The sequence below is a fragment of the Pseudomonas cichorii genome, assembly GCF_015471405.1.
GTDB classification, from domain to species: Bacteria; Pseudomonadota; Gammaproteobacteria; order Pseudomonadales; family Pseudomonadaceae; genus Aquipseudomonas; species Aquipseudomonas serbiensis.
Map to the genome: position 1 here is coordinate 1 of NZ_BLVZ01000001.1, position 115,343 is coordinate 115,343.

The following is a 115,343-nucleotide window of genomic DNA, read 5'->3' on the forward strand; positions in this document are numbered from 1 at the left end:
GGTCGCCTGACGGTCAACGTCGGCACCTTCAACCAGACCGCCAGCGGGCAACTGCTGGCCTCGAGCGCGTTTGTGGGCACGGGTGGAAGCTGGACGAATGAGGGGGTGATTGCCAGTGACGGGACGCTTAGTCTGAACCTGAGCGGGGGGTATGCGGGAGGTGGGCGTACGAGCAGCCTGGGCTCCTTGGGCCTCACCGCCAGCCAGTTGGCACTGACCAGTACGGCGAGCCTTATGGGCGGCGCACGGACCGAACTCAATATCAGCGGTTTGGCCAGCAACTATGGGCGACTGACGTCGGCGGCTGATTTGATCATCAATGCCGGGAGTGTGACCAACTACGGCACCTTGGGCACGACGCAAAACCTCACCTTCAATACTGCAAGCCTGCTTAACAGCCAGGGTCTGATCTTCAGCGGCGGGGATATGCAGGCCAATGTGGGGAGTTTGACCAACCTGAAGGGCGACTTTTATGCGCTGAATAACTTGACCATTAAAGGGTATGGCGTTGAGCGGGCCAATCAGGTCTCGAATATATCGGGCTCGATGGAGAGTGGCGGTAACTTTGCGATCAGCGCTACGGCTTTTGAAAACCGCACTGAAGGTTCGGATAGCACGCAGGTTTCTACTGCGGGTCGGACTTTGGTGAAGGGGATTATTGCGATCAGGTGTTACGATTGCGATAGGCGTTTTTTGGCGGATTACGCTGTAAGAGAGTATTTTGAAGGTGGGCAAGATACTGATGTCACGGCTTCTGCGATATTGGCGTCGGGGCGGAACTTTACTTTTGCTGGAGGAGATTTTTTAAACAGTAAAAGTACTATCAGTGCTGTCGGGAATATAAGTGTCAATGCTGATAATGTAAGGAATATTGGGGCTGTTGGCGGAGCGGTAGAGCGTACTCGTATATATACTTCAACTAGCTGGGAGAGTTACGATGCTTTTAGAAGTTATAATCAGCGTAATAATCCGGACTTTCCTAATATCTATTACATAGATGATGCTGGTGAGATTCGGCTGGGGGAGATTGTTGGTGAGGCATATAGTGCGAATGATGAGGGTGGGTGGACGTTTTATAATTATCTTATAAAAAATCCGATAAATTCTACATATGCGAACAATGTATACTATGGTTATTATAGTGAGGGTGCATACAATAGACCTTTGCCTGTATCGTTGTATGATCGAAATAATCTTGTTGAAGTGCCTGAATTAATCACGCGCTCTGGGCTTGTAAGTGATGTTGAAAAGGTTGTAGATGGCGGAAGTTCTGGCCGAAGCGCCGTCATTCAATCTGGTGGTAATGTATCTATTACAGCCACCCAGAATTTGCAGAATAGTGTCATTCGCCAGGATTATGTAGCCGCTGGCGGCACCAGCAAAGTACAGGGCATCAGCCCCTCTGGTACTGGCACGGCGATCATCCGGGTCAACGCCCAACTGCCCCCCGATCTGTCCCAACAACAAGTTAACCCACTCACTCTGCCAGGCTTCAGCCTGCCTACCGGCCAGAACGGCCTGTTCCGCCTGAGTGCCCAGACCGGCAGTAACGTCGCCGCCACTCAAACCAGCACTGCGCCCCAAAACTGGACGCTTGGGAGTGCCAACGTGTCTGTCGCTCAACGCGAGCAGACCGTTTCCGATACCCAGAGAACCCTTCAGTTCGGGACAGCCGGGCAGGTTTCGACCGCCACTCGCCAACTGGCTGATGTGGTCCGCCAGAACTCGGGCTTGAGCGCCAACGCTTCCGCCTTTGACTCCAGTGCTCCAGTCGATTCAGCGACCCGTCTGCAACTCACCGGCCATAGCGCCGGGTCCACGGGGCTGACACAGGTTGCCGACGTGACCCAGGTTCAGGGCCAGAACGGCACCGCTCCCTTGCCCGGTCAAGGGGCGACAACCGTTCCCGTCATTACCCCTGTGGCTTCCAGCAACACCACGGCCCAGAACGGCCCAACCACGCCGACGGCTGTGCCGAACAACCAGGTCGCGCGTGTCCAGGCCTTGCCCGGCACCGCCGCGCCGTCCAACCCGCATAAATACCTGATCGAAACCAACCCGGTCCTGACCGAGTTGCGCCAGTTCATGAGTTCGGACTACCTGCTGGCCAATCTGGGTTACGACCCGGAAGCCAGTGCGAGACGTCTCGGTGATGGCCTGTACGAACAGCGTCTCGTCCAGCAAGCCGTCGTGGCCCGTACCGGTCAGGCATTCCTGGCCGGGCAGACCTCCAACGAGGCCCAACTCAAGTACCTGATGGATAACGCCATCGCCAGCAAGGAGCAACTGAACCTGGCGGTGGGCGTGTCATTGAGCTCACCCCAAGTGGCCGCCCTGACCCATGACATTGTCTGGCTCGAAGAACATGAGGTGAATGGCGAAAAAGTCCTCGTGCCCGTGCTTTACCTGGCCCAGGCCAACAATCGCCTGGGCCCGACCGGTGCGCTGATTGCAGGCAACGATGTCACGCTGACGGCAGGCCAAGAACTCGATAACGTCGGTACATTGCGTGCGACCAATAACCTGTCTGCAACGGCAGGTAACAATCTGGTTAACGTTGGTCTGATCGAGGCGGGTAATCGCCTTGACCTGCTGGCAGGCAACGACCTGATCAACAAGGCCGGCGGCATCCTGTATGGCCGCGATGTGACACTGACTGCTACCCGTGGCGATGTCATCAACGAGCGTACCGTCATTCGCGATCAGCAAAGTGCTGGGGTGCTTCAGGACTTCGTTGAGAATGCCGCCCGTATCGAGTCTGCAAACGATCTTGTTATGAAGGCTGGCCGCGATGTGATGAATATCGGTGGCACCCTGCAGGCCGGTCGCGACCTCAGTTTGATTGCCGGTCGTGACGTGAGTATCGACGCGGTACAAAAGGAAAAGGTAAACAACCTCAGCGTGAACAACACCCAGTCCAGCATCACGCAACTGGGCTCCAGCGTTAGTGTAGGCCGTGACCTGATAGCCCAGTCAGGCCGTGACATCAGCATTATCGCCAGCAATATTGACGCCAAGCGTGACATCGCCATGGCCGCGACAGAAAACCTGACCCTGTCGTCTGCTGCGGATGAACAACATTCGTCCAGCAAGGCCAAAAAGTCCACCTCTCAGCAGGATCGTATCGATCAGGTTTCTGCCTCAATGAATGCGGGTGGCAACGTTGACTTGGGCGCTGGAAACAGCATGGCAATAATTGCCAGCCATATTCGAGGGGGCGGGAATCTTGATATCGATGCTGCTCAAAACCTCACTATAACTTCTGCGGCAGACGAGCAGCATTCTTACAGTAAGACTAAAAAAGTTACCTCCCAGCAGGACCGTGTCACTCAGGTTTCCAGCACCTTGAGTGCCGGGGGGAATGTTGCTTTGGGCTCCGGGAAAGATATGGAAATAATTGCCAGTCATATCCGTGGAGAAGGGGATGTCGATATCGATGCTGCCCAAGATCTTACTATTACTTCAGCCATGGATGAGAGTGCCTCGTTCTATTCTAAAAAGAGTAAAGGCTCTTTTGGGCGAGGTAGTAGCAAGCAGCAAGAGAGTTATGACAGTACAAACGTAGCCTCGATAATCGAGGCGGGTGGCGACTTGACTGTCAATACCAGTAAGTCTGTTGATGATGGAATTGTTCTGGATGGTGGCCATAACGTAACGGTCATTGGCAGCCAGTTGAGAGCGGGTGACGATTTGCTGGTAGGCGCTACGAACGATGTAGCAGTGCTATCGGGAGTTGAAGAGCATGGCTCCTATAGCAAGAAAACCAAGTCCGGTTTCCTGGGTTTGTCAAAAAGTGGCAAGAGTCAATTAACGACTACTGCCTCTCAGGTCGCCAGTGAGCTTGAGGCTGATAACGATGTAGTGATTGCGGCAGGGAATGATGTTCGTTTGCGCGCCAGTGAAACCTCGGCTGGCAACGATGTCGAGTTGCGAGCAGGGTTGGTCAACGATAGTGGCGACATCAATCTGGTTTCAGCCAATGACACCGCTTACAGCCGCAGTGAAGAGTATAAAAAGAAAACCGGACTTTCTGCCTCGGGTGGTTTCATTTCCATCAGTTCAGCCAAAGAGGCAGGTCGGGAAGCGCAAAGCAGCACCAGTGTAGGTAGCAATGTATTGGCCGACCGTGATGCAACGTTGCAAGCCACGCGAGATGTCAATGTACTGGGCAGCGGTATTAGCGCTGGGCGTAACGTCAGTCTGAATGCTGGGCGTGACGTAAACATTGCAGCGGCGCAAAACGAAAGTGCTGAGCAGGAGTGGTCCAAGAACAAGCAGGTGGGTATTGGTGTTTCCGGTAATGACAATGGTGTGAGCCTTTTCATTGGCGCCGATAGCCTTCAGGAAAAGGCCCGACTTGAACAACAGACCGCAGCAGCCAGCCAGGTCAGTGCGGGTCAGGATCTGGTCATCAATGCCAAGCGAGATATCAATCAGATCGGTTCTGATCTGAATGCCTCCAATGACATTGATCTGACCGCCGGGCGCAATATCAATATTGATGCAGCCCGCGAGACTCAACTGGTCGAGCAGCAGCGTGAAACCGAACGGAGTGGTCTTGGTGTAAGCATCAACCACAATTATGGGAAGACTAAAGATGCTGTTAGCGGCGCGGGCCAAGGCGATGATGCCGTCAGTCAAGGGTCAAGTACGCTAAAAGGCATTGATGCTATCGGGCAGTTTCTCGCAGGTCCGACAGCGGACGTCAAACTCGGAAACAGCAAGCAGAGCACCAGCCAAGAGATCATTGAGCAGACCAGCAGATCTTCAACCCTCAATGCTGGCAACGATGTAAACATGACCGCCGGTAACGATGTCACGGTCAAGGGTGGTCAGTTGCAGGCTGGACGCGACATTAATATCAAAGGCCGTGATATCACCCTTGATGTAGCGAAAGACAGCATCAGTCAGGAGAGCAGCCAAAGTGAAAGTTGGGGCGGTATCCATGGAGGCACCAGTGGTGGTTTCAAATTGGGTATTGGTGGCAGTTACGGTGTTGCCAGCGAAGATGGGACTTATGGTTCGTCAACCGCGACCCAGGCTGCAGCAGGTCGGGATATCAATCTGGATGCCAGCAACGACATAAACCTTGTTGGTACTCAGGTTATGGCGGGTAGAGACATAGACCTCAATGCCGGCAACGACTTGAATATCCGTTCGGCACAGAATGAGAGCAACAGTGAAAGTGACCGTCATAGCGGTGGCGGTGAGGTTGGCCTGACTTTCGGCTCTCAAGGTGTTGGTGTGTATGCCAGTGTCAGTATGGGCAAGGGGAATCTGGATCGTGACAGCGCTCGCCAGCAGAATGCTTCCCTCAATGCAGGTAACCAACTTGGCTTTAGCAGTGGAAACGATACCAATGTGGCGGGTGCCACATTGCGTGGCGATGAGGTAGTTGGGCGTGTAGGTGGTGATCTCAATGTCTCTTCAGTGACTGACACCGGTAAGGTTGAAGGCAAGGAGTTCGACATTAATGCCACCGTGACTATCGGTCCGGGTGCGGGTATCAGTGGCTCTGTGGGATATGGCGCGACCAATGGTTCAACCAATTGGGTTGGGCAGCAGACGAGTATCACTGCCAAAGACAAGGTCGATATACGAACTGAAAATCATACTCAGCTTGATGGTGCTCTGATTGCGTCCGACAGCGGAAATCTCAAGCTGGATACTGGAACGCTGGGCTTCAGCGATATTGCGGGGAAAGACAAGGAGCATGGTTATTACCTGAATGTCGGGGGGACCTATAACCCGAGTGGTTCCACAGCTCAGGACCCTAGCCAGGAAGGTAAAGGTGAAAAGTCCAAGAATGGCTGGAGTGTCGAGGGCTGGAACTATGAGAAGGACCGCGAGCAGATCGTACGAGCGACTGTCGGCGCTGGTGAAGTTGTCGTACGCAATGATGCAGAAACGGGAGGTGACTCTACTGCAGGGTTGAACCGTGATGTAAGCAAAGCGTACGAAATTACCAAGGATGAGGAGTCGCGTACTGATCTCTACGTTTCTAAATCTTCTCTTGAGGCGGTATCAAACCCCAAAGCAACACTTCAGCAGTGGCAAAAAAACATTTCTCTTTATGGAGAAAATAGTAAAGAGGCTGTAGGAAAGCTGATTGATTTGCTTGTTTTGATGGCCTTATTGCCTCGGGAGGCAGTATCAGGCAGGGGAGTGGAAACAGCAGAAATCTTTGTTTTTGCAAGAGAAAATGAGCGTCAACTTTCTAGCCAGGACGCAGGAAAGAGAGCTGATAGGGTTCGATTGCTGTTAAATGCTGTAGCGCAAGGAGAACTTGGTCCGGACAGCGAAGCTGTTGTGTCGCGTCTTTCGGCCCTCGCAGCGGAAGATCCTACTAAAGCAATGCGGGCAATTGGTTTATTGGCCTCTTTGAGTGAGCGAAGCAGCGGTGTATCTCATTTTGTCCCGATAGCTGCTTTGGGGGCGGGAGCGATTGCCGCTCTTGGCGGGGCTCTGGTGGTAACGGCGAGCACGCCAGAAAACCAAGAGCGAATGAAAGAAGCTGCTAACGCAGTTGTAAATGCTGTCGCCCAATCAGGTCAAACGGCACAAATACAAACCAGTATATCCATAGAAATATGGAAGATTTTTTTCAATACGACCTTTCCGGTGCATCTGCTGGATGCTGAAAATAGTAGATTGGTAAACCCAATCGTCGAGGCTCAATCTCCTAATCCTGCCAGTGGCGGGTACGCTGCAGGTTCTCCAGTAACCACTCCGATTTCTACAGGAGGTAGTCAGGTCGTAGATCAGGCGGCGAATGACTATTCCAATCCCATCGCAGAGCTTCCGGCTCCTGGGGTTATGAACCAAGATAATGGTGATAAAAGCGTACCGAATCTTACTGAAAGGGGGACGTTGGTCAATCTCCGTCCTGGTGATGTTGCTATTGCGCAGCGACCAGTGAGAGCACTTGTGCAAGATGATACAGGCCGTTACTGGTTGCAAACCTCTACAGGACAGAGGCTAACGCCTTCGGGGTCATATGACTTTGTAACGATGCCGGATGGTACTATTCGTGTCGCTAGACCTAACGTGAATGAAGACTTTTCAACCCATCTTGGATTGAGCGGTGGGGGTGAGGTAAAGTATGCAGGATCTATACGGTTCGGAAATAATGAAGGACCAAATAGAGGGGTAATAACTCAGTGGACTAACAATTCGGGGCACTACCAACCTCCCGCAACTTTAAAAGGTAGTGCTGGGTTGCCGCAGGATTTATTTAAAATAAGGTAGCGCAATCAATGGACGAAAAGCAAAAAAAACTACGTGCGCAGCTTGCCAGGTTAAGTTCTGCGCAAGCTGCTGAGCAGTTGATAAATATGTATCCGCTAGAGTCGATGGATTTTGGTGAGGCCCTGTTGTTAATTCCTCACCTCTCTTGGAAACAATCTGATCAAAAGAAATTGGCTCGACATTTTTTTAAGAAATTACCTTTTGCCAGTGCTCGAGGGTATGAAGCTTTTTCATCAATCATGTCTGTAAAAAACATGCTGGAGTGTGTTCGTGAACGTTTTCCGATGAGTCCTTCTGATATGAATTTATTGTTTTATCATTTGATTCCCGTTCTTAGTCTGGCAGCGAAGAATGATCGAGATCATCAATTGATTTTAGCGTTCCTGAAGGATTTTGATTTGGGTACGTAATAGGTGAGTGGAATGAAAGATTTGAATGATGTAAGAGAGCTTATGGTTTCGATTTTTAGATATAAGGAGGTGGATTTCTTTGATGGGGAGTGGAGTTCTAACTATAAGCTCAACTGGGGGGAAGAGCTTGAAGCTCTTGTGAGGGATGCCTTGGGTGATGTGGGTAAGTTAAGTTCAGCCTTGAATTCTGGCGATGATGTTATGGCTGTTGCAGCTGTAGCAATGGCCAGAGTTAGGTTTTTGAAGCTTTCCGATTTTTTCTTTGCAATTCATGAGGATTTTGAAAAGCTATTACATTTGAAGGAGGTTGAGTGGCCGGATATACCAGATGATTATGTGTATTGATGGTTTGTAGATGTGTCTAGGGGGAAGGTGGTTTTATGTTTGGTCGGCCTCCTTGGGCGTAGGTTCTCTCGCTAAAAGTATTTGTCCATAGTCTGAGTGTGAATAGTTTAAATTTCGTATGAGGAGCGAGTACAGATTTTACAAGTGCTGTATCGGCGGATATCACTAAAGCATGCGGCATGAAAATAATCCCTACAGCTCTATCTTATAAACAACCTGCCCCCGCTCCAGCGGATCCGGATGACACTCAAACCCCAACGCCCGCGCCAGCCCAAACATCCTTGAATTCCTAACCGAATCTATCGAAAACATCCGGTAAAACCCGTTCAGCCGCGCAGCATTCATAAGGTGCTGCATCAGCAATTTGCCCAGCCCAACGCCTTGCCATTTCTCCGCAACCACCACTGCACATTCGCAGCAGTAATCGCCTTCTGTTGCAGCGTAGCGGCTGAGGCCTATTTCGGTCAGTTGGTGGTTGTCCTCCATGATCAGGGCGACATAGGTCATGCGTTGTTGGTAGTCGATGTCCATGATCTGGTCGAGAGCCAGCGGGGCTGGTTCGTTGTTGGGGGAGAGGAAGCGGAAGTGGTGGGTCTGTGGCGACAGGCTGGTAATGAATCCGAACTCCCGTTGCCGGTCGTCTTCCTGGATCGGTCTGATCAGCAGGTGGGTGCCGTCGTTCAGTTCTTCGATCCAGTGAATGAAGCGCAGGTCAGGGGTGTAGAGGTCGTCGCTGATCTGGTCGCTGGTGACAGTGTTCATGTCCATCCCCTGAAACGCCGTACATTGATTGAGCAGGCTGTTTTTTACCTTTTACGCTGCGGCAACCTTCATGCCGTGATCCAGATCAATGTTCCCCAAGGAAGCCATGATCCGGCGTATCAGGATGTGGTGTCGCCCTGCAGGTTTCCGGATCGAAACCCGGCTACCGCAAGATGAGTCATTGGTTTACCGTTAGCGCTTTGGCGAACAGTTCCACGGCAGCAGATGGTGTAACTGACAAGCCTGGGGTGTATGCCCTGATACTCATTAGGAACGGATTGATGGACTTGAAACAACTTGAGGCGTTCGCAGCGGTGATGTCCGCTGGGAGCGTGACCGGAGCCGGGCAAATGCTGGGTCGGTCGCAGCCAGCGGTCAGTCGCTCGATCCAGGAGCTGGAGCAGGTGTTGGGCTTCCCGCTCTTTGAGCGTAGTGGCCCGAAGGTGACTCCCACACGCCGGGCTTTCAGCATGTATGCCGAGGTGGAGAGTGCGTTGAGTGGGGTGCGCAATATCAAGCAGCGCGCGCAGGCGATCAGTGAAGAAGACAACCACCTTTTGCGTGTCGTCGCCACCTCTGCCTTGGCGACGGGGCTGTTACCGGCTGCGCTGGCACGCTTACCCACTGAGCTACGTCCTCGGCAGTTGCAATTGCAGAGTCTTACACCCGAAAAAGCGATTGAGGCGGTATTGGCCAACACAGTGGATCTGGGCCTGGTCAGTCTGCCGCTGGAACACCGAGGTCTGAAGGTTCACTGGATCGGTGAGGCTCCCTGTGTCGCGGTATTGGCGAGCGATTCTCCTCTGGCCAGCGAAAGCAGCCTGAGCCTTGCGCAACTGGCCGAGCAGGTGCTGATCAGCATCGCCAACCCTTATCGTTTTCGCAGACGTATCAACCATGCTTTCGCCGAGCATAAGCTTGAACCACGGCAAATCCTCGAAACCAATACTTCTCTGAATGCGATGCAGATGGCTCGTGTCGGGCTTGGCGTGGCATTGGCCGATCCGGTGACCGCCTATGGTGTGCCGCTGCAGGGCGTAGCCGTGCGTCCTATTGCCTTGGACATCCCGTTTTTCTTCGGGCTGATCTCGCCTTACGCCAGTGTGCTTTCGGAGTTGGCACAGACGTTGGTGACGAGTCTGGCCGACGAGTCCAGGCACCTGCTGCCAGGCATGCGGATGCATTCACCTGCCGAGCACGATGCTCTGCTACAGCGTGTCTATGCGGTGTAAGTAATCCCTTAAGCCGTCGAGTTCTTCGGCGGCCTTGAACGTTCTCCCCTGAGTCGCCAGCCCTTGAAAGCCTCCATCACGCTCTGAATTTTCAGGTCGGGCAGATGGCATGGCCATTTATTCCTTTTTGTAATATCCATAGCTGAACTACTTATTTTCAGGAATAAATTTTCTTCTCTATCATCCGTTTTATGAATGCATGTGCGCTTTGAATTAATAAATCGCATCAATGGATCATGAAGGTCAGCTCTTGGCCATTCTTTAAAGCGGAAATTCAGCCGACCTCGGCACATCGCCGCAACAAAGCTATTACCCATGGCGATTCACCGAGGAGTATTGCAATGCAAGCGGAACAATCTTCAACAAACACTCGTTTCCCGAACCTTGTCCGTAATCAATTGAGCCTGGCGATGGGGCTGTGCATGGCGCCGCTGGTAGGTCAGGCTGAGGTGGAGGAGCGACAGCAGAAGGCCGTAGAACCAGTGCTGCAAACCATCATCTCGGTTGGCAATCGTGGGACGGAGCGTACGGTAGCCGACAGCCCGGTGCCGGTAGATGTGCTCGACGCCGAGGCCTTGCAAAAGCAAGGTGCCACGGCCTTGCGCGATGTACTTGCCAACCTGCTGCCATCGTTCCAGGTGTCCAAGGTCACGGGCGGCGCCTACAGCAACGTCGCCCGCTCTGCCGGTCTGCGCGGGCTGGGTGGTGGTTATGTGCTGGTGCTGGTCAATGGCAAGCGTCGCCATGCCAATGCGGTTTCTTCGGAGGGCACTGGTCTGCAGGAAGGCTGGAATGCGGCCGATCTGGATTCCATTCCCATGGCGGCGATTGCTCGTGTCGAGGTGCTGCGTGATGGCGCAGCCGCGCAATATGGCTCCGATGCTATTGCGGGTGTGATCAATATCATTCTCAAGTCCGACAGCAGCGGGGGCAATGCAACGACGTCTGCCGGTCGACGTTCGCACTACGCCAGTGGCGTGGGTTCCAACGGTGAAACTTATCAGCAGAGCCTCAATTATGGTCTGGGGCTGCCCAATGAAGGTTTTCTCAATCTGACGCTGGACTGGAAAAACCAGGACAGTACCAAGCGCTCGGCACCGGCGACAGGTAGCTTCTACTATCCGGTCAACGGGCAGCCAGACCCTCGGGAAAACACTGTTGAACGACGTTCCTATGGTGGCGGGTTGCCGGAGATCGAGCAGATCAACGCTTCGTATAACGCTGAGTTGCCATTGCGTGATGACCTGCGCCTGTATTCCTTCAGCACCTACACCCGGCAGGATGCATTGGTGTCCATCGGTTTTCGCCGGCCCAATTCCAATACGGTAATTACAGAGCTTTATCCCGACGGCATTGCACCTGACTTCAATTTCGATACCCGTGATTTCCACACTACATGGGGTATCAAGGGTGAAGAGCTGGCAGGCTGGAACTGGGATCTAAGCAGTACCTATGGCGAAAATACCCAGAGAATGGAGAGCAGCAATAACCTCAATCCATCCCTTGGGCCTGCCAGCCCGACCGACTTCTTTCTGCAGAACAACGAGCTGAGTCAATGGGTCACCAACCTGGATCTGAACCGGCCTATCGACATCGGTCTGAGCAATCCGCTGAACTTCGCTACAGGTCTTGAGTACCGGGAAGATCATTACACCACCGGTGCCGGTGATGAGGCGTCCTACATCAATGGCCGTTATGTCTTCCCGGCCGGACACCCGCGTGCTGGCCAGGAGGCGGCTATCGGTGCGCTGGGGAACTATCTGTTGCTGCCCGAAGATGAAGTCGACTTGCGCCGCAGTACTTCTGCCGCCTATGTGGATCTTGGGCTGAACATCACGGATAAATGGTACGTCGGCGCCGCTGGCCGCTACGAGCGATACACAGACAGCGCCGGCAGCACCTGGAACGGCAAACTGTCGACCCGATATGCCTTCACGCCGGAGCTTGCCGCACGGGGCTCGGTCAGCACGGGGTTTGTCGCGCCGTCCCTGACTCAGCAGGGGTATTCCAAAACCGGTCTCGGGCGTCGCACCGTCAACAACGAGACGGTGGACATCATGATCAAGCGCGTTCAGCCCGATTCGGCCATCGGCAAGGCTTTGGGCTCCGAAGAACTGGACCCGGTAAAGTCCACCAGCTATTCGCTGGGCTTGACCTGGACGCCGATAACCAACCTCAACGTGGCACTGGATGCTTACCTGATCGATCTGGAGGACCGCATTGCCTTGATCAGCCCGCTGTCTGGCTCGGCGGTTGATGCGATTCTTGCTGCCAATGGTTTCGGGCATGTGCAGCAAGTGCAGTACTACGCCAATGCGTTCGATACGCGGACCAAGGGTGTCGATCTGGTCGCCGATTACACCCATCGAATTGGCGCCTTCGGTCGTCTGCGCTGGACGGTTGCAGGCAACTGGAATGACACGACCATCACTGACATGGCGCCTAATCCGGCACAGTTGCAGAGTCTCGGTCTGTCTCGTTTCGAGGATACCGAAATAGGCAGTGTGACCGACTCCAAGCCTCGTACCAAATACATCCTGGGTGTGAACTGGCAGGTTGAGGATTTCGATATCGGCCTGCGCAATACCCGCTATGGCAAGGTCAAGCTGCTTGGCAGCGGCACGACAGTGGATCAAGAGTTCAGCGCCAAATGGATCACCGATCTGGATGTGACCTATGGTCTGACCGACAACGTTCGGGTGACGCTCGGCGCTGAAAACCTGTTTAACGTTTACCCGGACAAACACACCGTCAATGACGTGTCGGGTGGCTCTTACTATTCAACCATCTCGCCGTTCGGCTCTTACGGCGCTTACTACTACACCCGCTTGAGTATCGATTTCTGATCGTGGACGCACGGGTTGCCTGTGGCCGTCGGTAATCGTCGACGGCCGCAGCTTACTTCAATCGTGAGGATGTGAATGACCAGTACCACCAATGCCCCCATCGGTTTGGCCGCCCTTGAGGCGCGTCTTCGTCAAGACCTGCAATGGCTTGATCTGCCTGCCAAACCCTGGGTCAAGCCGCGTTATCAGGAGGGCAAGGCTCTTCTTGATGTTGCGATCGTCGGCGGTGGTATGGCGGGCCTGGCGCTTGCGACCGAATTGCTGCACATGGGCGTGACGGTGGTGCTGTTCGATAAAGCAGAAGAGGGGCTGGAGGGCCCATGGTCGACAACGGCGCGGATGGAAACATTGCGCTCGCCCAAGCAACTCACTGGTCCGGCTCTCGGGCTGCCCGCTCTGACGTTTCGCGCCTGGTACGAAGCGCAGTTCGGTACGTCCGCCTGGGAGGCTCTGGACAAGATTCCACGCCTGCAATGGGCTCAATACCTGCGCTGGTATCGCCGCGTCATCGATCTTGACGTGCGCAACCGGCAACGGGTGCTGGCCGTGCAGCCTCAGGCGGATGGCTGGGTACGTCTGCGCGTAGAAGGGCCGCAAGGTGAGCACGAAGTCTCGGCGCGGCATGTGGTGCTGGCGACCGGTCGTGACGGTCTGGGTGGTCCATGGGTTCCGCCACTGGCCGATCAGTTGCCGCGTGAACAGTGGGCGCATTCTGCCGATGGGCTTCAGGACGCATGGTTCGTCGGCAAGCGCGTAGCGGTCATCGGTGGCGGCGCTTCGGCGATGGATGCAGCAGCGACGGCACTGGAGGCCGGCGCCGAGCGGGTCGATCTGCTGATTCGCCGAGAACAGTTGCCCCGCATCAATAAAGGCAAGGGCGCGGGCAGTCCGGGCATGACCCATGGCTACTGGCGTTTGAGCGATCAGTGGAAGTGGCGTATTCGTCACTATCTGAACGCCCAGCAAGTCCCTCCACCCAAAGGCAGCACCCTGCGCGTGGCACAACATGCCAACGCACGTTTTCTGCTGGGACGCAGCATCGAGGCGGTTTCCAGAAATCAGGATGGCAGCGTGCGCGTGAGCTTGATCGACGGGAAAGTGGATTACGACTTCCTGGTATTCGCAACCGGTTTCAGCAACGACATGACACGTCGGCCTGAGTTTGCCAGCCTCGCGCCGCACGTGCGCAGTTGGGCGCAACGGCTTGCCGGGCAGCAACTGCCCATCGATCCGGGAGCGCAGGCTGAGCTGGGTGAATTACCCGACCTGGGGCTGGCTTTTGAGTTTCAGCAGGCTCAGCCAAATGGCTGTCCCGGACTGGAACAGGTGCATTGCTTCTGTTACCCGGCCGCGCTCAGCTATGGCGGTGTCTCCGGAGACATTCCGGCGATCAGCGACGGTGCAAAACGTCTGGCCCAGGCCCTGGCGGGCGCATTGTTCGTCGAAGACATCGACCAGCACTTCAGTGCCATGCAGGACTATGCCGAGCCGGAGCTGCAAGGTGATGAATGGCAGCCGGGTGAATTGACTGCCGAGGAGCGTGAGCGATGATCGGCTGGCTTGTTCGACGGCTGCTGCAGTCGTTATTGGTATTGCTGCTGATGAGCCTGCTGGTGTTCATCGGGCTGCATGCCATCGGAAACCCCGTGGACATCCTGGTCAGTGAAGATCTCAACCAGCAGGAGCGGATGGAAGCGATCTCGCGCCTGGGGCTGGATCAATCCCTGCCCGTGCAATATATGGGGTTCCTGCGTGGTGCGCTGGATGGGTCGCTGGGTGTGAGTTATGTCTATCACCAGGACGCCCTGCAATTGATTTTCCAGCGTCTGCCAGCAACGCTTGAACTGGCTGTAGTAGCGCTGGCGATGGCCGTGCTGATCGGCGTGCCCCTTGGCCTGTTTGCCGGCCTGCATCCTGACAATCCTTTGGCACGCCTGATCATGGCCGGAAGCATCATCGGCTTTTCCCTGCCATCGTTCTGGGTGGCATTGTTGCTGATCATGTTGTTTGCCGTGCACCTGGGTTGGTTGCCAGCCAGCGGTCGCGGGGAAACTGCCGAGTGGCTTGGCGTGCACTGGTCGTGGTTGACCCTTGACGGCTGGCGCCACCTGTTACTGCCGGCTTGCAACCTGGCGCTGTTCAAGGTCGCACTGGTCTTGCGCCTGACCCGTGCAGGCGTGCGCGAAGTGGTACAGCAGGACTTCGTGAAATTCGCCAGGGCCAAAGGTCTGGCTCCGCATCGGGTGATTCGCATGCACGTGCTGCGCAACACCCTGATTCCTCTGGTCACCGTCCTTGGGCTGGAACTCGGTTCAACCATTGCCTACGCAGTCGTCACCGAAAGCATCTTTGCCTGGCCTGGTGCCGGAAAGCTGATCCTGGACAGCATCAACGCGCTGGATCGCCCGGTCGTGCTGGCTTATCTGATGGTCGTGGTGGTGATCTTCGTCAGCCTCAATCTGCTGGTCGATGTGCTCTATCGCCTGCTTGATCCTCGAGTGCGTCTTGCAGGAGGTGAACAATGAGTACGGCCCATTCGCCGTGGCGTGATGTTCTGGTCGATTTCTTCAGGTCACCCCTGGCGGTGATGGGAGTGCTCGGTCTGATAGTGGTCGGGCTCAGTGCAGTTCTGGCTCCATGGATAACGCCGCAGAACCCTTATGACTTGATGCAACTGGATGTGCTCGACGCACGTCTGCCGCCTGGCAGTGAAAGCATGGCGAACGGGTACAGCTACTGGCTGGGCACCGATGGACAGGGCCGCGACCTTTACTCGGCAATTGTCTATGGGCTGCGCATCAGCCTGGTGGTGGGGATCGGTTCGGCGCTTATCGCTGCCTTCGTCGGTACTCTGGTCGGACTGCTGGCCGCATATCGCGGCGGCTGGGTGGACGCCACGCTGATGCGGCTGGTCGATTTGCTGTTGTCGTTTCCTGGAATCCTCATGGCGTTGATGATTCTCGCCTGGCTGGGCAAGGGCGTAGGGAACGTGGTGCTGACTCTGGTGCTGCTGGAGTGGGCGTATTACGCCCGGGCAGCACGGGGCCAGGCACTGGTGGAGCGACGTCGCGAGTACGTCGAGTCGGCGCGGGGGCAGGGGCTTGGATCGCTGCGCATCATGCTCGGGCATATTTTGCCCAACTGCCTGCCGCCGCTGATTGTGATCGCCACATTGCAGATTGCCCGTGCCATTACGCTTGAGGCGACGCTGTCGTTCCTGGGGCTCGGTGTGCCGGTGACCGAGCCGTCACTGGGTCTGCTGATCGCCAACGGTTTCCAGTACATGCTTGGCGAAGAGTATTGGATCAGCCTGTTTCCCGGTCTGGCGCTGTTGATCACTATCGTTTCGATCAATCTGGTCGGTGACCAGTTGCGCGACCAACTCAATCCGAGGTTGCAACGATGACGCCGACCCTTGAAATCAGGCAACTGACCACGGTCTTCGATAGCCGCAATGGTGCGTTGCCCGCTGTGCGCGAGCTGTCGTTATCGCTGGCACCCGGACGCATTCTGGGGCTGGTGGGGGAGTCCGGTTCAGGCAAATCGGTGACCGGCTTTTCCGTCCTGGGCCTGGTGGATGCACCGGGTCGTATCACCAGCGGTGAAATCCTCTTTCAGGGGCAGGATTTGCGTCGCCTCAAGCCCTCGCAGTTGCGAGCGCTGCAAGGCAACCGGCTGGCGATGATCTTTCAAGATCCCATGATGACGTTGAATCCGGTGCTGCGTATCGATACGCAGATGATCGAGGCCGTGCAGGCACACCGCTCGGTCAGTCGCAAGGAGGCGCGGCGTCACTGCGCCGACACCCTGGCGCTGATGGGGATTGCCAGCCCGGACGAGCGCCTGCGCGTCTATCCGCATCAGTTGTCGGGCGGCATGCGTCAGCGTATAGCCATCGCTATTGCGCTGCTGCATCGCCCGGATCTGTTGATCGCGGATGAGCCGACCACGGCTCTGGACGTAACCATTCAGGCGCAGATTCTTTCCCAGGTGCAGAAACTGGTACGCCAGCAGGGCAGTTCGCTGATCTGGATAACCCATGACCTGTCTGTGGTCGCCGGTCTGGCTGACGATGTGGCGGTGATGTACGCCGGGCGCATCGTCGAGCAAGGCCCGGTTGATACCGTGCTGGATAACCCGCGGCACCCTTACACCCAAGGGCTTATTTCCAGCCTGCCAAGCCGTAACCGGCGTGGTGAGCGGCTTCGGCAGATTCCCGGCATGGCGCCGAGCCTGGCTACGCTGCCGCAGGGCTGTGCTTTTGCCGCACGCTGCCCCCGTGCCAACAGTCAGTGCGAGAGCGAACCTGCTGCGCAACTGATAGCCGATTCACATTGGGTGCGCTGTTTCCAGCCTGGAGGTGATCATGAATGAAGCCCTTATTCAGTTGACCCAGGTCAGCAAGACATTTGGTCCCGCACCCGCAGGTGCCTTGCGGCGCTTGAGCGAGCGCGCTGGCTTGAGCAAGCCTGCACAGCGCACCCAGGCGGTAAACGGTGTTGACCTGCGTATCGAGCGGGGCGAGGTGGTCGGTCTGGTCGGTGAGTCCGGCTGTGGCAAGTCGACACTTGGCCGTCTGGTCGCGGGGCTGCTGGAGCCTACCAGTGGGCAAGTCGAAGTGGCGGGTCAACAGCTGCATCTTCTGGATAATCAGGCGCGGCGTGCGGCGCGGCTGCGTATCCAGATGATTTTTCAGGACCCATATTCCAGCCTCAATCCACGCTTGCGGGTGGATCGCATCGTGGGCGAGGGCGCCCGTCTGCATGGCCTGACCGATGCGGCGGGTTTCGATGACTATGTCAGTGCCCAGCTGCAACGGGCCGGTCTCGATCCAATGATGCGTCGTCGTTATCCCCATCAGTTCAGCGGCGGTCAACGCCAGCGGATCGGCATCGCTCGTGCGTTGGCCGTTCAGCCTGAACTGCTGGTATGCGACGAGTCGGTGGCGGCGCTGGATGTATCGATCCAGGCGCAGATCCTCAATCTGTTCATGGACCTGCGCGAGCAACTGGGCCTGACGTATCTGTTCATCAGCCACGATCTGGGCGTCGTAGAACACCTGTGTGATCGCGTACTGGTGATGTACCTGGGGCGTGTCGTGGAAAGCGCCAGTGTCGAAGACTTGTTCGGCCATGCGAGCCACCCATACACCCAGGCGCTGCTGGCACAGATTCCACGTTTCGACCTGCGTCGTAGCCAATACCAACCGATTACCGGGGAAATGCCCAGCCCGCTCAATCCGCCTGGCGGTTGTCATTTTCATCCCCGTTGCCCACATGCCTCCGCGCGCTGTCGCGAACAGGCGCCTGCTTTGCGCGAGATTGCCCCAGGGCATTTGAGCGCGTGCCACCTCAACCCATGAATCTTTTCAGGAAGTTGCCATGAAACTCAAAATTCTGCCGCTGTTAACTGCTGCCTTGCTGGGGGCTGCGGGCGCACAGGCCGAGACATTGCGCATCGGCTACGCCGATCCCGTGTCGAGCCTGGATCCGCAATTGAACAACTATGCCGGTGATCGATCGGTGGCCTTGCATGTGTTTGGTTCGCTGGTGGAACGCCGTGACACCAAAGTCCTGCCCGGCCTGGCCGAAAGCTGGAAGGTGATCGACCCGCTGACCTGGGAATTCAAGTTGCGTCAGGACGTAAAGTGGCAGGACGGCACGCCTTTCACCGCCGATGACGTTGTGTTCTCTCTGGAGCGCGCACCCAAGGTGCCGGGCAGCCTCTCGTCCTATGCGGCAGCTCTGCGTACAGTCGCTTCGGCCAAGGCGGTCGACGCCTATACCGTGCGCGTGACGACCAGTGTTCCCAACCCCAACCTGCTGCCCAATATCGACTCTATCTACCTGGTCAGCCGGAAAACCGGCTCGGTATCCAGCAGTGAGGATTACAACAGCGGCAAGGCCATGGTCGGCACCGGTCCTTACCGATTCGTTTCCTATGTTCCCGGGGATCGGGCGCTGTTCGAGCGCAACCCGACCTTCTGGGGCACGCCAGCCCACTGGGACAAGGTTGACTACCGTTACATTGCCAACCCGGCAGCCCGAACGGCTGCACTGCTTGCCGGTGACGTTGACGTGATCGACAAGGTGTCGCCAGCGGATGTCGCACGCCTGAGCAAGAGCGATAAAGTCAGCCTGTATGCCTATCCAGGGCTGCGTGCCTTGTTGATTCAGCCGAGCCTGCGTGCTGGCAGCAACGAGTTCATCCATGACAACGACGGCAAGCTGCTGGCGGATAACCCGCTGCGCGACCCGCGTGTACGCCGCGCCTTGTCCCTGGCGATCAACCGCAAGGGTATTACCGAGCGCATTCTGCAGGGCACCGCCACCGAGGCGAATCAGTGGATGCCCGCTGGCACCTTTGGCTACAACCCGGAAATCAAGGACATTCCCTTCGATGTCGCCAAGGCAAAAGCGTTGCTGAGCGAAGCAGGTTATCCCGAAGGTTTCCGTTTGACTGCACACGTGCCGGGTGATCGCTATCCACTGGCGCCCGAATCGATGCAGGCCGTTGCCCAGTTTTGGTCGCGAATCGGTGTAAAGGTGCAGTTGGAAGTGGTGCCTTGGGCTGTCTACGCCGCTCGTGCCAACAAGAACGAGTACGCGGTCAGTGTGATTGCCTGGGGTAACGGTACTGGCGAGGCCAGTTATGGCTTGATCAACATCCTTGCGACACCGGATGCGACCACAGGGCTGGGCGGTTCCAACTGGGGCCATTACAGCAACGCCAAGGTCGATCAAGCGCTCGCGAAGGCCACTGAAGCGTTTGATGATGAGCGTCGTGCGGCAATTCTTCGCGATGCGGCTCAGATCGTGAGTGACGATGTGGGAATCATCCCGCTGTTCCACTACCAGAATATCTGGGCGGCGCGAAAGGGCCTGAAGGTCGAGCCGTTGGTCAGTGACCGCACGGCCGCACAGATGGTTACCGAGGTAAAGTGATGAGCGTCACGCCGTATATACAGGTCGTGCCCGAGGACGGTTTGCTCGACGAGCCCCGGCACATTCGTCTTGGCGGGCTGGAGCCGTATGAGCGGGTATTCTTGAGCAGCGAGACGCTACGCGGCAAAGTCGTCTGGCGCGCCAGTGCCGAGTTCGTCGCAAATGCTCAGGGTGAAGTCGATCTGCAGCGTGACGCTCCGGTCAAGGGTGATTATCAGCAGACAAGCGACATGGGAATGCTCTGGGCCCAGCGGCCTGAGACGGGCGCTTCTGCACAGCCCTTCAATGCCCGCATGGATCAGCCACTGATAACTCGCTTGAGTTTGCGCTCGGCCGCTGGCGAGGCCACGGCTGAGCTGACCCAGCGCTTGATGGCGCCTGGTGTGAGTCGTCGAGAGGTGCGCGCGGGTCGCCTGGTCGGCACGCTGTTCCTGCCGGCTGGAGCGGGGCCGCATCCTGCGGTCATGGTACTCAACGGCTCCGGCGGCGGAATCAACGAGCCTCGCGCTGCGCTTTATGCGTCGCGGGGCTATGCGGCTTTTGCCCTGGCCTATTTCAAGGCTCCGGGCCTGTCCGACTACATTTCCAATACACCCTTGGAGTATTTCCTCGAAGGTCTGGACTGGCTGCGCCAGGAAGTACGTCCGGCGGGTGGCTTTGTCGCACTCAGCGGCCAGTCTCGCGGTGGGGAGCTGGTGCTGCTGTTGGCCAGTATGTTCCCGGAGAAGGTCAACGCAGTGATCGGTTACGTGCCCGGTGCGCTGGTGCATGGCGGACAGGCTGCTGCCGACCCGGCAGTGGGGCGCGATGGCCCGGCCTGGCTTTATCAGGGCAAGCCTCTGGTGCATCTGTGGAACAACAACGCTTACGGCAACTGGGTCGACCGGGATGCCGGGCGGCGCAATGCGCTATCCATCTCCACGGCGTTGCAGGACAAACAGGCAGTTGAGCGTTCGCGTATCCCGGTGCAGAACATCCGCGGGCCAGTGATCATGCTGACTGCTGGCGATGACGCTGCCTGGCCGTCGAGCCTTTACGGGCAGATGGTGGAGAGCAGTCTGAAAGCCGCCGAGCATCCATGGCCCGTACAGCGACTGGATTATCCCGATGCGGGGCATAGCATTCTTTTGCCCTTTATTCCCTCGACTTACAGCCATGACGGCCAACCTGCCGCGAACGCCGAAGCCAACCGTCATTCCTGGCAAGCGGTCCGCGCTTTTCTCGATGCGGCCGTTTCGCAGCACTTAGATAAGGCACAACCATGAGTAATGAAACCCTTTCTGCCTCAGCAGACATCGTTGATCGTGCAGCCGGGCTTGACGTCGGCAGCGCAATCTACGCCGTACGCCAGGTTCGAGGCAAAGTCGTAGCGGCTACCCAAGGCAGCTTCGAGACGATTTTCGATCCTTCCCTGAACACCAGCCTGCCTCTGGAAGAGCGGCTATTGCTGGCGTTGTACGCCTGTCAGTTGAGCGCTCAGCAGGCGTTGGCCGATTTCTATCTGGCCCGTTTGCAGCAAGCACAATTGCCTGAGAGTTGGCTCGGTGCGCTGAATCCCGTTCTCCCCGAGGCTTTTGCCTCGGTACGTTTGCAAGGCATGCTGGAGTTCACCCGTCGGCTGACTGTCAATCCGGTAGAGGGTGACCGTGAAGCCCTGGCAGCTCTGCAAGCTTCTGGCCTGGATACGCCATCGGTCGTTGTCATTGCGCAACTGTTGGCGTTTATTGCTTATCAGGTCCGCCTCACGTCAGGCCTTTCGGCCCTCTCTGCAGCTCATGTCGGCGTCGAATCTGTGCCAGATGTGCCTGTGCAGCAAGAGCCGGGTGCCGTTGGCAGCGAGCCTCTCGACATTCAGGGTTTTACCAGTCGCACTCTGGGCTGGACGTCCTGGCTCAATACCCTTGACCTGACTCAGGCTGACGCTGAGCAACTGGCCGTTCTGGAAGAGAGCCATCCGCAGGCCAAGACTTCGGATTACTACCTGACGCTGATTCACCAGCCGCAGATCCTGCGTCAGCGCTCCGCAGCGTTCAACGCGATCATGTACGCGCCAGGTGGTCTGTCCCGTGCCGAGCGCGAGCTGGCCAGCACTGTCGTGTCGCGTATCAACCAGTGTGTGTATTGCGCGTCGGTGCATGCCCAGCGTTTCGAGCAACTGGCCAAGCGCAATGATGTGATTGCCCAGGTATTTGCCGATCCGCAGACCGCTGGTACGACTGAACGGGAAAAGGCTATCGTGCGTTTTGCCATTGATCTTACCCGGGAACCGGCGTCACTGGGCGCTGAACATATCAGGCCGTTACGTGAGCAGGGGCTCGACGATGGACAGGTACTGGATCTGATCCACGCCATCTCCATTTTTGCCTGGGCCAACCGGCTGATGCTCAATCTGGGCGAGCCGGTCTACACTCCAGTGTAAGAATCTGTTTCATATGTGATAAAAATATTGTCCGAGTGTTGTACAAAATTACCGCTGTAGTATAAATTTTACAGCAGAGCCAGTCGGTGTGGCGCTGACATTGCCGTTTACGGTATAGACCACGCCGCTGGCTCTTCCTATTTTTACCTGTCGGTCTTGTCCGGCAGGAGCACAGAGGCCGTACATGATCGCGCCGCGTTGGTTGCTGCTGGCGCTTATGCTAAGCGGCAGCGCATTTGCCGATTGGCGTGAAGCCTTGCCTGATTCTCGTGTCGTCGGTTCCGGCGATTTCCGTTTTTTCGGATTACGTATCTACTCCGCCCGTTTGTGGACGCCTGCGAAGCCGTTCCTGGCTGACTCCCCCATGGCGCTGGAACTCACTTACCACCGCTCCATCGACCGGGACGAGCTGGTTGACGCCAGCATCGATGAAATCCAGCGTATTTCCGGCTCGTCCGTCAGCGAGGAGCAATTGTCGGTGTGGCGTCAGCAGATGCAGCAGTCTTTCGTCGATGTCGAGCCGGGCATGAAGATCACCGGTGTTTACCTGCCGGGACGTGAGGCACGTTTTTATGTCGGCGCAAAATTGCAGCATGTGGTCCAGGATAGCGAGTTCGCCAAAGCGTTCTTTGCCATCTGGCTGGACCCCAAGACCCGTAATCCGGATTTGCGCGAGCAGTTGCTTGGCAAATGACGGGTCAGTAAAGCTCCTTGTGAATCCTTCCGTCGTTCAGTAACTGCCTGACAAACCCCTCGGCTGTCTCGATATCGAGACGGCCCGCCGAGCGTGCAATGCTTACCAGTGCTTCACAGATGGAACACTCCAGGTTGGCCTTGTTACCGCACAGATACAGATGCGCCCCCTGATTCAGCAAGTCCCAGATGATATGACTATGTTCCACCAGCGCGTCCTGCACGTAATAGCGGGCTTCGTTGTCTCGTGAGAAGGCGGTCAGCACATGGTCCAGCACGCCTTGAGTCTGCCAGTGCTCGATCCGCTCCCGATAGAGAAAATCCGAGGCCTGATGCCGATCGCCGAAAACCAGGCAGGTCGTCGGGTTTGCGGCTTCGTTCTCCAACTGTTCCAGCAAGCCGATCAGGGGCGCGATGCCTGTGCCGGTCCCGATCAGGATCAGCGGATGGCTCACACCGTCCGGCAGATGGAAGCGGGGGTTGCTGCGGGCAAAGATGTTCACGGCTTGAGGTTGCCCAGTGAGAAAACCGGTGGCGGTTCCTTTTCGTTCGCGCCCGGCGAGGCTGTAGGCCACTTCCCTGATACACAAGTCCACGTAATCGGGGTGGCTATGAGATGCAATCGAATAAGCCCTGGGTAAATTGTCGGGCAACCAGTGGGCAAGCTCCTGGACTGTAAAGCATCCGGGTTCGCAGAAGTCGTCGAGCACATCCAGAATGTCCTTGCCGTGCAGGTATTCATCCAGCAGCTTGCGATGGCTGATTTTCAGCAGGCTTTTCAGCTCATCGTTGCCGCTCGCCTTGGCGATATCCCTCAGGACTGACTTGCCGATCTGACGCAACTCCTTGTTGGCCAGGCATGTGCGGGCCTGTTCGTCATCGAACCAGCGGGCAAGGGCGGCGAGTTGTTCGGGCGCGTTTTCGGCCAGAACGTACAGGTTGTCTCCGGCGCGGTACTTGATACCGCTGCCCTGGATATTGAATCTGATGTGGTGCGCGTAAGGCGGGCTCTGATTCAAGCGCCGCTGTTCAAGAATGCTGGCCGGATAAGCCGTTTTCTCACCATAGGCGACGACTTGCAGGTGCAAGGTGGCGCCAGCCTGGCTATCGCCTTGCAGTACCGAGTCGAGCACCCTGGACCATGTCGCAAAGAAGCCCTCGAAATCGGTATCTGCATCGACGCGGTTGATCACCGGCATTGCGTTCCTGCTCGACAGGAGGGTGTCCAGCGTCCTGGTAAAACCGCAGAAGGTCGGGTAGGCGGTGTCGCCCAGCCCGAAGATTGCGTAACGCAGGCCAGCCATGTTGCTGGCCTGCACAGCCTGCTCAAGGAACCGCTCGGCATTGGCTGGCGGTTCCCCGTCACCGAACGAGCTCGACACGACCAGCAGCAGGTCGGTCGCCGTCATCTGTTCCAGGTCCAGGCTATTGAGTTCCCGGGCTTGCGGCGCATAACGTTGCAGAAAGGGCAGGCATTCCAGACGCTGTGCCAGCCCGCGGGCATTGCCCGATTCGGACCCGTAACCGATAAAGACTCGTTCGACGTTCATGGCAGTTTACCGGTCGTAGTATTCGTCGAACTGTTCCTTGGAGAACTCCAGCGCCTCGAAGTCACCCATCAGATCGTTGATGACGCGGCGGATGCTGATGTACTCGACAATATTGCCTTGCTCATCGAACACCGGTTGCACTGTGGTATCGACCACATACAGGCCGCCGGTCTTGGCAACGTTAGGGATTACGCCTGTCCAGATTTCGCCTTTCTTGATGGTATCCCACATGGCCTTGTAGGTACTTTTCGGTACGGCGGGGTGACGCACGATGCTGTGTGGCTGACCGACCAGCTCTTCACGCTCGTAGCCTGTCAGCTTGCAGAACAGATCGTTGACGTAAGTGATATTGCCTTGCAGGTCGGTGGTGGAAATGACCATGACCTTATCGAGAGCATCCAGAACCTTGGTGGTAATCGGGCTTTGCATCGTGAATCTCCAGAAGAGAGAGTGGTGATCTTTCCTCTGGTATTTCAACTTCCATGCCAAATAAAAAACCCAATAAAATCAGCGGTTTTATTGGGTTGGTGTCTTTATGACCTGTTTCGTCATGGAGTCAATATGACTTTTGATGTCATATTGACTAGCCGCCAGTCATATTCATGAAGCGCACGACCTGTACATCGTCATCAAGTGTGAAGTTATGACTCCACGGCTTGAGCTGCATGGCATCGACTATGGCTTTTTCCAGCTTGTGGGGCTGGCCGGGGTTGGCCCGCAGCACGGCTTTGAGGTCAACCGAATGCTCGTTGCCCAGGCACAGCAGCAGCCGGCCTTCCACCGTCAGGCGCACGCGGTTGCAGGTGCCGCAGAAGTTATGGCTATGGGGGGAAATGAAGCCAATGCGGATATCAGGGGCTTCTGCCAGACGCCAGTAGCGCGACGGACCTTGAGTGGAGTCCGTGGACGCAACCAGTGTGTAGCGCTCGGCGATGCGTTCGCGAACCTGATCGCTTGAGTAAAATGCCTCGGCACGGCTGTGCTCGCTGATGATGCCCAGCGGCATTTCTTCAATGAAGGAAACATCCAGCTTGCGATCGATGGCAAAGGCCAGCAGATCATTGATCTCGTGATCGTTGCGGCCACGCATCACCACGCAATTGAGCTTGGTGTGGGTGAAGCCTGCGGCATTCGCGGCGTCGATCCCGGCGATGACCTTGTTCAGATCACCAGTGCGTGTCATTTCCCGGAAACGTTGCGGGTCCAGACTGTCGAGGCTGATGTTGAGGCGCGTAACCCCGGCATCGAACAGTGGCGAGGCCAGTTTGTCCAGTTGCGAGCCGTTGGTGGTCATGCACAGTTCGCGCAGGCCGGGCAGGGCGGCGATACGCTTGCACAGGTCGACAATACCGGAGCGCACCAGCGGCTCGCCACCGGTGAGGCGAATCTTGCGGGTGCCCAGAGCCACGAAGCGCTCGGCGACCTGATGGATTTCCTCCAGCGACAGGATCTGTTGCCGAGGCAGGAATGTCATCTCTTCGGCCATACAGTACACGCAACGAAAATCGCACCGGTCGGTCACCGACATGCGCAGATAATCGACTTTGCGTGCAAAACGGTCCATCAGGACGGGATCTGACATCTCACCTTCTCAATATGCTGTAGGTGCAAGCTTGCTGAGTCCAATTGCCGCAGTCCAATCGCTTGTGATGATGACATGATCGACTGGATCTATGGCGTCTTGCCAGCGCTCGCCGAGCGGCGCTCGTAATGCTCCAGCAATGGCTGGATGCTAATGCCATGCAGTAGGATACTCAATGCAACTACCGACAAGGTCATGCCAATGGCGGTATGTACTGCATCTTGCGGTAAACCGTGGGTCAAGGCAAAACACAGATAATACAGACTGCCGATTCCGCGTATGCCAAACCAGCCGACCAGCGCCTTTTGCCGACGGTCCAGCAGGCGTCGGCTCACCAAAAGCCAGACGCTGGCCGGGCGAATGATGCAGAACAGCGCCAGGCCAAGGCCGATGGCCCGCCAGTCCCAGTACAACGCCAGTGCCGCGCCCAGCAGGGTAATCAAAAGCACTTCCATCGAACGTTCGATCAGACTGCCGAATGCCAGCATATCGCCCATCATGATCCCGGCGGCCAATTGCGACTCGCTCAGGTCCTCGCTCTCGGCGACTGTGGCCTTTTCCTGATTGGCGGTCATATGGCCAATCACCGGTTGGGCTACATGCTCGGAGGGCAAATGGGATTGAGTGATGCGTGCTTCGGCCTGCCTCAAGCCGAACCCGGCCGCGAATACCGAGAGAAAACCAAAGGCACCTGCGCCTTCTGCAACCACGTAAGACAAGGCAATCAAGGCCAGAGCCAGGAAATCATTGGGTGAGGTCGTGCTGTCTGCATTCCTGATCCGCAGGAAGATCATCAGATGCCCGACGCCACGGCCCATGCCGTAACCGATCAACATGCCGGCCGGCACGCCCCAGACCAGGCTCTTGACTGCCCAGTGCTGAACCCATCCGGCTTCCAGACCGCCATTGCTCATATACAACAAGGCAAAGATCACGAACGGAAACGCAGTGCCATCGTTCATGCCAGCCTCACCGGAAAGCCCGAAACGCAAGCGATCCTGATCCTGGGCATTGGTCACCTGCACCAGCCCCGCCAGTACCGGATCGGTGGGCGAAAGCATGGCACCCAGCAGCAGCGAGATACCCCATGACAGACCGAACAGGTAGTGCGCGGCCAGGCAAGTACCAGCAATCGTGGCAAGCATCACCGGCCCGGCCAGCCAATACGCCGAATGCCAGGCTTTGCTGCGCAGTGGCTGTCGCAACTTGATCCCGGTATTGAACAGCGAAAACAGCACTGCAACCTCGGTCAGACGTTCCAGCCAGTGTCTGGCTTCATGGACATCCAGCTTCAGCATCTCCAGCCCCATCGGCCCAATCGCGAAACCGAACGCCAGGCACACCGCCGATGTCGTGACCGGCAACCAGCGCAAGAAGGATGAGGTCAGTGCCAGCAGCATCAACAACGCGCCGAGCACCGTCATGCAGATCGTGAAGCTCATAGAGGCATGCCCATCGCAATCGGGTGACGTATGGTCTTGTGACTGTGGGGTGACGGGTTAGTTGAGAGAATCTGACAGTGGGAGGGGCATGCTGCCGAGGGGCGTTGAGTGTGAGACGCTTGTTGGCCGGTCGTTGTAAACTTGCCGCGTCAAAGGCGTTGCTCAATAAACGCCGCCCTTTTACTCATTCAAGCAAGGTACCCATGGCCAGCCAGGACATCACATTTATCCCCGATCCCGACGCCACATCCATTTCTTCCGACGTTGCCGGCTTCGGTGGCTTGCTGGTTTCCACCCAGATTCCCACACGCGCCGACGGCAGCCTGGAGTTGGGCGGCATCGTCGAGCAGAGCGAATGCACCTTGCAGGCACTCAAGGTTGCGCTGGAACGTGCGGGCAGTTCCATGGATCGGGTGTTGCACCTGACCATCTACCTCACCGACATGGCTGACCGTGCTGCTTTCAATGAGGTCTACCAGCGCTTCTTCGCCAAGCCCTGGCCGGTGCGTGCTGCGGTTGGCGTGGCGGCATTGGCAGTAGAAGGCATGCGCGTTGAAGTGACGGCGATGGCCGCCAAGGCATAACGCCGGTAGGAGCGAATTTATTCGCGAAAGGCCAGTACATTCCATAAAGATTCATCGCCTGGAATTCTGTCTCGCGAATGAATTCGCTCCTACGGCGCCAAAGACTCAATGTGTCACGCTTTCAGGCGACCCCGCCCACAAATGGTCCAGGTTCTTGAATCCCCAGTTCTTCGCGCATTCGCGGCTGACGATTCTGTCCTCGCCAGCCTGTGTGGAGAGATCTATCAGGGTGTGGGCGATGGGCATCTTGCACAAGGCCGAGTAGAACACTTTGACCTTGGGCGTCAGCAGCGAAGTCTTGTTCTGCTCCATCACGATGCCCAGGTTGCCGCTTTCCAGGCGCACCAGTGAGCCCACCGGGTAGATGCCGACGCATTTGACGAAGGCCTGGAAGATCTTTTCGTCAAAATGCCCGGTCCACTCGGCCATTCTGCTGATCGATTCGGCCGGGCTCCAGCAGGCTTTGTAGGGGCGATCGGAAGTAATGGCGTCATAAACGTCGCAAATGGCGCCCATTCTGGCAAACAGGCTGATCTGTGAACCCGCGAGCCGGTCAGGGTAGCCGCTGCCATCGAAACGTTCGTGGTGGTGCAGGCATACATCCAGCACCCGGGGGCTGAAGTGTTTGCTTTCACCCAGCAACTGACAGCCGAGTTCGGGATGCTTGCGAACGATTGCAAACTCTTCGTCGCTGAGTTTCCCGGGCTTGCTGAGGATGGCCGATGGTATTGCCAGCTTGCCGACATCATGCAGCAGGCCTGCCAGGCCAGCTTCCTTGACCAGGCTTTCGGGCAAGGCCAGTTGACGAGCCAGGGCAATCATCAACCCAGCCACGGCAACCGAATGCATGTAAGTGTACTCATCAGCGCTTCTCAACCGTGCCAGGCTGAGCAGTGCATCGGGATGGCGCGCCAATGAGTCCGAAATGTCGTCGATCAGGTCGCCCATGTCTTCCAGCTCGGCGATCCGGCCCATGCGCACATCGCTGAATATCCGGGCCACTGCGGCCTTGGAGCGCAGGCAGAGCTCTCTGGCGTAGCCGATTTCTTCTGCCAATTCGCAAGGCTGGTTCTGTCGGGGTGGCGAGGAGGGGGTCTTGCTCTTGTTGACGGGCTCTATATCGAGGCCTCTGCTGCCATCGATCCACAGTCGGGTGATGCTGGAGCTGCGGATGCGTTGCAGGTCGCTTTCATGCTTGAGCAGAAAGCTGCTGGTCCAGAAAGAGTGGTCGGCGCGCAAGTCGCACAGTTCGTGTACATACATGCCGAGACGAAGCTCGGTGACGGGAATGTGTTTGAGCACGATAAATACCTGCTTTGGCTTGATCGTGAATCAGCAGAACATTCATCCCTTGATTGTTCAGACGTGTTCGTTAAACGGAGAACCGGGAAACCAGTCGGTTCAGGTCGACAGCCAGCCTGGAAAGCTCATGGCTGGCCGTTGAGGTCTGATCGGCAGCCGAGGAGCTTTGCACCGACAGATTCCTGATGCTGACCAGGTTCTCATCGACGGATCGCGCCACATGGGCCTGTTCTTCGGACGCGGTGGCGATCAGCAGGTTGCGCTCGTTGATCTGGGAGATGGCGGTAGTGATTTCCTTTATTGCGGCCCCGGATTCCTGGGCGATCAGCAAGGTCGCATCGGCTTCTTCACTGCTTTGTTTCATCGATTGCACGGCCAGGGTCGAATCCTTCTGGATGCCCTGGATCATCTGCTCGATTTCCTGAGTCGAGGATTGAGTACGGTGGGCCAGAGCCCGGACTTCGTCAGCCACCACTGCGAAGCCGCGGCCTTGTTCACCTGCGCGAGCCGCCTCGATTGCCGCATTGAGTGCCAACAGATTGGTCTGCTCTGCAATGGCACGAATGACGTCCAGTACCTTGGCGATGTTCTGCGCCTGATTGGCCAGACCTTCGACTTCGGTGCTGGTGCGGTCGACCGTAGCGCTGAGTTTTTCGAGCGCGCCGATGGTTTTGCTGACACATTCCTGTCCGGTTTTTGCCGAGCGTTCCGAGGCCTGAGTGGATTCCGAGGCGGACACCGCATTGCGGGCGACCTCTTCAATGGCTGCGGTCATCTCATTTACAGCGGTGGCTGCCTGTTCGGTTTCCATGGATTGACGCTGGATGCCGTTTGTCGACTCCTGAGTGATCGAACTCATTTCCTCTGCCGCCGAAGCCAGAAGGCCGGAGGAATCGGAGATATGTTGAATGGTACTTTTCAGGCTGGAGAGCATGGTCGCAGTTGCACTTTGCAACTCTGTCAGCTCATCGGCACCGGTAATTTCCACATGGGTGTGTAAATCACCTTCGGCAATGCGTTGGGTGGTTTCAAGCAGTGCCTTGACGGGGCGAGCGATACTGCGGGTAAAAACGGTCGCGACCAGGATTGTCACGATAACGGCAATGACAATAAATACGATCGAGAATGTCACCCCGTTTTCATAAGCGGTGTTTGCTGCGCTGCCTGATTGCTCCGAAATCTTGACATTGACCTCTATCAAGGCCTCTATGGACGATTGCAGTGCCTTGGCTTGCGGGCTGCTGGTGTCCCGGATAAAGACGAAGAGTTCGTTGTTGGTCTTGGTCTTGCTGAGTTCCATCAACTCATCGATCTTGGCGATATAGGCCTGAGCATTGGCTTTGACCTGACGATAGACCTGCTCTTCGGTGTCGTTGGATACCATGGGGGCATAGTTGTCGGTCATCTGAATCAGTGTGTTTTTCAGACCTTTCAACTTGTCCAGAGAGGCGCTGCTCTGCCGGTCTTCATCCATCACGAATCGCCGGGCATCCAGGCGGTAGAGCAGGCCTGCGGTCTCGATTCTTCCAGCCTGTCTTACGCTGGGCAGCAGGTCGGTCTGCAACTTGCGTACGGAGTTATGGAGGCTATCCATCTTGTAAAGAACAGTTCCTCCCAAGCCTATGAGAAGCAGGCATATAAGGCCGAAACTGAGAAGGGCGCGCGTATTCAACCGGATATTTCTTATTTTCATTTTTGGATCCTCTTTGCCCCTGTTAGAGCAGCAGCCAACAATCGATCGCGTGGCAACGTGATATCACTGTAGGTGCTGTGATGTGAAAAAAACATAGTGGGCAAAGAAAACTTTTATTGCGTAAATGCACTATCAATTGAATCTATTAATTCAAGTTTTCCTGAAAGTAGACGTGAGGATGCGATAGGCAGTGTCGACGCCAACTGTCTATCGCTATGAAGGGTTATAAAGTTTCATATTTAAGTGAATGGGAATGTTTTATAGAGTGTCATTAATTTGCCGTCAATAATTAAGCGGCGGATTGATCCGTGGCAGGAAATATCATGCTGAAACAGGTATAAGTTCCCGGTGTACTTTGCACTGTTACATGCCCTTCATGCAGGCTCATGATGGAGCGTACGATTGCCAGTCCCAACCCGGTACCGCCCTGATGCCGCGAACGGCTGGCATGGACCCGGTAAAAGCGGTCGAACAGGCGTGGCAGATGTTCGGCCTCGATACCCTCACCGGTGTTGCCGACGTGGAGCGAAACCCGATCCTGTTGCTGTTCAAGGCTGATGTCGATTGTGCTTCCTTCAGGGCTGTGCCTTATGGCGTTGGAGAGCAGGTTCGAGATGGCCCGCTGGATCATCAGACGCTCGCCGTTTATTCGTGCGTGCCCGGTTACCTGTAGGGAAATGGCCTTTTCTTCAGCCGACAAGGCAAACAGTTCGACTACCTTGTCCACTTCTTCCGCCAGATCGATCCGCGTGAAGGCTATGGGGGCCAGGGGCTGGCTGACGCTGGCCAGGAACAGCATCTGGGACACCATGCGCGACATGCGCTCCAGCTCTTCGGTACAGGATTCAAGCACCTGCTTGTATTCGCCGGGCGGTCTCTCCCTGGAAAGCGTCACCTGGGCCTTGCCCATCAGGTTGTTCATGGGCGAGCGAAGTTCATGGGCCAGATCGTCAGAGAACTGCGTCAACTGCTGAACATCGCTGTCCAGACGGTGCAGCATGAAATTGATCGCATGGGCCAGATTGCTCAGTTCGTCAGGCAGGTCGCTGGTCTTTACCCGATGCGTGAGGTCGCGTGCCGATATCATTTGCGCCACCTTGCGAAAGGCCCGCAGCGGTTTGAGGCCGCGATGCACCACCCACCAGGCGACCGCGCCGACCAGAAGCAGAATCAGCGGCAAGGCGATCAGGGTCGAGGTCATATAAGACTTCAGCAAGGCAATATCGCTTTGCCGGTCGAGAGACAACAGGACGGTTACCCTCTGTTTATCGCGCAATGGCACCAGCCTTGAGGCAATCAGTACCTTGCCGTTGCTCTGGCTGTCGGCGTTCATGGCCAGAATCTGCGCTGCCGTTGCATGACCCATGTTGAACAGCACATGAGTTGGATCGTCAGGATCGATGATCGCCAGACTGAAATCGTCATGGCCCATGATCTGGTCACGCAGGTTATGAGGGTTGAGCATGATATCCGCTCTGCTGGCCGTCTCGGCCAGGCTGTGCTCGATCTGCTTGAGCTTTTCTTCCAGGCTGTTGGTGGCGCGCAGATCCAGTTGGCGCGAGATGGCCAGCGAGGCCAGGGTCGCCATGACGATGACCAGGATGGCGCACATCAGGCTGACGGTCAGCCCCAGTTGCATGGACAGCCGCGTGGGTTTCATTCGCGGGACTCCAGCACATAACCCACGCCGCGCAGGGTATGGATCAGCTTGTTGTCGAACGGGTCATCGATCTTGGCCCGCAGGCGGCGGATGGAAACTTCAACCACGTTGGTATCGCAATCGAAGTTCATGTCCCACACCAGGGAAATGATCTGAGTGCGCGACAGAACCTCGCCGCTGTGACGCATCAACAAATGCAGAAGGGCGAACTCCTTGGTCGTCAGGTCAATACGCTGCTTGCCCCGGAATGCACGATGCCGGCCCTGATCGAGTTCCAGGTCCGCTACCTGCAACACCTGAGGCACGTTGGCCTGATCGCTGCGTCGCATCAGGGTGCGAATCCTTGCAAGCAGTTCAGGAAACTCGAAGGGCTTGACCAGATAGTCGTCCGCTCCCGATTCCAGGCCTTTGATCTTTTCATCGAGGCGACCACGGGCGGTCACGATCATGACCCGGGTGTTACTGGTCTTGCGCAGTTGTGCCAGGACATCCCAGCCATCCATGCCAGGCAGGTTGATGTCCAGAATGACAACGTCATAGATCTGTTGTTGTGCCAGGCAAAGGCCGTCAATTCCTGTTGCGGCGATATCGACGATATAGCCGCTTTCGGTCAGGCCCTGATGCATGTACTCGGCAGTTTTCGGCTCGTCCTCGACCACAAGGATTCGCATGGTTGAATATCCTGTTTGAGTAAATCGGTGAGTGAATAATCTCCAATACCCTGGAAGGCTATTCGTGAGTGCGTTTTTTCATTGCAAGATGCTGGCGTGCAGGATTCTGGAGTCTGTAGCGGCTACAGGGTCAACCTGATTTCGTGGATTACTTTAAGGCCAAAGTCTCGTGCTTTTTGCAGATAACGAAATTGTAATTTTCCAGCAACCCCACTGATAACTGCGATTCCCTAAAGTCCCTGCGTCAACCTCGGCAGCACATGCTTGCCGGTGCAATCGCCGATCAGGCGTGGATTTATGCAAGTGGGGAAGTACAACGTGCGCGGCTATCGAATCTTGAACAGTCCACCGGGCAGCAAGCCCGGCAGAATGAAAATGGGCCTTGCCTGTGTGCTGTTCCTGGCGGCTTGCAGCCAGAGCGCGACGGCTGCACAAGCACAGGTCATCAATCTTTCCGAAGCGCTGGACACAGCCTTTTCCATGAACCCGGATCTGGCTGCCGCTCGCAGGGAAATCGACATCGCCCAGGGGGAAAGGCAGCAGGCAGGATTGATACCCAACCCCGAGTTGTCATGGGAGATGGAAGACACCCGCAAGGCGACCAGCACCACGACCATCGCCATCAGTCAGGCACTGGAACTGGGTGGCAAGCGAGGTGCCCGGATCGATGTCGCCAGCCGCGCCCAGGATGTCGCTGCACTTGAACTTGAACAACGTGGCAACGCTTTACGCGGCGATGTGGTCCAGGCCTTTTTTGCTGCCTTGCGGGCGCAGGCCGGGCTGGATCTTGCGCTGGAGTCCCAGGCCTTGGCCGAGCGCGGGCTTCAGGTTGCCGAAGGCCGGATTCGTGCCGGCAAATCGTCGCCTGTAGAAGCCACTCGCGCTCAGGTGCAACTGGCCGAAACCCGTTTGCAGGTGCGTCAGGCTCAGATCGCCAAGTCGGGCGCCTGGCGTGAACTGTCCCGGATCATGGGCCAGTCGCAGAGCTCTTTCGAGCGTCTGCAATCCCCGAACCTGTCGCCGGGCAAGGCGCCTCACGCGCCGACCCTGTTGAATGAAATCAAGCAGACCGCCGAGCTGCGCCTGGCTGAAACGCGCATAGCACTGGGCGAAGCGCAACTGGGTTCACAGAAGGCGCAACGCATTCCCAATCTCACCGTCAGCGTGGGCAGCCAATACAGTCGAGAGGAACGCGAGCGGGTCAATGTCGTCGGCTTTTCCGTGCCGATTCCACTGTTCGACCGCAATCAGGGCAATGTCCTGGCGGCAGCACGCCGGGCCGATCAGTCCCGTGACCTGCGCAACTCCGTTGAGTTGAAGCTGCGTACCCAGACGCAACTTGCGCTGGATCAGTGGGACACGGCAGCCCAAGAGGCCGAGTCGTTCACCAAGGTCATCCTGCCGGCCGCTCAACAAGCCGTCGATACCGCGACCCGTGGATTCGAGATGGGCAAGTTCGGTTTTCTTGAAGTGCTCGATGCGCAGCGCACCTTGATTGCTGCACGCAGCCAATACCTGGAGTCGTTGGCCCGTGCGGCTGATGCACGGGTTGCCATCGAACGCATCTACGGCGATTCGGGCCGTTTTCTCACTCAACTTCAATAGCCAGCGGTGGCCAGCGACACGGGCGTCAAGCTCAGGATGGCCAATCAGGAGTACTCATGAATAACAAACGCAACATTGCCGCTGTGACGGCAGTGGTGGTCCTCATTGGCCTGGGCAGTCTGGCCATCGGCGGCGGTCAGTCTTTCTCCAACGCTTCTTCCGATCATGCCCATGAAGACGAGAAGGAATCGTCTCACGCCCATGAACAAGGTCATGAAGGGGAAGAGCATGACGATCATGGCAAAGCGCAGAAGGCCAAGCCGGCAGAAAAGGATGACCATGGCGATGAAGGCCATGAAGAGGACGGCTTGCTGGAGTTGAGCGAGGCTCAGATCAAGGCCGCGGGCATAGAGCTGAGTGTTGCAGCCCCTCGCCAGATGAACACTACCGTCTCGTTTCCCGGTGAAATCCGCTTCGATGAGGATCGCACTTCGCATGTGGTGCCAAGGGTCAGCGGTGTCGTGGAGGAGGTGAAGGCCGATCTGGGGCAGCAGGTCAGAAAAGGCCAGGTCCTGGCGGTGATTGCCAGCCAGCAGGTTTCGGAACAGCGCAGTGAATTGAGCGCCGCCCAGCGCCGGGTCGAACTGTCCCGCCTGACATTTCAGCGCGAGAAAAAACTCTGGGAAGACAAGATCTCTGCCGAGCAGGATTACCAGCAGGCTCGTCAGGCCTTGCAGGAGGCGGAAATCGCTCTGACCAATGCCCGACAGAAAGTCAGTGCCATGGGCGCAGCGGGCAATGCCAGCGGAAATCGCTATGAACTCGTCGCGCCCTTCGATGCCGTGGTCGTGGAAAAGCATATGGGGCTTGGCGAGGTCGTGAGCGAGAGCAGCAACGCTTTCACGCTTTCGGATCTGTCGCGTGTCTGGGCCACGTTCGGTGTGACTCCCAAGGATCTGGACAAGGTGGTTGTGGGGCGCAAGGTCAAGGTCAGTTCACCGGACATGAATGCCGAGGTCGAAGGCCAGGTGAGCTATGTCGGTAACCTGCTGGGCGAGCAGAGCAGGGCGGCAACGGTGCGGGTGAAGCTTGCCAATCCGCAGGGCGCCTGGCGTCCCGGATTATTCGTTTCCATCGCCGTGGCGGCTCAGACCAGCGAGGTCGCGATCAGCATTCCCGAGGAAGCGATTCAGACAATCGAAGAAAAACCTTCTGTCTTTGTACGTATACCCCAGGGGTTCCAGGTCCAGCCTGTCACGCTCGGGCGTAGCGACAGCGGGTATGTGGAGGTTCTCAAGGGGCTGGCAGTCGATACACAAGTCGCAACCGCCGGCAGTTTCGTCCTCAAGTCGGAGCTGGGCAAGGGCTCGGCCGAGCATGCCCATTGATCCGCTACGCACGAGAACTCTCCCATGTTTGAACGCCTGATTCAATTTGCCATAGAGCAACGCATTGTCGTCATGCTGGCGGTCTTGCTGATGGTAGGGCTGGGCATTGCCAGCTACCAGAAGCTGCCCATCGATGCGGTGCCCGATATCACCAACGTCCAGGTGCAGATCAATACTGCTGCACCGGGTTTTTCTCCGCTGGAAACCGAACAGCGCATTACGTTTGCCATCGAAACCGTCATGGCCGGGCTGCCGGGCTTGAAACAGACTCGCTCGCTGTCGCGCTCGGGGTTGTCTCAGGTCACGGTGATCTTCGAGGATGGCACCGACCTGTTTTTCGCTCGCCAACTGGTCAGCGAGCGTTTACAGACCGCCAAGGAGCAGTTGCCCGAAGGCATCGATGCCATGATGGGGCCTATTTCCACGGGGCTTGGGGAAATATTTCTCTGGACGGTCGAGGCCAGGGAGGGGGCGCTGAAGGAAGATGGCACGCCTTATACCGCCACCGACCTTCGGGTGATTCAGGACTGGATCATCAAGCCGCAGTTGCGCAATGTGCCGGGTGTCGCTGAGATCAACACCATTGGCGGTTTTGCCAAGCAGTACCAGATCGCCCCGGACCCCAAGAAACTGGCCGCCTACAAGCTGACGCTCAATGACCTGATCGTGGCGCTTGAGCGCAATAACTCCAATGTCGGCGCCGGTTATATCGAGCGTGGTGGCGAGCAATTGGTGGTGCGTGCGCCGGGCCAACTGGTCAATGAGCCGGATATCGCCAATATCGTGATTGCCAATGTGCAGGGCACTCCGATCCGGGTAAGCCATGTCGCCGATGTCGTGATCGGCAAGGAGCTGCGTTCCGGTGCCGCGACCGAAAACGGTCGTGAAGTGGTGCTGGGGACGGTTTTCATGCTGATCGGGGAAAACAGTCGCAGCGTCTCTCAGGCGGTGGCGGCAAAGCTGACCGAGATCAACCGCTCGCTGCCCAAGGGGGTTGTGGCGGTTACGGTGTATGACCGTACCCATCTGGTCGAAAAGGCCATTGCCACGGTCAAGAAGAACCTGGTCGAAGGCGCGATTCTGGTCATCGCTGTCCTGTTTCTGTTCCTGGGTAACATCCGCGCCGCCCTGATCACCGCCATGGTGATTCCGCTGGCCATGCTCTTCACCTTCACCGGCATGTTCGCCAACAAGGTCAGTGCCAACCTGATGAGTCTGGGGGCGCTGGACTTCGGGGTTATCGTCGATGGCGCGGTGGTGATCGTCGAAAACGCCATTCGCAGGCTGGCCCATGCCCAGCAGCGGCATGGCCGGATGCTGACCCGTTCCGAACGTTTCCATGAGGTGTTTGCAGCCGCGCGTGAGGCCCGGCGTCCGTTGATCTTCGGTCAGTTGATCATCATGGTCGTCTACTTGCCGATATTTGCCCTGACAGGCGTCGAGGGCAAGATGTTCCACCCGATGGCCTTTACCGTGGTCATTGCCCTGTTGGGCGCGATGATTCTGTCCGTGACCTTCGTACCTGCCGCGATTGCCATGTTCGTCACTGGCAAGGTGAAAGAAGAGGAAGGCGTGGTCATGCGTACGGCTCGGCAGCGGTATGCGCCGGTTCTGGATTGGGTGCTTGGCCACCGCACTCTGGCCTTCGGCATGGCGTTTGCGGTTATCGCCGTTTCTGGTGTGGCCGCCAGCCGGATGGGCAGCGAGTTCATTCCGAGCCTGAGCGAAGGCGACTTTGCCTTGCAGGCATTGCGTGTGCCGGGCACCAGCCTGACCCAATCGGTCGACATGCAGCAGCGTCTCGAAAAGGCCATTATCGAACGCATGCCTGAAGTAGAGCGTATGTTCGCTCGTACAGGCACGGCGGAAATTGCCGCTGACCCGATGCCGCCGAACATTTCCGATAGTTATGTGATGCTCAAGCCGACGGATCAATGGCCTGATCCGAAGAAGTCGCGAGAGACGCTGATTGCCGAATTGCAGGCAGCGGCTGCCAGTGTGCCGGGTAGCAATTACGAGCTGTCCCAGCCGATTCAGTTGCGCTTCAATGAGCTGATTTCAGGCGTGCGCAGTGATGTTGCGGTAAAGGTGTTTGGTGATGACATGAATGTCCTGAACCAGACTGCCAACAAGATTGCGGCAACGCTTCAGAAAGTCAGTGGTGCCTCAGAGGTCAAGGTCGAGCAGACCACCGGCCTGCCGGTGCTGACAATCAATATCGATCGCGACAAGGCCGCCCGTTATGGCTTGAACATGGGGGATGTGCAGGATGCCATTGCCATTGCTGTCGGTGGGCGTCAGGCCGGTACTTTGTATGACGGGGACCGCCGCTTTGATATGGTGGTGCGTTTATCCGAGAAGCTGCGCACCGACGTGAACGGGCTCTCGAACCTGTTGATCCCCGTTCCGGCAAGCCCGGGCAGCAACTCGCAAATCGGCTTTATTGCCCTGTCGCAAGTGGCGACTCTGGATCTGGTGCTGGGGCCTAACCAGATCAGCCGCGAGAACGGCAAGCGCCTGGTCATCGTCAGCGCCAACGTGCGTGGCCGGGACCTCGGCTCGTTCGTGGAGCAGGCAGGACAGGACATTCAGGAGCAAGTGACGATCCCGCCAGGATACTGGACCAGTTGGGGCGGCCAGTTCGAGCAGCTTCAATCGGCGGCCCAACGCCTGAAAATAGTGGTGCCTGTCGCGTTGCTGATGGTGCTGGCGCTGCTGTTCATGATGTTCAACAACCTCAAGGACGGCTTGCTGGTGTTCACCGGGATTCCCTTTGCGCTCACAGGCGGCATATTGGCTTTATGGCTCAGGGACATTCCGTTGTCGATTTCCGCCGGGGTCGGGTTCATTGCCCTGTCCGGTGTCGCGGTCTTGAATGGTCTGGTGATGATTGCCTTTATCCGTAACCTGCGTGAAGAAGGGTTCAGCCTGTCCAGGGCGATTCACGAAGGGGCATTGACCCGTCTGCGACCTGTCTTGATGACGGCCCTTGTCGCTTCGCTGGGCTTCATCCCCATGGCCCTGGCCACAGGCACTGGCGCTGAAGTACAGAGGCCGCTGGCAACCGTCGTGATCGGCGGCATCCTGTCGTCCACGATTCTGACCTTGCTTGTCCTGCCTGCGTTGTATCAATGGGCGTATCGTCGGGAGCAATAGAGAACTTTTTGGCTGATTGAGCCCGTGGCAGGTGACTGTCACGGGCTTTTTATATTTCAGGCAATTAAAGCTGGACGGGGCAAGTTGTTTGAAAGAGGGATTATTACGTCATTACAAAATGGTAATTCTCACGTAACGTTCTGGAAAGTGTCCGATTGCTACAGTGAGTCATCACTAAATAGGAGTCGGAAGATGAATGTTCTGAAGCTGTCTGTTCTTGCCTTTGCACTTGCCTCGCCGCTGACCTCGTACGCTTTCAGTTCTGTGGATCTACGGGGCGACGAGCGGAGCAGGGAGCATCAAATAAAGGTCGAGGATTATGCGGCCAGGACGAAAAAGTCCGTTCCTGAAATACAGAATTATGTCTACGGAATGAAACTGGATATTGCCAGGGTGGTGATTAAGACGCCGGTTCCAAAGAACTGCGGGGTCAACGCTAAATTGATGACGTATGAGAACTCAAAAGGCGAGCTTAATACACTGCGTTACAAGGTGCTGAGTGACTGTGCCGGCAAGAATTGATGACGGCTCCGCTTGCCTCGTTGATGTCTACAAATAAAAATATTCAGAAACAATTGGTCCTTTGGGCTATGCCAGATGGCAGTGTTTATCAAATTATTGGATTGCTACATTGAATCGTCACTAAACAGGAGAAAATAGATGAATGTTTTAAAGCTGTCCGTTCTTGCTTTTGCGCTGGCTTCGCCATTGACCTCGTACGCTTTCAGTACTTCGGATTTACGGAGCAGTGATGAACGCAGCAAAGCGCATCAGATCAAGGTCGAGGAATATGCGGCCAAGGTCCAGAAGCCGGTTCCCGTTATACAGAACTATGCCTACGGAATGAAGCTGGATGTTGCCAAGGTGGTCATCAAGACCCCGGCCCCTGGCGACTGCGGTATCAACTATAAGTTCATGACTTATGAAGATTCGCAAGGCGATCTCAATACACTGAGTTACAAGGCAATAACTGAGTGTGCCGGTAGAAACTGATGCCTGTAAACCAATAAGCGGCTGGTGCGTATGCGCCAGCCGCTTATTGCATTTGAGGAAGGCATTCCCGACTGCATTCCTTGCAGCTATGCCCATCCTGCCCGGGGTTCACCATCAGCCTTGAACACCAGGGCTTTCAAACCACCATCGATACGGGCATCGGGAAACTCGGGCGGATTTTCCAGGCGTTGCTCGAAGCGCAGGCCCGGAGCTTCAGCCGCCGTATGCTGGATCAGAAAGTCCGGTCCGACTGCCGGGTCGTTCATGCAGGCCAGTACAGACCCATCCTCGGTCAGCAGTTCCGGCAAGCGGCGCAGAACCCTCTGATAATCCTTGTCGAGCATGAAGCTGCCTTTCTGAAAAGACGGCGGGTCGATGATGACCAGATCATAAGGGCCGGAGCGCGTGACCTTGGCCCAGGACTTGAAAAGATCATGGCCCAGAAAGCTGACCCGGCTCAGGTCATGGCCATTGAGTCTATGATTCTCCCGGCCACGATTGAGGGCGGCCTTGGCCATGTCCAGATTGACGACGTGATCGGCACCGCCTGCAATGGCGGCCACTGAAAAGCCGCAGGTATAGGCGAACAGGTTAAGTATCCGTTTGCCCCTGGCCTGGGAACGAACCCATTCACGACCGTAACGCATGTCCAGAAACAGCCCGCTATTCTGTTTCTTGCCGAAATCGACCTTGTAGCGCAGGTTGTTCTCAGTGATGACCCATTCGTCGATCGCCTCGCCCAATAGCCATTGCACGGTGCTTTGTGGCTGATAGCGATGTTGCAGCAGGAGCGTATGTGCCTGGCTCTGTTGCCATTGGGGCGATTGTGTCAGCTCCATCAATTGCCGTGTCAATGCCTCCAGCTCTGATTCGAGCGGTTCCTTGAACAGCGAGACCAGTACCACGCCTTGCATCCAGTCGACCGTGATCTGCTCAAGCCCCGGCCATACTCTGCCGCGGCCATGAAACAGGCGGCGGGTTTCATCGGGCACAGTGCTCAAGGCATTGAGCAGGTGCTGTTGCAGTGTGGCGAGCGCATCAGGGGTCATGACAAGGGTCGGCAGAAAAGGGGCGCGTATGTTAAACGCATTTCAACCGACGCTGAAATCGAAGCGATGTCGATGCTTTCTGGCAGGCAACTCAACGGGGCATATAGCGGCGTTGCCAGCGATGGGGGATCTTCAGTGATACAAGCCCCAGCAACGCAGAAAGCACCCCGCTGACCAGCAGCGCATTGAGGCCCATGCGCTGTTCGAGCACAGCCCCGATGACGGCGCCGATGAACATGCCTGCCCATGGCACAAGCTGAATCCGCCAGCCATCGCGTCGCTCGCCCAGCATCCAGCGCCCCAGGCCACGCCCGAAACGTGACAGAGCGCCGGTCACGTAGGTCAGGCCGACCGGAAGGCCGTTGACCTGTTCGACTGCGGCATTGAGCATGCCCATGGCCAGAATGGCCCAGACCAGTGCCAGAATGTTCGCACCCATCGGCCAGGCCGCTGCGGCACAGAGCAATGTTGCGATACTGAGCAGCAAGGGCAGGGCGCGCCTGCCGCCCAGACGGGCAACGATGACGCCCAGCGCATTGCCCGCAATAAACACGGCAATGGCCAGTATCAGGCGAGTGGTGGTTCCCGGGTCCCCATCGCTGATGGCGACGGCCAGGCGAGTGGTGTTGCCGCTCATGAATGAAACGAAATCCCCGGTGGCCATGAAGCCTATCGCGTCTGTCATGCCGGCCAGTACCGACAGGCTGGCCGCCAGCGCCATACCGACCCTGCCGCGCCATTTCTGCATGTTCAGGTGTCTGGGGCTGGCGTTGATCTTTGCGGGCGATGGCAACATTGACGGCTCTCTGGCAGCAGGCAAGTGCGGAGCAGGGGTTCGATACAGGGTCTATTGCGGTTTGGTGCGCACGATCCTTTTTGCCTTGACCTCGTCGGCATAAGCCTTGAGTTGATCGGCATCGCTGTAGAGCCTGTTGACCAGTTGCAGAATGGCGGTCACATCAACATCTTTCATGTCCGAAGCGATCTTGAGGATTTCATCTGCCGTTTTTTCGAGGTTGGATGCCGTACCCTTCAGGTGCCGTTTCAGCTCCTGCGTCGGCTTATTGAGAGCCATATATATTCCTGTCAGATAAATGTCTGAACTCCATGCCCTGAGCATGGCTTTTTCCACGTTAACAAGCAATCCGTGGGTCGTTATCTGACATTCATGCAGGAAAGGGTGGCGGGCAGCCCGGATACTGTGTGCGTTACCCGTAACGTCCCGCCGGGCGGACCTGGATCAATCGTCGCGGGTCAGCACTTCCAGCAGCTCTATTTCAAAGGTCAGATTGGCGCCGGGCTGGATATGGGCGCCCATCTTCCTGTCGCCATAGCCGAGATGGGCCGGGACGAAGAGTTTGCGTTTACCGCCGACTTTCATTCCCATCAGGCCCAGGTCCCAGCCTTTGATGACCCTGCCGGTACCAATCACGCACTGGAACGGTTTTCCCCGCTCATGGGATGAGTCGAAGACCGTGCCATCGTCCAGCACGCCCGTGTAATGAGTCGTGATCAAGGCGCCTTTGACCGCTTCCTTGCCGTCCCCGATATGCAGGTCGGTAATCTGTAATTCGTTGCTCATTGCCAGCTTGTCCAGTGAGGGGCGGGGTTGCTTTCTCGCAGAAAACCTTTGGGGTAGCAAGCTGCGGAAACGAAAACGGGGAAGTTTTCACTTCCCCGTCCGGTTCGTTGCAGAGTCAGGCATCAGAGGTTCTGCGTGCTGATTACCATCGCCTGAGCGATATTGGCTTTCTGCTCTTCGGTAAAGTGGTCCCAGACATTGACCTTGGCGTAGTAGCCAAGCCCGGCCAGGCAGTAGAGGCTCAAGGTGAAAACGACAAAGATCGAAATGAATGTCCAGCGACCCTGATCGTCTTCGCGCGTGAAATCACGGGAGTAGCGGGTATCTGCAGAGCCACGGGATGCAAGCACCGAGGACAGACGTTTGAACCATTGGAACAGGTGAATCACAACAAGCCGCAGCATTGGAAATAGCCTCAATATCAGAAAACGGAGCTGGCCTTGGGGCTCGATGAGCCAAAAAGCAAAAGCTGAAAACGCAGAAAGCCCGTCTATGACGGGCTTTCTTTTTATGAGTCAGTTCAAGTCGTTTGGGGGTATCGCAACAAGACAGCCTTGCTGCCGATGTTCGATTCCGCACTCGCTTGACGATATTGCAACATTTTAAGATAAATGCGCGGCAGCAGCTACCGGCTGGCGGCTGTTGTCAGATAACTGGTCGCCTCTGGGCGTGCGACATAGTGTCGCTGGTGGGCTCTTTTCCATGACCCCCGTCAATCTTTGTAATACTTATTCGACGGGTGAAATATCTTTTTATATTGTAGGATCTCATCCCGCATTAAATTTCTGGACTATATGAATACCCCTCAGGAGCCTCCTGGTCGCTCTGCTTCATCAACACCCTCTGTCTGCTCGCGTGCCCACGCCTCGTTATCGAGTGGATCACTTCATTCAAGCATTGGTTTCTTCACTCTCTTGCAGGGTGTTTGCCCCGTCAGCCTTTTGCCCTCCGGATTTGCCGAGCAACGCCCGGTAATGCCGCAGAGTGCATGCTTGATTCTGCCGATGACATCCTCCCGCCACTTCTTGCACGAGACTGAATGATTCCTATGGAATGGATTGCTGACCCCACGGCATGGCTTGGCCTGCTTACGCTGATCGTGCTGGAACTGGTGCTGGGTATCGACAACCTGGTGTTCATTGCCATTCTGGCTGACAAGTTGCCCCCCGAGCAGCGTGACAAGGCCCGCGTGATCGGCCTGTCCCTGGCGCTGATCATGCGGCTGGGCCTGCTGGCGAGTATTTCCTGGATGGTGACGCTGACCGAGCCTCTGTTCGAGGTGTTCGATCACAGCTTCTCCGGACGTGACCTGATCATGCTCTTCGGTGGTGTGTTCCTGTTGTTCAAGGCCACGATGGAATTGCATGAGCGACTGGAAGGCCATGTCAGCCAGCGCGCCGGTAATGCCACCTATGCCATGTTCTGGCCTATCGTGGCGCAGATCGTGGTGCTGGACGCCGTGTTCTCGCTGGATGCCGTGATTACTGCGGTCGGCATGGTCGAGCACCTGTCGGTCATGATGATTGCCGTGATTTTCTCCATCGGCCTGATGCTGGTTGCCAGCAAGCCGCTGACCAAGTTCGTCAACAGTCACCCGACCGTCATCATGCTGTGTCTGGGCTTCCTGATGATGATTGGTTTCAGCCTGACCGCAGAAGGCCTGGGTTTCCATATACCTAAAGGCTACCTGTATGCCGCGATTGGCTTCTCGATCCTGATCGAGGTGTTCAACCAGATCGCTCGCAAGCGCAGCAAGAAGTCTGCCCATGGTCATCTTCCGCGTCGTGAGCGTGCAGCCCATGCGGTGATGCGTCTGCTGGGTGGCCGCAAGCTGGAGGCGGGCGAGGTCGATGAGGAAATCATCGAAATGGTCGAAGGCGAAGGCACCGAGCCGGTCTTTGACCGCCGCGAGCGCGTCATGATCAGCGGCGTCCTGCAACTGGCCGAGCGCCCTGTGCGTACTGCCATGACGCCGCGTACCGAAGTCGACTACATCGATATCGGTGACGATGCAGAGAAGATCCGCCTCAAGCTGATGCACTCTTCGTATTCCCGATTGCCGCTGATCGGTGAGGCTGGTATCGATGAGCCATTAGGCTTTGTACACAAGAAGGAACTGTTGAAGGAAATCCTGGCCGGTAACGAGCCTGATCTGCGCCTGATGAGCCGCAAGGCCATCAACCTGCTGGATAACTTCACGATCCTCAATGCCCTGGAGCAGATGCGCAAGGAATCGACTCACATCGCATTCGTGGTCAATGAGTTCGGCGATTTCATCGGAGTCCTGAGCATGACCGATATTCTGGAGTCCATTGCCGGCCAGTTACCCGATGCCAGCGAAGTGGAAGGCCCGGATATCGTGCCGCAGGGCGAGGACTTCCTGGTCTCGGGTGCCTTGAACCTGAGCCTGATCCGCGAGCGGACCGGCTTCCAGGCCAAGGCAACCGATGATTACCAGACCCTGGCCGGTCTGGTCATGAGCCTGCTGGATCGCTTGCCGGTGATCGGGGACAACCTGGACTGGCAAGGCTGGCAACTCAAGGTCATCGGTGTCGAGGAGCGGCGCGTGACTCGGGTTCTGCTGCAAAAGCAGCCGGATGCGCAAACCTCTTAAACCTTGAATCGTGGGTGGTATGGGTGTTTTTAGCCCGTACCACCCACGTTTTGCTGTCGGCGGTCAGGCGAACCTGCACTGCCAGCGAGGCTTGGTCTATCCTGCCTCATTCCCAGTGGTTTCAACATGCAGTCAACCACGTCCACAAAACGGAGACTGCCATGGCCGCTGCCTTCCTGTTCAATCCCAATCTGACTTATGACGTCGTTTCTGCCCGCAAGGCCTATCCGGTCTGGCGTATCCGCGAGCGCAAGGTCTACGCCTATCTGGAGCATGATCCGCGCCGCGACTGGAGTGGCGAGATAGGCACCTTGAGCCTTGGAACCCCGCAGCGTCTGGTTGACCATGACGGGCAAACCATCGCCTATATCGTGGGGGCCGAAGTACGGGACACCAAGGGGCGACGATTTGCCCTGAACGAAGTCAAGGACTGACCCGACTTTTGATTATCGACGCCGTGGCCGCGAAACCACTGACTCGATATTCTTGCGCCCGATCAACTTCGGCTGGGCTGGTTCTTGAGCTTCAGGCTCATCGATCAGCCATTTGAACATCACCAGACAATCCACCAGCCCCGATTGCCGATGGCGATAGGCGTGTGGCAGACGCCCCACGGTTTCAAAACCCAGCTTGCTCCATAGGGCAACCGCCGCTTCATTGGTGGATACCACCGAATTGAACTGCATGGCCAGAAAACCGCTTTCGCGAGCCAGTTGCTGAGAGTGCTCGCACATCAGGCGTGCCACGCCACGCCCCCGTGCCGCCTCAGTCACCATATAACCGCAATTGCTGACATGCCTGCCGGGACCGGCGGCATTGGCCTTGAGGTAATAACTGCCCAGCAACTGGCCGTCTTCTTCTGCAACCAGCGTATGCAGCGGCAACCCCATCCACAGGTCGCGTGCCTGCTCCCGAGTCAGAGCAGGGTCGTAGGCGTATGTTTCCTGGGCCACGACGACAGCCTGAAAAGTGGGCCAGAAAGTCTCGAAGTCGTCGTTGGTCATGGGGCGAATCTGAATCATGGGGTTCCTTGCAGAAGGGCTGTAGCAGAATGTCGTATCGGGCGGGTAGATTTTGCCTGAGCCCCGGATTTTGTACAGTCTGGGTTCTGCCGGGGCTAGGCTCTGTACGAAAAGTCGGCGAGCGAAGGTCAGGCAAGGCAAAAACAGGCGAGGAACGGTCGGAGTCGCGCTCGACTTTACGTCTTGTAAATGAGCATTGCGATGGGGGCGCCGAGCCCGGACTCGCGCACGAGCCTGTTTTTAACGCAGCATCACCGAGCGCAGCCACTTTTCGTACAAAGCCTAGGGCTGTTGATCGGTTTTTCTCAGTCACTATAAACCACATGTCGCGCCATCAGATTGGGGCGGATGAGGGTGTCAATGGTTGCAATCCGATAACTCATTTCGTTTACCTTCGCTTTGAAAGTGTCGTCATCCATGTTCATCCAGTAATGCTGTTTACGGCCGTACTTGCGGTCATGCTCTGCCGTGATAGGGTCCAGATGGCGATAAGGCTCATGGCATGGTAAATCGGGAAGAGGGCGGCTGATATCCATGAAGTTCTGCAGGTAGTCCCATAGCGCGCAAGGTTTATGTGTCATGTCATCGGGACAGAACAGACTATTGAGATTGATCTGGATATCGCCATAGCGATGGCATAGCAATAACCCATGCATCGGCCCGTGACGATCCGGTGTGGTGGTCATGTAGGCATCAAACTCATGGAACGGCGCTACCCGCTCGTCGATGACACCGTCTTTCTTGAAGCGCTTGTAATCGAAGAGCGTGACCAGCCCGGTACGACGATTCAACTCCCAGAGCGGGCCTTTGGGTGGGCGGAACCAGATGCGGGGGAAGTAGTTGACAATGATGTGGCCGATGAGCCAGAGCAGGAGGGGAATACCCAAAAATACGGGATAAACACTAAGAAGAAGATCAGAGGTCTCTTCCCACCACGAACGACGCGAATCAACTACTGCTAGTAGGTGAACGAACAGTGAAATAGGCAGAAAAACAATAAAGCCTCCCTTGCCAAACGCAAGCATTAATAACCAGAACTGTGATCGAAAAGGGAGTTGAGCGAACCTGAAGCGCTCCTGATCATATTTTTGATGCAGTTCCACTCCTTCAAAAGGGGCCGGTACATAAGTTCCCGCAGCCTTTTGCTCCCGTTTTTCCTCTTCGGCTTGTTCCCAGAACCTCATGCTTTTTGGTGTTGGATCTTCCATGAAGTCGATAAGGGTAACGTCCTGAGTCTCCCCCCATGGCAACCGTCTGGTCGCGAATTTATGTAACCAGCTGCGCGGACTCGATGCGATCTGGTCCGGTATGCGGTCTGGTCGGTAAGCATGTGGGCCATAGTAAGACGAAGCTTGTGGGTTATTCATTGTGCAGGGCCTTGGTGAGTGATTTCATCTGCCCAGAACGGTTGGCTGATTTTTCTGAAGTCTGGTCTGGCCCAGTTCGGGCTGTATTGAGTTGGGTCCTTGACCGGTGGAGCAGGAAAGTAGCGTTTTTCGCCGTCGCTACTGAGTACAAATTGAGCTCTGATGTACCATTTGAAATATTGAGACTTAGTATCACTTAGTCGTAATGGCTGAAAATGAGGTGTCGAGAAGTACAGCTCCAGTGCATCAGGGTATAAGCGTTGAGCCACAGGTTTTTCGGACGTTTGTGGAAGTTCGCTTTCACTGGTGTAGGGTACGCCTTGGTTATTGGACGATTGAGTGAGCATGCAGACTCGACAATCAGCCTGTATATCAATAGTGCCAAGGCTACCAATCATGCCAGGCAAGTAGCTTTTAAGCCGAATCAGGGTGTTAGAAGTACGTACCCGGTAAGGCACTTCTGCATGAAGGTCCAGTTTAGGTTCAATTTCATAGGCCGGATTGCGTTGTATATCGATGCTGATGCCGGCAAGCAGGCTGATCAGTCGATAGAACGCTTCCTTTGGGTCCTGTAAGTGTCGGGCAATAGAATTGCTTTCGGCAAAGGGGCCATTTTCAAGCCATGTCTGTAGCGGTGTACTGTTCAGCCAGAAGACCAGTCCGGCACCGCCGACAATCAGTAACAGCGCAAGCCAGCCAAGAGGTCCAAGCCCCAGTATGGTTGTCATGCTTCCCAGGAGACCCCCAGCAGTGCTGGCTATACCGCCCATGGACATCATCAGATAGCCATATCTGGCCTTGTCGTTCCATTGCCATGAATACCAGGCATCGTAAAGATTAACACTGGCGAGAATCAGGCCGGAAGCAGACTGGAGAATGAGCCTGGCTGATATTTTTTTAGTGAACCTCGCTCCTAATACACTGCCAAGCCAGCGTTTTGCTCCTTCTTCGGAAATATGGAAAAGGGTTTTTCTGGTAATAACTTTTGCAGGGTCTGTTCCAGAAAGTTTTATAGTTAAGGCCTCCATCGCAATAACTATATCAATGGCTGCACCAGTCAAACCGATATTCGTTCGGAAACTTCCTTTTTCACGAATGCTTTGCTCTTGCCCTTGTTTTTCAGAACTCACATTCCACATCTCTAGCATCAATACCCCAACGCAAAAGGGGGACGAGGCGAGTATTCGGTAAGAGGCATTTGTGATGTTCTCGTTTAGCTCGCTGAGCGTTCTACCCAAGCCCTGCTGGGCATTTGGGCTATGGCTTTGTGCCGCGTATGCTGCTTCCTGAGCTGCTGTCAGTTGTTGGTTCATCTGGCTTATCAGTTTTGCAGTATTGTGATTACGCGGTATCACCAACACCCTATGTTCGCCGGTAGCCCCGCTGTTGGAAGGTATTCTGTGATTATCGTTTTTGTTCAGTCGATTGCCTTGGCTATCGAGAAACTCTCCGTAATGGGTGTTGGGAAGGGCCTGTCGCGTAGGCAGGTCTTCCAGACCAAACACATAGTGGCCTTGGTTGATCTGGCGGCTTTGCATGAAGTAGGTCGGCCCGAAGGTCTTGGGCAGCATGCTGCGTAATTGCTGTAAGCCGAGTGACTGTCGATCAATGTTGACCGTAAGCTCTAATGCGCCAAGGTGTTGCCCCGCTTTTTCCGGAAGATCATTGGCGTTGTTATTCGTTTTTTTGATTTTTTCAGCGTCAATTTCTGCTCGAAGGAGTTCTTTGCGGACCGTACCAACGTGGCTTTGAGGCTTGTCCAGAGCACCTTGGAGATTCTCAAATATACTGACTAATGCAGCAGAGATACCCTTGCCACTGTTGAGCCAGAGAAAGCTCATGAGGTTGTCACCAGCCAGCAGATTGCTCAGTATCACGCTATCCAGAGTGGCCTGATTCACGGGGCTGGGAGTTATCAAGTTTTCATGTTTCGCCAGTTCGGTCGCACGAAAACGTCCGTCGCCTGAGTTTTCATCCTCTTTGTCCGGGATTTTATAGGCCTCGTATACGGTTTGCGGATTGCATACAGGCCAAAGCATTGCATGTAAGGGGGATTGGGGGGTGTCGACAATTTTTCCCAAAAAATTCTGGCTTTTGCTGACCTCGGGATTGTGCATGCCGACACCTGTGACGGCATCGGTGAGATCACGGCCATTGGCCAAAGGATCTAGCTGCGCAGGTGTCAATGCAATGGCTGCCAGTGTTCTGCTTAATTCAAACAGTGCAGATACATAGTCGAATCCGTTCAGGCTCAGATGATCGGCAAGTGTTTGCTGTGTGGATGCTTGTGAAAGGCTAAGGACAACCAGCTCTTGGGCAGTGCTCATGTGTTGCCAGACCTGTGTACGCTCAACCGTGGCCGTACTGCAATTTATATTTCTCTTGCCGGTTTCGCTAAGCCTTGTCATTCCTTCGTGCAGTGGATTGGGTTGGCCTTGAATGGCCCTGGGCGCGATCAAGTGCTGTACCAGCAATGCACTTGAGTGATGTGGGTGTTGCATGGCGCGTCGGGCACAGAGGCCAAACAATTGTGTATGCGTTTCGATGCGTCGTTGCAGGTGTCGTAAACGGTAACGCGGATCTTCCAGCAATACACCGCAAATCTGACGTCGTCGGGCATTGGCCAATACGTCACTGACGTTTGCTTGTGCTGCCCATAACTCAACAGGATTATGTGGCTCTTGCGCAGTACTGCCGGGCAGGCTGGCGAGCAATGCATCGGTTACGGCAGTTAACTCCAGCCTGAGAGTGTCCTGCAAGGTCACGCCCTTGGCTGCGTAGGCAAGAAAGTCTTTGGCCTGTTGGTATGCATGTACCGGAAACTGCCCCGATAGGTCGCATAAGTACAATGCGGGTTGATCCAGCAACCACTCGTAGCCAGGCTCGCGTGAGCGTTGTGGCGCGGCCAGGCTGACAGGGAATACCATTAGATCCAGGTTATATCTAACAGCTTTTGCCAAGGTGACATTTCTCTGGTTGATAGCGTTCTGCATATCGAAGCTTGAGAAGGCCTCCAACATGAACTTGCCATCAGGTTTATTCTTGTATAGCTCCTTGAACCTTGCCTTTGAACAATACAGGTCCGGGCTTGTGCAACGTAGCGATCTAAGACTGCTGTCCTGCTCCAAACGTTTGAGGCGTGGGGCGCTCAGTTGTATTTCTGAAAAGCAGAGCTGCAAGTTTTTTACTTTCACGTTGTTCCAGATAGCGGGCAGCCAGATATCGTCCAGCGCCTGACCGATAGCCTTGCGCTCGTCAGGCAGAAAGCTTTCGCCCTGGCGATATCGAGCGACTTCAATGTCATGGTAAGTGGTGCGGTTGGCCGCAATTCGGATTTCCAGTTCTCGCCAGAGTTTTTGCCGGTAGAACACATATAAAAAGCCCGCTCGAGCAAGTATCGGTGTGCCGGAGTCGTTGCGATTTTTTGAGCCGGGTAAGGCAACGAAGGGGATTATTGGCACCAGTTGGTTGAATTGCGCATCGGGCTGACGTGGCGTGTTTTGCAGATCATCAAGTAAAGGGAGGCGAATAGGCTTACCGTCGGTCGTGGCGATTTCCAGTTCAAGTCTGGACTGAGCCATGTAATCCCATGCATGCAGTACGCTGCTGTACAACTCATGTTCCTGTTCATCGATGCTTGCCTTGAAGGCCATACCGGCGTTGTCACAGAACAGGAGTTTTTGGCTGTCAGGATGATCCTTACCGATCACCTGTACGATCAATTTTCCTGCTTCACATGCCGGGCCAGCGCTCAGACTGCCAAGAGGTTTGCTCATGAATGAAAACCCTTGTTCTGAACTTGTTGCTCCAGGGACTGCTGCAGGTCGTGCAGGCGTTTTTCATTGTTATCGTGTTCATCTGTAAGCTGTATGAGGCTTGTCGGATATTGCGCCCGTAGCGAAAGATATCGCTTCATCACGTCTTGTTCTTCGCCGAATCCTTGACTCATTCCTTCAGCGAGATAGATCAGCGTTTGAGGAAAGGATGTATCGGACCGCTTCCTCCACCAGTTGTAGGCAAAGCGCTCTTGCTCCTGGCGTTGGAGAGCATGCTCATGTATGGCATCCAGGTGTGGAGTGAAAGACTCATCCGGGCATTGCCAGTCGCGTACATGAGGATTCTCCGTGGACTGCCAGCGTTGCCTGTCTAAGGCATAGTCTGTCCATGTACCGCCATACCAGGACAATCGTGAAATTGGCCCCAGCCATTGGGCGTTAGCCTGCGCATCATTAATGCCGAAGAAATAGCTGGCTGTAATGGGATTTGAATAGCGCAGGACACCCCGACGTATCTGATCGAAGTGGATGAAGAGGATCCGCCTGAGATGCGCGAGCAGGACATTGGTCGATGAGGTACTTTCAATAAGCAGTCCAGGCCAATGCTCTGGTTCCAAGTGAATGGCATCCAGCAACGGCGTGTTATCCATAATCTCCAGCCATATCGGGCTTTGCTCTTTGCAGTCAACCAGTTCTGTCTCGTTGAACAGGAGATGTGGAGCCGGAGAAGGCAATAAGCTGTAAATCTTTTCCAGTAAATCGTCCGTACGTTCTAGTAGCACTGAAGAGGTCATTGTTTTTCTTCCGTCAGCAATACTTTGCGGCAGCCGCAATCTTCGAGCAGGCAATTCAATGGCGTACCGCCTTTGGGTTTCTGACATAACTCGACGATGGGAGCGGGGCCTCTCAGATTTTGCATCAACAGTTGTCCGGGTCTTTCCGTCGCCGCCTGCTGTAACAGGCCAGGCAGCAATGGCATTGAACTTGTCCCGATGCCCGGAGAGCCGCCCTCATTGGTCCTGACCAATGGCCCGTTCATCATCACGCCACTGTGATCGATCTTGATAAAGCTGCCGCCGACCTTGAGGGTCAGCTCCATCCCGGCGTCGATCACCAGCTTGTCGCCGGACTTGATGTGGATTTCCTTTCCGGCTTCTACGAGCTGCGCCACTCCCACCTTGATGTGCTGAACCTGAGCGATGCTCAAATGATCGTTCGCCCTGATTTCCACCTTGCGGTCGGCGTTGACGGTGCGGTGTTCCTCGGCCTTGAATTCGCTGTAGCTATTGGCCTCGACCCGGTCGTGACGCTCATGGCCGACATGTATCTTCTGGTCGTGGCCGATGCTCTGGTCCCAGTTGCGCTGGGCGTGGATGAAGATCTGTTCCTGATCCTTGCGGTCCTCGATGCGCAGCTCGTTAGAGCCACCGCCACCGGGGCTGCTCAACGTCTTGAAGACGCTGCGGGTGCGGTGTTCTGGCAGGCTGTAGGGCGGGGTGTTTTCGGCGTGGTAGAGGCAGCCGGTGACCAGTGGTTGATCGGGATCGCCTTCCAGAAAAGTCACCAGCACTTCCATGCCGACCCGTGGCAAGACGACAGCACCATAGCGATTGCCCGTCCAACCGGACGACACCCGCAGCCAGCAACTGCTTTTGGCATCCTGCTGGCCTTCGCGGTCCCAGTGAAACTGCACCTTGATCCGGCCATGTTTGTCGCAATGGATTTCCTGGCCCCGAGGCCCGGTGACCATGGCGGTCTGGCTGCCCTGAATGCGTGGTTTGGGATGGCGCAGAGGCGGGCGATAGAAAGCGTCCCACGGCGTACCGCGAAAGGTATTGCGATAGCCCTGCCAGTCAGAAGGGCGAGCGGACTCTTCCAGCACCTGCGGTTGGCGGCCTTCGTGACGAACCTCGGTCAGCAGCCAGAGCTGGTTCCAGCTTTTCTGCGGGTGACTGGCCAGCTCCAGAAAGTGGCCGCTGACCAGTCGTGGCTGATCGCTATGGCCTTCGGCGAGGCGGTAATCATGGCGGTGGCGTTCCAGTGCCCGTCGGGCCAGAAGATTGCCACGCTCACGGTTGGTGAAACGGCCGGGGTAATCGTAGTCCTCAAGGTCGGGCAGGGTTTTGTTCTGGACTTCGCTTTCAAGGGGAACCAGCGGTTTCTGAAAGTCATAATCCCGCCGCGTGGTGCGAGAGGTACGAGTTTCAAGACGCACATTGAAGCGCTTGACCACCGGCTCATCGGGGACCATCCCGCTGTCCTGTCGATAGGTCAGCGGCTTTAGCCTGGGGAAGACCGTCTGGTCATCGCCGAATACCAGCCGGTGCATGGCCCTGCTGTGCTGGAAGTGATAGTGCAGGCCTTCTTCTTCACAGAGTCGCTGAATGAAATGCAGGTCCGATTCGTCGTACTGCACGCAGTACTCGCGTTTCGGGTACGGCAGACCGAGCTGGAAGTGATAGCGGTCGGCCAGGATGCCGTGCTCTTGCAGGATCCGGGCAATGATGTCCGGCACCGACTGTTGCTGGAAGATGCGTTGATTGATGCGATGGCCCAGGTAGGCGAGGTGCGGTCGCAGGGTCATGGCGTAGTGTGTCAGGCGTTTGCGTGAATCGCCTTGAGCGATACGGTCGATCAAGCCATGCACGCCAGCGTCGTCGGGGCCGAACTGCAGAAAGGCAGAGCGATTGAGCAGGCTGTCCAGATCCAGCGCCGGGTTTTCGCTGACCAGTTCCAGCTCAAAGACAAAGGGCTGGTTGATGGCCTCCGTGCCGGTAAAGGCCAGCACCTGAAAGTCGTGTCTGACGTCCTCCAGATGCAGGCTGAAATGTGTTTGATGGGTGGGTGCGGACATCACGTATTACTCCATGCCTGAATGAGTGACAACTTGAGCCCTATCGATTCTGTTGAACCGACAGGGCTGTTATTCAGACTCAGGCTTTGACAGGGGCGCGCCAGTCGTCAGAGCCCAGGCTATGGGCCGATATATGAGTCCAGGTTATCTTGCGATAGGTAAAATGGACGTCTTGCAAGTGGGTGAAATGCTTGCTGGCTGGATCCTGGCAGTTATGCATGTAGTCTTTGATTTCAACGATGATTGCGTCTTCCAGCGTGGTGACGTAATAGTTCTCCTGTATGCCGTCATTAATGCGGTACCAGTGGATTTCGACTTTGGACAGGGTTTCGCCGGCGCTAAGAGCTGCATGCAACAGAGGGGAAGATCTGTCGAAAACCTTGGTGATGCATAGGGGCTTATGCACGCGCTGACCGGTAGGTTGACCTGACTGCGGATCACTGGGAACAGTAACCACATGACTAATGGCCTGGACCATGATTTCATGTTCATGATTCTCCTGATAGATATTCCCGACTGATTCGGAAGTAGAGGCATCTTTAGTAATCAGGCCTTGGCCGGTGCCTGTGATGGTCATGTAGGCGGGGATAGCCATTGATACTCTCCTTGCAAAAAAAAATAAGCGTCCAGCGGCATATTTCGCCAGTGGTACAGCCTGTCTAATACCAAGAAGTGTGCCAGTTTTATTTTTCCTTTTTGGAACATGGAGTTGGCATTTTGCTAGTTTTAAAACAGGCGATTTCAACGGGAAAATTGCGCAAAAAAATGCGCACTTGCGCAAGTTCTTGCATATGTGTTTTTCAAGCCTTGTTTCATGAGTGGTGTGGAATGTTATTCACAGCTATATCCACAATGTATTGCGCAAAAACTTGCGCATGATGGCATTTTTGTCGCATTGATTTGCAGGGGTTGATTTGGTGTTTCGGCTATCTGTTGGCCGCGGTCATGAATTTTCAAGGGGGATTGTAAAATTTTTACCGACAGCGCTGTAGGAAAGGTCCGAAAGTCTGCGGTGTGAGCTTTTTCTGCTTGTTAAAGAATTTTTTCATGGTTAGTGTCCGCATCGTGAGTTTCGCAAAGCGTCTTTCTGATCTGCGTGTTAATTGCCTGACTGGTCGGGCAAGGTTGAGTGATGACTTACTTGGATAAGCTTTCCATTCATTGCCTTGAACTTGTCGAACAACCTGTTTCCCAGATGTCCCATGAAGGTGAAGATATTCGTTTTTCAAACGAATTCGAGGCTCTGGAAGCGGAAGTTGGCAAGGCGTACTCATTGCAGGGGAATGTACAGGTCGATTGGCTTAAAGTGCGTGAGGGCAGTGAATATATCTTGCGTGGATGCTCCAGGGATTTGCGTGTTACGGTCTGGTTGACGTGGGCCTTGTATCAATGTGAATCATTTTCCGGGTTGTTGGCAGGAGTAAGTTTGCTTCACTATTTATGCAGTCATCACTGGCCAGTGCTTCATCCTCGAAAGTTGCGAACTCGAACGGCAGCGTTGAATTGGCTGGTCCCCCGGCTCGAACAGGCGCTTGCCGAAGATGTATCTGTGACAACGCAGTTAGCGTTGTTTCAAAAGCTGGTTGAAATACTTGAAGCTCTGGATAACGTGCTGACGAGTCGTCTGGGTGATGAGGCGCCGCTGCTTTTGCCAGTTCGTCGCCGGCTTGCAGGCATGGTACAGCGTGCGACCGAAAGTAAGCCTGATACAGAAAGTCTTGTTGCCCAGGTAAAGCAGGTGGCTGCCAGGGTTTTTAAAAATGAGGCAGTCATTGAAAACGAAAAAGATGCTCATAAAGCATTGAAAGATCAGCAGGAAAGTGCGCGGTTATTATGCGCCTGGTGGTTACGCCAGAAAGCTACTGATGTACGTGCTTTACGCCTGAGCCGCACGGTGTTGTGGTTGTCTACAGACAGAATGCCCGAATGCAATGTCAGGCAGATAACCACGTTACACGGCATTTCAGAGGATACAGTGAAAGGCTACGCAGAGCGTTTTCAGCAGGGACACTATGCGGATCTGGTGGTTGATATTGAAGCCAGTCTTGCCAAGTCACCTTTCTGGTTTGATGGGCAGCGTCTGGTATGGGAGTGCTTGCGTGCATTGAAATCCGAGGTGGCTATGCGGGAGGTGGAGGTTCTCTTTGCCTTGTTCCTGCAGCGGCTTCCAGGCATTTCTGATCTGAAGTTCCATGATGGATCGCCTTTCGCCGATGATGATACGCGAGGCTGGATCAGTGAGCAGGTAATGCCCCATGTCCAGGTTGCGAGCCCCGCTGATACCAGTGAAAAAAGTGCTGCTCAACCTGAGTGGGAACAGGTGTTACAGGAGGCGCTGGAAGTTTCGCGAAAAGAAGGGCTCAAGACGGCCGTTCAGATGCTTAAACAAAAATTGCAGATTGCTCAGAGTCAGCGGGATCGATTTTATTGGCAGTTCGCCTTGGCACAACTTTGTTACACCGCAAGGAAATATGAACTTGCCAAAAGCCAGCTGGAAATACTGGATCAGTATTTACAGGCGTCAGGGTTTCATACATGGGAGCCCGAGCTTTCCTTGAAAGTGCTGCACACATTGAATAGCTGCTATGAAAGCTTGCCGCAAAGCAATGTGGTAAGGGAACGCAAGGATGAAATATACCGCAGGCTTTGTCACCTCGATCTTGAGGTGCTACTTGAGTAAGCCTTGAAGGCTGGAACGCTAAAGGGGAAACATATGGCAAAAGAAGGTTCTGTCGCGCCTAAAGAACGGATAAACGTCACCTTCAAACCTGCGATTGGAGGTGCAAAGGAAGAAGTTGAGCTTCCATTCAAACTTCTGGTGGTGGGTGATTTTACGCAACGTGCCGATGAGCGGAAGCTTGAGGATCGAAAATCAATAAGCATCGATAAAAACAGTTTTGACGCTGTACTGGAAAAGCAGGAATTGACACTTGCGTTGAGTGTGCCAAACCGCCTTCAAGCGTCTGATGGCAGTGAAGAGTTGGGCATCAATGTCCGGGTTCGCTCAATCAAGGATTTCAATCCGGCCAGCCTGGTAGAACAGGTCCCCGAGCTGAAAAAACTTATGGAATTGCGGGATGCCCTTATGGCGCTCAAGGGGCCTCTTGGGAATGCACCTGCTTTTCGCAAGGCCATTGAAAGTGTGCTTGCCGATGATGAGTCTCGCAACCGTGTACTGGGTGAGTTGGGATTGGATAGTGCTGCATCGGAAAGCGCCTGAGTTATAAGCATAAGGAAATCAATCTAATGAGTGCTAAAGCGCTACAGTCAGAAAATGACAACGCTGTAGAGTATGGGGTTCTTGACCGGATCATCGCCGAAACAAGACTGACGCCCGGCGACGAGGCTTATGATATTGCCAAACGTGGAGTAGCTGCTTTCATTGAAGAGTTGCTGAAGCCACATAACAGCAAGGAGCCCGTAAAAAAGGCATTGGTTGATCGAATGATCGCCGAGATCGATACCCGGCTTGGTCAGCAGATGGATGAAATCCTGCACCACAAAGACTTTCAGGCACTGGAAGCTTCATGGCGTGGTCTTCAATTGCTGGTTGAACGCACTGATTTTCGTGAAAATATAAAAATCGAAATATTGAACGTATCCCGGCAAGATTTGCTGGATGATTTTGAAGACTCGCCAGAAGTCATGCAGTCAGGCCTTTATAAGCATGTCTATACCGCCGAATATGGCCAGTTCGGTGGTAACCCGGTTGGGGCGATCATCGCCAATTATTTCTTTTCGCCAAGTTCGCCTGACGTGAAAACCCTGCAGTATGTATCGAGTGTTGCCTGCATGGCTCATGCACCATTCATCGCTGCTGCCGGTCCCGGTTTTTTTGGTCTTGAGCAATTTACAGGCTTGCCTGACCTGAAGGATCTGAAAGATCACTTCGATGGCCCGCAATTCGTCAAATGGCAAAGTTTTCGTCAACAGGAAGACGCTCGCTACTGCGCCTTGACGGTGCCGCGTTTCCTGCTGCGCAATCCCTATGATCCGCAAGAGAACCCGGTGAAAACGTTTATCTACAGAGAAAACGTTTCCGGTAGCCATGAACATTACTTGTGGGGAAATACGGCCTATGCATTTGCCACTCGCTTGACCGACAGCTTTGCCAGGTTTCGCTGGTGTCCGAACATTATCGGCCCTCAGAGTGGCGGTGCCGTTGAGGGGCTGCCGCTGCACCACTTCCAGAGCATGGGTGAGATCGAAACCAAAATACCCACCGAGGTGCTGGTATCCGATCGCCGTGAGTATGAACTTGCCGAAGAGGGATTCATTGCCCTGACCATGCGCAAGGGAAGTGATAACGCAGCTTTTTTCTCCGCCAGTTCCGTGCAGAAACCCAGGTTCTTCGGCATCAGTGCCGAGGGAAAGACGGCCGAGCTGAACTACAAGCTGGGCACTCAGCTTCCTTACATGATGATTGTCAACCGACTGGCGCATTACCTCAAAGTGCTGCAGCGTGAGCAGCTCGGGTCCTGGAAGGAGCGTACCGATCTTGAGCTTGAGCTGAACAAGTGGATTGGCCAGTACGTGGCGGATCAGGAAAACCCAAGTGCCGATGTCCGTGGCAAACGTCCATTGCGTGCTGCGCAGATTATTGTCAGCAACGTTGAGGGCGAACCAGGTTGGTACCGGGTCAGCCTGAACGTGCGGCCTCACTTCAAATACATGGGAGCGGATTTTACGCTTTCCCTGGTCGGCAAGCTGGACAAGGAATAACGGGATGAAAGTCGCAGGCGCTCTGAAATGAGTCCTTACGGTAGTCTTTTCGAGCGTCTGGGGGGTGAGAGCAGGGGCCGCAATGGTATGAGCCGTGAAGAGTGTGTCATTGCTTCGGTGGCTGCTCATCTTGCGAAAATGCTTAGTACCCGAGCGGGTAGCGTACAGACACTGCCCGATTATGGGCTGCCGGATTTGAATGATATGAGCATGAGTCTGCATGACATCCTTGTCTCCTCTCGTTCAACTATCGAGGCTTTCATCAGAATGTGTGAGCCTCGTTTATCTGGTGTATGTATCGCGCCCTTGCCACACGGAGATGACAAGTTGAAGTTGCGATTTTCCATTGAGGGCTTCCTGACGGTGGACGGTATAAAGCGTGCCGTAAATTTTGTAGCAAGCCTGGATGGTTGTGGAAAAGTAAATATCAATTAAGTGTCAATCAGTCCCTGAACAGGTGGGTAACGCTTGTCTTTTAATAACTATTATCAAAGTGAGTTGACGGCGTTGCGTCAATTAGGGCGTCGCTTTGCCGAGCGTAATCCCTCACTGGCCCCTTTTTTAGGGCAGGCCGGGCGTGATCCGGATGTCGAGCGGTTACTGGAGGGCTTTGCATTCCTGACAGGACGCCTGCGGCAAAAACTCGATGATGAGTTACCTGAACTGACTCACTCCCTTGTGCAGTTGTTATGGCCGAATTACATGCGCCCGTTTCCGGCTGTCAGCATGTTGCAGTTCGAGCCGCTTGAATATTCAGGAACGGGAGTGATCGTTGCCCGTGGGACTCCTGTAGAAAGCATACCTGTCGAGGATTCTGTCTGTCGTTTCAGCACCTGCTACCAGACGGAAGTTCTGCCGTTAAGACTGAGCGCATTGAGTTGCTCGGAAAATGGCAGCGGTGTATTACTTGGCCTGCGTCTTGAGATGAACGGTGATGGAGCGATTGATTCTCTGCAATTGAATCGCTTGCGTCTGCATCTTGCCGGAGAACCACACGTCAGCGAGATGTTGTACCTGGGCCTGATGCGTAACCTTGAAAGGGTCAGCGTGACTCCTTTGGATGCAGAGGGTAATCCTTTGACGACAGGAGCTGCCGGGGAGAAAGTGTCGTTCAATATCCCTGTCGACAAAGTGCAACCTGTGGGGTTCGCCGAGGAAGAGGCACTGATTCCCTATCCCTTGAATACGTTTCGTGGTTATCGTTATCTGCAAGAGTATTTCATATTTAAAGAGAAGTTTTTATTCGTCGATGTGCTGGGGCTTGAGGTTGTCAACACGCTGGCACAGGAGCTCATTGAAAAGGTGAGAGGCGTTGAGTTGTCATTTGATATTGCAAAAAATGATATTCAGCGTTTACGACCCACTCTTCACAATATCAAGCTGTATTGCACTCCTGTCGTGAATCTGTTCAAGCAGGATGCCGTGCCCATTCGTCTTGAAGGAACCCGGGATGAATATCTTTTGATGCCGGGCGGTCATGGTTCAGAAAAATGCGGGATCTTTTCGGTCGATAAGGTGACGGGCTGGCAGCCGGGAGGTCTTGGGTATCAGGAGTTTGTGCTGTTCGAGTCATTCGAGCACGATTCCAGTTTTGATGTGCAGCAGCCCAAGCCTTATTACAGCATTCGTCAGCATCCTTCGCCTTTGCATGATGGTCTGGATACGTATTTGAGTTTTGATGGTCGCCAGACTGAGCGACATGAAACAGTCGCTGTAGAGTTGACGTGTACCCATCAGGGTCTTCCCTTTCACATACCGATGGGGGGCATTTGCAGGCCTTGTGAAGATACGCCTGACTTTTTGAGGTTCAAGAACATTACACCGGCCACTCGCTGCTTTGCGCCACCTCTGCATAGAGAGTTTCTGTGGCGAGTGATAAGTAACATGTCCTTGAACTATCTGTCATTGAACAATGTATCGGCACTGAGAAACATTCTGGAAACGTATGACTTTCCACGCCATTACGATCAGCAGGCGGAAAAGGTCAGCAAGCTGCTTTTGAGCGCGCTCAAGTCTATCCGTCATGAACCGGTCGACCATTTATATCGAGGCCTTCCTGTTCGTGGATTGAAAACCGAGTTGTTGATCGATACACAAGGGTGTGCCGGTGAAGGAGGCTTGTTTGTCTTTGCCTCGGTACTTAATGAGTTTTTTGCTCTTTATGCCAGTCTCAACTCTTTTCACGAGTTGCATGTCAAGAGCACCCAGGGAGAGGTATACGAATGGACGCCGCGCATGGGACTTCAGTCGTTGATCTGAATCGACTGAGTCAGGAAATACCCAGGTATTCCCTGTTTCAGGCAATACCCTTGATTCTCGAACGACTTCGGGAAAGTAACCCTGATATCGATGAAGACGAGATTCAGGAGTTGCTGGAGTTTCAGGCCAATCCAAGTCTGGGGTTCCCCGCGAGTGATATCGATTGTCTGCACTTTTTTGAAGAAAATGGACAGCAACGAGCACGGCTCGGGCTTAATCTTTTGTGTTTGTCCGGAGCCAGTTCGCCATTACCTGCTTTTTATAGTGAGCAAGCCTTGGGTGATAGCAGGGACGCGGAAACGATACGTTCGTTTCTTGATGTCTTTCATCACCGTCTGCAACGACTTGTTTTTCCGGTCTGGTGTAAATATCGCTATGACGCCAGTTTCACCCGTGGTGCGCAGGATTCGTTTTCAGGGCAGCTTTTTGCGCTGATAGGCCTCGCAGGGGAGGATATTCGCAGTACTGAAGAGTTGAACTGGAAGCGTTTGTTGCCTTATCTGGGGTTGCTGAGTCTACGGGCTCATTCAGCAGCATTGATAGAGTCTGTTCTGCGTTACTACTTCAAACATGCAGGTGTATTTATCGAGCAGTGTATGGAGCGCTCGGTCGATATTGTTCAGCGGCAATGCAATCGCCTGGGTGTGGTGAATAACCGTCTTGGCGAGGATGTTGTACTGGGCGAAAGAGTCTGCGACCGAGGTGGAAAGTTCCGTATTCATATCAAACAGCTCGGCTGGAATCGCTTTCACGAATTCCTGCCCATAGGTTCCGGTTTTGGAAGTCTTTCGGCATTGGTGCGTTTCACCCTGCGCGATCAACTGGATTACGACATTCGTCTGGAGTTACGCCAGGACGAAATCAGAGAGCTGCGTATTGGCGAATCGAACCGTTGCCATCTCGGCTGGAGCAGTTGGCTTGGATGTGAGCGGGCTGACGGGCTCGTCACTCTGAATAGCCATTAAGGACAGATATTCATGATCAATGTAGACCTGCAACAACTTGTAAAGGCACTGGATGCAGTAACCCGCCAAGACCTTGAGGGAACTGCCGGGCGTTGTGTGGCAAGAGGCGGGAGCAAGATTCTAGTAGAGGATCTGCTGCTGGCCTTGCTCGAGCGTCCCGGGGGGATACTGTCCCGCGCCTTGCAGGACGCAGATGTCGAGCCAGGAGAGCTGGCGGTAACGTTGCAAATGAGCATGGAGCAAAGCTCCTCCCGAAATCCGGTATTTGCCCCTGAGCTGGTTCAGTGGCTTCAGGATGCGTTACTGGTCGCCAATCTGGAGTTGGGCCAGAGCGAGATAGGTCAGGCCGCCTTGATCCTGGCTCTGCTGCGCAATCCGATCCGCTACGCCGGTAGCCGTTATCAGCCACTTCTGGCGAAGATAAATACCGATCGTGTGCGGGACTTTGCGCTTGGCGAGCAGGTTGCCTCTGCCGATGTCCCGTCAGGAAACGGGGAGTCCCTGCTGGCCCGTTTCACCCACAACCTGACCCGGCAAGCCCGTGAGGGCGGGCTCGACCCGGTTCTGTGCCGTGATTCCGAGATCCGGCAGATGATCGACATCCTGGCCCGTCGCAGAAAGAACAACCCGATTGTGGTCGGCGAGGCGGGCGTCGGGAAGACTGCCATTGTGGAGGGGCTGGCGCTACGGATTGCCCGTGGTGAAGTCCCTCGGCCTTTGCAGGGCGTCGAACTTCTGTCTCTGGACATGGGTTTGTTGCAGGCAGGTGCAAGCCTCAAGGGGGAGTTTGAACGTCGCCTCAAAGGCATCATCGATGAGGTGAAGTCTTCTCCAGAACCGATCATCCTTTTTATCGATGAGGCCCATACCCTGATCGGCGCAGGAGCGCAGGCCGGCAGTTCCGATGCGGCGAACCTGCTGAAACCTGCTCTGGCGAGAGGGGAGTTGCGGACCATCGCGGCAACCACCTGGGCAGAGTACAAGAAGTATTTCGAGAAAGACCCGGCGCTTTCACGGCGCTTTCAGCCTGTGCAGTTGCATGAGCCTACGGTCGATGAAGCCATCACCATTCTGCGCGGCCTGGCCCAGGTCTATGAAAGAAGTCACGGTGTTTATCTGCGTGATGATGCGGTGGTTGCGGCAGCCCGGTTATCTGCACGTTACCTGACCGGACGACAGTTGCCGGACAAGGCAGTTGATGTTCTGGATACGGCCTGTGCTCGTGTCCGCATCAGTCTTGCTGCGGCTCCTGAAAGCCTTGAACGTCTGCGTGCCGAGCTGGCTGAGGGGCAGCGTCAACTCGATGCCTTGCGGCGTGATGCAGATGCCGGATTGTCGGTTGATGCGTGCTTGCTGTATGCGCTGCAAGCCCGGATGGCGCAGGTTCGAGAGGATGAGGCTGAACTGGAAAGGCTCTGGCTTGAGCAACGAGAGATTGCCGGGCATTTGCTTGAGTTACGACAGAAGCTGGCTGCTGCGCGTGCGCAGAAAGACCACGACGCCGTATCCGAATCATTTGAGTATGAACTGCAGATTACCCATCAGCGTCTGGTCCAGGCCCAGGCAAGCAACCGGCTGGTCAGTTTTGAGGTCTGTCCCCGTCTGGTCGCTGAGGTGGTCAGCGCCTGGACCGGTATTCCGCTTTCACAACTGGCCCGTGAGTACAGCGAAAAGGTCGCTGACTTCGCTTCGGACCTGCGTTTCTGGATTCGAGGTCAGGAACAGGCTGTTCAGGCTCTTGATCGATCCATGCGTGCGGTGGCGGCAGGCCTGAACAAACCCGATGCACCTGTCGGCGTCTTTTTGCTGACAGGCCCCAGTGGTGTCGGCAAGACAGAAACGGCTCTGGCTCTAGCTGATCTTCTCTATGGCGGAGAGCGCTTCCTGATCACGATAAACATGTCCGAATTTCAGGAAAAACATACGGTTTCCCGATTGATCGGTGCGCCACCCGGTTATGTGGGGTATGGCGAAGGTGGCATGTTGACAGAGGCCGTCCGGCAGAAGCCATATTCGGTGGTTTTACTGGATGAAGTGGAAAAGGCCGACCCCGATGTATTGAATCTTTTCTACCAGATATTCGATAAGGGTGTGCTCAATGATGGCGAGGGAAGGGAGATCAATTTCCGCAATACCCTGATCCTGATGACCTCCAATCTTGGGAGCGATTACATCACGATGCTTTGCCAGAACGGTCAGCGGCCTGATGCCGATGAGCTGGACAAGATTGTTCGCCCGGTGCTCAGTGCTCACTTCAAGCCGGCGTTGCTGGCACGGATGCAGGTGGTGCCTTATTACCCGATCTGTGGGCCACTGATGCGGGAACTGATCGAACTCAAGCTTCGTCGTCTGGGTGAGCGTTTGTCAGGCCGGCAACTGATGTTCAGCCACTGCCAGGAACTGGTCACTTACCTGGCTGAGCATTGTACTCAAAGCGATAGCGGTGCCCGGTTGGTCGACTGTTTGCTCGACCTTCACGTATTGCCGTTGATTGCAGACCACGTACTGGATGCCATGGCCAGGGGAAACAGGCTGGAAAAAGTACATGTCACGCTCGACGGTACTGGTACCGTTATTTGCGAGTGTGTGTGATATGGGCTTCATGTTCGATTCAATCGAAGAGCCACTCGGCTATGCACAGGAACTCTGTATTCAATACACCAGCATTTCGCAGATATCCGATAGCGAGATGCTGTTGCAGGGTTTTGCTCTGGCGGCATCGGAACTGAGTGGTTGCGAGCTGGCGCGGTTGTATCTGCTCGATGCCACGTATACGCACTTGAAGTTGTGTGCAGAGTCTCGGGACGGTGTGGTCATACCTGGAGTCACTGCAAGCCTTGCAGTGGACTTCAACAGCGAGCAGCCATTGCAGTTATGCCTCTGCCAGAATCAGGTTGTCAGTGTGAGTGAACTCGGTGTCTGTTCATTCGACACCGATTTTTTGCCGCCCCATGAAAAGGCCTGGAAGTCATTGTTATGTGTCCCTCTGATCAATCAGCAACAGAGGGTTGCCGGCCTGTTATTGTGCGCCAGCCTTGAGAGCCGGGTTCTGGCGGGTTTTGCTGAGTCACTGGGAGGGCTGGGGGCATTCGTGCTTGCGCAATTGCATCTGCTGCAACGTCTGCGCAACCTGCAGGAGCCTTTCGTTCAGCCTCTGGCAACGACTCCTCGAGACACCGGCTATGGCTTGATCGGCCAGAGCGAGATCATGCATCAGACCTGTCACTTGATCGGGAAGGTTCTGCATAGCTCATATACCGTTTTGCTGACCGGGGAGACAGGCACAGGCAAGGAGGTGGTTGCCCGAGCCATCCACGACCACGGGCCTCGTCGCTCCATGCCATTTGTCGTCCAGAACTGTAGTGCCTTTCCTGAGGGGCTTCTGGAAAGCGAGCTGTTCGGTTATCGCAGAGGTGCATTTACCGGGGCGGATCGTGACCGGGCAGGTCTGTTCGATGCGGCCAATGGCGGTACGCTGTTGCTGGACGAGATTGGCGATATGCCGCTGTCTCTGCAGGCCAAGTTATTACGGGTCTTGCAGGAAGGAGAGATCCGTCCGCTGGGCTCAAACGTTACCCGCAAGATCGATGTGCGCATCATCGCAGCAACCCACCGCAATCTTCAGGCGCTGGTCGCCGAAGGTCTGTTCAGGGAAGACCTTTACTATCGTCTGGCACAGTTCCCTATTGAGTTGCCTGCCTTGCGCCATCGTGAAGGCGACATTGTGCAGCTGGCACGGCATTTTTCCGACAAGGCCTGCCACTTTCTTCAACGGGTCCCTGTTCGGTGGTCCGAAGTCGCGCTTGTTCTGCTGTGCAAACGTAACTTCCCCGGCAATGTCCGCGAGTTGAAGGGGCTTGTCGAACGCGCTGTGCTGCTGTGCGAAGGCGATGAACTACTGCCTGAGCATTTCTCTTTCGATGTAAAGCTGCTGAGTCGTGACACCAGCCTCAATCTGCGGGAGCGCCTTGAACAAGTAGAGCGCAGCGTATTGCTTGATAGTTTGCGCAAGAGTGGCGGCAATCGCAGTCTGGCTGCACGTGAACTGGGGCTGGCCCGTCGCACGCTGCTTTATCGAATATCTCACTTGAACATCAAGCGCGATGAGTTGCATGCCTGATTAAGAAGACACTCTTCAGGTTGTTCTTATTATTCATGCTCATGGAGGTTTTATGAGTGTTCGCTACTGGCTGCCTGCTGTTTCTGTTCTTGTGGTTATTGCCTTTCTTGCGGGATGCACTGGCCACTTCAAGTTTGATGATGACGAGTACCGTCCTCTGGGCGATCCCGACTCACTAAACCGTGGTAAGTAATCATAAATAGGTGTGCTCATGGAACGGCTTTTTGAAGTGGAAAACACCTTGCTGGACCCTCTTGCAGCACTGGAGTCCAGAAACAGTGTTTATTCAGACATGAATGACTTCTATTCATTGCCCAGTGCGTCCTGGCAGACAGGCCAGAGTCAGGATCATGCTCAAGTAGACAGTGAACATATGTCGTTGCCTGAGTTGATTGATATGCCAGTCACTGAACCTTGTCCGGTCGAGCCGGAAAGGCTGATGGACGACTTCTGGAAAGAGTTTGGCGATGCGCTGGGGATCAGTCTCGATCATCTTGAACTGTCCGGCCGTGAAGCCCTGGCGATAAATACCGCTCGCCTGTTCCGGCAGTGTATTGGCGGCTTGCGAAAAAACCTGCACACCCGCAGTGAGTTGAAACGCGAGTTGCAGTTAGTACCTGACAGCATTAGCCCGCTTGAAGACGCGGCAGATGTCAGCATTGCAATGGATAAATTGCTGCTGGGCACATCGCCGTCGCTTGTTCAGGCCTTTCGTGACTTGCAGGCGCATCAGGTTGCCATGTTTGACGCCGGTCGGACCCTGGTGCGTGCCACTTTCGATCATTTTTCACCGCAACACCTGACCTGGCAGTTTGAGCTGGATAACGGTGCCTCGTTATTGCGGACAGCGGGCAGTCGCTGGCGCGCGTATATGCGCCATTACCGCACTCTGGAACAAGAGAGTGAATGGGAAGAACACCTGCTGGTTCGCAATTTTTCTCAGGCCTATCAAGAGCAGATTCGCCTGATCAATACCCTCCATTTCAATACCCAAGGATGATGCTTATGTTTTGCTTCAGGAGTTCGATCATGCTGTCAGTGCTGTTGGCACTTGGCGGTTGTTCGGCATTGTCGCCTTACTCGACCCAGACTCGTTTGAGTCTGCAGTTGACTGCCAGTGATTACCTTAATCCGGATATCAATGGTCGGTCATCTCCCATTGTCTTGCGTCTGCTGGAGTTAAGGCATCCCGTCACTTTCGAGAACCTGGATTTCTTCAGTTTGTATGGGCGTGCGAGGGAATCCCTGAATAAGGATCTGGTGATCAGTGAGGAACTGGAGTTATTGCCAGGGCAACGTATCGATCTCAAGTTGAGAGCCGGTAAAGACAGTCAATATATCGGTGTCCTGGCGGCTTATCGAAACCTGCCTGAAGCCCGGTGGCGCCATGTTATCCCGCTGACGGCCGAAGGGCATACGCGCACCGGGCTGACACTCGATGAAACCGGTATTCACCGCAGTGATGAATATCAGCCGAAGCGAATGACCGGTCATGAATGAGCATAAAGTCATCTGGCGCGAAGGTATGTTGTTGCGCCCGCAGCACTTCCAGCATAACGACCGTTACTATGACCATCAGATGAAGACCCGTACACGGTTGGCCGGTGCCTACCTGTGGGGTTTCATGACGTTGGTGATTGACCCGCAGTTTCTTGCTTCCGGGCAAATAGTGATTGCGCAGGCCTCGGGTGTTCTTCCCGATGGAAGCATCTTTGACCTCAGGGACCGCGATAAACCTCTGGTGCTGGATATACCGCCAGACATCATGGACACGTCGGTCTATCTTGCGTTGCCGCTGGTGACCGGGAATTACATTGAGGCGCGAGGCCCTGAACAGCCGGATGTGCTGGCACGTTACACCGCCTATACAAGCAAGATATCCGACTCCAATGCCGGGGAGGGTAACGCCACTGAGATCATGTGTGCGCGCCCGGAGTTTCGCCTGCTGCTGGGTGAGCAGCAGAGTGAACAGACTTATGTGAAGCTCAAGCTGTGCCATGTCCTGTCTGTTTCTCCAGACAAGGCGATCACCCTGGCGACTGAGTTCACACCGACATTCATCAACGTTCGCAGCTCGGCCTATCTGGCCTCATGCCTCAAGGAAGTTGTGGGCCTGCTGGAATACAGAGGCGACGTCATTGCCGGGCGCATTCGGGCGAGCGGCAAGGTCGGGGGCGCGGAAGTTGGCGACTTCATGATGTTGCAACTGATCAATCGCACTGAACTTATCCTGAAGCATTACCTGAATATCGAAGATGTTCATCCTGAAGAGTTGTACCGCGTGCTGCTGGTCATGCTGGGTGACCTGGCCACTTTCGGCAGTGACAGCAGGCGTCCCTCACTGAGCAGCACTTATCGACATGGCGATCAGTGTGCGACGTTCAGGGCCTTGATGGCTGATATCCGGCAAGTGTTGTCGATGGTGCTTGAGCAACATGCAACCGAACTGGAACTTCAGGCCCGTCAGTATGGGGTTCTGGTTTCCCCACGTGTCGATCAGCAATTGCTTGGCTCGGCGTCGTTCGTTCTGGCGGCCAGTGCGCATTGCGATACCGAAGAGTTACGGCATCGATTGCCTTCACATCTCAAGGTCGGGTCTGTAGAGAGCATCCGCGAACTGGTCAGCCTGCATCTACCGGGAATCAGGCTCAGGCCACTGCCGGTCGCGCCCCGGCAGATTCCGTTTCACTCGAACAAGACCTATTTCATTCTCGAACTCAGTACTCAGGAACAAGCCCAGGTGGAAAACTCCTGTGGCTTTGCTTTCCATGTTTCAGGTGAGTTTGACGGGCTCGAACTGAAATTCTGGGCCATCAGGAACTCATGAACATGCGCATTGATATGCAAGGCGATCAGGACGACAACCTGGTTCATCAGCAGGACAGCGGACATGGCGGGCTGACAGACTTCGCCAGACCGTCAGGTTTCGAGCAACTCGAAGAGCGGCTGAGCTATACGGCACGTCTGGTGCCTGCCGAGACGTTCAGCATCAACATCAACCCTCTTGTAACGGCAGCGAGTGATCTGTTGGCGGAGATCGTCAAGCTGGCACTTGGCGCAGAGGCGGATGAACTTCACTCACTGAACCGAAGGCTTTCGCAGAACATCAAGCTTTTCGAGGCCCGAGCCCGGCAGGAGGGCATAGAGAACGATCAACTGCTGGCTGCCCGTTATGTGCTTTGTACAGTGATTGATGAAACTGTACTGACCACAAGTTGGGGCAGCGAATGGTCGACGATGAGCCTGCTGAGTCGTTTTCATCAGGAAACCTTTGGCGGTGAGAAGTTCTTCCTTCTGTTGGAGCGCTTATCGAGCAATCCGGCCCGGCATTTACCCATGCTGGAGTTGATGTATCTGTGCCTGTCATTGGGGTTTGAAGGCAAATACCGGGTCATGAAGCGCGGAAGCATCGAGCTGGAAGGGATTCGTGACGGCCTTTATCGGCAGATCCGGCAGTTGCGCGGCGATGTCTGTTCAGAGCTATCGCCGAACTGGCATGGAATGCAGGGCCAGCAGGGCCCGGCCATTCGCCCGGCTCCCTGGTGGCTGGTGGGTGTGTTCACCTTCGTGAGCCTGACAGTGATGTATTCGGGGTTCGCCTGGGTACTGGCCGAGCAGCGCGAGATGGTGCTCAAACCCTATCGTCAGATCCACGCCGCAGTACCCAAGACCTCCGCCGCAAACAGAGACATGTAATGAAAAATCTCTTCAAGAAAATGGCAGCCCTGTTTTGCCGGACATGGGTGTGGACGCTGCTGTCCGTGTTGTTTCTGGCGCTGTGCATATGGTTCGCGGGGCCGTTTCTGGCGGTGGCCGATCACAAGTTCTGGGAAAGCCCGACGTCCCGTCTTTTGTCCGTGAGCCTGTTGTTTCTGCTGTGGGGGCTGAGCATGGTCTTCGTCAGTTGGCGCAGCGCAGCAGGCAGGAAGAAACTGGAGGCCGACACGGCTGGTCAGGAGCATCTTCGCCAGCAGGCCCTGATTGAAAAAGAGCACAAGGAGTTATCCGGACGTTTCAGGGATGCGTTGCGTGTCATCAAGCTTTCCAGCCTGTATGGCGGTCAGGGTGAGCGTTTGCCCTGGTACCTGTTGATCGGCCCTGCCGGGAGTGGCAAGACGAGCCTTCTGGACTTTTCCGGCTTGGAGTTTCCGCTCAATAAAACCGGGCGCAAGTTGACCCGTGATACCCGAGGCACCGCCAGCAGCGATTGGTACTTTGCCGATCAGGCGGTGATTATCGATACGCCGGGCCGATACCTTGAGCAGGCCACGCCGCAAGTCGATGCCAGCGCCTGGCTTACGTTGCTGGGGCTGCTGCGTAACCGTCGACGGACCTGTCCGGTCAATGGCGTATTGGTGACGTTGCCTGTCGATATCCTTTTGGAGAATGACGAAGTCCGTCTGGAGATGGTCGCCGAAGCGGTACGTAACCGTCTGGATGAGTTGTATCGCAAGTTGCATGTCGATGTGCCGGTTTATCTGGTGTTGACCAAGGCCGACTCGCTGCAGGGGTTCGATGAGTTTTTCGACCAGCTATCCAGAGAAGAAGGCGAGCAGGTGCTTGGCGCGACGTTCGGCAAGGATCAGCCAGGCAGTGACCCCGATGTGCTCAAGCACGAGTTCGAAGAACTGCTGCGACGCCTGGGCAGCCAGGTCATCATGCGTATCCACCAGGAGCATGACCTTCAGCGGCGTGGGCGAATGCTCGGGTTTCCCGATCAGTTCGGGTTGATCGGGCATCGGCTGTGCATGTTTGCCGAGATGGCTTTTGCGGGGAGTCGATATCAGCGCGCCACGCAACTGCGCGGTTTCTATCTGACCTGCGCGCCTCATCTGCTCGCAAGCGTTCAAGAGGCCAGTGCAGAGGAGGGCAACAGTGCGCCGGGCAACAACAAGGTGTTGCCAGGCATGCACACCGGGCGCGCACGCTTCATTCGTTACCTGTTGAGCCGGGTCATTTTCCCCGAAGCGGCCCTGGCCATGATGGACAAGGGCGAGCGCTGGCGAGTGGATTGGGCGCGTCGCGGCTTGTATTGCGCTACCCTGATGATATTGGCGTTGTTCGGTGCGCTGTGGGCGAACGGTTTTGCCACCAATCATGATCGCCTGGAGAGCATTCGCCATCTGGCGCAGCAGTGGACACAGCAGCGTTCTGCCCTGAATACGCAGGCCGATGCTCTGGCGATACTCAAGCCTCTGAACCTCAGCCATGCAGCCGCCCAGGTTTTTCCCGCGCCAGAAGAGGTATCACTTCATGAGTACAGCGGCCTTTATCAAGGCGAGGCCAGCAATCGTGTGCTGATGGATGCCTATCAGGCGGAGCTGCAAAACCTGTTGTTACCTCGTGTGGCCCGGACGCTGGAGGCGCAGATACAGGCCAGCATGCAGGACCGTGAGCAACTGCTGGAAAGCCTGCGTGCTTACCTGATGTTGTATTTGCCCCAGCGTCGGGATCAAGCCTTGCTGCGAGACAGGATGGCGGCGGACTGGGCGCTGCGGTATGCAGGTCAGGCGCAGGAGCAAAACGAGCTAAATGGCCATCTGGAGCGCCTGCTCAGAGAATCTTTCGTTTACCCCGTCAACGATGCGCTGGTGGCCCAGGCCCGTCAGGCGCTTCGTAGCGAGTCGCTGGCCACTATCGTCTATCGGGTATTGCGCGAGCAGGCGCGCACTCTTGGGGATTATCGTCTTGCTCAACATATCGGCACCCAGGCCAGCCTTCTGGTTGGCACGCAATACCCGATTCCCGGTTTCTATACCCGGCGAGGCTACCAACAGTTCTTCGTGACCCAGGGTGTTGGCGCGGTCAATGACATCCTGCGTGACAATTGGGTGCTGGGCGACGGCGCAGGCCTGAACGGCATGGAACTGCGCAGCCTGATGGTCGAGCTGGAGCAGCTGTATTTCCGTGATTATGCCAATCATTGGAGCGAGGCTGTCGGGCAGGTTTCATTGCAGCCTTTTGACGGCCCCATGCAGGGCGCGACTCAGGTTTCAGGCCTGATATCAGCCAATTCGCCGTTACTGCAACTGCTGACGCAAGTACGCGATAACACCCAGTTTGCAGCAGCAGCCGAAACGGTAGTGGATGCGCCAGCAGTTGCCCCGAAAGGTGTGTTGAATGCAGTGGCGTCTGCTGCGGTTGAGCCGGCAGCGGCCTTGCTCCCGGTGTTGCCGGACACTGCGAAGAAATCGTTGCAGCGCCGTTTTGAACCTTTGCATCGCTTGCTGGACGAACACAACGGCCCGGCGGCGGATCTGCTTGTGGTGATCCAGGCTTTGAACGAGGTTCAACTGCAACTCGCCAGTCTGGCGCGATCCGGTCAGCCTGAGCTATTGGCTTTCGAGATGGCGCGAACCCGCATGTCGGGGCAACGGGATGCACTGAGCAACCTGCGCAATGCATCCACTCAGTTGCCGCAGCCGGTTGGTGGATGGTTCAACGGCCTGGCCGAAAGTACCTGGTCATTCGTTCTGGGTGAGGCTTATCGCTATATCAACCAGCGCTACAGGAATGAGCTGTACAGTTTCTATGAGCAGTCCCTCGATAAACGCTATCCGTTCCATGCTCATAGTGGCAGCGATGTCGCCATCAATGACTTTCGCGAGTTCTTCAAGGCGCAAGGGCTGGCCGAGCGGTTTTTCGACAGTTACATGAAGCCTTTTGTAAGTGGCGATCCGGGGCATTATCGCCTGCGTACCATTGATGGTTCAGGCTTGCCTGCCAGTCGTGCCTACCTCGATCAGATGGCCAGTGTGCAGACCATTCGCAAGAGTTTCTTTGCGGAAAACCCCGACGAACCTCTGGTGCAGTTCAAGCTTGAGCCTTACACGCTGGACCCGGCCGTCAGCCGTGCCGAGTTTCGTCTGGGCAACCAGATGATGGAGTATCGCCATGGCCCGATTGTGCCGGTCTCGTTCAAGTGGCCCACCGATGCAGATGACGGCCGTGCCAGCCTGGTGCTGGAGCGAATGACAGAACGCCCGATAGGTATCGAGAAGAGTACCGGGCCATGGTCGTTTTTCCGGCTTCTCGACCTGATGCAGGTTGAATACCTCAAAGGCCGGGATGTGCTGGTGCTCAAGGCCGATGTGGGTGGGCTGCGGGCCAATTACCTGTTGCTCGGTCAGCGATCTGCGAACCCTTTCGATGTTTCGGTATTGCGCAGATTCCGGATGCCGGCACAGCTTTGATGTTTTGAGGCCGGGAATTGCCGCCCGGCCTTGTTTTATTCCGGCACCTGCTTGCCCCAGCGTTCCATGGTGAAGTCGACAAAGCTGCGCAGTTTGGGTAGTTGGTAGCGATCCGGTGAGTAGATCAAATGCATGGGCCTGCTGGGCAAGTGATAGTCAGGCAGCAGCGCAACCAGTCGCCCGTCGCGAAGGTCCTGCTGCACGAAAGCGTCGGGAAGCATGACGATGCCTGCGCCAACCCTGGCCGTGCGGTACAGGCCTGACGAGCTGTTCATCACCATCGGGCCGCTTATCTCCACCGTGACTTCACCTTCCGGCCCGGTCAGGCGCCAGTGCTTTTCCACACCGCTCCAGTCATCGCCGGCCGGGTAGGCGAAGGCCAGGCAGTCGTGCAGTTGCAGGTCTTCCGGCCGAAGGGGCATGCCGCGTCGGGCCAGGTAATCCGGTGATGCGCAGATGGTCAGTGTGTAGTCCTGCAAGGGCCTTGCGATCAGACGCGAGTTTTCCGGAACGCTGCCCATGCGGATGGCGGCATCGAAACCGTTGTCGAGCAGGTCCAGACGCTGGTTGGTCAAGACCAGATCCAGCTTGACCTTGGGAAACTGCAAAGAGAACTCGCACAAGGACGGGGCCAGCACCTCTGAACCGAACGTCAAAGGCGCGGTAATGCGCAAGGTGCCGGTGGGTTCGCCCTGAGCCTGTTCGGCCAGTCGTTCGGATGCGGCCACCAGCCCCAGCACCTCCAGGCAGCGTTCGTAATAGGCGGTGCCGAACTCTGTCAGGCGCTGACGCCGGGTCGTGCGCTTGAGCAGGCTGACCCCGAGGCGCTGTTCCAGCGCCCGAAGATGGTTACCGACCATGGTTGTGGAAATCGAACACTCCTGTGCGGCGCCGGTCATGCTGCCTGCTTCCACAACTTTTACGTACACCGACATTGCCTGGAACAAATCCATTATCAAGTCCAAGTTTAAAATTATTGAAGGGTTTCAGTGTTTATCCAGCTCTGGTGGCTAACGATACTGCAAAAAACGACTGACCACCCTGGAGCTTTACACCATGACCGCCGATTGCCTGATGACCACTTACAAGCCCTTGGCCCTGAATTTTGTCCGTGGCCTGGGCACCCGGCTGTGGGATCAGGCAGGGCGCGAGTATCTGGACGCTGTGGCAGGCGTTGCGGTGACCAATGTCGGCCACTCTCATCCCTTGCTGGTAGCCGCTATCAGCGAGCAGGCAGGCCTACTGTTGCATACCTCCAATCTGTACAGCATTGATTGGCAGCAACGATTGGCACACAAGCTGACCCGGTTATCGGGCCTGGAGCGTGCGTTTTTCAACAATTCCGGTGCTGAGGCCAACGAAACGGCACTCAAGCTCGCCCGTTTGCATGGCTGGCACAAAGGCATTGATCAGCCCTTGGTGGTGGTCATGGAAAACGCTTTTCACGGGCGCACGCTGGGCACCTTGTCCGCGAGTGACGGGCCTGCCGTGCGGCTGGGGTTCAGCGCTTTACCGGGGGATTTCATCAAGGTTGCGTTCGGGGATCTGGCAGCGTTTGACCGGATATGTGAAAGCCATGGCCATCGCATCGCCGCCGTGCTGGTCGAGCCTGTGCAAGGTGAGGGCGGGGTGCAGGTCGCGCCAGATGGGTATCTGAAAGCCTTGCGTGAATGCTGTACACGGCGCAACTGGTTGCTGATGCTCGACGAAATCCAGACGGGCATGGGGCGTACCGGGCAATGGTTTGCCTTTCAGCACGAAGGCATAGTGCCCGACGTCATGACCCTGGCCAAAGGCCTGGGCAATGGAGTGCCCATCGGCGCCTGCCTGGCGAAAGGCCCGGCTGCCCGGTTGTTTACACCCGGCAGTCATGGCAGCACCTTTGGTGGTAATCCACTGGCCTGCCGCGCCGCCTGTACTGTGGTGGACATCATCGAGCAGCAGGATCTTGTGCAGAACGCTCGTCAGCAAGGGCTGCACTTGCTTGAGCGGTTGTGCGAAGAACTGAGCGATCACCCAGAGGTACTGGCCATTCGTGGCCTGGGATTGATGATCGGAATTGAACTGCAACAAGCCATTTCTAACCTGGCCTTGATTGCAGCCCGCCAGCAAGGTTTGTTGATCAATGTGACGAGAGGCAAGACCATCCGCCTTTTACCGCCGCTGATTCTTGATGGCGCAGAAGTCGAAATGATCGTGCAGGGCATCGTCAAGACACTGGATAGCGTCGACCGCAGTGCAATTCAGGGGTGTGCCTGAGGCAACGGATTGAGGGAAAGGCGAATCCTGGGCTATACCGTGATGATGCAGATGCGGTAGAACAAAGGCGGGAATTATGAGTCTCACCCCCCATGGATTTGAAAGGAGCCCACCATGCTTATCCGGTCCCTGACCCTCGCCACCTTGCTGATCGCTGCCGGTCCGTCGTTCGCGGCCGACAGCGATGCTCCGCTGGCGCAGGAGCGCGGCAAGACACGTCCGTTGATCATCATTGCCCCCAGCACGGTCGACCCCACCCTGATCAGCCTGAAAAAGGCCCTTGATGAACCCGCCAATCGCGAGGCATTCGCCCAGCGCAATATGGTCCTCTATACCGTGGTCAATACCATCGGTGAGCGTAACGGCAAAACCATGGATGCCCAGTCCACCATGGCCTTGATACGCGAACTCAAGCTGGGTGCGGGTGTACAGACCAAGGTCATTCTTGTGGGCAAGGATGGCGAGAAGAAGATCGAGAAATCCGGGGCAATCGATCCCAAGGAAATCTTCGCCACCATCGATCAGATGCCGATGCGCGAAAAAGAAGCTGCCGCGCCGCCCCCGGAACCGGAAGCCAAACCGGCGCCTGCCGAAAAGGCTGCGAAACCCGGCAAGGCGACCCAAGGCAAGACGCTGGACGATTGATGAGAGAGCAGGGTGGAGCTGTGTTGTCAGCTCCACCCTTTTTCTGTTGAGGCTCAATCGCCTCGAATGTACTGCTCAAGCTGCTGGATAAGGCTGGCCTGTTCCGCGATGGCTTCCTTGACCAGGTCACCGATGGACAACAGTCCCAGCAACTGCCCGTCTTCCACTACCGGCAGGTGACGAAGATGATTGTCGGTCATGATGCCCATGCAGGTTTCCACGCTCTGTTGTGAATCGACCGTGATGACCTTGCTGCTCATGATGGCGCTGACCGGCGTGCCGACAGACGAGCGTCCCTTGAGAATCATCTTGCGTGCGTAGTCACGCTCGCTGACCACCCCGACAACCACACCGCCTGCAACGACCGGCAATGCCCCGATATTCTTGTCGGCCATCAGCCTGAGTGCATCGAGCACCATCTGATCGGGACCGATGGTATGCACTTGCTGGTTGTGTTCGGATTTGAGCTTCAGCAATTGGGCAACGGTTTTCATATGGCTCTCCGTGAATGAGGACCTGAACAGACTGCGTGAATTATTGTAGCCCTCGGTTGAGGGCACTACAGAATCACGGGAACGGAGAATTCAGGCAAGTCTTTGTGAAAGGGGGATGCCAGGCCCCCTTTTGCATGATCTACCAGCGATAGGTCGCACTGGCCTGCACGGTACGTTGCGCGCCGTACCAGCACCACGAATAGTAATAGCAGGACGCTATGTATTCCTTGTTGGCCAGGTTGGAGACATTCAGCGCCAGACGCAGGTTATCCATCGGGCTGTAGAGGTTTGGAATGTCGTAATGCGCCGCAGCGTCGAACAAGGTGTAGCCCGGCACTTTCAGGCTGTTGGCCTCATCACCCCAGGTCGAGCCGATATAACGCGCACCACCACCGACGCCAAAGCCGTTCAGCTTGCCCTCGCGAAAGGTGTAGTCGACCCATGCCGAGGCCGTATGACGCGGAATGGCTGGCGGGGTTGTGCCTTCAGCCGGCAGCGCCGGGCCATTGGCCTGGCCGACGATCCCCGGCTGGACCCGCACTGTGCTGTTTGACTTGCTGATCTGGTTGTCCAGATAGGCATAAGCCGCCGTGATATCCAGGTTGTCGCTCAGGCTGGCCTTGCCTTCAAGCTCGAAGCCGCGTGACTGGACTTCGCCCGTCTGGACCTGGCAGCGGGCACCGTTGCAGATATTGGTCGCGACCGGGTCCGGAGTCAGCACATTGGTGCGTCGCAAATCGAAGATGGCGGCACTGATGAAGCTGTTGCTGCCCGGCGGCTGATACTTGATGCCCAACTCGTACTGCTTGCCCTCGGTCGGCTCGAAAGGCCTGTTGCCAAAGCCTGTGCCCGATTGCGGCTCGAAGGATTCGGAATAGCTGATGTAAGGCGCCAGGCCGTTATCGAACAGATAGACCAGCCCCAGACGCCCAGTGAAGGCTTCACTTTCCACCGAGCTTTTGGTTTTCACGCCGGTCGCTATCCGTCTTGAACTGTTGGTGCTGTCAGCCCAGTCGTAGCGGCCACCCATCAGCAATACCCATTTGTCCCACTTCAACTGTTCTTGCAGATACAGACCTTTCTGCTGGCTGCGGGCGGTCGCGTCAGTGCTGTAGGTGATGGGCGTTATCGGGCTGCCGTACACCGGGTCGAACAAGTCCAGCGCCGGACCATTGCCACTCCCGGATTTGGTGTCGGTACTGGTGTTCTGATAATCGGCACCGAACAGCACCGTATGCTGCACAGGGCCAGTATTGAATTTGGCCTGGAGTTGATTATCGACAGTGTAGGAATCCATGTTTACATCGCTGCCGATGGTGTAGCGCCCCATGGTGCGGTAATCGGGCTGCAAGGCATCGGTGCCGTTGTAGATACTCTGATAGATACCTTCGCTGCGCAGGTAGCGGGTGTTCTGGCGAAAGGTCCAGACATCGTTCAAGTGATGCTCGAACAGGTAGCCGACGGCGTGATACTCACGGTCGCTTTTCTCGAAGTCCTTTTCTCCGTCGTAGAAGTCCACGTCGATATTGCGCCCGGTCGGGCTGTCCAGCAATGAGCCGTAAGCCGGCATCGAGCCATAAGATGCGCCTTTGGGATCACTTTGATAGTTCGCCAGAAAAGTCAGCGAGGTGTCTTCATTCGGGCGCCAGGTGAAGGCTGTCGCAATCGATTGGCGGCGGGTTTCGGTATGTTCGATCTGGCCGTCGGCATCGTCATACAGCCCGGACACGCGATAGGAGTAGACCCCCTGATCGTCAATCGGCCCGCCGAAGTCGAAGGTCGTGCGCTTCTTGTTGAAGTTGCCGTAAGTGAGCCCGATTTCGCGAAAGGGTGTCTCGGTCGGCAGCTTGCTGACCATGTTCACCACGCCGCTGGGGCTGGCCTGGCCGTACAGCACGGAAGAGGGGCCGCGCAGCACTTCGACCCGTTCCAGATCGAAAGCATCTTTCTGGGGTGACGCATCACGGTTACCCGGCATGCGCAGGCCATCCAGATAGGTCGCTGGAGAGAAACCACGGATGCTCATCTGGTCGAGTCGCGAGGCTGTAGAGCCACGGGTCTCCGGCACCACCGCCGCGCTGTAGCGCAGGATCTGATTGAGGCTCGCCGCACCCTGGGCTTTCATCTGGTCCTTCGTGACCACCGAAATCGACTGCGGCGTTTCGATCAGCGCGGTGTCGGTCTTGGTTCCGGTCCGGCCACGGGTCGCGACATAGCCGGAAACCGGGCCACTGGCGCTCTCGGCCTGGGTTGCTCCGATGATGCTGGTGGCTTGCAGCTCCATTGTTCCTTCAGTGGGTTCGGGCGCTGGCTCGATGCGATAGCGATTGGCCGATAACGCCAGGGCCTGCAAGCCAGTACCGCTGAGCAAACGGCTGATGGCCTCGTGGGTACTGAATTGCCCCTGCAGCCCGTTGCTGCGCTTGCCTCGTGTCAGAGCCGGGTCAAATGCCAGTACCAGTTGCGCTTGCTCCGCAAGAGTATTGAGCGCTTCACTCAAATCCCCGGCCGGGATCGAGAAATGGCTGACAACGCTGGCCTGTTGCTCAGGCACGGATGATTCGGCGGCTTGCAGAGGCACCGCAGCGCAGGCCATGAGAGTGGCGAACGCCAATGGATGCAGCGAACTGGCAGGGCGAGACATGAAAGATCCTTGGTGCAAATGGAGGGTTTCCTTAGCCCTGACGTACACCAAGGGAAAACGGACAGTGGAATGAGAAATATTTATATCTGGCGCGCGCCATGGCGGGAAATCAGGTAGCGCTCCAGGCACCTGTCATGTGCCTCATGTCGGCGTAGATACGATTTGATACAAATATGACACATCTTGCTAAAGCCAAGGCTTTCCTGGCCGATACCTCGCGCATAAATAGACGTTATCGCTCCGGAGCCTGGCCCCAATGAAAATTGCATCTTCCGACCAAACGCCTCTAATGCAACTGCACATTGCCAGCTCAGTGCCAGTGGTTGCGACCGAAAACTCGGTCAGTGCCAGCGTTACGCCCGTTACGGTTCAGGTTCAGATCTCCAAAGAAGGCCGTGAAAAATTAGAAAGTGAAAAATACGCGGACATTGACCGGGCTCCCTTGCCCGAAGACGTCAAAGAGGCCCTGAAGAATATTCGTAAGCTGCAGGAAAAAATTGCTGAGAAAAGTCAGGAACTGATGGAGTTGGCAAGCGACAAGACGTTGTCTGACGACGACCTCAAGCGTAAACGAGATACGTTGACGATCGAGATAAGAAGCATGCAATCCGCTTTGGGGGATGCAATGAGCGCCCTGAACAACTCAATGAGTTCAAAAAACATGAGTGCCGAGAGCCAGGGCATTGCCAGGGGGCTGCTCGGGATGAAATAAGCCATGAGCTTTGTGCGGCCAGGATTGAACATGTCCCGAACCGGGCTATGCCGGGCGCGATGTGTACGAGAAGGGTAGAATCACCTTCTGAAACACTTTCTTGAGGTCCGCACGTTGGATTTACAGCAGGGCTTTATCCTGAGCCGACACTGGCGTGATACGCCTGCCGGGACTGAAGTCGACTTCTGGCTGGCCACCGATCACGGCCCCAGACATATCCGCCTGCCTTGCCAGCCTTCCGTCGCTTTTGTGCCCGCCGAGCAGAGCGAGCGGGCCAAGGCGTTGCTGCGCAGCGAGCGTGGTGTGGAGCTGCGTCCGCTGGCGCTCTGTGATTTCCGGCATCGTCCGGTGCTGGGTGTCTATTGCCAGCAGCATCGGCAGTTGATGAACATCGAGAAGCTGTTGCGCAAGGGCAATGTGGATGTCTATGAAGCCGACATCCGCCCCCCGGAACGCTACCTGATGGAGCGCTTCATCACGGCTCCGGTGCTGTTCGGTGGTACGCCCGATGCCGATGGCGTGTTGTGCGATGCCCATATCAAACCCGACCCGACTTATCGTCCGCAGTTGAAACTGGTGTCGCTGGATATCGAAACCACGGCCAGGGGTGAGCTGTATTCGATTGCCCTGGAAGGCTGCGGGCAGCGCCAGGTCTACATGCTGGGGCCAGCCAACGGCGGCAATGAAGCGCTGGATTTTCAACTGGAATATTGCGACACCCGCGCACAGTTGCTGGAGAGGCTGAACCAGTGGATGGCCCTCCATGATCCGGATGCGATCATCGGCTGGAATGTGGTGCAGTTCGACCTGCGAGTCCTGCATGAGCATGCCAAGCGCCTGCAGGTTCCTCTGATGCTGGGGCGTGACAACGAGCCCATGGGCTGGCGCGAGCATGGCAGCCGCAATAATCATTACTTTGCCGATATCGGCGGCCGTCTGGTGATCGACGGTATTGAAGCGCTGCGCTCCGCAACCTGGAGCTTTCCGTCGTTCAGCCTTGAAAACGTGGCGCAGACTCTGCTGGGCGAAGGCAAGGCCATTGATACGCCGTATCAGCGCATGGACGAAATAAACCGGATGTTCGCCGAGGACAAGCCGGCGCTGGCCCGCTACAACATCAAGGACTGCGAACTGGTGACACGGATCTTCGCCAGGACCGAGTTGCTGACCTTCCTGCTGGAGCGCGCCACGGTGACCGGCTTGCCCGCCGACCGCAGCGGTGGTTCGGTTGCCGCGTTCTGCCATTTGTATATCCCGCTGATGCACCGCCAGGGCTTTGTTGCCCCCAATCTCGGCGAGCGCCTGCCGGAAGCCAGCCCCGGTGGCTTTGTCATGGACTCCCGGCCCGGTCTGTATGAGTCTGTGCTGGTGCTGGATTACAAGAGCCTGTATCCGTCGATCATCCGCTCTTTCCTGATCGACCCCGTGGGGCTTGTCGAGGGTATGCGTCAGCCGGATGACGAGCATTCCGTACCGGGCTTTCGCGGGGCGCGTTTTTCCCGTACGCGGCATAGCCTGCCGTCCATTGTCGAGCGTGTCTGGCAAGGTCGTGAAACCGCCAAGCGCGAACAGAATGCGCCGCTGTCCCAGGCGTTGAAGATCATCATGAACGCTTTCTATGGCGTGTTGGGGTCGAGCGGTTGTCGCTTTTTCGACCCGCGCCTGGCGTCGTCGATCACCATGCGTGGCCATGAAATCATGCTCAAGACCCGTGAACTGATCCAGGCTCAGGGCTACACGGTGATCTACGGCGACACCGATTCAACCTTCGTCTGGCTGGGACGTCCGCACGAGCAGGAGGAAGCCGCGGATATCGGCCGGGCGCTGGTCAAGCATGTCAACCAGTGGTGGCGTGAGCATCTGCACAACGAGTACGGTCTGCAAAGTGCCCTTGAGTTGCAATATGAAACGCATTTTCGCCGTTTTCTGATGCCGACCATTCGGGGCGCCGAGGAGGGCAGCAAGAAGCGTTATGCCGGGTTGGTGACTCGTGCCGACGGCAGCGAGGAAATGGTCTACAAAGGGCTGGAAACCGTACGCACCGACTGGTCGCCGCTGGCGCAGCAGTTTCAGCAGGAGCTGTACTTGCGGATCTTCAAGCGCCAGCCTTATCAGGATTATGTGCGTGAGTATGTACGCCGCACTCTGGCCGGCGAACTCGATGACTTGCTGATTTATCGCAAGCGGTTGCGTCGCAAGCTGGATGACTACCAACGCAACGTCCCGCCCCATGTGCGGGCGGCGCGTCTTGCCGATGAGTACAACGACCGTCAGGGCCGACCGCGCCAGTATCAGAACGGTGGCTGGATCAGCTATGTGATAAGTGTCGCCGGGCCAGAGCCCCTGGAGATTCGTACCGCGCCTATCGATTACGACCATTACGTCAGCAAGCAACTGCAACCCTTGGCTGACGCAATTCTGCCGTTTGTGCTGTCCCGAACCATCGACTTGCAGAGTCTGGATCAGCTCAGTTTTGACTTCTGATTACGGCTGGTTCATTCCGGAATTTCAATACGGATTGCGCGGGTCCCGATTTCTGCGCCGCTCACGCTATCAATCGCAACAGGTTTTATATCGATGCCCGTCTCGGCATCCAGAAAGCGCGTCAGATCGCCTTCACCTCGATGCTTCTTGCCCCAGGCGCCGATCATGAACAGCACCGGCAAGTAGTCTCTTCCGGCCTCGGTCAAGACATATTCCTCTCGTGGCGGGCGCTCAGAATACAGGCGTTTCTCCAGCAGTTTCTCGTCCGTTAGCGTCGCAAGACGCTTGGTGAGCATGGTCGGGGCGATCCCCAGGCTCTTCTTGAACTGGTCAAAGCGCGTCAGGCCAGCATTGGCATCGCGAAGGATCAGCATGCTCCAGGCATCACCTATGCAAGCGAGGCTTCGGGCGATGGGGCAGGTGCTTTCGGTAGTGTTTTTTGAGTTCATATCATTTCAGTATTGACTAGGTACTGAAACGATACTAGCATTTCTTCCGTACCGAGTCCACCCGCAAAGGGGCTGGAGGGGCGAAGCAATATCGTCCACGTTGATCGCACAGTTTCCGGTGCGCGTATGCCAACGGCTGAATCGCAACTTTACTGCGAGTGGCCAAGTAACGCCTTGACTTTGGGGAATGATAAATGAGCAAGACAGTTTTGATTACAGGCGCATCATCTGGTTTTGGGCTATTGCTCGCCAGACAGCTTTATCAACAAGGCTTCAATGTTATCGGCACGAGTCGCGAGCCGCACAAGTATGCAGCTCAGGTTCCGTTCAAACTCTTGAAGCTCGATATCGATGATGATCATTCGATAAAGTCTTTTGTGACGGAGTTGTTTCAGCATACCCGGCAACTGGATGTATTGGTCAATAACGCCGGTTATATGGTCACGGGCATTGCAGAAGAAACACCCGTCGAATTGGGACGTCAGCAACTGGAAACAAACTTCTGGGGAACAGTGAAAGTCACAAATGCCCTTTTGCCGCATTTCAGGGCGCAGAAGCAGGGCAGGATTATCACCGTCAGTTCGATTGTCGGTTTGATCGGGCCACCCAATCTGTCTTACTACACGGCGTCGAAGCATGCCGTACAGGGCTATTTCAAATCCCTGCGTTTCGAGTTGAACCCGTTCAACATCAAGGTCAGCATGGTTGAGCCGGTCTGGTTCAAGACCAACCTTGGCCACAACGCCGTCACCGCAGAAGACACCTTCATCCCGGATTACAACGCATACCGCACGCAAGTGAGGGCTGCGACGCAGAAAGGTATCGACGGCGCTGAGGCTCCCGACAAGGTTGTCAAGACCATTACCCGTCTGATCCACGCCAAAGAGCCAGGATTCAGTAACCCTGTGGGCAAGATGACCCGCATGATTCTTTTCCTGCAAAACTATGTGCCCAGGATGTTTGAAAGCGCGATCCTGAAAAGCGTTAAAACAGCTTGAACAATAGAGTCGAAGTCAAAGAGCGGGAAGCATGGAAGCTTCGCCCTTGAGTATTATTCCTGAGAGTATCTGATCATGAAGTATTACTTGTGTAAGTTCATTCCTCCGCGTGCGGATTTTCTGGCAACCATGACGGCCGATGAGCAGCAATGGATGAAACAGCATGGCGAGTATCTGAATGCGCTGCTTGAAGATAATGTGATTGTTGCACACGGCCCGGTCATCGATGAAAGCGGTGGTTATGGTGTTTCGCTTTATCAGATTGCCGATGATCAGGATATTGCGGCTTTTACTGCCGAAGATCCTATTGTAAAGAACGGGGTCGGCCACTACGAACATTACACCATGCTTCATTTGAAGGCCCGCTGATCACAACTAAAGCAAACGCTCTACCAGCATCGGCAATACCTGCTCGCACGAAGCCTCGATCTTCATGTGTAGCAAATCGTCTGCACGGGTCTTGCCCTGATTGATCGCAATGACGGGTTTGCCCTGTTCGACCATCGCCTTGCACAACCGAAATGCCGACCAGGCCATCAATGAGGTGCCGACCACCAGCAGTCCATCGGCCTGCTCGACACTTTGCGTGGCTTTGGCGGCAGTATAGGTTGCGACGTTTTCACCAAAGAACACCACGTCCGGCTTCAGCCGCTGGCCATCGCAATGCGGGCAATGGGGTACCTGAAAGTCAGCCTCGAAAGACGAGTCCAGCAGGGTGTCGCCATCAGGCGCTTGTATGGCGTCGACCCCGGAGAGATAAGGGTTCTGCGCGAGCATGATGTCCTGGATCGTGGCGCGGTCATTGCGTTGATGGCAGTCCAGGCAATAGACGCGATGCAGGCTGCCATGCAACTCGATCACGCCATGGCTTCCCGCCTGATCGTGGAGCGCATCGACGTTCTGGGTAATGAGCCCGCTGATGTTGCCACTGGCCTGCAAACTCGCCAATGCCCGGTGCGCGGCATTGGGCTCAGCCTTGCGGATACGCGGCCAACCGAGCATCGCCCGCGCCCAGTAACGCTGTCGTGCGCTGTGTTCCTTGAGGAATTCCTGATACATCATCGGCTGCTTGCCACGCCGCACGCCATCCTTGTCGCGATAGTCGGGAATGCCCGACGCCGTGCTGATGCCTGCGCCGGTCAGGGCAAGGAGCGGCCTGTCGGTCAGGGTCTGGAGCAGGTCGCGGATCGTGTTGTCCAGCATCGTCGGACCTCTAACGGAGGGTTCAGGTCGAGGTTACCACCAATCGTTTACCGGCCAATCCTTTTACCAGGCCTTGCTCCAATATCACTGGCCTGACCATCCTTTTGTTTGCCGGTTCTGGCCTGGGTGATCAGCGCGGGGATCAGCGGGCCTTCAGGCAGGGTTTTCCAGAAGCGCGAAGGCATATGACCTTGCATGACCTTGGGGTTCAGGCGTGCGGGGTTGAAGATGTGGCTGTAATAGGTCAGCCACAGATCGCCGTGGGGGTCTTCTACCTGACGGGCCAGCTTTTGCCAGACCTCGGGGCAGCGCCGTTCATGGATCAGTTGTGTGCCATCGTAATAAACCCCGTCTCTTGGGGTGGCGATCATCCAGCGATGCTGGCCCATGCGGCCGATGAAGTGCTGGCTGGCGCTTTCCAGAATGTCATGGGCCGGTTCGTGCCAGGCCACGTATTCGGGTTGTAGCAGATCGCAGGCTTCGCTTGAGGCAGGAAGTGCCACAAAGCGCAGGAAGGCATGCAGGTGATGGGCCTCACGGCCAATGGTCTTGAGGCGTCGATGCAGTTCGCTGCCCAGCTTGTCACCCGCCAGCATGGCGGTCCGGTCGCCATGGCTGACCCGCCACAACACTTCATACAACAGGCTCCAGCGCTGATCGCCCCGATAGCAGGCCGCGCTTTGCAGCAAATGCAGCAACTCCAGCGGTACGCGCGCCTGAAACGGCCCTTGTTGCTGCGGGATATCTTCATCGCTGGAGAAAAGATCCGCAGCGCTGCCAGCCTTCCAGCTGACCCGGCTGGGATCGATTTCATGGCTCAACAGCCAGCGTGCCTGCTGGCGCCAGGTATCGAACAGGTCATCGCAATCCAGGCAGATCATCCCCAAAGCCCCAGTTGTTGAGGTTGCGGCCTATCCCGCAACTGGTGATGCAGTTGTTCGCTGCTGCTGTCGGCCTGGGACGGATGGTAATCGCTGGTGATGATGAACGGCCTGGCTTTGGCCAGGACGCAGCGCAGCCGGGTCAGGTCCTCATAGCGAATGCGCCGTTGCCTGCGCAGTTCGACCAGCCGTTGGGTGGTGCGGATGCCGATGCCCGGAATACGGGCGATCAGGGCCGGTTCGGCGTTGTTCAGGTCCAGCGGGAAGACCGCACGGTTGCTCAAGGCCCAGGCCAGCTTGGGGTCGATGTCCAGCGCCAGATCGCCCGGTCCATTGAGCAGTTCAGTGGCAGTAAAACCGTAGCCGCGCAATAGAAAGTCGGCCTGATACAGGCGGTGTTCGCGCAGCAGTGGCGGTGCGGCCAGTGGCACGCTGTTCGGGCTGTTGGGGATCGGGCTGAACGCCGAGTAATAGACCCGGCGCAACTTGAAGTTGCTGTAGAGCGACTGAGCACTGTGCAGGATGGTGCTGTCATCGGTGGCGTCGGCCCCCACGATCATCTGGGTACTTTGCCCGGCGGGTGCGAAACGCGGGGCACGTGGCTCGTTGAGCACGGTCTGCTCGCCGGTGTGGATGGTTTTCATGGCCAGCTTGATGGAGGCCACGTCCTTTTCCGGTGCCAGGGTTTGCAGGCTGGCATCGGTTGGCAGCTCGATATTCACGCTCAGGCGATCGGCATACAGGCCTGCTTGTTCTATCAGCGCCGGATCGGCATCGGGGATGGTCTTGAGGTGGATATAGCCCCGAAACTCGTGTTTCTCGCGCAGCAGCCGGGCGACCTGCACCAGTTGCTCCATGGTGTAGTCGGCGGACCGGATGATGCCGGAACTCAGGAACAACCCGCTGACACAGTTGCGTCGATAGAAATCCAGCGTCAGGGTGACGACTTCTTCAGGGCTGAAGCGAGCACGGGGCACATCGCTGGAGCGCCGGTTGACGCAGTATTGGCAGTCATACAGGCAGAAGTTGGTCAGCAGGATTTTCAGCAGCGAGACGCAGCGACCATCGGGCGTGAAGCTGTGGCAAATGCCCATGCCGGTAGTCGAGCCAAGTCCCGTCTTGCCTTGTGAACTGCGCTTGGGAGCGCCGCTGCTGGCGCACGACGCATCGTATTTGGCAGCGTCTGCCAGAATGCTGAGCTTGTCGATGAGCTGCATGAAAAATACCGATACTGTTTTTATATACAGTATAGGGTTAAGTGACTTACCACAAGCTCGGAATCAGGCTACAGGCCCTGACTGGTCCGTATCAGATCATAGGCCTTGCGGGCCAGTGGATTAACGGTGTTGGGCCGAATCCACAAGTGATAGGTCACGTTGGGCAGGCGCGGCAGGCCATCGTTCTCACCCAGTACGCGCATGTCCGGCCCGAGCATTTCCATGCTGCGCGGCGTGACGCCGAGGCCTGCACGAGTGGCGGCCTTGATGCCGATCAGATTGGACGCCAGATAAGCCTGCCGCCACGGGATATTGGCGGCTTCCAGAGCCTGCAGGGCATAGCGCCGATAGATGCTCGGTTCATCCACCAGAATCAGCGGCAGCGGTTCGTCCGGTACATGGATGTATTGCGCGGAACAGATCCACCACACAGGCGAAGTACGCAAGGCAAAACCTTCCAGGGTCGGGTCTTCGCGGGTGGAAATCACCATGTCCACCTTGCCGCGATGCAGGTCTTCCATCAGAAAGGGGCTGCGGCCCACGTCGATTTCAAGGCGCAGGCGTGGAGCCGAGCGGGCGATATGGCTCAGCAGCGGCGGCAGAATGGTGTCAGCGATGTCATGGGGCGAGCCGATACGCAACACGCCACTCAGGCTGCTTTCACGCAACGAGTTCAGGGCGTCGTCATTGAGCGACAGCATCTGCCGGGCATGACGTAGTAACTGTCGGCCCGGCTCGGTCAGTTGCTTCTGGCGACCTTGTTTCTGGAACAGGCTGACACCCACTTGTTGCTCCAGACGCTGCATGTGCTGAGTGACCGAGGACTGAGTGCGTGACAGCTGCATGCCAGCCTCGGCAAAGCTGTGATGATCGACCACGGCGACAAAGGTGCGCAGCAGTTCCAGGTCGAGAGTCGAGGTCGGGCTTGATGGGGCGGTCATGGTGATCTGTGCTGAATTCATATCAGGGGTTCAGGCAAATACATTACGTAATTTTATGTTTTATGTGGTGTTTTTTCTGCGCGTTTTAATTTTGTCCAATGAATACTGGGTTTTTATTGGCGGTTGAGCGGGCTCTGCATGGAAAGTTATAACCATATTTGATATTTGAATTTCCGTTAACAGGCAACGATCCGTAATGTCCCGGCATCAGGTCGGGGAACTCCGATCATTTGCCTGGGGAATTTACATGCCGACTCGCTCATCCGTTTCACGTTTCTTCCCGGCCATGCTGGGGCTGTTTGCCGGTCTGGCGGTCAGTGGTTCGGCACTGGCCGATGCCACCCTGGACAAGATCCAGGAGCGTCATCGTCTGGTGGTGGGCGTGTTGTTGTCCGGCGGGCCTTTCGGCTCCATCGATCCGGCGACCCAGAAACCCAAGGGCGCGAACGTGGATCTGGCCGAAGACATCGGGCGTCGCCTGGGTGTCGAGGTGGAGCTGGTGTCGGTATTGACTGCCAATCGCGTGCAATTCCTGCAACAAGGCAAGGTCGATCTGTTGATCGCCAATATGGAGTGGACCCCGGAGCGCGGCCAGATACTCGGCTCGGTGCCGACGCCTTTCTACAAGGTGGGCGGTACAGCCGTTGTACTCAAGGACAGCAAGATCAACCGTTGGGAAGACCTCAAGGGGCAGCCGGTCTGCACCTCTCAGGGCAGCAGCTACATCAAGCCGCTGACCGAGTTCGGTGCAGAACTGAAAGCCTTCAAGAGTTCTGCCGAATCCTTGCTGGCGCTGCGCGGCAATAATTGTGTCGCGGCCGTGCATGACGCCACGCTGATCAATCCACTGCTGGCCAGCAACGAAGAGTGGAAGGGCTACCGCGCCATTCTCCCTGAGCTGAACCCGGCACCTTCCGTGATCTGGACCCGTATCGGCGAAACCGATACCCAGGCGCGTCTGGACAGCATCGTCAAGGACTGGCATCGCACCGGCTGGCTGATCGAAGTCGAAAAACGCCACAACATCACACCTGCATCCCCGGCACTGGTCGAGCTGCATGAGCAGTTCAAGGCCAAGGGCGCCTGACTTTCGCGCTACGTACTTTCTCCCATTTCCATGCCGACGCCCACCGCGTCGGCCATTCAAGGACGGCTCCCATGAGCAGATTTTTTACAGCCAAGACGCTGACCGCACTGGGGTTGATCCTGTGCGCCGGGCTGGCCAGTGCCGACGCGACCCTGGACAAGATTCAGGAACGCCACAAGATCAGCATCGGCGTGATCCTCAGCGGTCCTCCGTTCGGCACCATCGATCCGAAGACCGGCGAGCATCTGGGCTACAACGTCGAGCTGTCGAAGGAAATCGCCAAGCGCCTGAACGTGGAGCTGGAAACCGTATCGGTGCTGGCTCCCAATCGCGTGCAGTTCTTGCAGCAGGGCAAGGTCGATCTGTTGATCGCCAATATGCAACTGACCGAAGAGCGTGCGCAGATTCTCGATTACGTGCCCACGCCTTACGAGGAAGTGGGCGGCGCAGCGTTGATCCGCAAGGGCGCGGGCATCAGCAAATGGGAAGACCTCAAGGACAAGCCGGTGTGCGTGTCCCAGGGCAGCAACTTCATCAAACCGTTGCAGGAAGTCTACGGCGCGCAGATCAAGGCGTTCCGCAGCCAGTCCGAATCTCTGCTGTCGCTGCGCGGCAATGGCTGTGTGGCGGCCGTGCATGTAAGCCCGACCATGCATACCCTGCTTGGCGAACCTGAGTGGTCCGGTTTCGAGATCCCACTGGCCACTGACCTGATTCCGTCCAAATCCGTGATCTGGGTGCGCAAGGGCGAGAAAGACATACAGGCCCGTCTGGACGCCATTGTCCGTGACTGGCATCGCAGCGGCTGGTTGATCGAACTGGGTAATCGCACCGGCATGGCGCCGTCCCAGGCCTTGCATGATCTGCATGAGCAATATCGCAATGCAGCGCCGCTGGCTGCCACGCCATGAGTGATGGGCTGTTCCAGGCATTGCAGCAACTGTTGGGCGCCAGTCATGTGCAGACTGGCGAGCAGGCCCGTGAGCGCTTGACTGACAAGCAGGGTCGCTATGTCGGGCAAGTGGTCGCGGTGGTGCGTCCTGCGGATACCGAACAGGTCGCCGCCGTGGTGCGTTTGTGTGTCGCCCATGCTGCACCGGTGGTGGTGCAGGGCGGTAACACCGGCCTGATGGGCGCTGCAACGCCGGATGCCAGCGGCAAGGCGGTGCTGTTGCTGCTGGAACGCATGAATCGTGTGCGTGAGATCGACACCGATAATGACACCCTGACTGTCGAAGCCGGTTGCATCCTGCAAAACCTGCAAGACGTAGCTCGTAAGGCTGACCGCCTGTTCCCGCTCAGCCTGGGCGCGCAAGGCAGTTGCACCATCGGCGGCAACCTGGGCACCAATGCCGGTGGCAACGCCGTGCTGCGTTATGGCAATACCCGCGAACTGACGCTGGGGCTGGAAGTAGTCACAGCACAAGGTGAAATCTGGGAAGGGCTGCGCGGTCTGCGCAAGGACAATACCGGTTATGACCTGCGGGACCTGTTCATCGGCAGCGAAGGCACGCTGGGCATTATCACCGCCGCGACCCTGAAACTGTTCCCGCTGCCCAAGGCGCAACTCACGGCATTTCTGGCTTTTGAGTCGCTGGCGCAGGCTGTGCGTTTTCTGTCTCACGCCCGTGCCGGGTTCGGTGCAAGCCTGACCGCTTTCGAGCTGCTTTCGGCCGACTGTCTGACCTTGCTGCGTGAACAGTTTCCCCAAGGGCCGCAACCCTTCAGCCATGCTGCATACCCTTGGTTCGCTTTGCTGGAATTGTCCGATAACCACAGTGAAAGCCATGCGCGGCAGAGTTTTGAAGAGGTACTGAGCGATGGTTTCGAAGCCGGGCTGCTGGCCGATGCTCTGGTGGCCGAAAGTCTGGCCCAGAGCCAGGCGCTGTGGCAGTTGCGCGAGAACATGAGCGATGCCCAGAGGCGTGCCGGGCGCAATATGAAGCACGATATCTCGGTGCCGATTTCCCGGGTCGTGGAGTTTGTGACCCACACCGATGCCTTGTTGCAGCAGCACTTTCCCGGTGTGCGCAATTTCACCTTTGGTCACCTGGGCGACGGCAACCTGCATTACAACGTCGCGCATCCGCTGGGCTCCACTGTCGAGGCGCATATGGCCCGTTACGCTGAACTGAGCGAGCTGGTGCACGACAGCGCGCATGCCCATGGCGGCTCGATCAGCGCCGAACACGGCATCGGCCAGCGCAAGCTGGGCATGCTGTCCCGTTACAAAAGCCCCGTGGAGCTGGACTTGATGCACCGCATCAAGCAGGCCCTGGACCCGCACAACCTGCTCAATCCGGGCAAGGTACTGGAGACCCGAGCATGAGCATCGGCTTGTCAAAGCGCGTGCAGCGCGTCTCATTGTCGGCCAACGCCGCCGCCAAATCCCGGGCCACCGCCTTGCGCGATGCCGGGGTGGATATTCTCGACCTGACCACCGGCGAGCCGGATTTCGACACCCCTGAACACATCAAGCAGGCGGCCTTCAAGGCCATTGCCGCCGGTGCCACCAAATACACGCCGACGCCCGGTGTGCGGGCCTTGCGCGAGGCGGTGCAAGGCAAGTTGCAGCGCGAAAATGCTTTGGACTATCCATTGGCTGGCATCGTGATAGCCAACGGTGCCAAGCAGATCATCTTCAATGCGTTCGCCGCGACCCTGAATGACGGCGACGAAGTGCTGGTACCTGTGCCGTACTGGCCGTCGTTCCCGGACAGCGTGCGTTTCAATGGTGGTGAACCGGTGTTCATCGAGTGCGGCCTGGAGCAAGGCTGCAAGCTGACCCCGATGCAACTGGAACGCCATATCGGTGAGCGCACGCGCTGGCTGATCCTCAACGGGCCGGGCAACCCCAGTGGCGCGGTGTATAGCGAGGCGGAGCTGTTGGCGCTGGCTGACGTGCTGCGTCGTCATCCGCACGTGCTGGTGCTGCTGGACGAGTTGTACGAGCACATTCGTTTCGACGGGCAGCCAGCCCGGAGCCTGCTCAATGTCGCGCCGGACTTGCAGCCTCGCTGCCTGCTGGTGGGCGGCGTTTCCAAGACTTACGCCATGACTGGCTGGCGCGTCGGTTTCGGAGCCGGGCCGCAAGAACTCACCACGGCCATGACAGTGGTGCAGTCGCAATCGACTTCCGGCGCATCATCGATAGGGCAGGCCGCAGCATTGGCGGCGTTCGAGGGTGGTCTGGGGTTTCTGCCGGAGCAGGTCGCGGCGTATCACCAGCGCCGTGACTTGTTGGTTGAAACCCTGAGCGCGGTGGATGGCATGGAAGTGCTGGTGCCGCAAGGCGGCTTCTTTGTCTTTGTGCGTTGTGCCGGGTTGCTGGGCCGTTATCGCCCTGACGGCCAACGGCTGGAAAACGATGCCGATGTGGTTGCCTGGCTTCTGGAGTCCGGCGTGGCCGGTGTTGCGGGCAGCGCTTATGGTTTGTCGCCGTGGTTTCGCCTGTCGATTGCCACAGCCACCGAAACCGTGATCGAAGCCGGGCAGCGTATTGCCCGTGCCTGTGCGCAGTTGAGTGTGGGGGAGGCACCATGAGTCACTGGCTGGAGTCGTTCGTGCAGTGGACGGCCGGATTTGGCCTGAACTACGCCTTTCTGCTGGATGCCTATCAGCGCGGCACCATGGTCGACGGGGCGTTGACCACCTTGCTGCTGTGCCTGCTCACCATCATTGGCAGCTTGCTGGTCGGTGTCGCCCTGGCGGCCATGCTCACCTCGGGCAAGCCATGGCTGCGTTCGCCAGCCAGAGTATTCATTGAAGTCACCCGCAATACGCCGACGCTCGTGCAACTGTATTGCGCCTTTCTGGTGTTGAACATGCTGTTGACCCAGGCCGTCGGTGCAGCCAATCCGCTGACACCTTTTGCCTGGGTCGTGATCGTGATTTCCCTGCACAAGGGGGCTTTCCATGCCGAAGCCTTGCGGGCCGGTATCGAAGCGGTGCCTTCCGTGACCCTGGAAGCCGCCAGCTCCCTGGCTTTCAACAGTCGCCAGTTGTTGTGGAACGTGCAATTGCCACTGGCCGTGCGCTTTGCCTTGCCATCGCTGATCAACAACCTGATTGATCTGGTGAAGATGACAGCCGTGGCCTCGGCCATTGCGGTGGGGGATATCACTTATGCCGCGATCATGATCTGGACCCAGAGCGATAACGTGCTGGAACTGATGATCCTGATCCTGAGCTTTTTCGGTTTGCTCAGCTTTGTCGTCAACTGTGCAGGGCGTGCCCTGGAATCACGCCTGAGGATGCCCGGCTATGGCCATTGATTCATCGGTTGCCGCGCCCGTCGCGTGGCCACGTCGCCATTTACTGGCGCTGACGCTGGTTGCTCTGACGGTTGTCTGGTTGATTTTCGGTGCCCCGGACAGCCCGGTCTTTCTGGCATTGATGCAGTGGTCGCCCGCTCTGGCGGTGGGGTTTGGCCAGAACATTCTGATCAGTCTGGTTGCCATTGGCCTGGGGACGGTGTTCGGGCTGCTGGTCGGTGCTCTGGGGATGTCGCCTTTCTTGCTGCTGCGCCTGCCTGCACGGATCTGGATACAGATCTTTCGCAATGCGCCCTGGCTGGTGCTGATCTACTTCACCACTTATGTATTCCCGTTCGAGATCAAGATCGGCAGCACGTATATCTCGTTTCCCGACTGGGTGAAGGTCACTATCGGCCTGGCATTGCCAGCCAGCGCCAATGTCGCGGAAATCTTCCGGGGTGCCGTGGCGTCGATCCCCAGCACGCAATGGGAAGCGGCGCGCTCGCTGGCCTTCACTCGCGCACAGATTTTCAGCTCGATCATTCTGCCGCAGTGCTTCAAACGCATGTTGCCGCCGTGGATGAACCTGTATGCGGTCATCACCATGGGCACCGCACTGGCTTCGCTGGTGGGAGTGCATGACGTGATCGATACCGCACAGATTGCCAGCAATACCGTCAACCAGACCGGTTTCACTGTGATCATCTATTGCAGCCTGCTGGTGCTGTTCTTTGCCTATTGCTACCCGATTTCCCGTCTGACCCAACGCCTGGAGCGACGTTATGCCTTCTATTGATTCTGGCGCCGAGCCTCTGGTCAGCCTGCGCGACCTGCACCTGTCATTCGGCAGCAACCTGGTGCTCAAGGGCATCGATCTGGATGTGCAGCGCGGTCAGGCAGTGTCGATCATCGGCCCGTCCGGTTCGGGCAAGTCGACCATTCTGCGCTGCATCACCGGGCTGTTGCAGACCCAGCACGGCACCATCCGCGTGGGTAATACCGACGTTCATGCCCTGACCCGCGAAGCGGAGCGTATCGAGTTGCGCAAGCGTGTGGGTTTCGTCTTCCAGCAGTACAACCTGTTCCCGCATCTGTCGGTGCTGGAAAACCTGGTGATTGCCCCGCGCAAGGTGCTGGGGATCGAGCGCGTCGAGGCCGAGAAGCAGGCTCGTGCCTTGCTGGCCAAGGTGCGTATGGAACACAAGGCCGATGCCTATCCGGGGCAATTGTCCGGCGGCCAGCAACAGCGGGTTGCGATTGCCCGCGCCCTGACCATGCGCCCGGAACTGATCCTGTTCGACGAAGTGACCTCGGCCCTGGACCCGGAAACCGTCGGCGAAGTGCTGACCGTGATCCGCGAGCTGACCGAGGAGGGCATGACCTGCGTACTGGTCACCCACGAAATGCGTTTCGCCGAAGAAATCAGCGACGTGGTGTATTTCACCGAGAACGGCCTGATCGTCGAGCATGGCAGCGCCGAGCAGATTTTCCAGCACCCGACCAGTGAGCGGACCCGCGAATTCCTGCGCCACGCTCTGGGAGATACCGGGCGCCGTGCGCCGGTGTCCTCCGACCCGTTTGCACTGAGCAATATCAGCCGTTACAGCCTGTCCGTATAACTAAAATTGAACCCCACCGGGAGCTACCTGATGAGCAACGCAAACCGAACCCAAGTGATTGAAAGTTTTCTGCAGCAGATTCGTGCCATCAACCAGCGCGGCGTAGACCGCGAAGCGTTGAAGGAAATCATCGCGCTGCTGGAAGACTTGGCCGGGCGCCATGACCTGTTCAACTTCACCGCATTTCCTTCGCCGGTGCCGGGGCAGGGTGAGACTGCTTTTCGCTATCGCCTGAACGATGATGGCGAAACTCCGACCCTGTACATGAACTCGCTGCTGCCAGGCAAAAGCACCTTGCCGCACAACCATGAAACCTGGGCGGTGATCGTTGCCGTGCAGGGCCAGGAGATCAACTACGTCTGGGCGCGTACCGACGATGGCAGCGACCCGGCCTTCGCTCGTCTGGAGCTGGAAAAGGAAGTCATCGTCCAGCCAGGCACGCCCATCGGTTTCCTGGGCGAAGACCTGCATGGCATCAAGGTCACGGGCGAAGAGCCGACCTTGCACTTCCATCTGTATGGCCGGCCGCTGGAATCGCTCAACGGGCGTTTCGGTGTCAATGAAGAAGGCCGTGTCCTGAACTACAACGCCTCGCAGATGGCGCCGTCGATTCGCGCCTATTGATCGTCGGCACAGGTTTCCCAATTCACTTTTATGAGCCACCCCATGAGCCAGACCACCACCGCGGCCCAACTGCAACAATGGCTGTTCGACGGGCAGGAAATTGCCCTGTTCGACCTGCGCGAACATGGCCAGTATGGCGAAGCCCATCTGTTCCATGGCGTCACGCTGCCCTATAGCCGACTGGAGCTGGATATCCGCCGCCTGGCCCCCAGCCCCGACGTGCGGCTGGTGATCTATGACCAGAATGGCGGCGATGTTGCGGCACGCGCTGCCTTGCGACTTGAAGCGCTCGGCTATCGCCACGTGCATATTCTTGAAGGTGGCGCCGATGGATGGCAGGCCGCAGGTCTGCAACTGTTTGCGGGTGTGCATGTGCCGTCCAAGGCTTTTGGTGAGCTGGTGGAAGAGGCGCGCCATACGCCGCACATCAGCGCCACCGAACTGGCGCAGCGTCAAGCTCAGGGCGAGTCGCTGGTGGTGCTGGACGGCAGACCATTCGACGAATACCGCAAGATGACCATTCCAGGTTCCGTATGCTGCCCCAATGGCGAACTGGGTTATCGCCTGCCGGAACTGGTCAGCGACGAACACACGCCGATCATCGTCAATTGTGCCGGGCGGACCCGCAGCATCATCGGCGCGCAGACGCTGATCGATCTGGGTGTCAAGAACCCGGTCTATGCACTGGAAAACGGGACACAGGGCTGGTATCTGGCCGATCTGCAACTGGAACACGGCAGCACCCGACGCTACCCGGATGCGGTATCGCCCGGTTCGTTGACCCGTCAACGCGATGCCGCACAGGCGCTGGCCGAGCGGGCAGGCGTGCAGACGGTCAGTGCCGAACAGGTCCGGGGCTGGGCCGCTGATAGCAAACGCAGCCTGTTCCTGTGCGATGTGCGCACCGCCGAGGAGTTTGCGGCAGGAACATTGGCTGGTGCGCAACATACGCCGGGCGGCCAGTTGATTCAGGCGACGGACTTGTATGTCGGCGTGCGTCAGGCGCGTCTGGTGCTGGTGGACGACGAAGGTATTCGTGCGCCGATTGTTGCCAGCTGGTTGCGGCAGTTGGGGCACGATGCCTATGTACTGGCTGATGGCGTGAACAGCGGCTTGTCGTTACCTGTTGCGCAAGCAGATGTGCAGCCGGACTTGCCGGGCATCAGCGTGCAACGGCTGGCCGATGCCTTGAAGGATCAGGCCATGGCACTGATCGATCTGCGTTCGAGCACACACTTTCGCAAAGGGCATATCGAAGGTTCACGCTGGTCGATTCGCCCGTTGCTGGCTGCTGCCGTCGCTGAAGAGTCCCGGCCTCTGGTGCTGATTGCCGATGACCCGGCTCTGGCGCAATTGGCGGCCGAGGAATTGCCACAGGCGCAGCGCCAGCAGGTGCGTCTGCTGGACGGCGGGATCAAGGCCTGGCAAACCGCCGGGCTGGCGCTGCGCGAAGACAGTGCCAGTCTGGCGGACGAGCAGTGCATCGATTTTCTGTTCTTCACCCATGACCGGCATTCCGGCAACAAGGACGCTGCCCGCCAGTACCTGGCCTGGGAAATCGGTCTGCTGGGGCAGATGACCGAGCAGGAAATTGCCAGCCTCAAGCCTTTGTCCGCAAAAAAGCCTGAGCGCCCGTCACATAACCCCTTGGTCAAGACCCGGCTGATTCATGCCGCGCGTACGGCCAAGGGCAGTGGCGTGCGCGGGGTGAATGTACCGGTTTCGCGCATGAGCACGGTGCTGTTCGACAGCCTCGGGCAGATGCGCGATATCCGCAAACGGCGTGATACCGAGCGCCTGTTGAGCTATGGCGCGCGGGGCAATCCGACGGGGTTTGCGCTGGAGGATCTGGTGACAGAGCTGGAGGGTGGTTATCGCACCCGCTTGTTCAGTACCGGCCTTGCAGCAGTGGCGCAGACGTTCCTGGCCTATCTGCGCCCAGGTGATCATGTGCTGCTGACCGATGCGGTGTACTCGCCGGTGCGACGTGTAGCCCGTGACTTCCTTGAGCCATTCGGCATTCAGGTCAGTTACTTCAGGGCTGACGGGCAAGGGCTGGAAGCACAATTGCAGGCCAATACCCGCATGGTCTACACCGAAGTGCCGGGCTCGTTGCTCTACGAACTCTGTGACTTGCCGGCCATTGCCGCGCTGTGCAAACCACGAAACATTCTGCTGGCGGTAGACAACACCTGGGGCTCGGCCTACCTCTATCGACCGCTGGAGCTTGGGGCGGACATTTCCATCATGGCCTTGACCAAGTACCTGTGCGGTCATAGCGATGTGGTGATGGGCAGCGTCTGCACCCGTGAAGAAGTCTGGCAGCCGCTGGGAAGGATGAGCGACACCTTCGGCAATGCGGTCAGCCCCGATGACGCCTATCTGGTCCTGCGCGGTGCCCGCACTCTGGCCTCTCGCATGGAAACCCACGAGCGCCAGGCTCTTGAAGTCGCGCACTGGCTGAACGAACAACCGCAAGTCCGCCGCGTGTTCCATCCAGCCTTGCCGGACCACCCCGGCCACGCCCTGTGGAAGCGCGACTTCACCGGCAGCAACGGCTTGCTGTCCTTCGAGTTCGAGTCTTCGGACCCAGGCCAGTTGGAACGTTTTATCGGTGCCTTGCAACTGTTCGGGCTCGGCGCTTCATGGGGCGGCTACGAAAGCCTGATCACCGTGGCCACTGTCAGCGATCGCGACAATGAGGCCGACAAATTGCTCAACCCGGTGCTGCGCCTGCATATCGGGCTGGAGGATGTATCGGCGTTGATCGAGGATTTGCAGAGGGGGTTTGGGGAAGGATGAAAGCTGCAAGTTTCAAGCTGCAAGCCTCAAGTCAAAAGCCTCAAGCCTCAAGCCTCAAGCCTCAAGTCAAAAGCTTGTAGCTTGTAGCTTGTAGCTTACAACTTGCAGCTCACCTAAACGTTATTTCATAACAAAATACCGGGTGGCCGTGTAATACTGTAACGAATCGTTGCAGGCTACTCTCCCGTGAAAGCTCCTCGCGCTCCCTCTGTAGCAGGTTCCGTTCTGGCTCAATCGGCCTTGAAGCGGGTCCTGCTGGCTCTCGGTATTTTGCTGTTGTTATGGCTGGCCATCGCCTGGTCGGTGGCTATTCCATGAGTGCGGCCATTGCTCTGGACAATCTGACTGTCGCTTACGAACGCCGTCCGGCGGTGCATCACATCAGTGGCCGTTTCGAGGCGGGCAGTCTGACCGCTATCGTCGGTCCCAATGGCGCTGGCAAGTCCACGTTGATCAAGACCATTGCCGGGACCATGAAGCCAGCGGCGGGGCGTGTGGATCGAGGCCGGCTGGCGACTCATACCCTGGGTTATCTGCCTCAGGCGGCCGAGATAGACCGCAGTTTCCCGTTAAGCGTGGCCGATACCGTCGCCATGGGCGCATGGCGCAGCATCGGCCCGTTTCGTGGCCTGACTCGCAACCATGCCAGGCTCACTCATGATGCGCTGAAAACCGTGGGCCTTGAGGGGTTCGAGGGGCGCAGTATCGGTTCCCTGTCGTCCGGGCAGTTCCAGCGGGTGTTGTTTGCACGGCTGTTATTGCAGGACGCCTCGGTGATTCTGCTGGACGAGCCTTTCACCGCCATTGATGCCCGCACCACCCGCGACCTGCTGGAGCTGGTCCGGGTCTGGCACGGCCAGGGACGCACGGTGATCGCGGTATTGCACGATATCGATCAGGTCCGTCAGCACTTTCCGCAAACCCTGTTGATGGCCCGAGAGGCGATTGCCTGGGGGGCGACGGCCGAGGTGTTGAACGATGCGAACTTGCGGCGTGCCCGCAATATGGCCGAGTTCTGGAGTGCGGATGCTCAGGTCTGCGATACCGAAGGTGAGCATTCATGATGCTCTATGCCACGCTGATCGAGCCTTTTGTCGAGTTCGGTTTCATGCGCCGCGCTCTGGTGGCCTGCCTCGCTTTGGGGATCGGTTCCGGTCCGGTGGGTGTGTTGCTGATGCTGCGACGCATGAGTCTGGTGGGCGATGCCATGAGTCACGCGGTCCTGCCGGGCGCGGCGCTGGGTTTCATGGTGGCAGGCCTGTCGCTGCCGGCCATGGGCATTGGCGGCTTGATCGCCGGTCTTGCGGTGGCCTTGCTGTCCGGGCTGGTCAGCCGCCTGACCGCCTTGCGCGAAGATGCCAGCTTCGCCAGTTTCTATCTGACGTCACTGGCCGCCGGAGTATTGATCGTCTCCATGCACGGCTCCAGTGTCGATCTGCTGCATGTGCTGTTTGGCACCATCCTGGCCATCGATGACAGCGCGATCTATATGGTCGGCGGCATTGCGTCATTCACCTTGATCCTGTTGGCCGTGATCTATCGCCCGCTGGTGCTTGAGTGTTTCGATCCGGGTTTCCTGCGCGCTGTCGGCGGGATGGGGTCGCTGTACCACGTGCTGTTTCTGCTGCTGGTCGTGCTGAACCTGGTGGCGGGCTTTCAGGCGCTCGGCACCCTGATGGCGGTGGGCATGATGATGCTGCCTGCGACTGCTGCGCGATTCTGGGCAACGTCACTGAGCGCCCTGATGCTGATTTCGACGGTATTGGCGACCCTCTCGGGGCTGATCGGCCTGATCGTTTCCTATCACCTTGGCGTGGCTTCCGGGCCATCCATCGTCCTGACTGCCAGCGTCTTTTATGGTTTTTCCCTGCTGTTCGGGCGCACGGGCATCTTGCGTCGACTGTTTCCAAAACCCCACCTGGCCAACTGAAAAGGGCATGTCATGAAACGATTGATGATGTTGAGCTCAATGGCGGCGATTGTGCTGTCGGCGTTTGCAAGTCTTGCCCAGGCCAAGCCTCTGGAGGCGGTGGCTTCGTTCACGGTGATTGCCGACATGGTCAGTAACGTCGGTGGCGAGCGGGTTCACGTGACGTCGCTGATCGGCCCCAATGGCGACCCTCATGTTTACGAACCCACCCCGCGTGATGCCCAGGCCCTGAGGAGTGCTGATCTGACGTTCGTCAGCGGCCTGCATCTGGAGGGCTGGATGGACCGCCTGATCAAGGCGTCTGGCTACAAGGGTCAGCCGGTCGTGTTGTCCGATGGCATCAAGACCCGTTACATGCAGGAGGACGGCAAGCTCATCACCGATCCCCATGCCTGGAACAGCGCCGCCAACGGTGTGATCTATGTGCGCAATATCATTGCCGCGCTCAAGAAGGCGGACCCTGAAGGTGCCAGCGTCTACGAGGCCAATGGTCAACGCTATATCGTGCAATTGCAGCAACTGGACCTCTACGCCAGGGACCAGATCCAGTCGGTGCCCGAGTCGAAGCGCAAGATCCTCACTTCCCACGATGCGTTCGGTTACTTCGGTGATGCCTATGGTGTGACATTCCTGTCGCCCTTGGGTTTTTCCACTGAGTCGCAAGCTTCGGCTGCGGATGTCGCAAAACTGATCCGCCAGATCAAGAGCGAACACGTGACGGCCTATTTCTTCGAGAACTCCGGTGACCCGCGTCTGGTCAAGCAGATCGCCGATGCCAGTGGAGCGCAGCCAGGTGGTGAGCTGTACGTCGAGGCCTTGTCACCCGCGGATGGCCCGGCGGCTAGCTATGCGCAGATGTTCCGCTATAACGTCGACAAGCTGACTACGGCGATGAAGGGCCAGTGAGCGTAGGAGCGAATTCATTCGCGAATGAATTCGCTCCCACAGAAACACACCTTCTCAATGATTCAGAAACTTGAAGATGGTGGTCTGGGTGTAAGGCTTGCCAGGGTCCAGTCGCGTACTGGGGAAGGCGGGCTGGTTGGGCGCATCGGGGTAGTGCTGTGTTTCCAGGGTGAAGGCGCCCCAGTGCGGGTAGACCTTGCCGGCCTTGCCATGGATGCTGCCGTCCAGAAAGTTGCCGGTATACAGCTGCACACCAGGCTCGGTGGTGAACAGTTGCAGGTGACGACCTGACTGCGGGTCACTGACTTCTGCCGCAAGTTTGCTGATGTCACCCTTTGTGTCCAGCACCCAGTTGAAGTCAAAGCCGCCTTGCTTGGGTTCAGCGTATTTGAGTTGCTGATGGTCGGCCTTGATGTTCTTGCCGATGGCCGTTGGCTTGAGGAAGTCCATTGGCGTGCCGGCCACCGGGGCCAGTTCACCGGTAGGGATCAGCTTGTCGTTGACCGGCGTGTAACGGGAGGCGTGCAGAGTCGCCACCTGCTGGAGAATATCGCCGTTGCCAGCGCCCGCCAGATTGAAATAGCTGTGGTTGGTCAGGTTCAGCACCGTGGGCTTGTCGGTGGTGGCACGGTAGTCGATCTTCAGCTCGTTCTGGTCGTTGAGGCTGTAGGTGACTTCTGTCAGCAGCGCGCCGGGAAACCCCATCTCGCCATCGGGCGACAGGTAGCTCAGTTTCACTCCGACCGAGCCATTGCTCTTGATGCTTTCTGCTTTCCAGATGCGCTTGTCAAAACCCTGATTGCCGCCATGCAGCGCGTTGGTCTTGTCGTTGAGCGGGATGTGGTAGGTCTTGCCGTCCAGCTTGAATGTGCCTCCCGCCAGACGGTTGCCGAAACGGCCGATAGTCGCACCGAAATACACGGTGCCATTGGCCTGATAACCCTGCACGTCATCGAAGCCCAGAACGACGTCTTCGACCTTGCCGTTCCTGTCCGGCACCTTGAGCGCTTGCAGGGTTGCGCCGTAGGTAATGATGCTGGCTTGCAGGCCATGACTGTTGTGCAGGGTGTACTTCTCGATGGGCGTGCCATCGGGCAGTTTGCCGAAGGTGCTATGTTCGCTGGACAGTGCGGCGGCTTGTGCGGTCAGGGTGGAGATCATCAGTGACAGTCCAAGGCTGCTGAGAAGAGCGTGATTTTTCATCTGTTCTACTCACTTTTATTGTTGTTGTGAAAGGTGACGGTAGCGCAACGCATCGTTGGATTTCGCTGGCAGGCAGCAAATTGGTAAGACTATTTGATCGGTTTTAATCCGATGCAAGGATTTATAGTCGATAAAAAGCCGCTTGAAAAATAAATCGTAATACTATTTAGTAGAGGCAGTTCCTAAGAAAAATAAAAAAGGACACCGTTCATGCATTGGCAGCCTCTTTCCGAGCACCGCTTCAAACTGGCTGAAGGCCCTTTCTGGGACCTTGAGCAACAAGCCTTGTACTGGGTCGATATCGCCGGGCGTCTGGCTTGTCGGCTGGTTCAGGGGCAATACAGCCAATGGCGTCTGCCCGAGGCGGTTTCCGCATTCATTCCCACCGATAAGGGCGATGCTCTGGTGACCCTGGCCAGTGGTGTGTATCGCCTGGACCTTGATTCGCCAAAGACTTCCGTTTCATTGCTGTGCGTGGCCGATCCTGTGGCGGGCAACCGTGCAAACGAATCGCGCTGCGATGCTCAGGGGCGCCTGTGGCTGGGCAGCATGCAGAACAATCTGGATGCCGATGGCGGTGACTTGCCGCTGGTGCGCCGCTCCGGTGGTCTGTTTCGTGTGGACCCGGATGCAAAGGTCACGCACCTGCTGGACGGGCAGGGCATCGTCAACACCCTGCTGTGGAATGCCCAAGGCACAGTGCTCTACAGCGCCGATACCCTCGATGGCGTTATCTACCAATACCCGATTCTGACTGACGGCAGCCTGGGCGAGCGCCAGGTGTGGGCGCAGCAACACCCTCGCGGCGCACCGGACGGCTCGGCCATGGATGCCGAAGGCTATGTCTGGAATGCACGCTGGGGTGGAAGCTGCCTGATCCGCTTTGCCCCCGATGGCAGCGTTGACCGGGTGATCGACCTGCCTGTCAGCCATCCCACCAGTTGTGTTTTTGGCGGCCCCGACCTGTCTACGCTCTATGTCACCAGCGCTGCACCGGCCGATGCCCATGGCCAGCTCGATGGCGCGGTACTCAAGGCCGATGTGGGCGTCGCCGGGCAGATTTGCCCGCGCTTCGCAGGCTGAATTTTCATTGCATCCAAGGAGAGTTGAACATGGCGATACCTTTGTCGTTACCCCCGGTTCCCGAGCCGGTTCGCGGTGAACGCCTCAAAGGCAAGGTGGTGCTGGTGACCGGCGCTGCACAGGGGATTGGCGAAGCCATCGTGGCGTGTTTTCAGGCGCAGCAGGCCAGGCTGATCATCAGTGATGTGCAGGGCGAAAAGGTCGAGCAGGTGGCGGCGAAGTGGCGCGAGCAAGGGGCCGAGGTCCACGCGCTCAAGGTCGATGTCACGCAGCAGGATCAATGGCGCAGCATGGTGGATCTGGCCATCGAGCATTTTGGCCGGGTCGATGTGCTGATCAACTGCGCCGGGGTCAATGTGTTCCGCGACCCGCTGGAGATGAGCGACGAGGACTGGAAGCGCTGTTTCGCCATCGATCTGGATGGTGCCTGGTATGGCTGCCGCAGTGTCTTGCCGAAAATGCTGGAGCAGGGCGCGGGCAACATCATCAATATCGCCTCGACCCATTCGAGCAACATCATTCCCGGCTGTTTTCCCTATCCGGTCGCCAAGCATGGCCTGCTGGGTCTGACCCGGGCCCTGGGTATCGAATACGCGCCCAAGGGCATCCGGGTCAACGCCATCGCGCCGGGCTATATCGAAACCCAGCTCAACGTCGATTACTGGAACGGCTTCGATGACCCACAGGCCGAGCGGCAACGCGCCTTCGATCTGCATCCGCCCAAACGTATCGGCCAGCCCATCGAGGTGGCGATGACCGCACTGTTCCTGGCCACTGATGAGGCGCCGTTCATCAATGCCAGTTGCATCATGATCGATGGCGGTCGCTCGGTGCTTTATCACGAGTGACACTCGGTTACATTGCTGTTCCTGTCGATATGGTATGACTATTTAGCGGGTTTCCGGTGTACAGAGCCTGGAGCCTCACATTGTTGGACGCTGTAGCTATTCAATAAAAATAAGGAGTTAGCTATGTTGAGTCGTCACGGGATTCGTTCCCTATGCTGCGCCGCTGTTACCACTGCCATCCTGGGCATGAGTGGCATCCTCCATGCTGCCGAAGAAGTGAAAATCGGCTTTCTGGTCAAGCAACCCGAAGAACCCTGGTTCCAGACCGAATGGGCCTTTGCCGACAAGGCTGGCAAGGAGCACGGCTTCACGGTGCTCAAGATTGCCGTACCTGACGGCGAGAAAACCCTGGCAGCCATCGACAGCCTGGCAGCCAACGGCGCCAAGGGTTTTGTCATCTGCCCGCCCGATGTTTCCCTCGGCCCGGCCATCGTCGCCAAGGCCAAGGCGTTGGGATTGAAGGTCATGGCGGTGGATGATCGTTTCGTCGATGCCAAGGGCAACTTCATGGAAGACGTGCCGTACCTGGGCATGGCCGCTTTCGAGGTGGGTCAGAAACAAGGCGAGGCCATGGCGGCCGAGGCGAAAAACCGCAATTGGGACTGGAAAGAAACCTACGCCATCATCAATACCTACAACGAGCTGGATACCGGCAAGAAACGCACCGACGGCTCTGTGGATGCGCTGAAAAAAGCCGGCCTGCCGGAAAACCATATCCTCTTCACTGCCCAGAAGACCCTCGATGTGCCGGGCAGTATGGATGCGACCAACTCGGCGCTGCCGAAACTGCCGGGTAATGCCAAGAACCTGATCATTGGTGGCATGAACGACAACACCGTGCTCGGCGGTGTGCGTGCCACAGCCACCAACGGCTTCAAGCCAGCCAACGTGATCGGTATCGGCATCAATGGCACCGACGCAATCGATGAACTGAAAAAGAAGGAAAGCGGCTTCTTCGGTTCGATGCTGCCCAGCCCGGACAAGGAAGGCTATGACACCGCCTACCAGATGTTCAAATGGGTCACGACCGGCGAAGAACCTCCCAAGTACACCGCCATGGACGACGTGACACTCATTACTCGGGCCAACTTCCAGGAAGTACTGACCAAGATCGGTCTGTGGAAGTAATGCCAGTCAGTTAAGAGGGGCTGGACTCACAATCCGTGGGAGGGGCCTTGGCCGCGACAGCATATGTAAAGGCACTGAAAATATGTTGCCTGTAAGCAGGTCGTCGCGGCCAAGGCCCCTCCCACAAGTAACAGGTATGCCTCAACTGATCGGCATTTGTCTGTGTAAGTGAGTTCAAGGGGGCCTGATCTCAGGCCCCTTCGCGAGTGAGGAGGACAGTTCATGCAGCAGGCAATCGAACAACAGCAAGCGGCCGGTGGTGCCTTGCGCTTCAGCGGCATCGGCAAGGTCTTTCCCGGCGTCAAGGCGCTGTCGGACATCAGCTTCCAGGCCAATCCCGGCAGCGTACATGCCTTGATGGGCGAGAACGGGGCTGGCAAGTCCACATTGCTGAAAATACTGGGTGGCTCCTATACACCCAACAGCGGGACCTTGCAGATCGGTGAAAACACCCATCAGTTCAGGTCCACTGCGGACAGCATCGCGGCGGGTGTCGCAGTGATTCACCAGGAGCTGTATCTGGTGCCGGAAATGACCGTGGCAGAAAACCTGCTGCTGGGGCATATGCCCAATCGCTTCGGGATGATCAATCGTCGGCTCATGCTGCGTCAGGCCACGGAACTGCTCAAGGGGCTTGCCGACGAAATCGATCCGGGCATGCGTCTCGGGGATTTGTCGCTGGGGCTGCGGCAATTGGTGGAAATCGCCAAGGCCATGTCGCGCAATGCCCATGTGATTGCCTTCGATGAACCCACCAGCAGCCTGTCGGCGCGTGAGATCGACCGCTTGATGGCGATCATCGCCAAATTGCGCGACGAGGGCAGGGTGATTCTTTACGTGTCCCATCGCATGGAAGAAATCTTCCGCATCTGCGATGCCGTGACGGTGTTCAAGGACGGGCGTTTCGTACGCACCTTCGAGGACATGGCGGAGCTTGACCATGATCGTCTGGTGACCTGCATGGTCGGGCGCGATATCCAGGATATCTATGACTATCGGCCCCGTGAGCATCAAGGCCCGAGCCTGCGCGTCACCGGGCTGCTCGGGCCAGGGTTGCAGGAACCGGTCAGTTTCGCGGTCGAGAAGGGCGAAGTGCTGGGTTTCTTCGGGCTGGTCGGTGCCGGTCGTACCGAGCTGTTTCGCCTGTTGTCCGGCATGACCCGCAGCAAGGCTGGCACGCTGCAACTGGACGGCAAGCCGCTGACCTTGAAGTCTCCTCGGGACGCGATTGCCGCTGGCATATTGCTCTGCCCGGAGGACCGCAAGAAAGAAGGCATCGTGCCGCTGTCCAGTGTGGCCGAGAACATCAATATCGGCGCCCGGTCCCGGCATCTGAGCCTGGGTTGCCTGCTTCAAGGACGTTGGGAACGCGAGAACGCCGAAAAACAGATTCGGGCGATGAACGTCAAGACGCCTTCGCCGGATCAGCAGATAGTCTTTCTTTCCGGTGGTAATCAGCAGAAGGCGATTCTGGGTCGCTGGTTGTCGATGCCGATGAAAGTCCTGCTGCTGGACGAGCCCACCCGAGGCATTGATATCGGTGCCAAATCCGAGATTTACCAGATCATCCATAACCTGGCGGCGCAAGGCATCGCGGTGATTGTCGTGTCCAGCGACCTGATGGAAGTCATGGGCATCTCAGACCGCATTCTGGTCATGAGCGAAGGGGCGATTACCGGTGAACTCAACCGCGACGAGGCCGATGAGTCGCGACTTCTACAACTGGCATTACCCCGCTCACGCGGCTGAACCTTTGGTCTACGACCATGAACAATAAAAAAGAGGTGCGTATGTCTACCGAAACCAGCCTGCGGGCTCCCCGTCAGGGCGTGAATATGCGCCGCTTTCTCGATGAATGGGTCATGTTGCTGGCTGCACTGGGCATTTTCATGCTGTGTGCGGTGTTCATCGATAACTTCCTGTCGCCGCTGAACATGCGCGGGTTGGGTCTGGCAATTTCCACCGTGGGCATTGCCGCCTGCACCATGCTTTATTGCCTGGCTTCCGGGCACTTCGACCTGTCGGTCGGTTCGGTACTGGCTTGTGCCGGGGTTATTGCCGGGATCGTGATTCGCGATACCGACAGCGTATTCCTCGGCGTAAGCGCCGCCCTGGCGATGGGCCTGCTGGTGGGGCTGATCAACGGCATCGTCATCGCCAAGCTGCGCATCAATGCCCTGATCACGACCCTGGCGACCATGCAGATCGTTCGCGGGCTGGCGTATATCTTTTCCAACGGCAAGGCTGTGGGGGTTTCCAACGAGGACTTCTTCGTCTTCGGCAACGGCCAGTTCTATGGCGTGCCGGTACCGATCCTGATCACCATCGCCTGCTTTATCTTCTTTGGCTGGTTGCTCAACTACACCACCTATGGCCGCAACACCATGGCCATCGGCGGCAATCAGGAGGCGGCCTTGCTGGCGGGTGTGCATGTCGACCGGACCAAGATCATCATCTTTGCCGTACATGGCCTGATTGGTGCGCTTGCCGGCGTGGTGCTGGCTTCACGCATGACTTCCGGGCAACCCATGATCGGCCAGGGCTTCGAGCTGACAGTCATCTCGGCCTGTGTGTTGGGCGGCGTCTCGCTGAGCGGCGGTATCGGCATGATTCGCCATGTGATCGCGGGTGTGCTGATTCTGGCGATCATCGAGAATGCGATGAACCTCAAGAACATCGACACCTTCTACCAGTACGTCATTCGCGGCACCATTCTGTTGCTGGCGGTGATTATCGACAGGCTGAAGCGCCGCTGAATGTATAGCGAATTTATTCGCGAAACGAAATTCGGCAACATACCTGTGCCGGATATGCGGATTTTCGCGAATGAATTCGCTCCCACTTCATAAGTGAGTTCTAGAAACAGGTTGGCTCGCTGACATGAATTAAATAGAATGATTCTCATTTTAAGTCGCTGTCGTGGATGGCCTTCGAATGAGTGATGCAGCAGGGTCATCGCCTGGCCTGGACAACTTCTATCGTGATCACCGTAGCTGGCTGGAAAACTGGCTACGGTGCCGCTTGGGCAATGCGTGGGATGCCGCCGATCTCAGTCAGGATACGTTCTTGCGGATCATGGCCACCTGGCAGAGCGAACCCTTGGCTAACCTGCGTGAGCCGCGTGCCTATCTGGTGACCGTGGGCAAGCGGCTGCTGATCAATCATTACAAGCGGCGCAGCCTTGAACAGGCTTATATGGAGGCTTTGGCGACATTGCCCGAAGAGGCCGTTCCATCTCCCGAGCAGCGCTGGATCCTGTTGCAGACCCTGCAGGCACTGGATGAGTTACTCGACGACTTGCCGGTGGTGGTGCGTCGGGCGTTTCTCTGGTCGCAGCTTGAAGGTCTGGGTTATGCGCAGATCGCACTCAGGCTGAAGGTGTCCGAACGTACCGTGAAACGCTACATGGCACAGGCCTATGCACATTGCCTGATGGCCGAGCTATGAGTGACATGGCGCGTGATGAGCAGGCCCGGCAAGTGGCGCATGCTGCTGCCTACTGGCTGGCGTTGCTGGAGTCCGGGACTGCCAGTGCCCAGGAGCACGAACAATTGCAGCGCTGGCGCGAGCAATGCCCAAGCCATGAGCAGGTTTGGCAGCGGGCACAAGGCTTGCGTCAACGTTTCTCCGAACTGCCGCCCGAACTGGCCATGGCCAGCCTCGATCGGGCAGACCTCAAGCGAAGCGAGCCGACGCGCCGGGCGATTCTCAAGCGTGCGCTGGTTATTGCGGCGCTGATTCCCGGTGGCTGGATCGTCAGCAGTCAGTTGCCCGTCAGGGCCTGGCGCGCCGATCTGCGCACTGCAACCGGCGAGCGCAAGACCTTGCGCCTGCCCGATGGCAGTCAACTGCAACTCAATACCGCCAGTGCCGTGGATCTCGACTTCCTGGACGGCAGGCGCCAGTTATTGTTGATCGAAGGGGAGATTGCCTTGACCATGGTCGGCAATGCGCCAGCCGTGAGCATCAACACCCGCATGGGCCATATCATCGCCAACGGTGCCGAACTGTGTATTCGACAGGACGAGCACCGTTGCCGGGTTTCGGTGGCGAGCGGCAGTGTCGATCTGCTGTCCAGACAAGGCGCGACCTTACGTCTCAAGGGGGGCGAACGGGCAGCCCTGACTGCTCAAGGTGTTACTGCGGTCGAACGCTTCGACGCCCGCCAACCGGACTGGCGCCAGGGCGTGTTGACCGTAGAAAATCGCCCGCTGGGGAGTTTCCTGACCGAACTCAACCGCTATCGCCCCGGCATTCTGCGCTGGGAACCCGAGCTGGAGGCCTTGAGGGTGACCGGCTCGTTCCGGCTGGACGATACCGATCGCATTCTGGATTTGCTGGTTGCAAGCCTGCCTGTACAGGTGCATTCGCGGACACGATACTGGATCACCCTGGGACCTCGAAATATTTCTGCCTGACGTGTCCCTTTTTTTTTCGTCGCTTGTCATCTCTCTCAAGTGAACACAAAAGAGAGTGCTCCAATGCCCGTAGTTTTCTTGCGTCGCCTGCGTCTTGCCCGTTTTGGCATGGCTCCGTTGCTGCATATGAGTTGCCAGGCCAGCGTGGTGATCGGTCTTGGCGTCGCGCCGGTATTCATGGCTTCGGTCCAGGCCGAGGAGTCTGTGCGGCGCAGTTATCAGATTCCGGCTGGCAGCCTGAGTGCCGCCTTGACCCGCTTTGCTGCGCTGTCTGGCGTCAGCCTTTCCGTAGACCCGGCACTGGTGGCCGGTCGCAACAGCAAGGGGCTGGATGGCGAATACCCTGTCGATGAGGGCTTCACGCTTTTGCTGCAAGGCTCCGGACTGCAATTGCAACCGCTCGGCAATCAGTCCTATACGCTGGTGCCTGCACCTGTCGCAGAAAACGGCTCGATGGTCTTGCCCAATACTTCCATCGACGGTAGTCGGCTGGACGGGCAGGGTGACGTTTACGCCGGTGGCCAGGTAGCCCGCAGCGGTTCTCAGGGCATGCTGGGTGACCGTGACTTCATGGAGACGCCGTTCAATCAGACGTCCTATACCAGCACCGTGATCAAGAACCAGCAGGCTCGTACCCTTGGGGATGTGGTAGCCAGCGACCCGTCGGTGCGTACCACCAACCCGGCAGGCGGACGTTTCGAGCAGTTCTCCATCCGTGGTTTCAGCCTGTTCAACAGCGATGTGTCGTTTGGCGGGCTGTATGGCGTGCTGCCGACGTACTCCATCGACATGGAGATGGTCGAGCGGGTCGATATCCTCAAAGGGCCCGGCGCGTTATTGGGTGGCATCGTTCCGCGCGGCAGTGTAGGCGGCAATATCAATATCGAGCCCAAGCGTGCCGGCAGTGAGCCGTTGACCGAGTTCACCGGCAGTTTTGCCTCTGCGGGGCAATTCGGCGGGCATGTGGATATCGGGCGCCGGTTTGGCGATAACCAACGCTTCGGTGTGCGTTACAACGGGGTGCGGCAATCGGGCGATACCGAATGGGATCACCAGAAAGTCGAGCGTGAAGCTTCGGTCATCGGGCTGGACTGGCGTGAAGACCGTATGCGCATGTCGCTGGATCTCGGGGAGCAGGAGCGTTATGCCGATGCGCCCATCGAGCGGGTCGAAGTGGCAGCCGGTATTGCGATGCCCAAGGCCAAAGACATTCGTCGCAATATCGCCCAGCCCTGGACGTATTCTCACTCCAAGGATTCCTTCGGTGCGCTGCGTGGGGAGTTCGATCTCAGTGATTCGGTGATGGTCTACGCCGCAGCCGGTGCCCGTAAAGGCAACTACGACTTCCTGCGTCATACCGTTCCGGTCACCACCAGCAGTGGCAACTTTACCGTGACGCCGCGTACCTTTCGTCGTGACGAGGAAGTCAAGACGTTCACCGTCGGTGCGCGTAGCTGGTTCAACACCGGGCCGGTGGGGCATACGCTGAATATCAGCCTCAACCGTTTCGACTTCGAGTTCGATAACGCCGGCGAACGTTACCAGCCTCGTACCAGCAATCTCTATAACCCGGTGGTATTGCCGTATCCGGGTGCGCCAAACCGCTTCGATACCTCGACTCATACCGAGAACCTGTTCACCAGTATTGCGCTGGCCGATACCTTGAGCTTTCTTGACGACCGCGTGCTGTTGACTCTGGGCGCTCGCTTGCAGCGGGTTGAAGTGGACAGCTATTCCAATGGTGCGCTGGGGCAGCGCTACGACGAACGCGCCACTTCTCCCGCCATGGGGCTGGTGATCAAGGCCACCGACTCGATCTCGCTGTATGCCAACTATATGGAAGGCCTTAGCCAGGGCGAGACTGCGCCCACGACTGCCACTAACAGCGACGAAGTGTTTGCACCGTACAAGTCCAGGCAGACGGAAGTCGGCGTGAAGTATGACCATGGCACTTTTGGCACCAGCCTGAGTGTATTCCGCATAGAACAGCCGGCCTACATCACCGATGCCCAAGGCAACTTCAATCCTGATGGCGAACTGCGCAATCAGGGTGTCGAGTTGAATATGTTCGGTGAACCCTTGCCGGGTGTACGGCTGCTGGGTGGCGTCATGTTACTTGACAGTGAGCAGACCAAAACCGCACTGGGCACTTTCGATGGCAATCGCGGTACCGGCTCGCCGGAGGTCAACGCCAATATGGGTGTGGAGTGGGATATCAATCGCCTGCCTGGCCTGACGCTGACCGCCCGTGCCATTCATACGGGATCGCAATATCTGGATGCTGCCAATAACCAGAAAATCGATTCATGGGAGCGTTATGACGTCGGTGGCCGTTATGCTTTCAAACTGGGCGATAATCCGGTCACAGTGCGTGCTTCTGTAGAAAACGTGCTCGATAAAACCTACTGGGCATCGGCGGCAACTTCGTCAGACAGTGCGGCGGGCCTTACATTATCGACACCGAGAACTTATCTGGTGTCGGCGACTGTCGGCTTTTAAGACTGTTGCAGCGGCATTCCGTAGACGATCGAATGCCGCTTCGACCTTATGGGACAAGGTCGGGAGATCAATTCAGCTTTGAACTCACGTAGATCAAGCGTACTGCCGCAACTGTAATGGCTTCCGCTTCTTCCTTGATATTGTCGACTTGTGACCTGATCGAGGTATTTTCATGGTTTTCGAGTAATCGAGCCATGTGGTAGATGTTCTGCGTGACTTCATGCAGGTTTTTATGCAGACGCGATATGACGCGATTCAGGCGCTCGCTCGTGTCATGAGTCTCCAGAGTGGGGAGAGGGCGCTCAAGGCTGAAGCCCGTCACTACATAGGTAACATCGATGCCAGCGTCTGAAATACGGGCCAGATAGTCGGCTCTGGGTGAGCGTATGCCGTTCTCGTAATTGCTCTGGGCATTGGTTTCAACACCCCCAATAGCGCCCAGCGTGCTTTGTGACAGCTTGAGTCTTATTCGTTCTCGTTTGAGGCGGGGGCCAATTCCGGGCATTCAGTTGTCCTCTAGAAGCGCCTGCCTGAAGAAGGCTGTGGCAGAATTGTAAGGAGTGTGTAAGGGATTCCATGACCTTACAGACATATCCGGCACGACTGATCAATAAGCAAAAGTCGACATCATTCAGGTAAACAATTGCCGAGGTGAAGATAGCTGCACAGCGATGCTGTATTTAATCGCGAGTGTAATGGCCTATTGGGTGCTTTTGATACTGTTTTATACTTATTTGCACTTATATATATAAGTTTTTCGGTGGGTTTTCCGTCTTTCTTATGCAACCAATAAAGCCTGCACAATAGAAAAGGCCCCTGTTACGGGGCCTTTGAGTCGGTTTTCAGAGGCATCGTGAGGAAGGATTCTGTGCCCAGCCCTGTGCGGTGCCGGCAATTTCCTGTGCGAGTTTCGAGACGGCCTGCTGGTGAGCCAGGATCAGGTTTTCCATACCCAATCCAGCCTGTTCGCGGATCACGCTGCTGCAGGTCAGGTTGAGGCGCTTGTTGCCTGCCGTTGCACCTGTGTTGCGCAGGCTCAGACTCCAGACCACATCAATCAGTGCGTACTGGCCAGGGACCGACTCGAAGCGTCTGACATCGGTGCGTAATGAAAGCACTGGCTGCCCGCTGTCCTTTGGCAGTCCCGCCATGTCGCGGCTACCGAAGCGGCGTTCCAGCTGGGCGGTCAGCGCATCGTGAAACTCGTCGCCCAGTGGCGAACCCCAGCGTTCGGTATCCAGAATCGCCAGGCTGCCATCGCCCTGACGCACCACCAGCGGTGGCTGGTCAACCTGGACGGGCATCAGCACCGGCAGCATCTCGAACTGGAACGGCGCAGGCTGCGCACTGGGCACGGTGGCCGAGTTCATGGGGGCGATCAGCGTGTAGTAACGGGTCGGCGTCGATGAGCAGGCACTCAGGCCCAGCGCAGCAGCCAATACCATCAGTTTCAGGCGCAAGGTCATTGTTTTGGCTCCAGATCGATTGCACGGGATGAAGACGGCGCTTTGTATGAACCCGGCGCAGCATCACCGGTGCGGCCGCGAATCAGCGATTCAGGGTGACGGCTGAGGAAGTCGGTCAGTACACGCACCGAGCGGGCAGTGCGCTGCACTTCTTCCATGGCCTGGGTCAGTTGCTGGCGACCCGGAGAGTCTTCACCCAATGTTTCGTTGGCGCTGCTCAGGGTTTTTTCTGCCTGCTGCAACGTGCCGCGCATTTGCGGCAAGACGCTGCCGTTGACCTGCTTGAGGGTTTTCTGCAGCTCGATCAGGTTGCCATTGAGGTTGCTGGCCAGTTCATCGATCGGCACTTTGCTGAGCTTGTCGACGAAGGCTTGCAGTTGCTCCTGCAACTTGTCGAAGTTACCCGGTACGGTGGGAATCTCCAGGGGCCTGGCCTTGGGGTTGAATGTCACCTTGGGTGCCTTGGGGTCGAACTCCATCGCAATGTACAACTGGCCGGTCAGCAGGTTGCCGGTGCGAGCCTGGGCACGCAGTCCGTTATTGACGAAGGCATTGAGGA

General features: G+C 56.7%; 95 protein-coding genes and 1 pseudogene (1 of these 96 running past the window's edge). 63 read left to right on the forward strand and 33 right to left on the reverse strand.

Annotation, left to right across the window (positions count from 1 at the left end; genetic code table 11):
• Positions 1–186: 186 nt before the first annotated feature.
• The 3 genes from JL015_RS00005 to JL015_RS00015 are packed head-to-tail and all read left to right on the forward strand — an operon-like array spanning position 187 to position 8,003.
• Complete coding sequence (locus tag JL015_RS00005; protein WP_201016895.1) at positions 187–7,248, forward strand: hemagglutinin repeat-containing protein; 7,062 nt, start codon at positions 187–189, stop codon at positions 7,246–7,248.
• Between the two features lie 8 nt (positions 7,249–7,256).
• Complete coding sequence (locus JL015_RS00010) at positions 7,257–7,658, forward strand: hypothetical protein (RefSeq protein WP_201016896.1); 402 nt, start codon at positions 7,257–7,259, stop codon at positions 7,656–7,658.
• 12 nt (positions 7,659–7,670) lie between these two features.
• Positions 7,671–8,003: a hypothetical protein gene (locus JL015_RS00015; RefSeq protein WP_201016897.1), complete on the forward strand. Its 333-nt coding sequence runs from the start codon at positions 7,671–7,673 to the stop codon at positions 8,001–8,003.
• A 192-nt stretch (positions 8,004–8,195) separates the two neighbouring features.
• Here JL015_RS00015 and JL015_RS00020 read toward each other — a convergent pair whose 3' ends face one another.
• The gene (locus JL015_RS00020) at positions 8,196–8,765 is read right to left on the reverse strand and encodes a GNAT family N-acetyltransferase (protein WP_201016898.1); all 570 of its coding nucleotides are present in this window, start codon (positions 8,763–8,765) and stop codon (positions 8,196–8,198) included.
• A 281-nt stretch (positions 8,766–9,046) separates the two neighbouring features.
• On the opposite strand from JL015_RS00020, the gene JL015_RS00025 reads away from it, so the two are divergent.
• On the forward strand, positions 9,047–9,997 hold the full coding sequence (locus tag JL015_RS00025; protein WP_201000301.1) for a LysR family transcriptional regulator: 951 nt from the start codon (positions 9,047–9,049) through the stop codon (positions 9,995–9,997).
• Positions 9,998–10,005: 8 nt separating this feature from the next.
• On the opposite strand, the gene JL015_RS00030 is transcribed toward JL015_RS00025, so the two are convergent.
• On the reverse strand, positions 10,006–10,314 hold the full coding sequence (locus JL015_RS00030; RefSeq protein WP_201016899.1) for a hypothetical protein: 309 nt from the start codon (positions 10,312–10,314) through the stop codon (positions 10,006–10,008).
• Between the two features lie 24 nt (positions 10,315–10,338).
• Here JL015_RS00030 and JL015_RS00035 point away from each other — a divergent pair, with 24 nt between their 5' ends.
• From JL015_RS00035 to JL015_RS00080, 10 genes are all read left to right on the forward strand, one after another.
• Entirely contained in the window at positions 10,339–12,843 is a 2,505-nt protein-coding gene (locus JL015_RS00035; RefSeq protein WP_201016900.1) for a TonB-dependent receptor plug domain-containing protein, read from the forward strand.
• Positions 12,844–12,918: 75 nt separating this feature from the next.
• Positions 12,919–14,394: an FAD-dependent oxidoreductase gene (locus tag JL015_RS00040; protein ID WP_201016901.1), complete on the forward strand. Its 1,476-nt coding sequence runs from the start codon at positions 12,919–12,921 to the stop codon at positions 14,392–14,394.
• Positions 14,391–15,368 (forward strand): ABC transporter permease, encoded by a 978-nt coding sequence (locus JL015_RS00045; protein ID WP_201016902.1) that lies wholly within the window; start codon positions 14,391–14,393, stop codon positions 15,366–15,368. Before JL015_RS00040 ends, JL015_RS00045 begins: the two co-directional genes overlap by 4 nt.
• Entirely contained in the window at positions 15,365–16,249 is an 885-nt protein-coding gene (locus JL015_RS00050) for an ABC transporter permease (RefSeq protein WP_201016903.1), read from the forward strand. Before JL015_RS00045 ends, JL015_RS00050 begins: the two co-directional genes overlap by 4 nt.
• Positions 16,246–17,217: an ABC transporter ATP-binding protein gene (locus tag JL015_RS00055; protein WP_201016904.1), complete on the forward strand. Its 972-nt coding sequence runs from the start codon at positions 16,246–16,248 to the stop codon at positions 17,215–17,217. Before JL015_RS00050 ends, JL015_RS00055 begins: the two co-directional genes overlap by 4 nt.
• A complete protein-coding gene (locus tag JL015_RS00060) occupies positions 17,210–18,205 on the forward strand; it encodes an ABC transporter ATP-binding protein (protein WP_201000308.1) in 996 nt (331 codons plus the stop codon). The genes JL015_RS00055 and JL015_RS00060 overlap by 8 nt, the downstream gene beginning before the upstream one ends.
• A gap of 19 nt (positions 18,206–18,224) precedes the next feature.
• Positions 18,225–19,787, forward strand: coding sequence for an ABC transporter substrate-binding protein (locus tag JL015_RS00065; RefSeq protein ID WP_201016905.1), 1,563 nt, complete (start codon positions 18,225–18,227; stop codon positions 19,785–19,787).
• Complete coding sequence (locus JL015_RS00070) at positions 19,787–21,052, forward strand: acyl-CoA thioesterase/BAAT N-terminal domain-containing protein (RefSeq protein ID WP_201016906.1); 1,266 nt, start codon at positions 19,787–19,789, stop codon at positions 21,050–21,052. The genes JL015_RS00065 and JL015_RS00070 overlap by 1 nt, the downstream gene beginning before the upstream one ends.
• Before the next feature lie 542 nt (positions 21,053–21,594).
• Positions 21,595–22,206, forward strand: coding sequence for a peroxidase-related enzyme (locus JL015_RS00075; RefSeq protein WP_201017196.1), 612 nt, complete (start codon positions 21,595–21,597; stop codon positions 22,204–22,206).
• 184 nt (positions 22,207–22,390) lie between these two features.
• Positions 22,391–22,900 (forward strand): chalcone isomerase family protein, encoded by a 510-nt coding sequence (locus tag JL015_RS00080; RefSeq protein ID WP_201016907.1) that lies wholly within the window; start codon positions 22,391–22,393, stop codon positions 22,898–22,900.
• Positions 22,901–22,904: 4 nt separating this feature from the next.
• Here JL015_RS00080 and JL015_RS00085 read toward each other — a convergent pair whose 3' ends face one another.
• The 4 genes from JL015_RS00085 to JL015_RS00100 all read right to left on the reverse strand — a co-directional run bounded on the left by JL015_RS00085 (position 22,905) and on the right by JL015_RS00100 (position 27,473).
• On the reverse strand, positions 22,905–24,449 hold the full coding sequence (locus tag JL015_RS00085; RefSeq protein WP_201016908.1) for a flavodoxin domain-containing protein: 1,545 nt from the start codon (positions 24,447–24,449) through the stop codon (positions 22,905–22,907).
• A 6-nt stretch (positions 24,450–24,455) separates the two neighbouring features.
• On the reverse strand, positions 24,456–24,878 hold the full coding sequence (locus JL015_RS00090) for a PAS domain-containing protein (RefSeq protein ID WP_201000313.1): 423 nt from the start codon (positions 24,876–24,878) through the stop codon (positions 24,456–24,458).
• 154 nt (positions 24,879–25,032) lie between these two features.
• The gene (gene moaA / locus JL015_RS00095) at positions 25,033–26,031 is read right to left on the reverse strand and encodes a GTP 3',8-cyclase MoaA (protein ID WP_201000314.1); all 999 of its coding nucleotides are present in this window, start codon (positions 26,029–26,031) and stop codon (positions 25,033–25,035) included.
• A gap of 89 nt (positions 26,032–26,120) precedes the next feature.
• Positions 26,121–27,473, reverse strand: a complete 1,353-nt coding sequence (locus JL015_RS00100) for a cation:proton antiporter (protein ID WP_201016909.1) — start codon at positions 27,471–27,473, stop codon at positions 26,121–26,123.
• A gap of 203 nt (positions 27,474–27,676) precedes the next feature.
• Here JL015_RS00100 and JL015_RS00105 point away from each other — a divergent pair, with 203 nt between their 5' ends.
• Positions 27,677–28,057: a RidA family protein gene (locus JL015_RS00105; protein ID WP_201000316.1), complete on the forward strand. Its 381-nt coding sequence runs from the start codon at positions 27,677–27,679 to the stop codon at positions 28,055–28,057.
• A gap of 105 nt (positions 28,058–28,162) precedes the next feature.
• Here JL015_RS00105 and JL015_RS00110 read toward each other — a convergent pair whose 3' ends face one another.
• From JL015_RS00110 to JL015_RS00125, 4 genes are all read right to left on the reverse strand, one after another.
• A complete protein-coding gene (locus JL015_RS00110) occupies positions 28,163–29,359 on the reverse strand; it encodes an HD-GYP domain-containing protein (protein WP_201016910.1) in 1,197 nt (398 codons plus the stop codon).
• A 70-nt stretch (positions 29,360–29,429) separates the two neighbouring features.
• Positions 29,430–31,052: a methyl-accepting chemotaxis protein gene (locus JL015_RS00115; RefSeq protein ID WP_201016911.1), complete on the reverse strand. Its 1,623-nt coding sequence runs from the start codon at positions 31,050–31,052 to the stop codon at positions 29,430–29,432.
• A gap of 289 nt (positions 31,053–31,341) precedes the next feature.
• Positions 31,342–32,712: a heavy metal sensor histidine kinase gene (locus JL015_RS00120; protein ID WP_201016912.1), complete on the reverse strand. Its 1,371-nt coding sequence runs from the start codon at positions 32,710–32,712 to the stop codon at positions 31,342–31,344.
• Positions 32,709–33,383, reverse strand: coding sequence for a heavy metal response regulator transcription factor (locus JL015_RS00125; protein WP_201016913.1), 675 nt, complete (start codon positions 33,381–33,383; stop codon positions 32,709–32,711). Before JL015_RS00125 ends, JL015_RS00120 begins: the two co-directional genes overlap by 4 nt.
• A 369-nt stretch (positions 33,384–33,752) precedes the next feature.
• Here JL015_RS00125 and JL015_RS00130 point away from each other — a divergent pair, with 369 nt between their 5' ends.
• From JL015_RS00130 to JL015_RS00150, 5 genes are all read left to right on the forward strand, one after another.
• On the forward strand, positions 33,753–34,988 hold the full coding sequence (locus tag JL015_RS00130) for a TolC family protein (RefSeq protein ID WP_201017197.1): 1,236 nt from the start codon (positions 33,753–33,755) through the stop codon (positions 34,986–34,988).
• A gap of 56 nt (positions 34,989–35,044) precedes the next feature.
• A complete protein-coding gene (locus JL015_RS00135; RefSeq protein ID WP_201016914.1) occupies positions 35,045–36,316 on the forward strand; it encodes an efflux RND transporter periplasmic adaptor subunit in 1,272 nt (423 codons plus the stop codon).
• Positions 36,317–36,340: 24 nt separating this feature from the next.
• Complete coding sequence (locus JL015_RS00140; protein WP_201016915.1) at positions 36,341–39,472, forward strand: CusA/CzcA family heavy metal efflux RND transporter; 3,132 nt, start codon at positions 36,341–36,343, stop codon at positions 39,470–39,472.
• 192 nt (positions 39,473–39,664) lie between these two features.
• Entirely contained in the window at positions 39,665–39,994 is a 330-nt protein-coding gene (locus tag JL015_RS00145; protein WP_201016916.1) for a DUF2790 domain-containing protein, read from the forward strand.
• 138 nt (positions 39,995–40,132) lie between these two features.
• Complete coding sequence (locus JL015_RS00150; protein ID WP_201000324.1) at positions 40,133–40,465, forward strand: DUF2790 domain-containing protein; 333 nt, start codon at positions 40,133–40,135, stop codon at positions 40,463–40,465.
• Positions 40,466–40,551: 86 nt separating this feature from the next.
• Here the strand turns inward: JL015_RS00150 and JL015_RS00155 are convergent, their stop codons facing one another.
• From JL015_RS00155 to JL015_RS00175, 5 genes are all read right to left on the reverse strand, one after another.
• Positions 40,552–41,514, reverse strand: a complete 963-nt coding sequence (locus JL015_RS00155) for a class I SAM-dependent methyltransferase (RefSeq protein WP_201016917.1) — start codon at positions 41,512–41,514, stop codon at positions 40,552–40,554.
• 91 nt (positions 41,515–41,605) lie between these two features.
• On the reverse strand, positions 41,606–42,310 hold the full coding sequence (locus JL015_RS00160) for a YoaK family protein (RefSeq protein ID WP_201016918.1): 705 nt from the start codon (positions 42,308–42,310) through the stop codon (positions 41,606–41,608).
• Positions 42,311–42,361: 51 nt separating this feature from the next.
• On the reverse strand, positions 42,362–42,589 hold the full coding sequence (locus JL015_RS00165) for a hypothetical protein (protein ID WP_201000327.1): 228 nt from the start codon (positions 42,587–42,589) through the stop codon (positions 42,362–42,364).
• Positions 42,590–42,754: 165 nt separating this feature from the next.
• Entirely contained in the window at positions 42,755–43,096 is a 342-nt protein-coding gene (locus JL015_RS00170) for an FKBP-type peptidyl-prolyl cis-trans isomerase (protein WP_201000328.1), read from the reverse strand.
• 122 nt (positions 43,097–43,218) lie between these two features.
• Positions 43,219–43,500: a hypothetical protein gene (locus tag JL015_RS00175; RefSeq protein ID WP_201016919.1), complete on the reverse strand. Its 282-nt coding sequence runs from the start codon at positions 43,498–43,500 to the stop codon at positions 43,219–43,221.
• Between the two features lie 644 nt (positions 43,501–44,144).
• On the opposite strand from JL015_RS00175, the gene JL015_RS00180 reads away from it, so the two are divergent.
• Entirely contained in the window at positions 44,145–45,710 is a 1,566-nt protein-coding gene (locus JL015_RS00180; RefSeq protein WP_201017198.1) for a TerC family protein, read from the forward strand.
• Positions 45,711–45,871: 161 nt separating this feature from the next.
• The gene (locus JL015_RS00185; protein WP_201000330.1) at positions 45,872–46,144 is read left to right on the forward strand and encodes a hypothetical protein; all 273 of its coding nucleotides are present in this window, start codon (positions 45,872–45,874) and stop codon (positions 46,142–46,144) included.
• A 12-nt stretch (positions 46,145–46,156) separates the two neighbouring features.
• Here the strand turns inward: JL015_RS00185 and JL015_RS00190 are convergent, their stop codons facing one another.
• The 6 genes and pseudogenes from JL015_RS00190 to JL015_RS00215 form a co-directional block, all read right to left on the reverse strand.
• Complete coding sequence (locus tag JL015_RS00190) at positions 46,157–46,732, reverse strand: GNAT family N-acetyltransferase (RefSeq protein WP_201016920.1); 576 nt, start codon at positions 46,730–46,732, stop codon at positions 46,157–46,159.
• Positions 46,733–47,037: 305 nt separating this feature from the next.
• The gene (locus JL015_RS00195) at positions 47,038–47,940 is read right to left on the reverse strand and encodes a hypothetical protein (RefSeq protein WP_201017199.1); all 903 of its coding nucleotides are present in this window, start codon (positions 47,938–47,940) and stop codon (positions 47,038–47,040) included.
• A gap of 155 nt (positions 47,941–48,095) precedes the next feature.
• On the reverse strand, positions 48,096–51,875 hold the full coding sequence (locus JL015_RS00200; protein ID WP_201016921.1) for a hypothetical protein: 3,780 nt from the start codon (positions 51,873–51,875) through the stop codon (positions 48,096–48,098).
• A 248-nt stretch (positions 51,876–52,123) separates the two neighbouring features.
• Positions 52,124–52,669 (reverse strand): annotated as a pseudogene (locus JL015_RS00205) (DUF4123 domain-containing protein); the annotation flags it as partial.
• Positions 52,666–54,729: a type VI secretion system Vgr family protein gene (gene tssI, locus JL015_RS00210; RefSeq protein WP_201016923.1), complete on the reverse strand. Its 2,064-nt coding sequence runs from the start codon at positions 54,727–54,729 to the stop codon at positions 52,666–52,668. The gene tssI and the pseudogene JL015_RS00205, both read right to left, overlap by 4 nt.
• Positions 54,730–54,808: 79 nt before the next feature.
• Entirely contained in the window at positions 54,809–55,324 is a 516-nt protein-coding gene (locus JL015_RS00215; protein WP_201016924.1) for an Hcp family type VI secretion system effector, read from the reverse strand.
• A gap of 537 nt (positions 55,325–55,861) precedes the next feature.
• On the opposite strand from JL015_RS00215, the gene tssA reads away from it, so the two are divergent.
• The 14 genes from tssA to tssM are packed head-to-tail and all read left to right on the forward strand — an operon-like array spanning position 55,862 to position 73,988.
• Complete coding sequence (gene tssA, locus JL015_RS00220) at positions 55,862–57,409, forward strand: type VI secretion system protein TssA (protein WP_201016925.1); 1,548 nt, start codon at positions 55,862–55,864, stop codon at positions 57,407–57,409.
• Between the two features lie 33 nt (positions 57,410–57,442).
• Positions 57,443–57,949 (forward strand): type VI secretion system contractile sheath small subunit, encoded by a 507-nt coding sequence (tssB, locus tag JL015_RS00225; RefSeq protein ID WP_201016926.1) that lies wholly within the window; start codon positions 57,443–57,445, stop codon positions 57,947–57,949.
• Between the two features lie 26 nt (positions 57,950–57,975).
• Positions 57,976–59,451: a type VI secretion system contractile sheath large subunit gene (gene tssC / locus JL015_RS00230; protein ID WP_201016927.1), complete on the forward strand. Its 1,476-nt coding sequence runs from the start codon at positions 57,976–57,978 to the stop codon at positions 59,449–59,451.
• A 27-nt stretch (positions 59,452–59,478) separates the two neighbouring features.
• The gene (gene tssE / locus JL015_RS00235) at positions 59,479–59,886 is read left to right on the forward strand and encodes a type VI secretion system baseplate subunit TssE (protein ID WP_201016928.1); all 408 of its coding nucleotides are present in this window, start codon (positions 59,479–59,481) and stop codon (positions 59,884–59,886) included.
• A 33-nt stretch (positions 59,887–59,919) separates the two neighbouring features.
• Positions 59,920–61,710, forward strand: a complete 1,791-nt coding sequence (tssF, locus tag JL015_RS00240; protein ID WP_201016929.1) for a type VI secretion system baseplate subunit TssF — start codon at positions 59,920–59,922, stop codon at positions 61,708–61,710.
• Entirely contained in the window at positions 61,674–62,675 is a 1,002-nt protein-coding gene (tssG, locus tag JL015_RS00245) for a type VI secretion system baseplate subunit TssG (protein ID WP_201016930.1), read from the forward strand. Before tssF ends, tssG begins: the two co-directional genes overlap by 37 nt.
• 12 nt (positions 62,676–62,687) lie before the next feature.
• Positions 62,688–65,267, forward strand: coding sequence for a type VI secretion system ATPase TssH (tssH, locus tag JL015_RS00250; RefSeq protein WP_374063351.1), 2,580 nt, complete (start codon positions 62,688–62,690; stop codon positions 65,265–65,267).
• Between the two features lie 10 nt (positions 65,268–65,277).
• Complete coding sequence (locus JL015_RS00255) at positions 65,278–66,795, forward strand: sigma-54 interaction domain-containing protein (protein WP_201017201.1); 1,518 nt, start codon at positions 65,278–65,280, stop codon at positions 66,793–66,795.
• Between the two features lie 52 nt (positions 66,796–66,847).
• The gene (locus JL015_RS00260; RefSeq protein ID WP_201000341.1) at positions 66,848–66,988 is read left to right on the forward strand and encodes a type VI secretion protein; all 141 of its coding nucleotides are present in this window, start codon (positions 66,848–66,850) and stop codon (positions 66,986–66,988) included.
• 18 nt (positions 66,989–67,006) lie between these two features.
• Positions 67,007–67,795, forward strand: coding sequence for a type VI secretion system-associated FHA domain protein TagH (gene tagH, locus JL015_RS00265; protein ID WP_201016931.1), 789 nt, complete (start codon positions 67,007–67,009; stop codon positions 67,793–67,795).
• Positions 67,795–68,295 carry a type VI secretion system lipoprotein TssJ gene (tssJ, locus tag JL015_RS00270; protein ID WP_201017202.1) on the forward strand — a complete coding sequence of 167 codons (501 nt, stop codon included), beginning with the start codon at positions 67,795–67,797 and terminating at the stop codon, positions 68,293–68,295. The genes tagH and tssJ overlap by 1 nt, the downstream gene beginning before the upstream one ends.
• A complete protein-coding gene (gene tssK, locus JL015_RS00275; protein WP_201016932.1) occupies positions 68,288–69,622 on the forward strand; it encodes a type VI secretion system baseplate subunit TssK in 1,335 nt (444 codons plus the stop codon). The genes tssJ and tssK overlap by 8 nt, the downstream gene beginning before the upstream one ends.
• Before the next feature lie 2 nt (positions 69,623–69,624).
• Positions 69,625–70,491, forward strand: a complete 867-nt coding sequence (icmH, locus tag JL015_RS00280; RefSeq protein WP_201016933.1) for a type IVB secretion system protein IcmH/DotU — start codon at positions 69,625–69,627, stop codon at positions 70,489–70,491.
• Positions 70,491–73,988 (forward strand): type VI secretion system membrane subunit TssM, encoded by a 3,498-nt coding sequence (tssM, locus tag JL015_RS00285; RefSeq protein WP_201016934.1) that lies wholly within the window; start codon positions 70,491–70,493, stop codon positions 73,986–73,988. Before icmH ends, tssM begins: the two co-directional genes overlap by 1 nt.
• A 35-nt stretch (positions 73,989–74,023) precedes the next feature.
• On the opposite strand, the gene JL015_RS00290 is transcribed toward tssM, so the two are convergent.
• Positions 74,024–74,941 carry a LysR family transcriptional regulator gene (locus JL015_RS00290; protein WP_201016935.1) on the reverse strand — a complete coding sequence of 306 codons (918 nt, stop codon included), beginning with the start codon at positions 74,939–74,941 and terminating at the stop codon, positions 74,024–74,026.
• 103 nt (positions 74,942–75,044) lie between these two features.
• Between JL015_RS00290 and JL015_RS00295 the strand changes: the two genes are divergently transcribed.
• Both JL015_RS00295 and JL015_RS00300 read left to right on the forward strand, forming a co-directional pair.
• Positions 75,045–76,247 (forward strand): aspartate aminotransferase family protein, encoded by a 1,203-nt coding sequence (locus JL015_RS00295; RefSeq protein ID WP_201016936.1) that lies wholly within the window; start codon positions 75,045–75,047, stop codon positions 76,245–76,247.
• Positions 76,248–76,361: 114 nt separating this feature from the next.
• Entirely contained in the window at positions 76,362–76,892 is a 531-nt protein-coding gene (locus tag JL015_RS00300) for a DUF4174 domain-containing protein (protein WP_201016937.1), read from the forward strand.
• A 53-nt stretch (positions 76,893–76,945) separates the two neighbouring features.
• On the opposite strand, the gene JL015_RS00305 is transcribed toward JL015_RS00300, so the two are convergent.
• Both JL015_RS00305 and JL015_RS00310 read right to left on the reverse strand, forming a co-directional pair.
• Positions 76,946–77,386 (reverse strand): CBS domain-containing protein, encoded by a 441-nt coding sequence (locus JL015_RS00305; protein ID WP_201000349.1) that lies wholly within the window; start codon positions 77,384–77,386, stop codon positions 76,946–76,948.
• A 139-nt stretch (positions 77,387–77,525) separates the two neighbouring features.
• Entirely contained in the window at positions 77,526–80,030 is a 2,505-nt protein-coding gene (locus JL015_RS00310) for a TonB-dependent siderophore receptor (protein ID WP_201016938.1), read from the reverse strand.
• Between the two features lie 256 nt (positions 80,031–80,286).
• Between JL015_RS00310 and JL015_RS00315 the strand changes: the two genes are divergently transcribed.
• The gene (locus JL015_RS00315) at positions 80,287–80,742 is read left to right on the forward strand and encodes a hypothetical protein (RefSeq protein WP_201016939.1); all 456 of its coding nucleotides are present in this window, start codon (positions 80,287–80,289) and stop codon (positions 80,740–80,742) included.
• 114 nt (positions 80,743–80,856) lie between these two features.
• Positions 80,857–83,226, forward strand: coding sequence for a DNA polymerase II (locus JL015_RS00320; protein WP_201016940.1), 2,370 nt, complete (start codon positions 80,857–80,859; stop codon positions 83,224–83,226).
• An 11-nt stretch (positions 83,227–83,237) separates the two neighbouring features.
• Here JL015_RS00320 and JL015_RS00325 read toward each other — a convergent pair whose 3' ends face one another.
• Positions 83,238–83,675 carry a winged helix-turn-helix transcriptional regulator gene (locus JL015_RS00325; RefSeq protein WP_201016941.1) on the reverse strand — a complete coding sequence of 146 codons (438 nt, stop codon included), beginning with the start codon at positions 83,673–83,675 and terminating at the stop codon, positions 83,238–83,240.
• Between the two features lie 194 nt (positions 83,676–83,869).
• Here JL015_RS00325 and JL015_RS00330 point away from each other — a divergent pair, with 194 nt between their 5' ends.
• Entirely contained in the window at positions 83,870–84,673 is an 804-nt protein-coding gene (locus JL015_RS00330; RefSeq protein WP_201016942.1) for an SDR family NAD(P)-dependent oxidoreductase, read from the forward strand.
• 75 nt (positions 84,674–84,748) lie between these two features.
• Entirely contained in the window at positions 84,749–85,042 is a 294-nt protein-coding gene (locus JL015_RS00335) for a YciI family protein (protein ID WP_201016943.1), read from the forward strand.
• A 6-nt stretch (positions 85,043–85,048) separates the two neighbouring features.
• On the opposite strand, the gene JL015_RS00340 is transcribed toward JL015_RS00335, so the two are convergent.
• The 4 genes from JL015_RS00340 to JL015_RS00355 form a co-directional block, all read right to left on the reverse strand.
• Positions 85,049–85,876, reverse strand: coding sequence for an NAD-dependent protein deacetylase (locus JL015_RS00340; protein WP_201016944.1), 828 nt, complete (start codon positions 85,874–85,876; stop codon positions 85,049–85,051).
• A 47-nt stretch (positions 85,877–85,923) separates the two neighbouring features.
• Complete coding sequence (locus tag JL015_RS00345; protein ID WP_201000357.1) at positions 85,924–86,757, reverse strand: TIGR03915 family putative DNA repair protein; 834 nt, start codon at positions 86,755–86,757, stop codon at positions 85,924–85,926.
• Positions 86,754–87,974, reverse strand: a complete 1,221-nt coding sequence (locus JL015_RS00350; RefSeq protein WP_201000358.1) for a putative DNA modification/repair radical SAM protein — start codon at positions 87,972–87,974, stop codon at positions 86,754–86,756. The genes JL015_RS00345 and JL015_RS00350 overlap by 4 nt, the downstream gene beginning before the upstream one ends.
• 68 nt (positions 87,975–88,042) lie before the next feature.
• Positions 88,043–88,915, reverse strand: coding sequence for a LysR substrate-binding domain-containing protein (locus JL015_RS00355; protein WP_201016945.1), 873 nt, complete (start codon positions 88,913–88,915; stop codon positions 88,043–88,045).
• Positions 88,916–89,162: 247 nt separating this feature from the next.
• Between JL015_RS00355 and JL015_RS00360 the strand changes: the two genes are divergently transcribed.
• The 13 genes from JL015_RS00360 (at position 89,163) to JL015_RS00415 (ending at position 102,139) form a co-directional block, all read left to right on the forward strand.
• Positions 89,163–90,002 carry a transporter substrate-binding domain-containing protein gene (locus JL015_RS00360; RefSeq protein ID WP_374004983.1) on the forward strand — a complete coding sequence of 280 codons (840 nt, stop codon included), beginning with the start codon at positions 89,163–89,165 and terminating at the stop codon, positions 90,000–90,002.
• Positions 90,003–90,073: 71 nt separating this feature from the next.
• Positions 90,074–90,913 (forward strand): transporter substrate-binding domain-containing protein, encoded by an 840-nt coding sequence (locus JL015_RS00365; RefSeq protein WP_201000360.1) that lies wholly within the window; start codon positions 90,074–90,076, stop codon positions 90,911–90,913.
• Positions 90,910–92,331, forward strand: a complete 1,422-nt coding sequence (locus JL015_RS00370) for an FAD-binding oxidoreductase (RefSeq protein WP_201000361.1) — start codon at positions 90,910–90,912, stop codon at positions 92,329–92,331. The genes JL015_RS00365 and JL015_RS00370 overlap by 4 nt, the downstream gene beginning before the upstream one ends.
• Positions 92,328–93,545 carry an aminotransferase class I/II-fold pyridoxal phosphate-dependent enzyme gene (locus tag JL015_RS00375; protein ID WP_201016946.1) on the forward strand — a complete coding sequence of 406 codons (1,218 nt, stop codon included), beginning with the start codon at positions 92,328–92,330 and terminating at the stop codon, positions 93,543–93,545. The genes JL015_RS00370 and JL015_RS00375 overlap by 4 nt, the downstream gene beginning before the upstream one ends.
• A complete protein-coding gene (locus JL015_RS00380) occupies positions 93,542–94,276 on the forward strand; it encodes an amino acid ABC transporter permease (protein WP_201016948.1) in 735 nt (244 codons plus the stop codon). Before JL015_RS00375 ends, JL015_RS00380 begins: the two co-directional genes overlap by 4 nt.
• On the forward strand, positions 94,266–95,054 hold the full coding sequence (locus JL015_RS00385) for an amino acid ABC transporter permease (protein ID WP_201016949.1): 789 nt from the start codon (positions 94,266–94,268) through the stop codon (positions 95,052–95,054). Before JL015_RS00380 ends, JL015_RS00385 begins: the two co-directional genes overlap by 11 nt.
• A complete protein-coding gene (locus JL015_RS00390) occupies positions 95,041–95,877 on the forward strand; it encodes an amino acid ABC transporter ATP-binding protein (RefSeq protein ID WP_201016951.1) in 837 nt (278 codons plus the stop codon). The genes JL015_RS00385 and JL015_RS00390 overlap by 14 nt, the downstream gene beginning before the upstream one ends.
• 30 nt (positions 95,878–95,907) lie before the next feature.
• The gene (locus JL015_RS00395) at positions 95,908–96,501 is read left to right on the forward strand and encodes a cysteine dioxygenase family protein (RefSeq protein WP_201016952.1); all 594 of its coding nucleotides are present in this window, start codon (positions 95,908–95,910) and stop codon (positions 96,499–96,501) included.
• 42 nt (positions 96,502–96,543) lie between these two features.
• Complete coding sequence (gene metC, locus JL015_RS00400; protein ID WP_201016953.1) at positions 96,544–99,303, forward strand: cystathionine beta-lyase; 2,760 nt, start codon at positions 96,544–96,546, stop codon at positions 99,301–99,303.
• Between the two features lie 186 nt (positions 99,304–99,489).
• Positions 99,490–99,621: a hypothetical protein gene (locus JL015_RS27870; protein ID WP_268939612.1), complete on the forward strand. Its 132-nt coding sequence runs from the start codon at positions 99,490–99,492 to the stop codon at positions 99,619–99,621.
• Positions 99,618–100,367: a zinc ABC transporter ATP-binding protein AztA gene (aztA, locus tag JL015_RS00405; protein ID WP_201016954.1), complete on the forward strand. Its 750-nt coding sequence runs from the start codon at positions 99,618–99,620 to the stop codon at positions 100,365–100,367. The genes JL015_RS27870 and aztA overlap by 4 nt, the downstream gene beginning before the upstream one ends.
• Positions 100,364–101,233: a metal ABC transporter permease gene (locus tag JL015_RS00410; protein ID WP_201000371.1), complete on the forward strand. Its 870-nt coding sequence runs from the start codon at positions 100,364–100,366 to the stop codon at positions 101,231–101,233. Before aztA ends, JL015_RS00410 begins: the two co-directional genes overlap by 4 nt.
• A gap of 12 nt (positions 101,234–101,245) precedes the next feature.
• Positions 101,246–102,139: a metal ABC transporter substrate-binding protein gene (locus JL015_RS00415; protein WP_201016956.1), complete on the forward strand. Its 894-nt coding sequence runs from the start codon at positions 101,246–101,248 to the stop codon at positions 102,137–102,139.
• A 54-nt stretch (positions 102,140–102,193) separates the two neighbouring features.
• On the opposite strand, the gene JL015_RS00420 is transcribed toward JL015_RS00415, so the two are convergent.
• The gene (locus JL015_RS00420) at positions 102,194–103,342 is read right to left on the reverse strand and encodes an aldose epimerase family protein (protein WP_201016957.1); all 1,149 of its coding nucleotides are present in this window, start codon (positions 103,340–103,342) and stop codon (positions 102,194–102,196) included.
• 210 nt (positions 103,343–103,552) lie between these two features.
• Here JL015_RS00420 and JL015_RS00425 point away from each other — a divergent pair, with 210 nt between their 5' ends.
• The 8 genes from JL015_RS00425 to JL015_RS00460 all read left to right on the forward strand — a co-directional run bounded on the left by JL015_RS00425 (position 103,553) and on the right by JL015_RS00460 (position 113,318).
• Positions 103,553–104,425, forward strand: coding sequence for an SMP-30/gluconolactonase/LRE family protein (locus tag JL015_RS00425; protein WP_201016959.1), 873 nt, complete (start codon positions 103,553–103,555; stop codon positions 104,423–104,425).
• Positions 104,426–104,454: 29 nt separating this feature from the next.
• Positions 104,455–105,273 carry an SDR family oxidoreductase gene (locus JL015_RS00430; RefSeq protein WP_201000379.1) on the forward strand — a complete coding sequence of 273 codons (819 nt, stop codon included), beginning with the start codon at positions 104,455–104,457 and terminating at the stop codon, positions 105,271–105,273.
• Positions 105,274–105,396: 123 nt separating this feature from the next.
• Complete coding sequence (locus tag JL015_RS00435; RefSeq protein ID WP_201016961.1) at positions 105,397–106,401, forward strand: substrate-binding domain-containing protein; 1,005 nt, start codon at positions 105,397–105,399, stop codon at positions 106,399–106,401.
• A gap of 222 nt (positions 106,402–106,623) precedes the next feature.
• On the forward strand, positions 106,624–108,150 hold the full coding sequence (gene araG / locus JL015_RS00440) for an L-arabinose ABC transporter ATP-binding protein AraG (protein ID WP_201016962.1): 1,527 nt from the start codon (positions 106,624–106,626) through the stop codon (positions 108,148–108,150).
• Positions 108,151–108,191: 41 nt separating this feature from the next.
• Positions 108,192–109,157, forward strand: coding sequence for an L-arabinose ABC transporter permease AraH (gene araH, locus JL015_RS00445; RefSeq protein WP_025260057.1), 966 nt, complete (start codon positions 108,192–108,194; stop codon positions 109,155–109,157).
• Between the two features lie 178 nt (positions 109,158–109,335).
• Positions 109,336–109,848, forward strand: coding sequence for a sigma-70 family RNA polymerase sigma factor (locus JL015_RS00450; RefSeq protein ID WP_201016964.1), 513 nt, complete (start codon positions 109,336–109,338; stop codon positions 109,846–109,848).
• Positions 109,845–110,819 carry a FecR domain-containing protein gene (locus tag JL015_RS00455; RefSeq protein ID WP_201016965.1) on the forward strand — a complete coding sequence of 325 codons (975 nt, stop codon included), beginning with the start codon at positions 109,845–109,847 and terminating at the stop codon, positions 110,817–110,819. The genes JL015_RS00450 and JL015_RS00455 overlap by 4 nt, the downstream gene beginning before the upstream one ends.
• A gap of 63 nt (positions 110,820–110,882) precedes the next feature.
• Complete coding sequence (locus tag JL015_RS00460) at positions 110,883–113,318, forward strand: TonB-dependent receptor (RefSeq protein WP_201016966.1); 2,436 nt, start codon at positions 110,883–110,885, stop codon at positions 113,316–113,318.
• A 67-nt stretch (positions 113,319–113,385) separates the two neighbouring features.
• Here the strand turns inward: JL015_RS00460 and JL015_RS00465 are convergent, their stop codons facing one another.
• The 3 genes from JL015_RS00465 to JL015_RS00475 all read right to left on the reverse strand — a co-directional run.
• On the reverse strand, positions 113,386–113,823 hold the full coding sequence (locus tag JL015_RS00465) for a helix-turn-helix domain-containing protein (RefSeq protein WP_201016967.1): 438 nt from the start codon (positions 113,821–113,823) through the stop codon (positions 113,386–113,388).
• A gap of 337 nt (positions 113,824–114,160) precedes the next feature.
• The gene (locus JL015_RS00470; RefSeq protein WP_201016968.1) at positions 114,161–114,784 is read right to left on the reverse strand and encodes a PqiC family protein; all 624 of its coding nucleotides are present in this window, start codon (positions 114,782–114,784) and stop codon (positions 114,161–114,163) included.
• Positions 114,781–115,343: the final stretch of a PqiB family protein gene (locus JL015_RS00475; protein ID WP_201000398.1), read on the reverse strand. 1,114 nt of this gene lie beyond the right edge of the window; only the last 563 of its 1,677 coding nucleotides appear in the window; its start codon lies off the right edge, out of view — the gene reads right to left on this strand; the stop codon is at positions 114,781–114,783. Before JL015_RS00475 ends, JL015_RS00470 begins: the two co-directional genes overlap by 4 nt.

Coding starts and splice junctions, on each gene's coding strand:
- tssE (WP_201016928.1), top strand. CDS start 59,479: ATGAGTCCTTACGGTAGTCTTTTCGAGCGTCTGGGGGGTGAGAGCAGG.
- JL015_RS00155 (WP_201016917.1), bottom strand. CDS start 41,514: ATGACCCCTGATGCGCTCGCCACACTGCAACAGCACCTGCTCAATGCC.
- JL015_RS00175 (WP_201016919.1), bottom strand. CDS start 43,500: ATGCTGCGGCTTGTTGTGATTCACCTGTTCCAATGGTTCAAACGTCTG.
- JL015_RS00100 (WP_201016909.1), bottom strand. CDS start 27,473: ATGAGCTTCACGATCTGCATGACGGTGCTCGGCGCGTTGTTGATGCTG.
- JL015_RS00200 (WP_201016921.1), bottom strand. CDS start 51,875: ATGAGCAAACCTCTTGGCAGTCTGAGCGCTGGCCCGGCATGTGAAGCA.
- JL015_RS00255 (WP_201017201.1), top strand. CDS start 65,278: ATGTTCGATTCAATCGAAGAGCCACTCGGCTATGCACAGGAACTCTGT.
- tssI (WP_201016923.1), bottom strand. CDS start 54,729: ATGTCCGCACCCACCCATCAAACACATTTCAGCCTGCATCTGGAGGAC.
- JL015_RS00130 (WP_201017197.1), top strand. CDS start 33,753: ATGAAAATGGGCCTTGCCTGTGTGCTGTTCCTGGCGGCTTGCAGCCAG.
- JL015_RS00060 (WP_201000308.1), top strand. CDS start 17,210: ATGAATGAAGCCCTTATTCAGTTGACCCAGGTCAGCAAGACATTTGGT.
- JL015_RS00460 (WP_201016966.1), top strand. CDS start 110,883: ATGCCCGTAGTTTTCTTGCGTCGCCTGCGTCTTGCCCGTTTTGGCATG.
- JL015_RS00355 (WP_201016945.1), bottom strand. CDS start 88,915: ATGACCGCCCCATCAAGCCCGACCTCGACTCTCGACCTGGAACTGCTG.
- JL015_RS00350 (WP_201000358.1), bottom strand. CDS start 87,974: ATGCAGCTCATCGACAAGCTCAGCATTCTGGCAGACGCTGCCAAATAC.
- JL015_RS00030 (WP_201016899.1), bottom strand. CDS start 10,314: ATGGGTAATAGCTTTGTTGCGGCGATGTGCCGAGGTCGGCTGAATTTC.
- JL015_RS00025 (WP_201000301.1), top strand. CDS start 9,047: ATGGACTTGAAACAACTTGAGGCGTTCGCAGCGGTGATGTCCGCTGGG.
- JL015_RS00365 (WP_201000360.1), top strand. CDS start 90,074: ATGAGCAGATTTTTTACAGCCAAGACGCTGACCGCACTGGGGTTGATC.
- JL015_RS00390 (WP_201016951.1), top strand. CDS start 95,041: ATGCCTTCTATTGATTCTGGCGCCGAGCCTCTGGTCAGCCTGCGCGAC.
- JL015_RS00020 (WP_201016898.1), bottom strand. CDS start 8,765: ATGAACACTGTCACCAGCGACCAGATCAGCGACGACCTCTACACCCCT.
- JL015_RS00065 (WP_201016905.1), top strand. CDS start 18,225: ATGAAACTCAAAATTCTGCCGCTGTTAACTGCTGCCTTGCTGGGGGCT.
- JL015_RS00345 (WP_201000357.1), bottom strand. CDS start 86,757: ATGATCTGCCTGGATTGCGATGACCTGTTCGATACCTGGCGCCAGCAG.
- JL015_RS00180 (WP_201017198.1), top strand. CDS start 44,145: ATGGAATGGATTGCTGACCCCACGGCATGGCTTGGCCTGCTTACGCTG.
- JL015_RS00340 (WP_201016944.1), bottom strand. CDS start 85,876: ATGCTGGACAACACGATCCGCGACCTGCTCCAGACCCTGACCGACAGG.
- JL015_RS00140 (WP_201016915.1), top strand. CDS start 36,341: ATGTTTGAACGCCTGATTCAATTTGCCATAGAGCAACGCATTGTCGTC.
- tssA (WP_201016925.1), top strand. CDS start 55,862: ATGACTTACTTGGATAAGCTTTCCATTCATTGCCTTGAACTTGTCGAA.
- JL015_RS00450 (WP_201016964.1), top strand. CDS start 109,336: ATGAGTGATGCAGCAGGGTCATCGCCTGGCCTGGACAACTTCTATCGT.
- JL015_RS00435 (WP_201016961.1), top strand. CDS start 105,397: ATGTTGAGTCGTCACGGGATTCGTTCCCTATGCTGCGCCGCTGTTACC.
- JL015_RS00315 (WP_201016939.1), top strand. CDS start 80,287: ATGAAAATTGCATCTTCCGACCAAACGCCTCTAATGCAACTGCACATT.
- JL015_RS00360 (WP_374004983.1), top strand. CDS start 89,163: ATGCCGACTCGCTCATCCGTTTCACGTTTCTTCCCGGCCATGCTGGGG.
- JL015_RS00165 (WP_201000327.1), bottom strand. CDS start 42,589: ATGGCTCTCAATAAGCCGACGCAGGAGCTGAAACGGCACCTGAAGGGT.
- metC (WP_201016953.1), top strand. CDS start 96,544: ATGAGCCAGACCACCACCGCGGCCCAACTGCAACAATGGCTGTTCGAC.
- araG (WP_201016962.1), top strand. CDS start 106,624: ATGCAGCAGGCAATCGAACAACAGCAAGCGGCCGGTGGTGCCTTGCGC.
- JL015_RS00310 (WP_201016938.1), bottom strand. CDS start 80,030: ATGTCTCGCCCTGCCAGTTCGCTGCATCCATTGGCGTTCGCCACTCTC.
- icmH (WP_201016933.1), top strand. CDS start 69,625: ATGCGCATTGATATGCAAGGCGATCAGGACGACAACCTGGTTCATCAG.
- JL015_RS00035 (WP_201016900.1), top strand. CDS start 10,339: ATGCAAGCGGAACAATCTTCAACAAACACTCGTTTCCCGAACCTTGTC.
- tssK (WP_201016932.1), top strand. CDS start 68,288: ATGAATGAGCATAAAGTCATCTGGCGCGAAGGTATGTTGTTGCGCCCG.
- moaA (WP_201000314.1), bottom strand. CDS start 26,031: ATGTCAGATCCCGTCCTGATGGACCGTTTTGCACGCAAAGTCGATTAT.
- JL015_RS00415 (WP_201016956.1), top strand. CDS start 101,246: ATGAAACGATTGATGATGTTGAGCTCAATGGCGGCGATTGTGCTGTCG.
- JL015_RS00470 (WP_201016968.1), bottom strand. CDS start 114,784: ATGACCTTGCGCCTGAAACTGATGGTATTGGCTGCTGCGCTGGGCCTG.
- JL015_RS00010 (WP_201016896.1), top strand. CDS start 7,257: ATGGACGAAAAGCAAAAAAAACTACGTGCGCAGCTTGCCAGGTTAAGT.
- JL015_RS00045 (WP_201016902.1), top strand. CDS start 14,391: ATGATCGGCTGGCTTGTTCGACGGCTGCTGCAGTCGTTATTGGTATTG.
- JL015_RS00295 (WP_201016936.1), top strand. CDS start 75,045: ATGACCGCCGATTGCCTGATGACCACTTACAAGCCCTTGGCCCTGAAT.
- aztA (WP_201016954.1), top strand. CDS start 99,618: ATGAGTGCGGCCATTGCTCTGGACAATCTGACTGTCGCTTACGAACGC.
- JL015_RS00190 (WP_201016920.1), bottom strand. CDS start 46,732: ATGATTCAGATTCGCCCCATGACCAACGACGACTTCGAGACTTTCTGG.
- JL015_RS00425 (WP_201016959.1), top strand. CDS start 103,553: ATGCATTGGCAGCCTCTTTCCGAGCACCGCTTCAAACTGGCTGAAGGC.
- JL015_RS00145 (WP_201016916.1), top strand. CDS start 39,665: ATGAATGTTCTGAAGCTGTCTGTTCTTGCCTTTGCACTTGCCTCGCCG.
- JL015_RS00380 (WP_201016948.1), top strand. CDS start 93,542: ATGAGTCACTGGCTGGAGTCGTTCGTGCAGTGGACGGCCGGATTTGGC.
- JL015_RS00300 (WP_201016937.1), top strand. CDS start 76,362: ATGCTTATCCGGTCCCTGACCCTCGCCACCTTGCTGATCGCTGCCGGT.
- JL015_RS00105 (WP_201000316.1), top strand. CDS start 27,677: ATGGCCAGCCAGGACATCACATTTATCCCCGATCCCGACGCCACATCC.
- tssG (WP_201016930.1), top strand. CDS start 61,674: ATGGACGCCGCGCATGGGACTTCAGTCGTTGATCTGAATCGACTGAGT.
- tssC (WP_201016927.1), top strand. CDS start 57,976: ATGAGTGCTAAAGCGCTACAGTCAGAAAATGACAACGCTGTAGAGTAT.
- JL015_RS00410 (WP_201000371.1), top strand. CDS start 100,364: ATGATGCTCTATGCCACGCTGATCGAGCCTTTTGTCGAGTTCGGTTTC.
- JL015_RS00185 (WP_201000330.1), top strand. CDS start 45,872: ATGGCCGCTGCCTTCCTGTTCAATCCCAATCTGACTTATGACGTCGTT.
- JL015_RS00215 (WP_201016924.1), bottom strand. CDS start 55,324: ATGGCTATCCCCGCCTACATGACCATCACAGGCACCGGCCAAGGCCTG.
- JL015_RS00170 (WP_201000328.1), bottom strand. CDS start 43,096: ATGAGCAACGAATTACAGATTACCGACCTGCATATCGGGGACGGCAAG.
- JL015_RS00290 (WP_201016935.1), bottom strand. CDS start 74,941: ATGGATTTGTTCCAGGCAATGTCGGTGTACGTAAAAGTTGTGGAAGCA.
- JL015_RS00330 (WP_201016942.1), top strand. CDS start 83,870: ATGAGCAAGACAGTTTTGATTACAGGCGCATCATCTGGTTTTGGGCTA.
- JL015_RS00465 (WP_201016967.1), bottom strand. CDS start 113,823: ATGCCCGGAATTGGCCCCCGCCTCAAACGAGAACGAATAAGACTCAAG.
- JL015_RS00015 (WP_201016897.1), top strand. CDS start 7,671: ATGAAAGATTTGAATGATGTAAGAGAGCTTATGGTTTCGATTTTTAGA.
- JL015_RS00050 (WP_201016903.1), top strand. CDS start 15,365: ATGAGTACGGCCCATTCGCCGTGGCGTGATGTTCTGGTCGATTTCTTC.
- JL015_RS00370 (WP_201000361.1), top strand. CDS start 90,910: ATGAGTGATGGGCTGTTCCAGGCATTGCAGCAACTGTTGGGCGCCAGT.
- JL015_RS00195 (WP_201017199.1), bottom strand. CDS start 47,940: ATGGAAGATCCAACACCAAAAAGCATGAGGTTCTGGGAACAAGCCGAA.
- tssB (WP_201016926.1), top strand. CDS start 57,443: ATGGCAAAAGAAGGTTCTGTCGCGCCTAAAGAACGGATAAACGTCACC.
- JL015_RS00305 (WP_201000349.1), bottom strand. CDS start 77,386: ATGAAAACCGTTGCCCAATTGCTGAAGCTCAAATCCGAACACAACCAG.
- JL015_RS00325 (WP_201016941.1), bottom strand. CDS start 83,675: ATGAACTCAAAAAACACTACCGAAAGCACCTGCCCCATCGCCCGAAGC.
- JL015_RS00125 (WP_201016913.1), bottom strand. CDS start 33,383: ATGCGAATCCTTGTGGTCGAGGACGAGCCGAAAACTGCCGAGTACATG.
- JL015_RS00420 (WP_201016957.1), bottom strand. CDS start 103,342: ATGAAAAATCACGCTCTTCTCAGCAGCCTTGGACTGTCACTGATGATC.
- tssH (WP_374063351.1), top strand. CDS start 62,688: ATGATCAATGTAGACCTGCAACAACTTGTAAAGGCACTGGATGCAGTA.
- JL015_RS00115 (WP_201016911.1), bottom strand. CDS start 31,052: ATGAAAATAAGAAATATCCGGTTGAATACGCGCGCCCTTCTCAGTTTC.
- JL015_RS00160 (WP_201016918.1), bottom strand. CDS start 42,310: ATGTTGCCATCGCCCGCAAAGATCAACGCCAGCCCCAGACACCTGAAC.
- tagH (WP_201016931.1), top strand. CDS start 67,007: ATGGAACGGCTTTTTGAAGTGGAAAACACCTTGCTGGACCCTCTTGCA.
- JL015_RS00080 (WP_201016907.1), top strand. CDS start 22,391: ATGATCGCGCCGCGTTGGTTGCTGCTGGCGCTTATGCTAAGCGGCAGC.
- JL015_RS00335 (WP_201016943.1), top strand. CDS start 84,749: ATGAAGTATTACTTGTGTAAGTTCATTCCTCCGCGTGCGGATTTTCTG.
- JL015_RS00260 (WP_201000341.1), top strand. CDS start 66,848: ATGAGTGTTCGCTACTGGCTGCCTGCTGTTTCTGTTCTTGTGGTTATT.
- tssM (WP_201016934.1), top strand. CDS start 70,491: ATGAAAAATCTCTTCAAGAAAATGGCAGCCCTGTTTTGCCGGACATGG.
- JL015_RS00455 (WP_201016965.1), top strand. CDS start 109,845: ATGAGTGACATGGCGCGTGATGAGCAGGCCCGGCAAGTGGCGCATGCT.
- JL015_RS00090 (WP_201000313.1), bottom strand. CDS start 24,878: ATGCAAAGCCCGATTACCACCAAGGTTCTGGATGCTCTCGATAAGGTC.
- JL015_RS00395 (WP_201016952.1), top strand. CDS start 95,908: ATGAGCAACGCAAACCGAACCCAAGTGATTGAAAGTTTTCTGCAGCAG.
- tssJ (WP_201017202.1), top strand. CDS start 67,795: ATGCTTATGTTTTGCTTCAGGAGTTCGATCATGCTGTCAGTGCTGTTG.
- JL015_RS00375 (WP_201016946.1), top strand. CDS start 92,328: ATGAGCATCGGCTTGTCAAAGCGCGTGCAGCGCGTCTCATTGTCGGCC.
- JL015_RS00085 (WP_201016908.1), bottom strand. CDS start 24,449: ATGAACGTCGAACGAGTCTTTATCGGTTACGGGTCCGAATCGGGCAAT.
- araH (WP_025260057.1), top strand. CDS start 108,192: ATGTCTACCGAAACCAGCCTGCGGGCTCCCCGTCAGGGCGTGAATATG.
- JL015_RS00135 (WP_201016914.1), top strand. CDS start 35,045: ATGAATAACAAACGCAACATTGCCGCTGTGACGGCAGTGGTGGTCCTC.
- JL015_RS00430 (WP_201000379.1), top strand. CDS start 104,455: ATGGCGATACCTTTGTCGTTACCCCCGGTTCCCGAGCCGGTTCGCGGT.
- JL015_RS00385 (WP_201016949.1), top strand. CDS start 94,266: ATGGCCATTGATTCATCGGTTGCCGCGCCCGTCGCGTGGCCACGTCGC.
- JL015_RS00040 (WP_201016901.1), top strand. CDS start 12,919: ATGACCAGTACCACCAATGCCCCCATCGGTTTGGCCGCCCTTGAGGCG.
- JL015_RS00070 (WP_201016906.1), top strand. CDS start 19,787: ATGAGCGTCACGCCGTATATACAGGTCGTGCCCGAGGACGGTTTGCTC.
- JL015_RS00150 (WP_201000324.1), top strand. CDS start 40,133: ATGAATGTTTTAAAGCTGTCCGTTCTTGCTTTTGCGCTGGCTTCGCCA.
- JL015_RS00120 (WP_201016912.1), bottom strand. CDS start 32,712: ATGAAACCCACGCGGCTGTCCATGCAACTGGGGCTGACCGTCAGCCTG.
- JL015_RS00055 (WP_201016904.1), top strand. CDS start 16,246: ATGACGCCGACCCTTGAAATCAGGCAACTGACCACGGTCTTCGATAGC.